General features: G+C 65.4%; 116 protein-coding genes, 1 tRNA gene and 3 pseudogenes (1 of these 120 cut by a window edge). 62 read left to right on the top strand and 58 right to left on the bottom strand.

Features of this window, described 5'->3' with window-relative positions:
• Positions 1-105: 105 nt before the first annotated feature.
• From AC5Y4T_RS08480 to AC5Y4T_RS08470, 3 genes and pseudogenes are all read right to left on the bottom strand, one after another.
• A pseudogene (locus AC5Y4T_RS08480) lies at positions 106-684 on the bottom strand (site-specific integrase); the annotation flags it as partial.
• 553 nt (positions 685-1,237) lie between these two features.
• Positions 1,238-2,143 (bottom strand): nucleotidyl transferase AbiEii/AbiGii toxin family protein, encoded by a 906-nt coding sequence (locus tag AC5Y4T_RS08475; RefSeq protein ID WP_069953698.1) that lies wholly within the window; start codon positions 2,141-2,143, stop codon positions 1,238-1,240.
• Positions 2,140-2,727, bottom strand: a complete 588-nt coding sequence (locus AC5Y4T_RS08470; protein ID WP_069953699.1) for a type IV toxin-antitoxin system AbiEi family antitoxin domain-containing protein — start codon at positions 2,725-2,727, stop codon at positions 2,140-2,142. The genes AC5Y4T_RS08475 and AC5Y4T_RS08470 overlap by 4 nt, the downstream gene beginning before the upstream one ends.
• A gap of 379 nt (positions 2,728-3,106) precedes the next feature.
• On the opposite strand from AC5Y4T_RS08470, the gene AC5Y4T_RS08465 reads away from it, so the two are divergent.
• A tRNA-Phe gene (locus tag AC5Y4T_RS08465) sits at positions 3,107-3,171 on the top strand.
• 122 nt (positions 3,172-3,293) lie between these two features.
• Positions 3,294-3,431: a hypothetical protein gene (locus tag AC5Y4T_RS08460; RefSeq protein ID WP_499952672.1), complete on the top strand. Its 138-nt coding sequence runs from the start codon at positions 3,294-3,296 to the stop codon at positions 3,429-3,431.
• A gap of 169 nt (positions 3,432-3,600) precedes the next feature.
• On the opposite strand, the gene AC5Y4T_RS08455 is transcribed toward AC5Y4T_RS08460, so the two are convergent.
• The 8 genes from AC5Y4T_RS08455 to AC5Y4T_RS08420 all read right to left on the bottom strand — a co-directional run bounded on the left by AC5Y4T_RS08455 (position 3,601) and on the right by AC5Y4T_RS08420 (position 10,648).
• Entirely contained in the window at positions 3,601-4,404 is an 804-nt protein-coding gene (locus tag AC5Y4T_RS08455; protein ID WP_499952671.1) for a transglutaminase-like domain-containing protein, read from the bottom strand.
• 618 nt (positions 4,405-5,022) lie between these two features.
• On the bottom strand, positions 5,023-5,220 hold the full coding sequence (locus tag AC5Y4T_RS08450; RefSeq protein WP_499952668.1) for a hypothetical protein: 198 nt from the start codon (positions 5,218-5,220) through the stop codon (positions 5,023-5,025).
• Entirely contained in the window at positions 5,217-5,735 is a 519-nt protein-coding gene (locus AC5Y4T_RS08445; protein WP_499952665.1) for a DUF5994 family protein, read from the bottom strand. Before AC5Y4T_RS08445 ends, AC5Y4T_RS08450 begins: the two co-directional genes overlap by 4 nt.
• Positions 5,736-6,031: 296 nt before the next feature.
• Positions 6,032-6,235 (bottom strand): cold-shock protein, encoded by a 204-nt coding sequence (locus AC5Y4T_RS08440; RefSeq protein ID WP_499952663.1) that lies wholly within the window; start codon positions 6,233-6,235, stop codon positions 6,032-6,034.
• Between the two features lie 329 nt (positions 6,236-6,564).
• Positions 6,565-8,046 (bottom strand): wax ester/triacylglycerol synthase domain-containing protein, encoded by a 1,482-nt coding sequence (locus tag AC5Y4T_RS08435; RefSeq protein WP_499952661.1) that lies wholly within the window; start codon positions 8,044-8,046, stop codon positions 6,565-6,567.
• A complete protein-coding gene (locus tag AC5Y4T_RS08430) occupies positions 8,046-8,546 on the bottom strand; it encodes a DUF5994 family protein (protein ID WP_499952660.1) in 501 nt (166 codons plus the stop codon). Before AC5Y4T_RS08430 ends, AC5Y4T_RS08435 begins: the two co-directional genes overlap by 1 nt.
• 403 nt (positions 8,547-8,949) lie before the next feature.
• The gene (locus tag AC5Y4T_RS08425) at positions 8,950-9,789 is read right to left on the bottom strand and encodes a mycofactocin-coupled SDR family oxidoreductase (RefSeq protein WP_499952657.1); all 840 of its coding nucleotides are present in this window, start codon (positions 9,787-9,789) and stop codon (positions 8,950-8,952) included.
• Positions 9,790-9,988: 199 nt separating this feature from the next.
• The gene (locus tag AC5Y4T_RS08420; protein ID WP_499952655.1) at positions 9,989-10,648 is read right to left on the bottom strand and encodes a TetR/AcrR family transcriptional regulator; all 660 of its coding nucleotides are present in this window, start codon (positions 10,646-10,648) and stop codon (positions 9,989-9,991) included.
• Between the two features lie 163 nt (positions 10,649-10,811).
• Here AC5Y4T_RS08420 and AC5Y4T_RS08415 point away from each other — a divergent pair, with 163 nt between their 5' ends.
• Positions 10,812-12,101, top strand: a complete 1,290-nt coding sequence (locus AC5Y4T_RS08415; RefSeq protein WP_499952654.1) for a cytochrome P450 — start codon at positions 10,812-10,814, stop codon at positions 12,099-12,101.
• Here AC5Y4T_RS08415 and AC5Y4T_RS08410 read toward each other — a convergent pair.
• Positions 12,098-12,577, bottom strand: coding sequence for a DUF5994 family protein (locus tag AC5Y4T_RS08410; RefSeq protein WP_499952689.1), 480 nt, complete (start codon positions 12,575-12,577; stop codon positions 12,098-12,100). The two genes, AC5Y4T_RS08415 and AC5Y4T_RS08410, sit on opposite strands and share 4 nt — an antisense overlap.
• 469 nt (positions 12,578-13,046) lie before the next feature.
• On the opposite strand from AC5Y4T_RS08410, the gene AC5Y4T_RS08405 reads away from it, so the two are divergent.
• On the top strand, positions 13,047-13,280 hold the full coding sequence (locus tag AC5Y4T_RS08405; RefSeq protein WP_499918829.1) for a hypothetical protein: 234 nt from the start codon (positions 13,047-13,049) through the stop codon (positions 13,278-13,280).
• Between the two features lie 22 nt (positions 13,281-13,302).
• On the opposite strand, the gene AC5Y4T_RS08400 is transcribed toward AC5Y4T_RS08405, so the two are convergent.
• Positions 13,303-13,440 carry a hypothetical protein gene (locus AC5Y4T_RS08400; protein WP_499949666.1) on the bottom strand — a complete coding sequence of 46 codons (138 nt, stop codon included), beginning with the start codon at positions 13,438-13,440 and terminating at the stop codon, positions 13,303-13,305.
• A 356-nt stretch (positions 13,441-13,796) separates the two neighbouring features.
• On the opposite strand from AC5Y4T_RS08400, the gene AC5Y4T_RS08395 reads away from it, so the two are divergent.
• The 7 genes from AC5Y4T_RS08395 (at position 13,797) to AC5Y4T_RS08365 (ending at position 19,822) form a co-directional block, all read left to right on the top strand.
• The gene (locus AC5Y4T_RS08395; RefSeq protein ID WP_065028413.1) at positions 13,797-14,000 is read left to right on the top strand and encodes a cold-shock protein; all 204 of its coding nucleotides are present in this window, start codon (positions 13,797-13,799) and stop codon (positions 13,998-14,000) included.
• Between the two features lie 135 nt (positions 14,001-14,135).
• Entirely contained in the window at positions 14,136-14,834 is a 699-nt protein-coding gene (locus tag AC5Y4T_RS08390) for a M15 family metallopeptidase (RefSeq protein ID WP_499952653.1), read from the top strand.
• A gap of 85 nt (positions 14,835-14,919) precedes the next feature.
• On the top strand, positions 14,920-15,732 hold the full coding sequence (locus AC5Y4T_RS08385) for a methyltransferase domain-containing protein (protein WP_499952651.1): 813 nt from the start codon (positions 14,920-14,922) through the stop codon (positions 15,730-15,732).
• An 87-nt stretch (positions 15,733-15,819) separates the two neighbouring features.
• Complete coding sequence (locus AC5Y4T_RS08380) at positions 15,820-17,397, top strand: methylmalonyl-CoA mutase family protein (protein ID WP_499952649.1); 1,578 nt, start codon at positions 15,820-15,822, stop codon at positions 17,395-17,397.
• The gene (locus tag AC5Y4T_RS08375; protein ID WP_067349370.1) at positions 17,398-17,838 is read left to right on the top strand and encodes a cobalamin B12-binding domain-containing protein; all 441 of its coding nucleotides are present in this window, start codon (positions 17,398-17,400) and stop codon (positions 17,836-17,838) included.
• Positions 17,823-18,779, top strand: coding sequence for an LLM class F420-dependent oxidoreductase (locus AC5Y4T_RS08370; RefSeq protein ID WP_499952647.1), 957 nt, complete (start codon positions 17,823-17,825; stop codon positions 18,777-18,779). The genes AC5Y4T_RS08375 and AC5Y4T_RS08370 overlap by 16 nt, the downstream gene beginning before the upstream one ends.
• A 53-nt stretch (positions 18,780-18,832) precedes the next feature.
• Positions 18,833-19,822 (top strand): CaiB/BaiF CoA transferase family protein, encoded by a 990-nt coding sequence (locus AC5Y4T_RS08365; RefSeq protein ID WP_499952687.1) that lies wholly within the window; start codon positions 18,833-18,835, stop codon positions 19,820-19,822.
• Between the two features lie 92 nt (positions 19,823-19,914).
• Here the strand turns inward: AC5Y4T_RS08365 and AC5Y4T_RS08360 are convergent, their stop codons facing one another.
• Entirely contained in the window at positions 19,915-20,820 is a 906-nt protein-coding gene (locus tag AC5Y4T_RS08360) for a LysR family transcriptional regulator (RefSeq protein WP_499949659.1), read from the bottom strand.
• Between the two features lie 164 nt (positions 20,821-20,984).
• On the opposite strand from AC5Y4T_RS08360, the gene AC5Y4T_RS08355 reads away from it, so the two are divergent.
• Together AC5Y4T_RS08355 and AC5Y4T_RS08350 are read left to right on the top strand one after the other, a co-directional pair.
• Positions 20,985-21,878: an SDR family oxidoreductase gene (locus AC5Y4T_RS08355; protein ID WP_499952645.1), complete on the top strand. Its 894-nt coding sequence runs from the start codon at positions 20,985-20,987 to the stop codon at positions 21,876-21,878.
• 20 nt (positions 21,879-21,898) lie between these two features.
• On the top strand, positions 21,899-22,777 hold the full coding sequence (locus AC5Y4T_RS08350) for a TIGR03620 family F420-dependent LLM class oxidoreductase (RefSeq protein WP_499952685.1): 879 nt from the start codon (positions 21,899-21,901) through the stop codon (positions 22,775-22,777).
• Positions 22,778-22,791: 14 nt separating this feature from the next.
• Here AC5Y4T_RS08350 and AC5Y4T_RS08345 read toward each other — a convergent pair whose 3' ends face one another.
• The 3 genes from AC5Y4T_RS08345 to AC5Y4T_RS08335 are packed head-to-tail and all read right to left on the bottom strand — an operon-like array spanning position 22,792 to position 24,770.
• Complete coding sequence (locus AC5Y4T_RS08345; protein ID WP_499952644.1) at positions 22,792-24,060, bottom strand: amidohydrolase family protein; 1,269 nt, start codon at positions 24,058-24,060, stop codon at positions 22,792-22,794.
• 33 nt (positions 24,061-24,093) lie between these two features.
• Complete coding sequence (locus AC5Y4T_RS08340; RefSeq protein ID WP_499918797.1) at positions 24,094-24,408, bottom strand: hypothetical protein; 315 nt, start codon at positions 24,406-24,408, stop codon at positions 24,094-24,096.
• Between the two features lie 23 nt (positions 24,409-24,431).
• Positions 24,432-24,770, bottom strand: a complete 339-nt coding sequence (locus tag AC5Y4T_RS08335) for a 2Fe-2S iron-sulfur cluster-binding protein (RefSeq protein WP_499918796.1) — start codon at positions 24,768-24,770, stop codon at positions 24,432-24,434.
• 126 nt (positions 24,771-24,896) lie between these two features.
• On the opposite strand from AC5Y4T_RS08335, the gene AC5Y4T_RS08330 reads away from it, so the two are divergent.
• The 5 genes from AC5Y4T_RS08330 to AC5Y4T_RS08310 are packed head-to-tail and all read left to right on the top strand — an operon-like array spanning position 24,897 to position 29,194.
• Positions 24,897-26,300, top strand: coding sequence for a class I adenylate-forming enzyme family protein (locus AC5Y4T_RS08330; RefSeq protein ID WP_499952643.1), 1,404 nt, complete (start codon positions 24,897-24,899; stop codon positions 26,298-26,300).
• Positions 26,278-27,183 (top strand): acyl-CoA dehydrogenase family protein, encoded by a 906-nt coding sequence (locus tag AC5Y4T_RS08325; protein WP_499952641.1) that lies wholly within the window; start codon positions 26,278-26,280, stop codon positions 27,181-27,183. Before AC5Y4T_RS08330 ends, AC5Y4T_RS08325 begins: the two co-directional genes overlap by 23 nt.
• Positions 27,170-28,252 carry an acyl-CoA dehydrogenase family protein gene (locus AC5Y4T_RS08320; RefSeq protein WP_499952640.1) on the top strand — a complete coding sequence of 361 codons (1,083 nt, stop codon included), beginning with the start codon at positions 27,170-27,172 and terminating at the stop codon, positions 28,250-28,252. Before AC5Y4T_RS08325 ends, AC5Y4T_RS08320 begins: the two co-directional genes overlap by 14 nt.
• 2 nt (positions 28,253-28,254) lie before the next feature.
• On the top strand, positions 28,255-28,422 hold the full coding sequence (locus AC5Y4T_RS08315) for a hypothetical protein (protein ID WP_499952638.1): 168 nt from the start codon (positions 28,255-28,257) through the stop codon (positions 28,420-28,422).
• A 1-nt stretch (position 28,423) separates the two neighbouring features.
• The gene (locus AC5Y4T_RS08310) at positions 28,424-29,194 is read left to right on the top strand and encodes an enoyl-CoA hydratase/isomerase family protein (RefSeq protein ID WP_499952637.1); all 771 of its coding nucleotides are present in this window, start codon (positions 28,424-28,426) and stop codon (positions 29,192-29,194) included.
• 21 nt (positions 29,195-29,215) lie between these two features.
• On the opposite strand, the gene AC5Y4T_RS08305 is transcribed toward AC5Y4T_RS08310, so the two are convergent.
• Positions 29,216-30,100 (bottom strand): proline iminopeptidase-family hydrolase, encoded by an 885-nt coding sequence (locus AC5Y4T_RS08305; protein ID WP_499952636.1) that lies wholly within the window; start codon positions 30,098-30,100, stop codon positions 29,216-29,218.
• 223 nt (positions 30,101-30,323) lie between these two features.
• Between AC5Y4T_RS08305 and meaB the strand changes: the two genes are divergently transcribed.
• Complete coding sequence (gene meaB / locus AC5Y4T_RS08300; RefSeq protein ID WP_499918780.1) at positions 30,324-31,211, top strand: methylmalonyl Co-A mutase-associated GTPase MeaB; 888 nt, start codon at positions 30,324-30,326, stop codon at positions 31,209-31,211.
• A gap of 200 nt (positions 31,212-31,411) precedes the next feature.
• Here the strand turns inward: meaB and AC5Y4T_RS08295 are convergent, their stop codons facing one another.
• The 4 genes from AC5Y4T_RS08295 to AC5Y4T_RS08280 form a co-directional block, all read right to left on the bottom strand.
• Positions 31,412-32,662: an HNH endonuclease signature motif containing protein gene (locus AC5Y4T_RS08295; protein ID WP_499952635.1), complete on the bottom strand. Its 1,251-nt coding sequence runs from the start codon at positions 32,660-32,662 to the stop codon at positions 31,412-31,414.
• 112 nt (positions 32,663-32,774) lie between these two features.
• Entirely contained in the window at positions 32,775-33,518 is a 744-nt protein-coding gene (locus AC5Y4T_RS08290; protein WP_499952634.1) for a class I SAM-dependent methyltransferase, read from the bottom strand.
• Positions 33,519-33,577: 59 nt separating this feature from the next.
• Positions 33,578-35,194, bottom strand: coding sequence for an FAD-dependent oxidoreductase (locus tag AC5Y4T_RS08285; RefSeq protein WP_499952632.1), 1,617 nt, complete (start codon positions 35,192-35,194; stop codon positions 33,578-33,580).
• Between the two features lie 14 nt (positions 35,195-35,208).
• Positions 35,209-35,886: an IclR family transcriptional regulator gene (locus AC5Y4T_RS08280; RefSeq protein WP_499918775.1), complete on the bottom strand. Its 678-nt coding sequence runs from the start codon at positions 35,884-35,886 to the stop codon at positions 35,209-35,211.
• 127 nt (positions 35,887-36,013) lie between these two features.
• Between AC5Y4T_RS08280 and AC5Y4T_RS08275 the strand changes: the two genes are divergently transcribed.
• From AC5Y4T_RS08275 to AC5Y4T_RS08240, 8 genes are read left to right on the top strand one after another with little or no spacing between them, the layout of a single operon-like run.
• Positions 36,014-36,877, top strand: a complete 864-nt coding sequence (locus AC5Y4T_RS08275; RefSeq protein WP_499952631.1) for an alpha/beta fold hydrolase — start codon at positions 36,014-36,016, stop codon at positions 36,875-36,877.
• Complete coding sequence (locus AC5Y4T_RS08270) at positions 36,877-38,598, top strand: bifunctional 3-(3-hydroxy-phenyl)propionate/3-hydroxycinnamic acid hydroxylase (protein WP_499952683.1); 1,722 nt, start codon at positions 36,877-36,879, stop codon at positions 38,596-38,598. Before AC5Y4T_RS08275 ends, AC5Y4T_RS08270 begins: the two co-directional genes overlap by 1 nt.
• The gene (locus tag AC5Y4T_RS08265; RefSeq protein ID WP_499952630.1) at positions 38,546-39,463 is read left to right on the top strand and encodes a 3-carboxyethylcatechol 2,3-dioxygenase; all 918 of its coding nucleotides are present in this window, start codon (positions 38,546-38,548) and stop codon (positions 39,461-39,463) included. Before AC5Y4T_RS08270 ends, AC5Y4T_RS08265 begins: the two co-directional genes overlap by 53 nt.
• A gap of 8 nt (positions 39,464-39,471) precedes the next feature.
• Entirely contained in the window at positions 39,472-41,199 is a 1,728-nt protein-coding gene (locus AC5Y4T_RS08260; protein ID WP_499952682.1) for an FAD-binding protein, read from the top strand.
• 2 nt (positions 41,200-41,201) lie between these two features.
• Complete coding sequence (locus AC5Y4T_RS08255) at positions 41,202-42,503, top strand: LLM class flavin-dependent oxidoreductase (RefSeq protein ID WP_499952629.1); 1,302 nt, start codon at positions 41,202-41,204, stop codon at positions 42,501-42,503.
• 41 nt (positions 42,504-42,544) lie between these two features.
• Positions 42,545-43,372, top strand: a complete 828-nt coding sequence (locus tag AC5Y4T_RS08250; RefSeq protein ID WP_499952627.1) for a coniferyl-alcohol dehydrogenase — start codon at positions 42,545-42,547, stop codon at positions 43,370-43,372.
• Positions 43,360-44,349, top strand: a complete 990-nt coding sequence (locus AC5Y4T_RS08245; protein WP_499952626.1) for a cyclase family protein — start codon at positions 43,360-43,362, stop codon at positions 44,347-44,349. The genes AC5Y4T_RS08250 and AC5Y4T_RS08245 overlap by 13 nt, the downstream gene beginning before the upstream one ends.
• Complete coding sequence (locus AC5Y4T_RS08240; protein ID WP_499952625.1) at positions 44,346-45,164, top strand: alpha/beta fold hydrolase; 819 nt, start codon at positions 44,346-44,348, stop codon at positions 45,162-45,164. The genes AC5Y4T_RS08245 and AC5Y4T_RS08240 overlap by 4 nt, the downstream gene beginning before the upstream one ends.
• Before the next feature lie 164 nt (positions 45,165-45,328).
• Here AC5Y4T_RS08240 and AC5Y4T_RS08235 read toward each other — a convergent pair whose 3' ends face one another.
• From AC5Y4T_RS08235 to AC5Y4T_RS08225, 3 genes are all read right to left on the bottom strand, one after another.
• Positions 45,329-46,051, bottom strand: coding sequence for an SDR family NAD(P)-dependent oxidoreductase (locus AC5Y4T_RS08235; protein WP_499952624.1), 723 nt, complete (start codon positions 46,049-46,051; stop codon positions 45,329-45,331).
• Positions 46,052-46,073: 22 nt separating this feature from the next.
• Positions 46,074-46,838 carry an SDR family oxidoreductase gene (locus AC5Y4T_RS08230; RefSeq protein WP_499952623.1) on the bottom strand — a complete coding sequence of 255 codons (765 nt, stop codon included), beginning with the start codon at positions 46,836-46,838 and terminating at the stop codon, positions 46,074-46,076.
• A gap of 96 nt (positions 46,839-46,934) precedes the next feature.
• Entirely contained in the window at positions 46,935-49,718 is a 2,784-nt protein-coding gene (locus AC5Y4T_RS08225; RefSeq protein WP_499952622.1) for an ATP-binding protein, read from the bottom strand.
• Positions 49,719-49,847: 129 nt separating this feature from the next.
• Between AC5Y4T_RS08225 and AC5Y4T_RS08220 the strand changes: the two genes are divergently transcribed.
• The 8 genes from AC5Y4T_RS08220 to AC5Y4T_RS08185 all read left to right on the top strand — a co-directional run bounded on the left by AC5Y4T_RS08220 (position 49,848) and on the right by AC5Y4T_RS08185 (position 58,953).
• On the top strand, positions 49,848-50,654 hold the full coding sequence (locus AC5Y4T_RS08220) for an SDR family NAD(P)-dependent oxidoreductase (protein ID WP_499918765.1): 807 nt from the start codon (positions 49,848-49,850) through the stop codon (positions 50,652-50,654).
• A 170-nt stretch (positions 50,655-50,824) separates the two neighbouring features.
• Positions 50,825-51,490, top strand: coding sequence for a TetR/AcrR family transcriptional regulator (locus AC5Y4T_RS08215; protein ID WP_499918764.1), 666 nt, complete (start codon positions 50,825-50,827; stop codon positions 51,488-51,490).
• A gap of 11 nt (positions 51,491-51,501) precedes the next feature.
• Positions 51,502-51,696, top strand: a complete 195-nt coding sequence (locus AC5Y4T_RS08210; protein ID WP_499952621.1) for a ferredoxin — start codon at positions 51,502-51,504, stop codon at positions 51,694-51,696.
• Position 51,697: 1 nt separating this feature from the next.
• A complete protein-coding gene (locus tag AC5Y4T_RS08205) occupies positions 51,698-52,942 on the top strand; it encodes a cytochrome P450 (protein ID WP_499952619.1) in 1,245 nt (414 codons plus the stop codon).
• A 152-nt stretch (positions 52,943-53,094) separates the two neighbouring features.
• Positions 53,095-54,156, top strand: a complete 1,062-nt coding sequence (locus tag AC5Y4T_RS08200) for an amidohydrolase family protein (protein ID WP_499952681.1) — start codon at positions 53,095-53,097, stop codon at positions 54,154-54,156.
• Positions 54,157-55,395 carry a M24 family metallopeptidase gene (locus AC5Y4T_RS08195; RefSeq protein ID WP_499952618.1) on the top strand — a complete coding sequence of 413 codons (1,239 nt, stop codon included), beginning with the start codon at positions 54,157-54,159 and terminating at the stop codon, positions 55,393-55,395.
• Complete coding sequence (locus tag AC5Y4T_RS08190; RefSeq protein ID WP_499952617.1) at positions 55,385-56,512, top strand: M24 family metallopeptidase; 1,128 nt, start codon at positions 55,385-55,387, stop codon at positions 56,510-56,512. Before AC5Y4T_RS08195 ends, AC5Y4T_RS08190 begins: the two co-directional genes overlap by 11 nt.
• Positions 56,513-56,514: 2 nt before the next feature.
• A complete protein-coding gene (locus tag AC5Y4T_RS08185; RefSeq protein WP_499952616.1) occupies positions 56,515-58,953 on the top strand; it encodes a CaiB/BaiF CoA transferase family protein in 2,439 nt (812 codons plus the stop codon).
• A 33-nt stretch (positions 58,954-58,986) separates the two neighbouring features.
• Here the strand turns inward: AC5Y4T_RS08185 and AC5Y4T_RS08180 are convergent, their stop codons facing one another.
• Positions 58,987-59,826 (bottom strand): SDR family NAD(P)-dependent oxidoreductase, encoded by an 840-nt coding sequence (locus tag AC5Y4T_RS08180; protein ID WP_499952614.1) that lies wholly within the window; start codon positions 59,824-59,826, stop codon positions 58,987-58,989.
• A gap of 85 nt (positions 59,827-59,911) precedes the next feature.
• Here AC5Y4T_RS08180 and AC5Y4T_RS08175 point away from each other — a divergent pair, with 85 nt between their 5' ends.
• Both AC5Y4T_RS08175 and AC5Y4T_RS08170 read left to right on the top strand, forming a co-directional pair.
• Positions 59,912-60,403, top strand: coding sequence for a MarR family winged helix-turn-helix transcriptional regulator (locus AC5Y4T_RS08175; protein WP_499918755.1), 492 nt, complete (start codon positions 59,912-59,914; stop codon positions 60,401-60,403).
• Positions 60,404-60,422: 19 nt separating this feature from the next.
• A complete protein-coding gene (locus AC5Y4T_RS08170) occupies positions 60,423-60,839 on the top strand; it encodes a DUF5313 domain-containing protein (RefSeq protein ID WP_499949636.1) in 417 nt (138 codons plus the stop codon).
• 3 nt (positions 60,840-60,842) lie between these two features.
• Here the strand turns inward: AC5Y4T_RS08170 and AC5Y4T_RS08165 are convergent, their stop codons facing one another.
• Complete coding sequence (locus tag AC5Y4T_RS08165) at positions 60,843-61,691, bottom strand: mycofactocin-coupled SDR family oxidoreductase (protein WP_499952613.1); 849 nt, start codon at positions 61,689-61,691, stop codon at positions 60,843-60,845.
• Positions 61,692-61,917: 226 nt separating this feature from the next.
• Positions 61,918-62,568 carry a TetR/AcrR family transcriptional regulator gene (locus tag AC5Y4T_RS08160; protein WP_499949635.1) on the bottom strand — a complete coding sequence of 217 codons (651 nt, stop codon included), beginning with the start codon at positions 62,566-62,568 and terminating at the stop codon, positions 61,918-61,920.
• Between the two features lie 242 nt (positions 62,569-62,810).
• Here AC5Y4T_RS08160 and AC5Y4T_RS08155 point away from each other — a divergent pair.
• Positions 62,811-63,431: pseudogene (locus tag AC5Y4T_RS08155) on the top strand (acyl-CoA dehydrogenase family protein); the annotation flags it as partial.
• A gap of 9 nt (positions 63,432-63,440) precedes the next feature.
• Positions 63,441-63,998 (top strand): acyl-CoA dehydrogenase family protein, encoded by a 558-nt coding sequence (locus AC5Y4T_RS08150; protein ID WP_499919034.1) that lies wholly within the window; start codon positions 63,441-63,443, stop codon positions 63,996-63,998.
• A gap of 8 nt (positions 63,999-64,006) precedes the next feature.
• On the opposite strand, the gene AC5Y4T_RS08145 is transcribed toward AC5Y4T_RS08150, so the two are convergent.
• The 8 genes from AC5Y4T_RS08145 to AC5Y4T_RS08110 form a co-directional block, all read right to left on the bottom strand.
• On the bottom strand, positions 64,007-64,276 hold the full coding sequence (locus AC5Y4T_RS08145; RefSeq protein ID WP_499952612.1) for a DUF4190 domain-containing protein: 270 nt from the start codon (positions 64,274-64,276) through the stop codon (positions 64,007-64,009).
• Positions 64,277-64,382: 106 nt separating this feature from the next.
• Positions 64,383-65,141 (bottom strand): acyl-CoA dehydrogenase family protein, encoded by a 759-nt coding sequence (locus tag AC5Y4T_RS08140; protein WP_499952680.1) that lies wholly within the window; start codon positions 65,139-65,141, stop codon positions 64,383-64,385.
• Positions 65,142-65,216: 75 nt separating this feature from the next.
• Positions 65,217-66,314 (bottom strand): acyl-CoA dehydrogenase family protein, encoded by a 1,098-nt coding sequence (locus AC5Y4T_RS08135; RefSeq protein ID WP_499952611.1) that lies wholly within the window; start codon positions 66,312-66,314, stop codon positions 65,217-65,219.
• An 18-nt stretch (positions 66,315-66,332) separates the two neighbouring features.
• A complete protein-coding gene (locus AC5Y4T_RS08130; protein WP_499949633.1) occupies positions 66,333-66,803 on the bottom strand; it encodes a nuclear transport factor 2 family protein in 471 nt (156 codons plus the stop codon).
• On the bottom strand, positions 66,781-68,001 hold the full coding sequence (locus AC5Y4T_RS08125; protein ID WP_499918746.1) for a metal-dependent hydrolase family protein: 1,221 nt from the start codon (positions 67,999-68,001) through the stop codon (positions 66,781-66,783). Before AC5Y4T_RS08125 ends, AC5Y4T_RS08130 begins: the two co-directional genes overlap by 23 nt.
• A gap of 3 nt (positions 68,002-68,004) precedes the next feature.
• Positions 68,005-68,328 (bottom strand): hypothetical protein, encoded by a 324-nt coding sequence (locus AC5Y4T_RS08120; RefSeq protein WP_499918744.1) that lies wholly within the window; start codon positions 68,326-68,328, stop codon positions 68,005-68,007.
• Positions 68,312-69,589, bottom strand: a complete 1,278-nt coding sequence (locus AC5Y4T_RS08115; protein ID WP_499918743.1) for an aromatic ring-hydroxylating oxygenase subunit alpha — start codon at positions 69,587-69,589, stop codon at positions 68,312-68,314. The genes AC5Y4T_RS08120 and AC5Y4T_RS08115 overlap by 17 nt, the downstream gene beginning before the upstream one ends.
• Positions 69,590-69,607: 18 nt before the next feature.
• Positions 69,608-70,141, bottom strand: coding sequence for a carboxymuconolactone decarboxylase family protein (locus AC5Y4T_RS08110; protein WP_499918742.1), 534 nt, complete (start codon positions 70,139-70,141; stop codon positions 69,608-69,610).
• A 388-nt stretch (positions 70,142-70,529) separates the two neighbouring features.
• On the opposite strand from AC5Y4T_RS08110, the gene AC5Y4T_RS08105 reads away from it, so the two are divergent.
• From AC5Y4T_RS08105 to AC5Y4T_RS08070, 8 genes are all read left to right on the top strand, one after another.
• Positions 70,530-71,828 (top strand): amidohydrolase family protein, encoded by a 1,299-nt coding sequence (locus tag AC5Y4T_RS08105; RefSeq protein ID WP_499918741.1) that lies wholly within the window; start codon positions 70,530-70,532, stop codon positions 71,826-71,828.
• A 127-nt stretch (positions 71,829-71,955) separates the two neighbouring features.
• A complete protein-coding gene (locus AC5Y4T_RS08100; protein ID WP_499919029.1) occupies positions 71,956-73,122 on the top strand; it encodes an acyl-CoA dehydrogenase family protein in 1,167 nt (388 codons plus the stop codon).
• 96 nt (positions 73,123-73,218) lie between these two features.
• Positions 73,219-74,373 carry a thiolase family protein gene (locus AC5Y4T_RS08095; RefSeq protein ID WP_499952610.1) on the top strand — a complete coding sequence of 385 codons (1,155 nt, stop codon included), beginning with the start codon at positions 73,219-73,221 and terminating at the stop codon, positions 74,371-74,373.
• 129 nt (positions 74,374-74,502) lie between these two features.
• A complete protein-coding gene (locus AC5Y4T_RS08090) occupies positions 74,503-75,117 on the top strand; it encodes a TetR/AcrR family transcriptional regulator (protein ID WP_499918739.1) in 615 nt (204 codons plus the stop codon).
• Positions 75,114-75,623, top strand: coding sequence for a hypothetical protein (locus AC5Y4T_RS08085; RefSeq protein ID WP_499952609.1), 510 nt, complete (start codon positions 75,114-75,116; stop codon positions 75,621-75,623). Before AC5Y4T_RS08090 ends, AC5Y4T_RS08085 begins: the two co-directional genes overlap by 4 nt.
• 126 nt (positions 75,624-75,749) lie before the next feature.
• Positions 75,750-77,021, top strand: a complete 1,272-nt coding sequence (locus AC5Y4T_RS08080; RefSeq protein ID WP_499952608.1) for a cytochrome P450 — start codon at positions 75,750-75,752, stop codon at positions 77,019-77,021.
• Positions 77,018-77,206 carry a ferredoxin gene (locus tag AC5Y4T_RS08075; RefSeq protein WP_499918735.1) on the top strand — a complete coding sequence of 63 codons (189 nt, stop codon included), beginning with the start codon at positions 77,018-77,020 and terminating at the stop codon, positions 77,204-77,206. Before AC5Y4T_RS08080 ends, AC5Y4T_RS08075 begins: the two co-directional genes overlap by 4 nt.
• A 30-nt stretch (positions 77,207-77,236) precedes the next feature.
• Positions 77,237-77,521, top strand: coding sequence for a DUF1330 domain-containing protein (locus AC5Y4T_RS08070; protein ID WP_499918734.1), 285 nt, complete (start codon positions 77,237-77,239; stop codon positions 77,519-77,521).
• Between the two features lie 3 nt (positions 77,522-77,524).
• Here the strand turns inward: AC5Y4T_RS08070 and AC5Y4T_RS08065 are convergent, their stop codons facing one another.
• From AC5Y4T_RS08065 to AC5Y4T_RS08040, 6 genes are all read right to left on the bottom strand, one after another.
• A complete protein-coding gene (locus AC5Y4T_RS08065; protein WP_065031025.1) occupies positions 77,525-77,725 on the bottom strand; it encodes a ferredoxin in 201 nt (66 codons plus the stop codon).
• Between the two features lie 11 nt (positions 77,726-77,736).
• Entirely contained in the window at positions 77,737-78,942 is a 1,206-nt protein-coding gene (locus tag AC5Y4T_RS08060; protein WP_499952607.1) for a cytochrome P450, read from the bottom strand.
• A 131-nt stretch (positions 78,943-79,073) separates the two neighbouring features.
• Positions 79,074-79,889, bottom strand: coding sequence for an NAD(P)-dependent oxidoreductase (locus AC5Y4T_RS08055; RefSeq protein ID WP_499952604.1), 816 nt, complete (start codon positions 79,887-79,889; stop codon positions 79,074-79,076).
• Positions 79,889-80,779: an alpha/beta hydrolase gene (locus tag AC5Y4T_RS08050; RefSeq protein ID WP_499952602.1), complete on the bottom strand. Its 891-nt coding sequence runs from the start codon at positions 80,777-80,779 to the stop codon at positions 79,889-79,891. The genes AC5Y4T_RS08055 and AC5Y4T_RS08050 overlap by 1 nt, the downstream gene beginning before the upstream one ends.
• Positions 80,776-82,428, bottom strand: a complete 1,653-nt coding sequence (locus AC5Y4T_RS08045) for a thiolase C-terminal domain-containing protein (RefSeq protein ID WP_499952601.1) — start codon at positions 82,426-82,428, stop codon at positions 80,776-80,778. Before AC5Y4T_RS08045 ends, AC5Y4T_RS08050 begins: the two co-directional genes overlap by 4 nt.
• Positions 82,429-82,565: 137 nt before the next feature.
• Complete coding sequence (locus tag AC5Y4T_RS08040; protein WP_499952600.1) at positions 82,566-82,889, bottom strand: hypothetical protein; 324 nt, start codon at positions 82,887-82,889, stop codon at positions 82,566-82,568.
• A gap of 176 nt (positions 82,890-83,065) precedes the next feature.
• Here AC5Y4T_RS08040 and AC5Y4T_RS08035 point away from each other — a divergent pair, with 176 nt between their 5' ends.
• The 3 genes from AC5Y4T_RS08035 to AC5Y4T_RS08025 are packed head-to-tail and all read left to right on the top strand — an operon-like array spanning position 83,066 to position 85,710.
• Entirely contained in the window at positions 83,066-83,989 is a 924-nt protein-coding gene (locus tag AC5Y4T_RS08035; RefSeq protein ID WP_499952598.1) for an NAD-dependent epimerase/dehydratase family protein, read from the top strand.
• An 8-nt stretch (positions 83,990-83,997) separates the two neighbouring features.
• On the top strand, positions 83,998-84,741 hold the full coding sequence (locus tag AC5Y4T_RS08030; protein WP_499952679.1) for a hypothetical protein: 744 nt from the start codon (positions 83,998-84,000) through the stop codon (positions 84,739-84,741).
• 12 nt (positions 84,742-84,753) lie between these two features.
• Positions 84,754-85,710, top strand: a complete 957-nt coding sequence (locus AC5Y4T_RS08025; protein ID WP_499952597.1) for an LLM class F420-dependent oxidoreductase — start codon at positions 84,754-84,756, stop codon at positions 85,708-85,710.
• A 15-nt stretch (positions 85,711-85,725) separates the two neighbouring features.
• On the opposite strand, the gene AC5Y4T_RS08020 is transcribed toward AC5Y4T_RS08025, so the two are convergent.
• Genes AC5Y4T_RS08020 through AC5Y4T_RS08010 form a run of 3 tightly spaced genes read right to left on the bottom strand, consistent with a single transcriptional unit; the run spans position 85,726 to position 88,514 of the window.
• Positions 85,726-86,901: an acyl-CoA dehydrogenase family protein gene (locus AC5Y4T_RS08020; protein WP_499952596.1), complete on the bottom strand. Its 1,176-nt coding sequence runs from the start codon at positions 86,899-86,901 to the stop codon at positions 85,726-85,728.
• 21 nt (positions 86,902-86,922) lie between these two features.
• Positions 86,923-87,219, bottom strand: coding sequence for a ferredoxin (locus AC5Y4T_RS08015; RefSeq protein ID WP_499952595.1), 297 nt, complete (start codon positions 87,217-87,219; stop codon positions 86,923-86,925).
• A complete protein-coding gene (locus AC5Y4T_RS08010) occupies positions 87,216-88,514 on the bottom strand; it encodes an NADH-ubiquinone oxidoreductase-F iron-sulfur binding region domain-containing protein (protein WP_499952592.1) in 1,299 nt (432 codons plus the stop codon). The genes AC5Y4T_RS08015 and AC5Y4T_RS08010 overlap by 4 nt, the downstream gene beginning before the upstream one ends.
• Before the next feature lie 36 nt (positions 88,515-88,550).
• Between AC5Y4T_RS08010 and AC5Y4T_RS08005 the strand changes: the two genes are divergently transcribed.
• Positions 88,551-89,024: a hypothetical protein gene (locus AC5Y4T_RS08005; RefSeq protein WP_499952590.1), complete on the top strand. Its 474-nt coding sequence runs from the start codon at positions 88,551-88,553 to the stop codon at positions 89,022-89,024.
• Between the two features lie 17 nt (positions 89,025-89,041).
• On the opposite strand, the gene AC5Y4T_RS08000 is transcribed toward AC5Y4T_RS08005, so the two are convergent.
• The 6 genes from AC5Y4T_RS08000 to pcaC all read right to left on the bottom strand — a co-directional run bounded on the left by AC5Y4T_RS08000 (position 89,042) and on the right by pcaC (position 94,110).
• A complete protein-coding gene (locus AC5Y4T_RS08000) occupies positions 89,042-89,908 on the bottom strand; it encodes an alpha/beta fold hydrolase (protein ID WP_499952589.1) in 867 nt (288 codons plus the stop codon).
• A 15-nt stretch (positions 89,909-89,923) separates the two neighbouring features.
• A complete protein-coding gene (locus tag AC5Y4T_RS07995) occupies positions 89,924-90,322 on the bottom strand; it encodes a Rieske (2Fe-2S) protein (protein ID WP_064882584.1) in 399 nt (132 codons plus the stop codon).
• 1 nt (position 90,323) lies between these two features.
• Positions 90,324-91,469 carry an amidohydrolase family protein gene (locus tag AC5Y4T_RS07990; RefSeq protein WP_499918718.1) on the bottom strand — a complete coding sequence of 382 codons (1,146 nt, stop codon included), beginning with the start codon at positions 91,467-91,469 and terminating at the stop codon, positions 90,324-90,326.
• Between the two features lie 29 nt (positions 91,470-91,498).
• Positions 91,499-92,590, bottom strand: a complete 1,092-nt coding sequence (locus AC5Y4T_RS07985) for an amidohydrolase family protein (RefSeq protein ID WP_499952587.1) — start codon at positions 92,588-92,590, stop codon at positions 91,499-91,501.
• Positions 92,591-92,839: 249 nt separating this feature from the next.
• Entirely contained in the window at positions 92,840-93,733 is an 894-nt protein-coding gene (locus AC5Y4T_RS07980) for an NAD(P)-dependent oxidoreductase (protein WP_499952586.1), read from the bottom strand.
• Positions 93,730-94,110, bottom strand: coding sequence for a 4-carboxymuconolactone decarboxylase (pcaC, locus tag AC5Y4T_RS07975; RefSeq protein WP_499952585.1), 381 nt, complete (start codon positions 94,108-94,110; stop codon positions 93,730-93,732). Before pcaC ends, AC5Y4T_RS07980 begins: the two co-directional genes overlap by 4 nt.
• A 295-nt stretch (positions 94,111-94,405) precedes the next feature.
• Between pcaC and AC5Y4T_RS07970 the strand changes: the two genes are divergently transcribed.
• From AC5Y4T_RS07970 to AC5Y4T_RS07960, 3 genes are all read left to right on the top strand, one after another.
• Complete coding sequence (locus AC5Y4T_RS07970) at positions 94,406-95,035, top strand: nitroreductase family protein (RefSeq protein ID WP_499952678.1); 630 nt, start codon at positions 94,406-94,408, stop codon at positions 95,033-95,035.
• A gap of 104 nt (positions 95,036-95,139) precedes the next feature.
• Complete coding sequence (locus tag AC5Y4T_RS07965; RefSeq protein WP_499918704.1) at positions 95,140-96,138, top strand: acyl-CoA dehydrogenase family protein; 999 nt, start codon at positions 95,140-95,142, stop codon at positions 96,136-96,138.
• Positions 96,122-97,297: an acyl-CoA dehydrogenase family protein gene (locus AC5Y4T_RS07960; protein WP_499918701.1), complete on the top strand. Its 1,176-nt coding sequence runs from the start codon at positions 96,122-96,124 to the stop codon at positions 97,295-97,297. Before AC5Y4T_RS07965 ends, AC5Y4T_RS07960 begins: the two co-directional genes overlap by 17 nt.
• A 5-nt stretch (positions 97,298-97,302) precedes the next feature.
• On the opposite strand, the pseudogene AC5Y4T_RS07955 reads toward AC5Y4T_RS07960, so the two are convergent.
• From AC5Y4T_RS07955 to AC5Y4T_RS07925, 7 genes and pseudogenes are all read right to left on the bottom strand, one after another.
• Positions 97,303-97,506, bottom strand: a pseudogene (locus tag AC5Y4T_RS07955) (esterase family protein); the annotation flags it as partial.
• 175 nt (positions 97,507-97,681) lie between these two features.
• Complete coding sequence (locus AC5Y4T_RS07950) at positions 97,682-98,254, bottom strand: hypothetical protein (protein WP_499952584.1); 573 nt, start codon at positions 98,252-98,254, stop codon at positions 97,682-97,684.
• The gene (locus tag AC5Y4T_RS07945; RefSeq protein ID WP_499952582.1) at positions 98,251-99,126 is read right to left on the bottom strand and encodes an Rv1363c family protein; all 876 of its coding nucleotides are present in this window, start codon (positions 99,124-99,126) and stop codon (positions 98,251-98,253) included. The genes AC5Y4T_RS07950 and AC5Y4T_RS07945 overlap by 4 nt, the downstream gene beginning before the upstream one ends.
• A gap of 52 nt (positions 99,127-99,178) precedes the next feature.
• Positions 99,179-99,622, bottom strand: a complete 444-nt coding sequence (locus AC5Y4T_RS07940; RefSeq protein WP_499918690.1) for a hypothetical protein — start codon at positions 99,620-99,622, stop codon at positions 99,179-99,181.
• A 75-nt stretch (positions 99,623-99,697) separates the two neighbouring features.
• Positions 99,698-101,062: a cytochrome P450 gene (locus tag AC5Y4T_RS07935; protein ID WP_499952580.1), complete on the bottom strand. Its 1,365-nt coding sequence runs from the start codon at positions 101,060-101,062 to the stop codon at positions 99,698-99,700.
• Positions 101,063-101,110: 48 nt separating this feature from the next.
• On the bottom strand, positions 101,111-101,308 hold the full coding sequence (locus AC5Y4T_RS07930; RefSeq protein WP_499918684.1) for a ferredoxin: 198 nt from the start codon (positions 101,306-101,308) through the stop codon (positions 101,111-101,113).
• Between the two features lie 50 nt (positions 101,309-101,358).
• A complete protein-coding gene (locus tag AC5Y4T_RS07925) occupies positions 101,359-102,060 on the bottom strand; it encodes an SDR family NAD(P)-dependent oxidoreductase (RefSeq protein ID WP_499918683.1) in 702 nt (233 codons plus the stop codon).
• Positions 102,061-102,427: 367 nt separating this feature from the next.
• Between AC5Y4T_RS07925 and AC5Y4T_RS07920 the strand changes: the two genes are divergently transcribed.
• The 8 genes from AC5Y4T_RS07920 to AC5Y4T_RS07885 all read left to right on the top strand — a co-directional run.
• Complete coding sequence (locus tag AC5Y4T_RS07920; protein ID WP_499952579.1) at positions 102,428-103,633, top strand: CaiB/BaiF CoA transferase family protein; 1,206 nt, start codon at positions 102,428-102,430, stop codon at positions 103,631-103,633.
• A 382-nt stretch (positions 103,634-104,015) separates the two neighbouring features.
• Positions 104,016-104,834, top strand: coding sequence for an MlaE family ABC transporter permease (locus AC5Y4T_RS07915; RefSeq protein ID WP_499918679.1), 819 nt, complete (start codon positions 104,016-104,018; stop codon positions 104,832-104,834).
• 7 nt (positions 104,835-104,841) lie between these two features.
• Positions 104,842-105,687, top strand: a complete 846-nt coding sequence (locus AC5Y4T_RS07910) for an MlaE family ABC transporter permease (RefSeq protein WP_499918677.1) — start codon at positions 104,842-104,844, stop codon at positions 105,685-105,687.
• A gap of 19 nt (positions 105,688-105,706) precedes the next feature.
• Positions 105,707-106,966, top strand: coding sequence for an MCE family protein (locus AC5Y4T_RS07905; protein ID WP_499918673.1), 1,260 nt, complete (start codon positions 105,707-105,709; stop codon positions 106,964-106,966).
• Positions 106,963-107,985 (top strand): MCE family protein, encoded by a 1,023-nt coding sequence (locus AC5Y4T_RS07900; protein ID WP_499918670.1) that lies wholly within the window; start codon positions 106,963-106,965, stop codon positions 107,983-107,985. The genes AC5Y4T_RS07905 and AC5Y4T_RS07900 overlap by 4 nt, the downstream gene beginning before the upstream one ends.
• A complete protein-coding gene (locus AC5Y4T_RS07895) occupies positions 107,985-109,103 on the top strand; it encodes an MCE family protein (protein WP_499952578.1) in 1,119 nt (372 codons plus the stop codon). The genes AC5Y4T_RS07900 and AC5Y4T_RS07895 overlap by 1 nt, the downstream gene beginning before the upstream one ends.
• Positions 109,104-109,120: 17 nt before the next feature.
• A complete protein-coding gene (locus tag AC5Y4T_RS07890; RefSeq protein ID WP_499952676.1) occupies positions 109,121-110,527 on the top strand; it encodes an MCE family protein in 1,407 nt (468 codons plus the stop codon).
• Positions 110,524-110,954 carry the start of an MCE family protein gene (locus tag AC5Y4T_RS07885; protein WP_499952577.1) on the top strand. 940 nt of this gene lie beyond the right edge of the window, so the window shows 431 of its 1,371 coding nt (coding positions 1-431); its start codon is at positions 110,524-110,526; its stop codon lies off the right edge, out of view. Before AC5Y4T_RS07890 ends, AC5Y4T_RS07885 begins: the two co-directional genes overlap by 4 nt.

Here is a 110,954-nt window from a genome sequence, read left to right as displayed (position 1 = left end):
TCGACTTGCACCACACCTGTTGCGGCAGATAGCATCCCAACATCGGCTTCTGAGCTGCACAAACTCAGGGGATCACGCTGCCGCACGGCGCTGAACCCCGGAGAACAGGCCATACGAGTAGGCGAGCTTAAACATCACCGCATCGCGGTAGGCCGGCAACCAGCCCTTGCGTGCAGAGGCGGCGATCAATACGACTTGGTCGTCGGCGTGGTCAAAGATATTCTGCAGCTCCTTCTTGGTGAACGCACGCTTGGCCGGCGATTGTTCGTTGTCTTGCACGTGTGCAGCGGTGTTCCACTCGAAGAAGACCTGCGCCGGGTAGCTACCGAATCTCTGCTCGCACACTCGGTCCCAGCCGTAGTCGGGATGACTGACATAGGAGCAGAACATCCGCAACGCGTCCTGATACCCGCGGATCGTCGACTGCCTGCGCCGCGAGATCGAGCGCAGGTCGCTAAAGAACTCCTCGACCATCGTTGGAGTCCACGTCCACGGAAATTCGTTGGTATACGCCAGGAACCGCTCCACGAGCCGAATCCGCTGGTCGATGGTGTCGTGTGCGAGGTTGCGACACAGTTGCTGATTGCGCCAACCGTCGAGCATCTCCTGAACCGTCTGTGCCTCGGGATGAAGTATCGGAACAGAGTCAACGACGTAGAAACGGCCGCTCTTGTCGACGGGCAAAACAGCCTCCCGCGTGTCTCGTTTGATGAGTTATTGAATCATTCAATGAATCATTACCACATCCCGGCAGGTCAGCGCTAGGCATCTGGGACAGGTCGTGCTGCCTATCGACGGAGGGCGAAGACCTAGATCGGTGGAGTCCTGCTACCGAGGACACCGACATCGCAGGTCAATACCCGTCTCGGAAGGCCGACAGCGCCCACTCGGCGACCCAACCGGAGACGAGGAAGCTGATTCATCTGCTGCAATATGCAGACTAATTTCATGGATAATGTAGATTATCCATGAACACGTGCCTGAGACCGCGAGGCGACTGTGCTTGTCGCTCAATGGGTTTAGTCACGTATTTGGACCCGGAGCATCCCGGAACTTCACAGCATGTGTTATTGAGATCTTCTTATCTACGCAATCGACTGGGATTCACGAGAAACTTGGCCGTGCAGTCGATCTGGGCGCCGACCTCTCGCCAGAGTCGACCGACGTGGCGGCCCCGCGGTAGGTGCCCAGAGCCCCCGACGCCTGACCTGGATCGTAGGCCAGCCAGCACCGGCGCTCAGTGGATCCACAAACGCGTCGAACCGTTCCACGTTGTCGTCGGCGTTGCTGCGTCGGTGAGTCGATCGGCGAAGGCGAGGACCGCGTGGACCACGGTGGCGAATTCCTGTGGGAGGGCAGCGCCATCGGGTCCGAGGCCGGCCCGGTAGGCGTCGTAGGCACGTCGCCTCGATTCGATAAGGTCTCCGATCACCGACGACAGCGCGACGACATCAGTTCCGCGGTGACTGGCGGTTGCGATCAGCGCGCCGCGAGCGGCCGAATGCGAGATGTCTCGGTCGCCGGTGAGGGTGTAGATGTCGGCGTAGTCGCGCACCCGGGTGTTCGCTGGTCCGAGACTTATTGCGGTGGTGATCTTCTCGGCCAGGACCGTTTCGAGCGGATAACCGAGGATTCGAATCGGTGGATGCTCCGGCCGCAGCGCAGGTAAGTCGATGTGTTGAGGTGCGGGAGTGACCGGGTCGCCGAAATTGACATCCAGACGCAGCTTGATGACCGCAGACGCGATGGCGCAGTCCATCGCGACGCGCACTCCCGAGTACAGGTCCTCGTCGCGGATCACGCGCGATGTCACAGTGTGAGTGCGGTATTCGACCCCGTCGTCGGGGATTGATTGTTCGGCGATGGCGACGATTCGCGCGACGACAGTCGCTTCGTCGTTGGCGAAGTTCCGCGCCAACGCATCAACGTCAGCGGTCGGCCGGCGCGCATCGAACGCCGCCAAGAGGATCCCGCCTTTGAGCACGAACTGCTCGGCGTAGGGCGAGAGTGCCAGTCGCGCAAGCCACCGCTCGACCCCGTAAAGGGTAAGCAACTCTTGGGTCGGACGGCCCTCGGCACGGGCACGGCGCTGCAGATCCAGGTAGGCGCGCCCGGCCGGGGTACTGCGCGTCGGACGGCTCATTCCGCAGTGGCCACGTCGAGCGCACGGCGGACCGGTCCCGCCACATCAAACATCGATGCCAGGCGCAGCAACTCCGCTGGTGCCGCGTCACGTCGGCGCAGGTACCGCTGCAGCGCGGCGAATGCTAGCGACTCGCCAAACCGATGCCGCAGTCGCATCAGGTCGATGACCGTCCGAACGGGAGTGTAGATGCGTACCCACGCTCCTGGCGCCGCCTCTAGCCGTGATAGTTCAACTTCGAAAGTATCGGCAGCAAAGCGAAATACCTCGGTCGGTGGATATGCGATCCGCGGTGGGCGGTGCCCCGAGGGCACGGCGATCTGCACCGCGGGGGGGAGCTCGTCGCTCAGTTCGTGAACCGCCGCGGCCGACCGACAACATACGATCGCCACCGGGGATCGGTACGCAACTGCCAGCAGATCCGGTTCACTGGCTAGCGGCGCGTCGGCACGTCGAAAAACCCCACGCGACAATTCGACGACGTCACCACTGTCACGCAAGGCATAGAGCACTCGCGGATGCACACCACGAGCCAGGGCGGTCGCGGTCGTGAATGTATCGGGCAGTTCCTCAAGCCCTGACATGGATAAAAGTGTTACATGCATCCACGTTAAGTGCAACACGTTTATCCACCTACCTACCCAGGGTCCCTGGCGCCGAAGACTGGCGGTATGGACGGTCCCGCGGCTGCCATGCTTCGGACTCTGGCGGAGACCCCCGGTGGCGCAATCCGTACCCCGCTGCGGCTTCCCCCGGAGATTGATGCACTCGTGGTCGACACCCGTGAGGAAGTCCTCCACTTCGCCCCAACATTGGGTGGGCGCGCCACGCCGCTGCGTCACTGGACCTCTAACACCCATGTAGTGCTTATCTCATGGGGCCAATATGGGGCCAGCGAGCCAGACCGACTGATCCAACACGTCCGAAGACCGGTCGCGCGTCCGGTCTGACCAGCTGAAACACAGTGATGTAGGCCGCACCACCGCCTGAAAAGCGGAAGGTCGGCGGTTCGATCCCGCCCCTGGCCACCGATCTTCAGCTGCGCGGACGCGGTGACAGCACTCCCGTGCGCCTGGTTGCGACGCAGCTGTTGGGGCGTAAGGTCAGGGCATCGGGACCATCCAAGGCCCCCATGATCAAGGGGCCAGCCATGTCTGACAAGTCTCCTCGGCAAACTATGACCAAGAAGTCCGGAAAATCTCTGAAAGAGAAGCGTGCCGCCAAACACGCCAAGACGGCGGCCCGTGTCTCATCCGCCGAAGCCTTGCTTAATGACAAGAAGCGCTGAGGCGCAACAGCTTTTCTAGGACCCTAGCTTCCCCTGCAAGGAGACAAGCGAAGATTGGCTATCGGCCGGCGTATTTCAGCAGTATCTACGTTCTGGCCGCGCACCGTCTGTGCCCATGGCTGTGGGTACGACTTGCTGCTCACGTCAAACTCGTTGGGGGCGGCCGGCTTCACCCGATCGATACCAGCTGGTCGATTGAGTCCCTAGGCAGGTCGCCATCAACGACGGCCGTCACCACCAGTTTGTCCAGTGTGATCGCGCCATTGTGGTTGTCGAGGAAAGCGGTGTCGGCGGCATCGCGTCCGGTGGCGATGCGCACCAGGGTTTGCCTCGGCGCCAAAAGCGTGCCGTCGACGACTCGCCAGTGCCCCGCTACGAACGCCTCGGCTACCGCATGAAAGTCCATCGGGTACAAACCGGGCGCATACACCGAAACAACACGGGCAGGCACCTTGACGGCACGTAACAGCGCCACCACAAGATGCGCGAAGTCTCGACAGACGCCGGCACCGGAGAGCAAGGTATCCACTGCTCCATCGATGGGATCACTGGAGCCCGGTACATAATTCAGCCGGCTGCCGACCCAAAGCGAAACCCTCTCCAGCAGAGCCGTCGAATCGAGGTAGCTCCCGAATTCGGTTGCGGCGAAGCCGAAGAACTTGTCGCACTCGGCGTAGCGGCTCGGACGAAGGTACATCGATAGGTCGTACTCGGTTACTGGCGCTGGATCGGTTCGCCCCACGATCGTCGCAGCGTAGTCGACCTTGAGGTTACCCACCGGAACGTCCACCTTGTGGATGCGGTTACCGTGCACGCCGCTGATCTCCAACGGCTGCAGTGGGTTTCCGTCCAACACAAATGACAACGACTCGGATATCTCGGCGTTGGGATGCGGTGCGACGGCGATCTGGAATTCCAAGGTCGTCGGCGCGGTGATCTCGACCTCGAGTTCAGCAGCGACCTGTCGTCTCATCTGCCCCTCCTGTCGCCTTACGGTCAGCTTCGGTCGCGGCCAGCGGCTGCTTCAGCGGTGCTGCCACGGACGCCGACTGCAACATCACCGATGCCGTACAACCACCAGCGTCCCACCGTGCGCCGTTGCACCGCAAAAATAGCCAAAATGGGACGACGCGGTCCGGTGATTCACATGACACGTCACCGGCATGTGGCCACCGCATGCTGTCGTTGTCGGCTCCAAACCGCAGTGAGCGATCGAGTCCGGCGGCACGAGTGCGGCGCCGCCTCCCCGCTCAAGCCCTCCACCGCGGTGGCCTCGTAATGGCCGGGCTGCTCTCGGGGCGGTCGGAGAAAGCAGGAAGTTGCGCCGGTTCTGAATCGCTTACGGCGGGGGACACGACCTCGGGCTGGTAGCGGTGTGAAAACAAGTCGGACGGGTTTCACGTATGCGAAATCCTCAAAATTGGTTCGGTGTTGCTCAAACGTTGGGTCCGTCTAGCGAAGAGATCGATTCGCGAGCTGGTCATCTGTGCACAAGACTGTCTCGAGCGACAGTGCCAACGCGAATGGCTTAACGGCCGATCTACGCGCGAACGTCAGCTAAGACATCGCCCTGGACGGCTGGTCGCGTTGATCATCCCCAGAAACCACGTCTCTTGGTCCGCTTCTGGTCGCCTTCTACGTCGGTCCACGCACCGCAGGCGTAGCGGTATGCCTGTTTGGCGCCGACCCGCAAGACTTCGAGTCTGCCGTCGTGGTGCTTGACGTACACGTCACCGAACCGCATGTACTTGTCGCAAGCGCCGCCGGGAAGTGTCACTTTGACTGTCATGCTCGAACTTTGCGGACGCGTGGGTGGAATGTCGGTCGGTAACACGCCCCCGGCGGTTGTTCGCCGCCGTCGCCGGTCCCGAGCATGTCGCCGACCGTGGAAGTATTGCCCGGCGCCGCCGCTGTCATCATCGCCGTGTGCGCGATGTCTGGATCGGTGCTCGGAGGCACCACCATCAGCAGGATCCTCTCGCGGCCGACCCCGAGCACTTCGAGGGTGTTCGCTGAATAGTGGTTGAAACCATCAAGTCGAACTGATCGTCCGCCGGTCGCCAGGCGTACCGGAGCTTTCGCCCATGCAGCGAGGTTGTACATCACCCGGTCAACGGAGCCCAGTCGCACCGACAGCACCGCCAGCAGATCAGGCAATTCAGTTGGCAGGTCATTGCTGCGGGGCCACCATGCCCCGTCAACGTGTCCGCTCGTTTTCGCCTTGGGTTTGATGCGCAGTCGCGGTGTGTGCGCTGGCCCTGTGCAGTGGTCGGCGGAAGCCGCGCGGCCGTTGTCTCGTGTCATAGCGGCAATCCTGTCTTGGCCGCGAACCGGCCAATTATCAAATGCATCGGCGATGACGCGATCTCAGTTGGTCGCGCGCGACGTACCGCCGATCCGATGTACATCGCATCCCGAACGGGAGCAACGTCCAGTCAAAGTCGTTGTGTATCAACGCTCCGGATGCAAACCGCATCGCACGGGCGTGATGGAACGATGTCTCTATGGTACGCCTGCCAGCGCTGGGGCGCGAAAACCCCTCAACGCGCTGTGGGCTGGCGGGAATCACCCACCAGCCCACACGGGGTAGAGCCCTCGCACTAGACCGCAGTTACTCCCACCGCCTGCGGACCCTTGGTGCCCTGCTCGATATTGAACTCAACTCGTTGGTTGTCCTCGAGCGATCTGTAGCCGCTCCCCTGTATTTCTGTGTAGTGGACGAACACATCTGCTGCGCCGCCGTCCGGAGCGATAAAACCGAAGCCTTTTTCGCCGTTAAACCATTTCACAGTTCCCTGTGCCATACCGTTAACTTCTCTCATTCTGAACAGATGCCGATGAGCATCTCCGCTTAGAATAGCACGTGCAGGAGTCGGGATTGTCTTAGCTTGTGGCAGAACACTTTTCAACCACGAGATGCCCAGCCGGCTTGTTGACTGGAGCCCGCAGAAGCTGGGGAGTCGCGTTAGGGCTATTCACCTCCACGACGATCAGCGGCAGCAGTCGAAAAGACGATGGGTCGCTTTGGTGTAGTTCGGCGGCACACCCGCATCGCACCATGATGGCTGCGGCGGCCGAGCGTCGACGACCGGGGGCATTAGTCGTTGGCCCGTCGCGCATGGCGTGACGACGCCTAATAGCGCCGGTACGTATGCCTGGTGCCATGCGACGCCAACTTTGTGACGACTGAACGGCCTTGGCCGCGAGGGGATTCCCGCGCGGCCGCCACCAAGATGTCGACCGACTCTCCGATACCGGTTGCGATGTCGTCGACGCTGGGCACGTTGTCGGGACACACGCAGACACTCAGGTCGAGCATGCCACCGCGCGATATCAGCGCAATGGTCAACCCGCAGCCAGCTTGTAGCGGCGCCACGGTGTGCATACCGACGACCCTAACCCCCGCGCAGTACGCGGGCACGGGCTTGCCGGTTACGTAGGAGACACTGCCGTGGCATATCGGTGCCAGGCCCAGTCTATTGTAGAGTCGCGATGCTGCGCGGGCTGCGCACGGCGGCATCACGGACACGATGCGCTTGAAATCGACTGTCAAATAATGCCTCTCGGAGTCACGCTCGCGGACGGCGTTCAAGTTTTCTGTGGCGGTATGGAGGTTGGTGAGGACCAGCACAGGGTCGTCGAGCTGTACCGGGAGGCGAATCAGCCCGGCCGTCAACGGATTGCCAATCGCGTTCGGATCGGCTTCTGGCGGCGCGAGCGGCATCTGCATCAGCAACGGCTCATTCGGTACGGCGTCGTGCCGCTGCAGCCAGGCGCGCAGAGACAGCGTGCAGGCGGCCAGGAAAACGTTGGTGATGCTGCCCCCGAACGCGTTATTGACGGTCTGTAAGTCGGCCAGCGGGATCGAGGCGAAGGCCACTGCCCGGCGTTGGGTAAGCGGCGCGTTAAACACAGTGTTGGGCACGGGCCCCCTCATCGACGCAACTGGCGAGATGGGTTCGGATTTGCCCGTGCCACGCAGCCGGCCACGCGCGGCGCGTAGGACACCAGTCACGGCCTCGGCGAGCAGCCAGGCACCGGCGACGTTGTTCTCGACGAGCTCGGTCACCGTGTCAGTGAGGAACTCGCCGAGCGAGGGTGCCCTCAGGTTCGGCTGTGACGGCAGATCATTGGCCAGGTCGCCGCGCGCACCGTTAGTCAATAACCGCGGCCATACGGACGCGGCTCCGGCGCCACCGTCGCTCAACGCAGGCGACATCTTCACGGCCAACGCCCACCGGCCTTCCGCCAGTCCATCGATGCTCCACGCTTCCCACAAATGGCGATCCAATGGTCCTTTGGTCAGCTGCCCTAGCAGGTTGGCGAATTCGCTTCGGCCGCCGGGAGCCTCAACCGTTGCGCCATGGATTTGGGGAGCTGGGTCATAGTCATCGATCTCGGCCCACAGAGGCTGACCCATACCGAGTGGCTTGCCTGCCAGCCGGCCGCGAAAGCGTGCCAATGCCGGGAGCGATGAGGCTACGAGCCGGTGCAGCCGCTCGTGGCTGAGCTGTTCGGACGCTTCCATGATGGCCAGCACGACGGTGTGCGCCGGCGTGGTCGAAGTCTGGGTATGCAGCAACGCCGCATCGGCCGCAGCCAAGCGGGTAGCCATCAGCGCGCCAGCGCTTCCCACGCCGAAACCCGTTGAGCCGGGTCAGCAGAATCGTTCCCGACAACCGCAAGTTTCAACATGTGATCCCCACGGCCCGGGTGCGGCCTTTGCTTCTGCGCGGTTTTTCCGGGTTCTCGCTGATCATGAGGGAAGTGTCGACACTTGACACCTCGTTTGGTGTGGCGGGCCGCCATCACGATCGCACTCGCGTAACTCGGGTCGGTGCACCAAGGAACGACCAGCTGGCGATCGACTGGACGTACTCCGGTCAGGAGTCGGCCTGGAGGGTCGATCCATTCACTGACATTATGCGTCAGGCGGCCAATCTCGCTGATCCAAAACGACAACATTGCGATCTGATCTGGCTGCTCCGGTGTGAGGTCACCGCCGCGCGGCAACCTTCCCCCATCCGGGTGCCCGCCGTGGGATGCCTTGGACTTTAAGCGCAATCGGGGCGTGTCGAATTCACTGAAACTGCTGTGGGTCTGTTCCAACGTCATTGCGACGATCCTTCTTCGCCGTCAATCGGCCAATCCTTCGAAATCCGCGACGACACGACCAAGACCGGTCGTGCACAAAATACCGCCGATGCCTCTCACCCTACGCGCGTCTGGCCAGCAGACTAGGTCTACAGCAGCGCAACGGGAAATGCGAGTTGGCGCTCAGCGCTGCGTAGCAAGGTCACGCTGCGGCGTCTAGGTTTACGTTCTTCTCTTGACGACCTTGGTCGTTCGGGCCCAGACTCCTAGATGTCGGTCGCTGCCATGGGGTCTTCGCTCGTCGTCATCGACCTGCCCTCGCATCATGTGGCCAGCTGGCGATCGCACGCATTGGCCGATCGTGATGGACCTCGCGATGGGTCGCTTCCTATCGGAAGCGAGCTGTCGCCGGGAGCGGCCAGGGCTACTTGAGCATGCTCCCGGCGTCAACGGTGACCGGAAGCCCTGTGATGTAACGCGATTCGTCGGACGCCAGGAACAACACCGCATTGCTGATGTCCACCGGCTCGACCCAGCCGACCGGCAGAACGTGCATGAACTGCGCGGCGACCTTGAGGTCGTCCGGGCCGGGGTTCTCCAGATCCGGCCGGAACAACTTCATCGTTCCCTCGTTCATGAACATCGGCGTGTTCACGTTGGTCGGGTGAACGGAGTTCACGCGGATGAAGTGCTGGCCGAGTTCCACGGCGAAGGCGCGCATCAAGCCGACGACCCCGTGTTTGGCGGCGATGTAGTGACCGGTGTGCGGGTAGGCCTTGAGGCCGCCGACCGAGCTGGTCAAGATGATGGACCCGCCCTGGCCCTGGGAAATCAAATGCGGCACACCGGCTTTGACAGTTTTCCAAACGCCGGACAGGTTAACGTCGATCATGTCTCGCCAGTCGTCTTCACGGGTTTTGTCGAGAGTCTGCCCGCCGTTACCGATTCCCGCGTTCGCGCAGATGATGTCCAGGTGGCCGAGCTGTTCGACCCCGCCGTCCACCACGGCTTTCAAGGCTTCGTAGTCGCGCACGTCGACTTCGGCGGTCACGATGCGCCGGTTGAGACCCTTGACTAGATCGGCCGTCTCGGCAAGGTCATCCGGTGTCGACGGCGGGATCTCGCTGCTGCTGCTGATCGGTGTACAGATGTCGACCGCGATGATGTCGGCACCCTCCTGCGCCAGGCGCACCGCATGGCTGCGGCCCTGACCCCTGGCCGCGCCGGTGATCAGCGCAACCCTGCCCTCGACTCTTCCACCCATGACTGCACCTCACTGTCCGAGAAGCCGAGTTGATGACTGCCCGGCGCGCGCGTTGACTTTCCGCCTTTGATTATTTGTCGATCGATCAGGAAGGGTGGCACCATTTGATCGCGGTGTCAACAGAGGCCGGCAGCGGAGCGCGATTGATCGGTGCACCGGAGAAGCGATGCGGGGCGTATGGCGGCAGGGCGGGCCAGTCCTACCTGCTCGACGCCGGCGTGGTCGCGGGTGCCTTCAGCAGGCTCAGTTGGCGTTCGACGAACGCGCGTAACTCGTCGTGGCCGTGGGTGACGCCGACGGCGCTCTCGTTGCACAGGCTGCGCGCGACCTGCGCGATCAGCATCGAGATGGCCACCGGCGGATATTCCTCGAGTTCGATGTGGTTTGCGCGCAGGACCATCGTCACCGCCGCCGTCTCGATGTCGCGGACCCGCTCGGCGTAAGCCTTGAGTTCGGCACCAATTGCCTTGCGGTGGTTGGCCAATGCCATGAATTCGGCATTGAGTGCCGTCGCCGCGGTGTCGCTGTTGATCAACCACAGCGTTTGCAACGGGTCGTCGTCGGTGAGCAGGGCGCGCATGCGTGCCAGCGCGGTCTCGGCACCGGCGCGCAGCACCTCGACGAACAGAACGTCCATCGTCGGGAAGTAGTAATAAACGAGGGCCTGCTTGACGCCGGCCTCCGCGGCCACCCGGCGCGACGTGGCCGCCGCATAGCCCTCCTCGCGCATGATGCGTGCGGTGGCCTCGATGAGCTTGGTGCGCGCGCCCGCGTCGGCGCCTCTCTTGTTGTGGCGCGTCGATGCGGGGCTGGACGCGCCCGCTTTGCTTGACCGGCGCGCGCGATCCGTGGTAGGCATACCGCATCCTATCAATTTGGTCGATCGATCAGTTCATGACCGTGAGTCGGCTCGACTGGGACGGAGGCGCCGTGGCCGCCTGTCCGCGCCAAGGCGTCAGCGTCGTCACCGAGGGCGCGCTGGCGTGATGCCGCTTCGTAGGCCAGGAAAAGGAATCGAACTCATGACCGAACTCGCCGACGTCGATTACTTCACCGACGCCGACATCGCGCAAGACCCTTACGCCTATTGGGATTACCTTCGCGGCCAGGGCCCGGTCTTCCGCGAGCCGCATTACGGGGTGGTGGCGGTCACCGGTTACCAGGAAGTGCAGGCCGCCTTCAAAGACGTCGATTCGTTCTCCGCGGTCAATGCGATCGGCGGCCCGTTCCCGCCGTTGCCGTTTACGCCGCAAGGCGACGACATCAGCGAACAGATCGAAGCGCACCGTCATGAGTTCCCCATCTTCGAGCACATGGTCGTCATGGACCCGCCCGAGCACGAAAAAGCGCGCTCACTGCTCGGACGGCTGCTCACGCCGCGTCGGCTGCAGGAAAACAAGGACTACATCTGGCAATTGGCCGATCGGCAGTTCGACGAGTTCATCGCCAACGGTCGGTGCGAGTTCCTCGGTGAGTACGCAAAGCCATTCGCGACCTTGGCGATAGCCGATCTGCTCGGGGTTCCCGAGGACGACCGCGCCGAGATTCGCCGCAACCTGGGAGCCGGCAACGCGCCGGGGGCCAGGGTGGGCGCGCTCGATCACGAACCGGTCGGCAGCAACCCGTTGCAATACCTCGATGACCTGTTCAGCGCATACATTGCCGACCGGCGGGAAAGCCCCCGCGAAGACGTACTCACCGGCCTGGCGACCGCCACGTATCCCGACGGCTCGACTCCACCGCTACTGGAGGTCGTGCGACCGGCCACCTTTCTGTTTGCGGCAGGCCAGGAGACGGTGACCAAACTACTGAGCGCCGCGGTGCAGGTCCTCGGTGACCAACCCGGGCTTCAGGCGCGGCTGCGCGCCGACCGAAGCCTGATCGGCCCGTTCATCGAAGAGGCGTTGCGCATGCAGAGCCCGACCAAGGTCGACTTCCGGCTGGCGCGCAAGACCACCACTCTGGGCGGAGTACACGTCCCGGCCGGCACGGTCATCATGCTGTGTCTGGGAGCGGCCAATCGTGATCCGCGGAAATTCGCAAATCCCAACGAGTTTCAGGTCGACCGAAAGAACGTCCGCGAGCACATCGCTTTCGGTCGCGGGATCCACACCTGCGCCGGCGCACCGCTGGCGCGTGTGGAAGGCCAAGTGACCATCAACCGCCTCCTGGACCGAACGCGCGACATCCGGATCAGCGAGGCCAAGCACGGCTCGCCGCCCGACCGCGAGTACCGCTACGAGTCCACGTTCTTGCTGCGCGGCCTCACCGAGCTGCATATCGAGTTCGCCCAGGGGCCTGGCGAGCGTTAGTCCTGTACCGCAAGGCCTTTCACCTGCCGATCACTGCAAGCACGTTCACGTTGTTGTTCGGCAGCCCGCAGGATCGAGTCCGCGGCCACGAACGCGGGTTTGATGCGGTCGGCACTCTCGATGGGTAGATTTGCGGCACGGCGGAGCACCATCAGCGCCAACCCGCTGTGGGTCGCGTACGAGACGATCAAAAGGTTGACGCGAGCGTGTATGCCGATGACCGTCATTACATGCTGGCGTTTGCCTTCCCATCCCGGCCAATTGAGATCGGGTGGCCGTTGCAGCGAAGACCAATTGACGTTGATGGAAGTGACTTCGCCAAGCAATGGAGTGAGTACCGCGACGAGCTCGGGCAATTCATTCGTGATGCGATCTGCACGCGGCCACCACGCACCGTCGATATCGCGTCCGAGTTTGCGAGCCACCGAGAGCCGGATGGGAGTGGATTGGCGTCGGGTTCTGACGGCCAAGCTCATCGCGAATACCGCGGCCGGCAGTTCGCGCACTTGACCACGACGGCGAAGCCGTCCGCATCAGGCGTCGAATTATTTTGTTGTCGTGTAACGATCGGGGTCGCGTAACCCATGGGCGGTTCCTTCGCGCTCGGCGTCGTCGGGTCCACGGACGAGGGACCGACGGAGGAATCACATTGCCCGGGGGTGTCATCTGCGCCGATTGCGCAGTCGACCACCGCTGACAACGAACGGCTCGCCTTCGACGCTACGCCACTACCGGCCCACTTGGACGCTCGGGTGGCCAGCGACAGCGCACGCGGGCGCGGCACTGGTCGGCTGACCGCATCTGGAAACTCGCCTGGCAGATGAACATTGCCATTCCGACGGAACGAAATCCCTTGCGGCGCAGGGGATAAGAGACGATTGCTGTTGTCTGTCACGAATCGAGGGATGACGGGTAGGGTAGTGGCAACAGCGAGGACGGGGCTACATGGCAATAGAGAACTGGTGCGACGCGGTCGAGATCCACCCATCGCAGGTCCGTGTCGGTGACGTCATCGGCACGCGGCGTCCCACCGAATTGCGTCTGACGGTCAAGATGATCAGTGCTCCGCAGAGCGGCCCGGGGCAATGGACATTTTTCAGTCGAGACGACAACGGTCAGCAGCGAACCAGTACCTTCGGCGATGGCGAATTGGTCCGCAGGTACGCCCAAGCGTCCTGACATCCACGCTCGTCAAGGCCGATCAGCGACGTTGATTTGTAGATCCGGCGGCGTCGGGCCGATCGGAAAATGCCGGGTGCTCGACCGGTTTTGCAGAGGTTTCGCCCGAAGCGACATACTTCGGCGCCTCGGGGTGGGAAAACAAGTTCGACTCGTCCATGAGCTGTCCTTCCGAATGAAAGATGTCGGCCGATGGGCGCCGCTGCTTGGCGTCGGACGACTATCGAATCGCAGGCGGTCTCAATGATTCGTTCGCGATTCGCGGTGACCGCTAGAGCGCGGTTCCTCCCCACTCTACAGGCGGCCGGCGCGGTGCATGTCGGGCTCGGGTGAAGACGGTTCGGTCAGGGTATAAGCGCCCTGCTTCCGCCGGCCGCCGGGCCGATCACCATCTAGACCCGGTACTAGGTGAATTGGTAAGCGTTGCAATTAGTTTCGAATATTAGCCCGCTCGTGCTACCCTGAGCCCGCATGGATGTGTTTGGTACATCCGCATTTGATGAGAGAAGTAAGTAAATGGCACAGGGAACTGTGAAATGGTTCAACGGTGAAAAGGGCTTCGGCTTCATCACCCCTGATGACGGCACGAAGGACCTCTTCGTCCACTACTCCGAGATCCAGGGAAACGGCTATCGCTCGCTCGATGAGAACCAACGTGTTCAGTTCGAGGTTGAGCAAGGAGCCAAAGGACCCCAGGCGGTAGGAGTCAGTACCGTCTGAGATTGACATACGTCGCGGTGGGCTGGTGCGGTTGCTTCGTACCAGCCCATCGATGCTTTTTGGACCCAGGTCGCCGGTTGCGACAACCCCGCACCTCTAGCGCGATCCGGACTGACGAACCGGGATAATGACCGCATGCGTCTCGCGTGGGTGCTACGACTGACCATTGCGTTGTCGCTCGTCTCGGTGGGCGGGATACCCACCGCGAACGCCGGACCCGACGTACCACCGGTCAGCGACGCCGCACGGGCGGCTGGGTTCGTCGACGTCCGCAGTGTCATCCCCGATGCGATACTCGATCTGCGCTACGCGACCACCAATAATTTCACCCATACACAGTTGTATCCCTCCGACGCCAGATGCCTTGTGCACCAATCGATGACGCCCGGCCTGGCCGCGGCCGCCGGCGCGCTGCGCCCGCAGGGGCACCTCCTGGTGTTCTGGGATTGCTATCGACCGCACGACGTTCAGGTCAAGATGTTCAATCTGGTCCCGAATCCCGCTTGGGTGGCACGCCCGGGCCCGTACGCACACAGCCACGAGTCGGGCCGTTCGGTCGACGTGACTTTCACGACGACGCAGCAGCCGTGCTCGTCCGGGCTGCACGCGAGCGGTCTCTGCCTGGCCGACATGGGTACCGACTTCGACGATTTCACGCCTCGGGCAACGGCTTTCAACACGCAGGGCATCAGTGCTGACGCTGCGGCGAACCGGGCGGCGCTGCGGTCGGCGATGAACTATGGCGGGCTGAAGGTGTATTCGGGCGAGTGGTGGCATTTCGACGGGCCAGGGGCCGGTGTCGACCGACCGATCGTCGACGTGCCCGTCGACTAAGCGTCTCAAAATACGGGACGCCGGTTTCAGAATGTGACTGTCGACGCGTAGGCTGCCAGACCAGACGCGGCAACCGAGGGGCACAGTGAACGACCAATATCGAGCGACCTACACGCACGGCCATCACGAGTCGGTGTTGCGCTCTCACCAGCGACGCACCGCCGAGGACTCCGCCGCCTATCTGTTACCGCACCTGAGACCGGGGCTGTCCGTGCTCGACGTCGGCTGCGGACCCGGCACCATCACCGCCGACCTGGCCGCGCGAGTCGCACCCGGACCGGTCACCGCGGTCGACCAGGTTGCCGACGTGCTCAGTGTTGCCCGCGACGAAGTCCAGCGACGAAACCTGTCCAACGTCTCGTTCGCCACCGCCGACGTGCACAACCTCGACTTTCCTGACGACGCCTTTGACGTCGTCCACGCGCATCAGGTGCTACAGCATGTGTCCGATCCCATTGCAGCACTTCGAGAAATGCGGCGGGTGTGCGCGCCAGGCGGCATCGTGGCCGCCCGCGACGCCGACTACTCCGGGTTCATCTGGTACCCGGAAGCGTCGGCGCTCGACCTGTGGCGCGACCTCTACCGCCGCGTCGCGCGCGCGAACCGGGGCGAACCGGATGCGGGCCGGCGACTGCTGTCGTGGGCGCAGCAGGCGGGATTCGTCGACATCACGCCCACCGGCAGCCTGTGGTGTTACGCCACGCCCGAGACGCGCGGCTGGTGGGGCGGAATGTGGGCCGACCGGATTCTGCGCTCAGCTGTGGCGCGTGACCTGGTGAGCCTCGACCTGGCGACCACCGCGCAGCTCGAGGAGATCTCTGCCGCGTGGCGAGAATGGGCCGCCGCACCGGACGGCTGGATCGCGATCCCGCATGGCGAGATAATCTGCCGCGCATAGACCGGGGCGGCGGCATAGCGGGGTCCTTTTACCTGCTCAGCGGTGTGGTATTGGCATTCTCTTTTTTTGCAAGTACGTTATTCACCGATGGATAATACGGCCCACACTCCGTCTGGTATCCCGCTGCAGCCCGTATACGGGCCGGCGGACGTAACCGCGGAGCCTCCTCAGCCGGGGGAGTTCCCCTTCACCCGGGGTAACTTCGCCTCCGGCTATCGCGGCAAGCTCTGGACGTTTCGCCAGTACTCGGGCTTCGGCACCGCCGAGGAATCCAACCGCCGGTATCGCTACCTGCTCGAGCAGGGCGGGACGGGGCTGTCGGTTGCGCTCGACCTGCCCACCCAGTGCGGCTACGACTCCGACGATCCCGAATTCGGCGAGGAGGTCGGCCGGGTCGGCGTCGCGGTGGACACCCTGGCCGATTTCGAGATCCTGTTCGACGGAATTCCGTTGGACAAGCTCAGCACGAGCATGACGATCAACGGGACGGCGGCGATCCTGCTGGCGTTCTACGTCGCGGCCGCCGAGAAAAAGGGGATTCCGCGCGAAAAGCTGACCGGGACCATCCAGAACGACATCCTGAAGGAGTACGCCTCGCGGGGGACCTGGATCTGGCCGCCGGAGCCGTCGCTGCGGCTGATCGCCGACACCATCGAATTCTGCGCCGCCGAGGTTCCCCGGTTCAATGCGATCTCGGTGGCCGGGGCGCACTTCCGCGACGCGGGGGCCAACGCGGTGCAGGAGATGGCGTTCACCCTGGCCGACGGGGTGACCTATTGCGACACGGTGGTCGAGCGGGGCCGCATGACGATCGACCAGTTCGCGCCGCAGATCTCGTTCTTCTTCTACACCCACGGGGACTTCTTCGAGGAGATCGCCAAATACCGTGCGGGACGGCGCCGTTGGGCGACGATCGTGCAGGAGCGCTACGGGGCGAAGACGGCGAAGGCGGCGATGTTCCGCTTCGGTTGCGTCTGTGGTGGCGCGTCGCTGTACGCGCCGCAGGCTCACAACAACATCGTCCGGGTGGCCTACGAGGCGATGGCAGCGGTGCTCGGCGGTGTGCAGTCGATGTTCACCGCGGCCTGGGACGAGCCATTCGCGCTGCCGACCGAGGAGACCACGACACTGGCGCTGCGCACCCAGCAGATCCTGGCGCACGAAACCGGCGTCGCCAGCGTCGCGGACCCGCTCGGCGGCTCCTACTTCGTCGAGGCGCTGACCGATGCGACCGAGGAGCGCATCATCGAGATCATGTCCGACCTCGAGCGGCACGGCGGCATGGTGCAGGCCATCGAGGACGGTTATTTGCAGGGTCTGATCGCCGACGAAGCCTTCATCCTGCATCAGGAGGTCGAAGCCGGCACGCGGCCCGTTGTCGGGGTCAACCGGTTCGTGACGGAGGAACTCGCCCACGATGTCGTCACCTACGAACTCGACGCCGAAGGACGTGACCTGCAGCTCAAGCGGCTGTCCAAGGTCAAGGCCGAACGGGATTCGGCCGCAGTGCAATCCGCGTTGGCCGCACTGTCGCGGTCGGCTGAGGGAGACGACAACCTGATGCACAAGCTGATCGACTGTGCCAACGCCTACTGCACGGTCGGGGAGATGGTCTCCGCGCTCAAGGCGGTGTGGGGCGAATTCCAACAACCGGTGGTGTTTTAGATGGCTGTCCGCGTTCTGGTTGCCAAACCCGGCCTGGACGGCCATGACCGCGGCGCGAAGATCGTCGCCCGCACCCTACGTGACGCCGGGTTCGAGGTCATTTACACCGGCATCCGCCAGCGCATCGAGGACATCGCGTCGATCGCCGTCCAGGAGGACGTGGCGGTGGTCGGGTTGAGCATCCTGTCGGGTGCGCACCTGGCCCTCACCGCGCGCACGGTGGAAGCTCTGCGCGCCGCCGATGCCGCCGACATCGCCGTCGTCGTCGGGGGCACCATCCCCCATGCGGACGTCCCCAAGCTGCTCTCCGCCGGCGCGGCCGCGGTATTCCCCACCGGGACGCCGCTGGACGACCTGGTGCGCGACATCCGCGCACTGACCGGCACGGCGGACATTGACTCGAACGAACCCGTCACGGAGGAACCATGCGCGTCGGAGTGATGATCGGCGCCGAGCGGGGCGACATGGCCCGCAAGGTGGACAAGCTGGCCTCCGACATCGAATGGGCCGAATCCGCCGGCCTGGACACCGCCTGGATGCCGCAGGTGCCCAACGACTTCGACTGCCTGACCATGGTGTCGCTGATGGCCGCCCACAGCTCGCGCATCGAACTGGGTACCGCGGTGGTGCCGCTGCAGGCCCAGCACCCCATCGCCCTTGCCCGCCAAGCCCTCTCGACGCATGCGGTGGCCCGTGGACGGCTGGCGCTGGGTGTCGGGCCGTCGCACCACTGGATCATTCGCGACATGCTCGGCCTGCCGTACGAGAAGCCGGCCGCCTACACCCGCGACTACCTCGAGGTGCTCAATGCAGCCGTTGCCGGGCCGGGATCGGTTGACGTCGAGAACGATTCGTTCACAGTGCACAATCCGCTGGCCATCGGGGCCGACACCCCGATGCCGGTGCTCGTCGCCGCGCTGGGGCCGGTGATGCTGCAGATTGCCGGTGAACTGGCCGACGGCACCGTGCTGTGGATGGCCGACGAACGCGCGATCGGTGATCACATCGCTCCGAAGATCACCAAGGCCGCCGCGGACGCCGGTCGCCCCGCACCGCGGATCGTCGCGGGAATCCCGGTATGCCTGTGTGCGGCTGGACGAATCGACGAGGCCAGGGAGCGGGCCAACCGCATCCTGGGCGAGGCCGAGGTGTCGCCCAACTATCAGCGCCTGCTGGACCGCGGTGACGCCCGCGACGTCGGCGACCTGTGCGCGGCCGGTGACGAGGAACAGATCTTGGCGCGGATGCGTGGCTTCGCCGACGCCGGCGTGACCGACTTGTCGGTGCGGCTGCTTCCCATCGGTGACAACCGCGACGAGCTGGTCGCGTCCAAACAGCGCACCCGGGAAATGATCGCCTCGCTCGCCGCGGAATTGCGTTGACCACAAACGACTCCGGGCCGCTGGCCGGGATACGCATCCTCGAGGTCGGCACCATGCTGGCGGGGCCGTACGCGACCATGCTGCTCGCCGATCTCGGTGCCGAGGTCACCAAGATCGAACCGGCCGGCGGCGAGATTTCCCGCAGCGTCGGCGCCACCTATTTCGCCAGCCTCAACCGCAACAAGTCCAGCGTCACGCTGGACCTCAATTCCGATGCCGGACAGCAGCGATTGGGTGAACTGGTCGCCGAATCCCATGCGCTGCTGGTGAACCTGAAGCCGTCGGCCATCCGGCGGCTGGGCCTGACCTACGACGAGTTGCGGCGGCACAACGAGCGGATCGTCTGCGTGGCGATCACCGGCTTCGGCGTGTACGGCGGCGATGATCCGGCCTTCGATTACGTGGTGCAGGCGGGTGTCGGCACCGCCGCCCTGACCGGCGATCCGGACGGCCCGCCGACGCTGCCCGGCTACTCCTCGGCCGACAATTCCACCGGAATGACCGCGGCACTGGGGTTGTTGGCGAAAATCATCTCGGGCACCGGCGGGCAGGTGGATGTGTCGCTGCGCGACGTCATGCTGTCCCAGCTGAACTACCACGCGTCGGCCTATCTCAACGGCGGCGTCGAGCCGCAGCGCCGCCCCCATGGGGCCCACTCCTATTACGTTCCGGCGCAGCTCTTTCCGACGGCCGAGGGATATCTGGCGCTGTTCATCACGCATGACGGCTTCTGGAAGTCGTTCGCCGCCGAAGCGGGCATCGGGGGTTTCGAAACGATGGCCGAGCGAGTCGCCCGCCGTGACGAAGTGCTGGCGGTCGTGACGGCGATGCTGGCCACCGACAGCGCCGTCGGGTGGGAACGACGGCTGCGCCCGCTGGGAGTTCCGGCGGCGGCCGTCCGAACGCTGCCCGAGGCGCTCGAGGCGACGCCGGAAGTGGTTGTGACGGCGGGCGAATTCCGTTTGGTGGGCAGCCCGATCCACGTCTCGGGGTATGAACCCGAGTACCGTCCGGCGCCGGAGCTTCCCCAGCAGGCCCAGTAGCCGCCGAGCGTCAAGTTACTTTCACACTCGCGGTCGAGCGTGAAAGTAACTTCACGCTCGAGTCCGGCGCCGGAGCCCGAGTAGCGCGCCGCTCAGGTTTGCGCAGGCCCGGTAAGCACAGCCTCGGCGATCTTGCGGAAGGCCGCCAGCAGACGGCTGCGATCCCCAGCGCGACAGGCCAATACGACATGGCTGGGTTCGACCCCTTCCAGCGGGACCGTGGTGATGTCCGGCCGCACACCGTTGCCGTAGACGCCCGCCGTGATCGCCACGGCTTGCCCCGAGGCGATGAGTTCGAACTTGTCCTCTAGCGCCTCGATGAACGGGCCATCGGGTGCTCGGCGGCCGTCGGGTCGCGGATCGATGCGCCAGAAGGCGCTCCAGGCCGGATCCGAATGCCGCACCCGCGGCATGGGTTCGTCGGCGATGTCGTCGAGGGTGACCGATTTCCGGCCGGCCAGGCGATGGTCGACTGGTATCGCCAGCACCCGCGGTTCGTCGTACAGGATCGTCACGTGCAGCCCTTCGGTCGGAAACGGCAGCCGGGTCACCACCGCGTCCACCCGATGGCCGAGCAACGCGTCGAGCGCCTGGTCCCAATCCAAATGCGTGACTTGGACATCGGCTTCGGGATGCTCGCGGCGCATCTCACGCACCGCGGGTGTGACGATCATGCCCATCGTGTAGCCGATGGTGATCCGGCTGGGCTGCGCGGCCGCTCGCGCCTGCGCGGTGGCTTGGGCTGCCGAACGCAGCAGCGCCTTGGCCCGGGGCAGAAACACCTCGCCCGCCTCCGTGAGCCGGGTGCCCTGCGGGGTGCGGTCCAACAGGCGGACGCCGAGTTGCTGCTCGAGCCGGCGGATCTGGCGGCTCAACGACGGCTGCGCGACACGTAGCGCTGAGGCGGCCCGGCCGAAGTGCCGATGCTCGGCGACGACGACGAAGTAACCCACCAGCCGCAGGTCGAGGTCCACTACCGGCGATGCCGAGTCGGTCATGCGCCCAGTGTAATGCGATCTCGCCCTGCTACACGCCGCAGAAGGCTTGGTGAGGTGCCGTGATGCCTGAATTGCATGGCGCGATATGAAACAGGACTTGGACACCGCCATCCGGTCGCCATTGACTTGATGGCATACCTCCAGGCGACCAGAAGGGAACCCTCATGCACGTCTTTGTCACGGGCGCGACCGGTCACATCGGCTCCGCCGTTGTCACCGAACTTCTCGATGCCGGGCACCAGGTCACCGGATTGGCGCGGTCGGACGCGGGCGCCGCCGCCCTGCACGCCGCGGGGGCGACACCCCGACGGGGAGATCTCGACGACCTCGACGGCCTGCGCGCCGCGGCGGCGGCCTCCGGCGGCGTCATCCACCTCGCCTTCAAGCATGACTTCGACGACTTCGCGGGCGCGGCCGAGACGGACCTGCGCGCCGTGCGCGCCCTCGGGGAAGCACTCGTCGGTTCCGATCGGCCGTTCGTCAGCACTTCGGGATCTCTGCTGCTTGCACTGTTGGGGCAGGGCGGTGTTGCCACCGAGCAGGACACGCTGCCATCCGGACCGCGGGTCGACTCCGAGAACGCGGTGATCGCGCTCGCCCAGCGAGGGGTTCGGTCGTCGGTGATCCGCCTTGCCCCGCTGGTGCATAGCGACCTCGATCACCATGGCTTCGCCCACCACCTGATCAACGTCGCCCGCAAGACCGGCGTGTCCGGCTACCTTGGCGATGGCGCCAACCGCTGGCCGGGTGTGCATACGCTCGACGCCGCACGCTTGTACCGGCTGGCGCTCGAAAACGCGCCCGCCGGAACGCGTTTGCACGGCGTCGACGATGAGGGTGTGCCGTTCCGCGACATCGCCGCGGTCATCGGTCGTCACCTGGACGTGCCGACGTCCAGCATCGCCGCCGAAAATGCCGGCCACTTCGGCTTTCTCGCGCTATTCGCCTCCCTGGACAATCCGACGTCGAATGCGTTGACGCAGAAGATCCTTGACTGGCACCCCGAGCAACCGGGGCTGCTCGAGGACCTCGATGCCGGCCACTACTTCGGCGAGTGAGCGCAACAGTGACTGACTCGGTGATCGCCTCGGCACGCCAGGCGCTGGGCCCGGTCGGGGTGTGTCTGCCCGTATCGTTCACCAGCACACCGCCGGCCGACCTGTTGCGGCAGGCCGCGCGCCGTCTGGAAGACGCCGGGTACGGCGCTGTCTGGACCAACGAGGTCATCGGCAAGGACGCCTTGGTGCAGCTCGGCGTGCTGTTATCCGCCACCGACCGAATGACCTTCGGCACGTGCATCGCCAACATCTGGGCGCGGCCGGCCCAGACCATGCACGCCGCGGCCGCCCAACTGGCGCAGGCGTATCCGGGCAGAATCGCGCTGGGGTTAGGCGTCGGCTACCCGGAGCAGGCGGCCGGCGTCGGCCGCGAATTCGGCAGTCCGCTGGCCACCATGCGCGACTACCTGGAGGCCATGGACAGCCCGACGTGGCCGCCGGCACCCGACGCGCCCTATCCCCGGATCGTCGCGGCCAACGGGCCGAAAATGCTTGCGCTGGCCGGCGATAAGGCGAATGGGGCATTCCCCGGCGGGATGCCGCCGGAGTTCACCGCCCGGGCCCGCGAGGCGCTCGGACCCGACAAGCTCCTGGTCGTTGGCCTGTCGGTGGCGCGCGACATCGAGGCCGCGCGCGAGGCGGTATCCGCCAGACTGGGCCTGCCGTCTTACGCGTCGAGGCTGGAGAAGCTGGGCTACCCGGCTGGTGACATCGACGATGTGAGCGATCGGCTGGTCAATGCGCTTGTCGCGCAGGGCGATCCGGCGGACATCGCGGCCAAGGTGGGGGATCACCTGGCGGCGGGTGCGGATCACATCGCGCTGCTTCCGTCCATTGACGGTGAATTTGCCGCCGGCATAGGACAATTCGAAGAGCTGGCTTCGGCGCTGATAGGCTAGTCGACGTTCGGGCCTCAAGAGTTGGACGGCGCGAGCTGCGTTTCCTGATACAGCCGCGCCCACTCTGCCCGCGAACGGATCGACACGTCCACGTCACTTCCCTTGGCGCGCAAGGCCTTGACGGTCGCCTGCTCGCGAGGGGTCCGGGCGAACGGGTCCCATCCGAAGAACTTGCACGAGTTCTGCCAGGTGATCTTGTCGATGTCGGAATCGTCGGCCCCGGCAGCGTTCAACTCGGCGAGCACCTGCTCGGGCGCGTCCGGCCAGAAGCAGTCCGAGTGCGGGTAGTCGCACTCCCAGGCGATGATGTCGATGCCGATCTCATGGCGCAGCTTCAGCGACGTCTTGTCGGTGACGTAGCACGCCAGCGAGTGTTCGCGGAAGACGTCGCTGGGCAGCTTGTCACCGAAGTCGCGGCGTAGCCATTTCTGGTTGGTGTAATGGCGGTCGCTGCGATCCAGGTAGAAGGGGATCCAGCCGATACCGCCTTCGGAGAAGGCGAATTTCAGGTCGGGGTAGTTGCGCATCGCCGGGCCCCACAGCAGATCCTGGGCGCACATCGCCGAGACCTGGGTGGCCAGGATGATCAAGTTGTCGATCGGGGCGTTGGGCGCCATGCTGATCGCCCCGAACCCGGTGCCGATGTGCAGACACATCACCACGTTCAGCTCGGACAGCGTCCGGAACACCGGTCCCCAGTAGTCCTCGTCGTGGTAGCTCGGAAGTCCTTCCAGGTGCGGCAGTTCCGGCATGGTGACCGCCCGGCAGCCCTTCGCGGCGACGCGGCGGATCTCGGCGCACATGCCCTCGGGTGTCCAGGTCGGCAGGATCGCGATCGGGATGAAGCGGTCCGGGTAGGACCCGGCCCATTCGTCGATGTGCCAGTCGTTGTAGGCCGACACCATCACCAGGGTGACGTCTTCGCGCGTCATGTTGAGGTGGCGGGCCGAAAAGCCGGTGAACGTTGGGAAACACATCGACGCGAGGATGCCGTTGCGGTTCATGTCCCGGACGCGTTCGTGGACGTCGTAAACGCCGGGACGCATCTCGGCGAAACCGGCGGGATCGCGGCCCCACTCCTCGGCCGGCCAGGACACCACGGCGTTGAGTCCGCTCACGCCCTGCGGCCTGCCCTGGTACATCCACTGGTCGACGCCCTTGTCGTCGGTGACGACGACGGGCGCCTCGTCCCGGTACTTGGCGGGCACGTGCCGCACGAACATGTCCGGTGGTTCCACCACGTGGTCGTCGATGCTCACCAAAATCAGGTCATCGACCTTCATCAAGCAGTCCTCTCCCGCGCAGCCCGAATTCGATCAGCCGCTGCGCTCGGTGGTGGTCTCGAGCAGTCGTGGAATGGGCGCCGGATCCAGCTGCAGGGCGTCCGACATGTGCAACTGCCCCGCGTTGGCGATCATGTTGTCCAGGATCGCCTGCAGGTCGTCGCCCTCGATCTCGTAGATGGCGACATAGGGTCCGTCGGCGTCAACGGGACGCAGCCGGCGCGCCGAGACGAATCCGTCCAGGGCGACGAGCTCACCCAGGTGCACCTCGTCGTACCAGGTGTTGTACTCCTGTTCGCGCTCGGGCGAACTGGGTCGGCTTTCCACGAGGATGATGCCCTTGGCCATCGTCGCCGCCACCTCTCTGGTTGCTACTCGTAGCGCACCGTGACCGAGTCCGTATCCGGAACGCCCTGGCACGTCAGAATGTAACCCTCGGCGACCTCGTCCTCCTCGAGAGCGTCGTTGACCCGCATGGTGGCATGGCCGTCTTCGAGCTTGGCCATGCACGTACCGCAGTTGCCGGCTTCGCAACTGAAGGGGGGCTCTAGCCCGGCCCGTCGCGCGGTCTCCAAGAGAGTCTCGCCCGGGACGATGGGCACCGATACCTTCTTGCGGTCGAGATGAATCGTCACCGTTCCGGCGCTGGAGCCGTTTGTTGCCGGATCTGTCACCCGCGAGGTCCCCTCGATGGTCCGGGTGATCGTCACTGCGACCGCCCCCTCTCACGTATTTGCATTCTTCAGTATAGAGAATATTATTCTCACAAAGCGACAGCATCTTCTCAAGACTGTATGGATGTCGGGTCAGCCCGGTCTGTCAGGGAAGGACAGGACGTGACCGAGCCGGCGGCGCTCGCGTTCGAGGAACGGCGATTCAGCGCGCCCGAACTCAACGCGCTGGCCGACGGGTGGGCCGCTAACCTGGCAAAATACGGTGTCACCCAGGGTCAACGCGTCGCCGTGATGGCGTCGAATCGGCCGGAGTTCCTCGCCGTGGTGCTGGCGATCTGGCGACTGGCGGCCACCGCCGTGCTCATCAGCCCCGCGTGGAAGCGCGACGAGGTCGCCCATGCGCTCGCGCTGACCAACCCCGAGCACGCCGTCGGGGACCAACCGGTGCTGGCCGGTCTGATGCCGGTGCTGCACCTGGACGATCCGGTCGCGCCCGCGGAGCCGATAGCCCTCGGCGCGCCGCCCACGAACGACGCGGCGCTGGTGTTCAGTTCCGGCACCACGGGGCTGCCGAAAGCCGTTCGGCACACCCACGCCTCGCTGGGCGAGGCGGTGCGGCATTGGCGCCAAGCGTTGCAACTGACGCACCAGGACCGGATCCAGGTTGCGACACCGCCGTCACACATCCTGGGACTGTTGAACCTGCTGACCGCCCTCAAGGTCGGCGCCTGTGTGCGGCTGCACCGCCGGTTCGACATCGACCGGATGCTGCAGCACATCCAAAGTGACCGCATCACAGTAGAAATGGCGGTCGCACCCATCGCGCTGGCGATGGCCTCGCATCCCGACCTCGAGTCCTATGATCTGTCCTCGCTGCGTTACATCATGTGGGGGGCCACGCCGGTCAGCACCCATGTCGCAGAGGCGGTGACCCGGCGCGCCGGAGTGCGTTGGCTTCCGGCTTACGGAACCACGGAATTGCCTGTCGTAGCGTGTAATCCGATCGATCGGCCGCGGCTCGACACCGTCGGACGGGCGGTGCCGGGCGTGGACCTACGAGTCGTTTCACTGGAGACCGGCGAGCCGGTCGGCCCGGGGGAGGTCGGTGAGATCCAGGCCCGGTCGGCGTCGCTCATGGCCGGATACTTGCCGGCCGAAGCGACCGGCGAGGCGGTCCGTGACGGGTGGTACCGCACCGGGGATGTCGGCTGGCTCGACAGCGGCGGATGGTTGCGAATCACCGATCGCCTCAAAGAGATGATCAAGGTGCGCGGCTTCCAGGTTGCGCCCGCCGAAATCGAGACGGTGCTGCACGGCCATCCGGCCGTCAAAGACTGCGCGGTGTTCGGCATCCCCGACGGGCTCAACGGCGAAGCCGTCGTCGCCGCGGTGGCGACGTCCGGTCCCGTCGATGCGGCCCAATTGACCGCCATGGTGGACGACAAACTGGCGACCTATAAACATCTGAGCCGGGTGGTGTTCGTCCCCGAAATTCCCCGCCTGCCTTCCGGCAAGGTGCTGCGCCGAGTGCTGAAGGAGCGCCATGGATGTACGTCTGACAGCTGAACAACGGCAACTACGCGATGCCGCCGGCAAGCTGGCCGACGATCTCGGGCCGGCCACGGTGCAGGATCTCGACGACCAGGCTCGAATTGCCCGCCTGGACAAGCAGATCGAGAACACCGGGTGGCGGTCGTTGCGTTCCGACGGCGCATCCGGCGTCGAGGTGGCCATCGTGGCCGAGGAATTCGGGCGCCGTTTGGTTGACACGCCGTTTCTCGGTCCGGTGCTCGCCGACGATCTGGGCCGCCACGTCGGTGCGGACGTGTCCGCGGCCACCGTCGCCTTCGACGATCGGGTGATCGACGCCCGCGGCGCGCGGCGCGCCCTGTCGCTTTCGGGCGGCTCGGTCCTCGCCGTCGATGTGCAGGTGTCGCCGCAGAGCGTCGACCTCACGCGGGCCGACGGAACGATCGCCGGCGCGCCGGAGCCGTTGGGCGATGTGTCGCCCGAGGTCGCCGCACAATGGCGGGCCCTCGCGTTGGTCACCACGACGGCCGACTTGGTCGGCATCGCCCGGGGCGCACACGCCGTCGCCTGTGACTACGCGAAAATCCGTGAACAGTACGGCAAGCAGATCGGCTCATATCAGGCCATCGCACACCTGTTGGCCGAAAGCCTTGCGCTGATTGAGGGTTCGGTGAGCGTGTTGCGTCATGCCGCGTGGGCGGTGGACGAGCTTGCCGCCGCCGAAGCCAACCGGGCCGCCCAAATCGCAAAGGTCTACTGCGAGCGCGCCACCCGCACCGTCTGCGAGACGGCCATCCAGGTGCACGGCGGTATCGGCAACACCTGGGAATGCGTGGTGCACGTCTACCTGCGCCGGGCCCTCACATCGACCGAGCTGTGGCCGGTCGCGTTGAAGGAGATCGATCTTGGACTTTCGTGACTCACCCGATGAAGCCGCCTTCCGGGAGCGGCTGCGCACCTGGCTTGCCGCGCACGCCAAGGAGTACTCCGGCTCGGGTGACGAGTACTGGGTGCGCATGGCCGACTGGCACCGCGCGTTGTACGACAACGGATTCTTCGGCCTGTCCTGGCCGCGCGACTGGGGCGGCCAAGACCTGGCACCGGTCTACGACGTCATCGTCGACGAGGAGTTGGTGCGTGCCGGTGCGCCCCCGCGCCCCAGCGTCGGATATCTGGTGTACGGCATCGGCGCTCATGCCAGCGATGAGCTCCGGAAGCGCTTCCTGCCCGGCATCATCAACGGCACCGAGCGCTGGTGTCAGGGCTTCAGCGAACCGGGCGCCGGCTCGGACCTCGCGTCGTTGACCACCACCGCTCGCCTCGAAGGTGACAACTATGTGGTGAACGGGCACAAGATCTGGACCAGTTATTCCGATGTGGCGGACCGGTGCCTGTTGCTGGCCCGCACCGACCCCGAGGCCAAGCGCCACCGCGGCCTGTCCGCTTTCGTTCTCGACATGAAACAGACTGGCGTGCAACAGCGCCCGCTGCAGATGATCAACGGGGTCACCAACGAATTCGGTCAGGTGTTCTTCGATGATGCGACGGTGCCGGCGGACCGGATGGTCGGCGCTCCCGGCGATGGCTGGGCGGTGGCCATGACCGTCGTCGGACATGAGCGTGAGCCGTCCACGCTCGGCTACGCGGCCCGCTACGGCAAGCTCGTTCGAGAGTTGTTGTCGCGCAACGACGGAGAAGTGCCCGAAGAGTTGGCGTGGGCCGCGGTTCAGTCGGACATGCTGACCCATCACGTGCGGCGGCGGCTGTCCGAGCAGCTCGACGGGGTATCGCACGGCTCGGAAGGTTCGCTGGACAAGCTGCTGATGACGTGGGTCGAGCAATCCGTCGGGCACGCGGCCCTTGCCGTTACGGGGACTCGCGATCCCGACCTGCTGAGCGCCTACCTGTACAGCCGGGCGCAGAGCGTCATGGGCGGAACATCACAAATACAGAAGAACATCATCGCTTCACGAATCTTGGGATTGTAGGAGTGATCGCGAGCGCGGGCGAAGCCCGGGTGAAGCGGGTCACGACCATTGAAGGAGTGATCGCGAACGCGGGCGAAGCCCGGGTGAAGCGGGTCACGACCATTGAAGGAGTGATCGCGAGCGCGGGCGAAGCCCGGGTGAAGCGGGTCACGACCATTGAAGGAGTCTGACGTGTACGACATGCCCACCGAAATCGACGTTCAGGCCGACGCTGCCTTGCGCATCATCACGCTCAACAGGCCGGATTCGCTCAACTCCGTCAACGACAACCTGCACGTCGGACTGGCACGGTTGTGGCAGCGACTGACCGATGACCCCACGGCCCGTGCCGCGGTGATCACCGGCGCAGGCAGAGCGTTCTCGGCGGGTGGCGATTTCACGTATCTGGAAGAGCTGGCGAACGATGCCGAGCTGCGCGCCAAGACGATCCGGGACGGGCGCGAGATCGTGTTGGGCATGGCCCGCTGTCGAATTCCCGTGGTGGCGGCGGTCAACGGTCCCGCCGTCGGCCTGGGCTGCAGTCTGGTGGCACTCAGCGACATCGTCTACATCGCCGAGGACGCTTACCTGGCCGATCCGCACGTGCAAGTCGGGCTGGTGGCCGCCGACGGTGGACCGTTGACCTGGCCACTGCACATCAGCCTGCTGCTGGCCAAGGAATTCGCCCTCACCGGCACCCGCATCAAGGCGCAGCGCGCCGTCGAGCTCGGCCTGGCCAACCATGTGGTCGACGACCCGGTTGCCGAGGCGATCGCCGCCGCCAGAAAGATTCTGGAACTTCCGCAGCAGGCGGTGGAGAGCACCAAGCGGGTGCTCAACATTCATCTGGAGCGGGCCGTGCTCGCGAGCCTGGACTACGCACTCTCTGCCGAAAGTCAGTCGTTCGTCACCAAGGACTTCCGGGCCAACGTCGCGAAATTCAACGCGGCAAAGAAGAACTGAGGTCGTTGCCGCCGGCCGTCCTCAGGCGTCGTGCCGGCGCAGGAAATCGCGCATCACGGAGTCGAACTTGTCCGGCTCCTCGATGAAGGGCATGTGGGCACTGGCTTCGAACAGCTCGAAGCGCGAGCCAGGAATGCGTTGGTGCATATCCCACATGTGTTCGGGCACGCATTCGTCATACCTGCCCGCGATCACCAGTGTGGAGACGGCGATTTCATGGAGCCTCTCGAACACATCCCAGTTGCGGATCGTCCCGACGATGCGAAAGTCGCTGGGGCCGAACATGGTCTCGAAGATTTCGGCGCCCATGTTCCGGAACGCATCCTCGAGCTCTCGCGGCCACGGCCGTACCCGGCACAGGTAGGTTTCGTTCCAGGTGCGGATGGCGGCCTGATATTCGGGCGCGTGCGTGCTGCCGGCGGCTTCATGCTGGTCGATGGCGGCCTGGGTGGCCGGGTCTAGCTCGGACTTCAAGCGCGCCACTATGTTCGCGAACGCTGGGATGGAGGCGATGCTGTTCGAGATGGTCAGGCTCGCGGCGCCGGGCGGTGCCACGTCGAGCACATACTGCTGGGCCAGCATCCCGCCCCACGAATTGCCGAAAAGATGGAAGCGGTCCAAATCCAGGGCTCGCACCACGGCGTCCATCTCGGCCACCGAGCGCTCCATCGTCCAAAGCCCGCGGTTGGGTGGGCATTTCGAGTTTCCGCAGCCGAGCTGATCCCAGAAGATGACCTCGCGCTCCGTGGCCAACCGCCCCAGCGACCGCAGGTAATCGTGCGGCAGTCCCGGGCCGCCGTGAATGACGAGCAGCGGAAAACCCGGACCCCCACCGGTCCGTTTGAACCACACGTTGCCGCCCGGGACTGCGATCGTCCCCTCCGGCGCAGTCGTCGCGTCCGTCATCAGCAGCAGTGTAGGCAATCGTGGCCCACCCGCGGTGGGCTGCGGCGAGGGCCGCTCCTTGCGACCCGTACTCTCGCAATGAGAGAATATGGTTCTCATGAACGCGTGGATCGCTCTTGAAGTTCGGCACCTGCTGGTTGAACTGGAGAAGGCCCGTGTCTGAAGCCGACCGGTGGAGTGGGCTCGGCGACGGTGATCGAGGTCGCGGCACCATAATGCGTACATGATCATCGCTGATCTGATTGCCCGCGCGCGCAATGGATCTCCCCGCGCCGCCGGTCGCCTCCTCAGCCTCGTGGAGAGCGAGCAGCGCGACGAGGTCTTGGCGACGATCGGTCCCGCACCGGACGGCATGGGACCGGTCGTCGGCATCACGGGGCCGCCGGGCGCGGGAAAATCGACGACGGTGGGCGCGCTGGTCAGCGCCTACCGCGGACGCGGCCTCCGGGTGGCGGTATTGGCGGTGGACCCGTCGTCCCCGTTCAGTGGCGGCGCGCTCCTGGGCGATCGAATTCGAATGGCCGCGCATATCAACGATTCCGATGTACTCATCCGGTCGGTGGCAACCCGTGGGCATCTGGGCGGCCTTGCGGCCGCGGTTCCGGCGGCCATCCGGCTGCTCGGCGCGATCGGTTACGACGTGGTCCTGCTGGAGACGGTGGGGGTGGGGCAGTCCGAGATCGAGATCGCCGCGGTCGCCGACCCGACCATCGTCATTCTCAATCCCGGTGCGGGCGACGCGGTTCAGGCCGCCAAGGCGGGCGTGCTGGAAGTCGCGGACATCGTGGCGGTCAACAAGGCGGACCGGGACGGTGCCGAACAGACGGTTCGGGATCTCCGGGCCGAAACCAGCGCCCCCATCGTTTCGTTGATCGCCGCCCGGGGCGAGGGCATCGAAGACCTGATGGCCGCGATCGAGGACCACCGCCGCACCGACAGCCGCGCCCGCAGGCTGGCCCGAGCCCGGGCCCAGATTCTGTCGCTGGCGCAAACCCGGCTGCGTACCCAGCCCGATCTCGACCGGCTGGCCGAGGCGGTCGTCGACGGCGAACAGGACCCGTACACGGCTGCCGATCAGCTGATCTCACCTGCCGCGACTCAAACGGACTGACCGTCCCCTGCCCCGATCGGGGGACGTGCGTCCCCTGCGGTCGCCCTGAGTTGAGGGTCAGGCAGATCAGTTGGACCCAATTTGGTTCGGGTTAGCGTACACGTCGGCATTGCTGTGCGAGTCGTGAACGAATCTTTTGATGCCTCGACACTTTTGGGCCTTTGATCCTGTGCTAGTCATTACCGGCGGCGGCAAGTTCCCTAGTTGTTGGTGGGTGGTGGTTGGGGTTGGAAGGGTGTGTACCACCACCAGTCGGCGCGTTCGCCGGTAGGTCCCGCACACGGCGCCACCGCAGGCGGGGGTGTGGTTGGTGGGCGCGCCAGCGATCCCGGGCTTAGTGCTCGGCCCGCGTCGTCGATGACGGTGAGCGCGCCGGCGGGTCCGGTGATGGTGATCATGCCGCGATGGTGCAAGCGGTGGTGATAAGGGCAGAGCAGTACCAGGTTGGCCAACTCGGTGGGGCCGCCGTCTTCCCAGTGCCGCAGGTGATGGGCGTGAAGACCGCGGGTGGCCCCACAGCCGGGCACCACGCAGGTGCGGTCGCGGTGCTCGAGCGCGCGGCGCAGCCGCCGGTTGATCACGCGGGTCGACCGACCTGAGCCGATGACCTCGCCGTGACGTTCCAACCACACCTCGCAGGTGGCATCACACATCAAGTAGCGGCGCTCGGCGTCGGACAGCAGCGGACCCAGATGCAATGCCGCCGCACGCTTTTCAACGTCGAGGTGCACCACCACGGTGGTGTGCTGCCCGTGTGGACGGCGGGCCGCCTCGGCGTCCCAACCCGCCTCGATGAGGCGCATAAACGCCTCACCAGTGTTCGGCAACGGGGGCCGCTGACCTGAAGCACTCGCGCCCTCGCCGTGATCGCGTTTCCACTGGGCGATCAGCGCATCCCGATGAGACGCCAACGCCGCGTCGAACTTCGCTGCATCCAGGTGGCCAAGTGTGATCCGATAGCAGCTGCCGTGCTCGCTGGTGGTCGCGGTGATCGACCGCTCGGGCTCGGGCCGCGGTTCGGGGTCAGGTCGGGGTTCCAGCTTCACCGCGGTGCGCAGCTGATTGACCGTGGCCACCGACGCCAGCTGCGCGTAATGCTCATCCGAGCCCTGCCCGGCGCGCGCCGCGATGACGCCGACCTGATCTAGCGACAGCCGACCTTCCCGCATGCCCGCCGCGCAGCGCGGGAACTCCTGCAGCCGGCCCGCGATGGTGGCGATTGTGTGGGCGTTGGCCGGCGAGCAGCCGGTCTTCCAAGCCACCAACGCCGGCACCGACCGCGCGCCGGTCATGCCGCACAGCTCGTCGCGCTCGATCTCGGCCACGATCTCCACCATGCGCCCATCAATCGCGTTGCGCTGACCGGTCAACTCCGCCAACTCCTCGAACAACACCTCAAGACGCTCTTTAGGACTGGCCACCACGACGCCGGCGGATGCGTTCGAAGACATGACCCCATCATCGCAGCCACCACCGACAAAACCGGCGCGCAGCCGCCCGAGGTCCCACCACGGCCCACCCGAAAGCTGGTGAGATTTACGAGGATTGATCGGAAGCTTTGCATTAACCGCAATCGCTGACGAGCAGGCGGTAGCCGGCGTCGAGTTGTTGTTGCTCAAGCAGATCGACGTGCCGCTGCTGCCATCTTCCCGAGTGCAGGTCGGCCGCGAGCCGGGCCAGGCCGTCGTCCAGCGAGCTTTGATCCGCATACGCCAACATGGAAATACCCGCGCGGACGGTGGCGTCAAGATAGGCCTCGGGTCTACGCCAATAGGCGGCACCGAATCCGTCGGTGCAGTCATGTGGTACGGGCACCGTGTGCACCTCCGCCCCTCCCAGTAACTCAACAAGTCGCGCGATTGGAACATGAAGCTCTTCGTTGATCCGAGCGGCGGCGGGCAGGTATTCGCTAAGCAACCAGAACTTCTCAATCACGGATTGATCCCACGTCAGCACGACTATCCGGTGGCGCACGACGCGGCGCAATTCGTCGATTCCGGCCATCAGGTCATGCCAGTGGTGCACTGTCAGCATCGCCATCGCGGCGTCAACGCACCTGTCGCGCAGTGGCAAGGCCTCCGCCATACCCTGGACACACGGCGCTGCTCCCACGGGACGCTGCGCGATCATCACCATGCTGGGCTCGACCGCGGCGACCGTCTGGGCCGGTTCATAGGAGCCCGTTCCTGCCCCAACGTTGACGACCGTGCCCATCGTGGCGAGCGCGGCATGCACTTGCGCGGCGATCCGCGGATCGGCACGACGAGTGCTGCGATAGGTAGCACCGATCCGGTCGTAGGCGACCATCAACTCAGGATGACGCAAGGGGGTTCGAATACGCCAGCATCGGCGGCCGCCGGTTTCGACTAAATCAGGTCGATCGACTTCCCGGTGGCCGCCGCGTGGCCCGCCCGGTAGCCGAAAACCATTGCAGGACCCAGTGTTCCGCCGGCGCCGCCGTAGGCCCGCCCGGTCACGCCACCCATCGCATTTCCCGCGGCGAAAAGGCCCGGTATCGGCTCGCCGCTGACATGCAAAACCCGGGCGTCGTGATCGGTGCGCGGTCCACCCTTGGTGCCCATCGCGCCGATGCTCACCGGAACCGCGTAAAACGGGGCGGTGTCGATCGGGCCCAGCGTCTTACCGGCCGGGGTGGTCGCGCTGTCGTCGCCCCAGTAGCCGTCGTAAGCGCTGGAGCCGCGGCCGAAGTCGGGGTCTGCGCCGGCAGCCACATGGCGGTTCCAGTTTTCGACGGTGCGGGTGAGACCGTCGGCGTCGATGCCGGTCTTGGCGGCCAACTCGGTGAGGTCCGCCGACTCACAGAACCAGTCCGGGACCGGTTGGCCCGGCTCAATACCGAGAAAACCGTAGCGCTGCAGGTGAATCGAATCGAACACCATCCATCCGCGGTCGTTGACGTAGCCGCCGCGAGGATCCAGGTAATGGAAGGCGCCGGCCATCGAGTTGTAATCGCAGGCCTCGTTGACGAAGCGCCGGCCGGCCGAGTTGACGATGATGCTGCGGGGCCGCGTTCTTTCCAGCCGCACGCTGCGGCTGCGCGGCTTGCCCTCGATGGTGTCGCCCGGGATTTGGACGATCGGCACCCACCACGCTTCGCCCATGTTGGTCAGGTCGGCCCCGTGCTCCATCGCCATGCGCAAACCGTCGCCGGTGTTGTTGGGCGGCGAGACGGCGCCGTGCATGGGGCCGCGCAGAAAGGCTTGTGTCAGTGCGGGATCCCACTCGAAGCCGCCGGTGCCCAAGATGACGCCATGCCGAGCGCGAACACTGATCATCCGATCCGGCAGGGCCACGCGCACCCCGGTGATTTCCCCGTTTTCGGCGATGAGTCCTTCGGCCCGCGCATTGGTGTGTGGGGTCACCCCGGCGTCCAGCAGGCCCTTGAGGAGCCCGGCTATCAGTGCTGTGCCGGCGACGCACAGATGGCTGGTTCGTTCGTCGATCGCCGCGTGCAGGCGCGCCCGAGTCTCGGCATCGAAACCGACGTTGGACCAGTCCGCCGGGAAAGACGTTATCCGCGTTGCCCATTCGCCGAGCTGGGCCAGATCGAAGGGGGATGCGCTCAGCGACCTGCCCCCCGTCGGCTGCCCGCCCGGTAGTTCGGGACGGTAGTCGGGGAAGCCGGTCGCAATCTCGAACTGAAGACCGCTGTGTGCCTCGATGAAATCGAGCATCGCCGGCCCGGTGCGCACGAACGTTTCGACCAGCTCGTCGTCCATCGATCCCAGCGACTGGGCGCGCAGGTAGCGCAACGCATCGGCGGGCGTCAATTCGCCGTCGGCAGAACGGTTATGGGCGGGGATCCACACGATGCCGCCAGAGACGGCGGTGGTGCCGCCGACGGTCGGAGCCTTTTCGTAGACCGCCACCGAGGCTCCCGCGACGGCGGCGGTCAGCGCTGCGGTGAGGCCGGCGCCGCCACTGCCGAGCACGACGACGTCGACTTCGTGGTCCCATGACATGGGCTGCTATCCCTTCAGCTCAATAGCTCCGACAACTGCGTGGCGGCCTTGACGACCGCGTCTTTTCCGCGCATCACCACGTCTTCTCGGTGGGAAATGAGGTTGATACACGTCGGCGGTGACGGCGCCGGGCGGCGTACCCCCACGGCCAGGCCGTAGGTGTTCGGTTCGATCTCGCCGTAGGTCATCACCCAACCGCGTTGCCGCGCGCGGGAAACCAGCTCGCGTTCGCCCGGCCGCGGAGGCATGCAGGCGAGCAGGGCGATGCCGGCGGCGCCGCGGTCGAGCGGGTACCGGCTGCCTTCGTGGAAGGAGAGTTGGTAGGCGACATGGCTGGGCACGATCACCGCGATCGCCACCTGCTGATCGCCTTCGGCAACGAGTAAGGACACGGTCGTGCCGAGCTCATCGGCCAGGGCGCGCAGCGTCGGCAGGCTCACTTGGCGCACATTGCGATCGAAGGAAGCGCCGAGCGCGGCCAGGCCCGCTGCCGGCCGGTAGCGGCCGTCTTCCCCCTTGGCCACCAGCCGGAACTCGGCCAACGTCGTCAGCAATCGATAGGCGATGGTCCGGTGCACCCCCACCTGGTCGGCGAGTTGTTGCACCGTCAGCCCGCCGGGGGAATCCGCCACCATCTGCAGCGCGGTCAAGCCCCTGGCCAGGGTCTGAGAACCGGTACCGGACCCAGTCACAGCCTTGACAGACCTTCCCACGAGAGCGAAGCTCTATATATAACGCACATTAGTGTGCGATATTAGCACACGGCGTAGGCAGAAAACGAGAACGAGATTTCCCCCGAACTGGAGGCCGGACAGCACCGTGGCGGAGTTCGAGAGCATCTGGAGCGATCTCCAGGGCGTCGCGTTTGAGCAGGGCTACCTCGATGCGGGAGGAATACGGACCCGCTACCTGCGCGCCGGCGATCCCGGCAAGCCCGTGTTGATGATGCTGCACGGATCCGGCGGCCACGCCGAAGCCTACGTACGCAACCTCGGTGCGCACGCCGAGCATTTCTGGACGTGGTCGATCGACATGCTTGGTCACGGGTACACCGACAAGCCGGGGCATCCGCTGGAAGTCGTCCACTACGTCGAGCATCTGATGGCGGTGCTGCGCACCATCGGTGTCAGTCGTGCCTACCTCAGCGGCGAATCGCTCGGGGGCTGGGTGGCCGCGCGCGCCGCGGTCGACCATCCGGATGTCGTCGAGCGACTGGTGCTCAACACCGCCGGCGGATCTCAGGCCGATCCCGTGGTGATGCAGCGGATCATCACGCTGTCCATGGCGGCCGCCGAGGACCCGACCTGGGAAACGGTGCAAGCGCGCATCAAATGGCTGATGGCCGACAAGTCCAAGTCTTACGACGATCTGGTCGCCAGCCGCCAACGCGTATACCGGCAACCGGGATTCGTCTCCGCGATGAGCGACATCATGGCGCTGCAGGATCCGGAGATTCGCGCACGCAACATCCTCGGGCCGGACGAATACGGGTCGATCATCGCCCCGACGCTGGTGCTGTGGACCAGTGACGACCCCACCGCGGACGTGACGGAAGGACGCCGGATGGCGTCGATGATTCCGGGTGCGCGCTTCGAGGTGATGCCCGGTTGCGGCCATTGGCCGCAGTACGAGGACGCCAAGACCTTCAATCAGTTGCATCTCGACTTTCTGCTGGGCCGGTGATGGTCGCACCGGGGCAGGAGTTTGCTGACATCGAGACGGACGTCTTGGTGGTGGGCGCGGGCCCGGTTGGTTTGACCCTCGCCAATATCCTTGGCCTGCAGGGCATTCGCACGGTGGTGGTGGACGAGCGGGACACCCTGATCGACTACCCTCGCGGGGTCGGCCTGGACGACGAGGCGCTGCGGACCTTCCAGTCGATCGGACTCGCCGACCGGGTGCTGCCGCATACCGTGCCAAATCAGATTCTGCGGTTCGTCGACGCCAAGCGGCGTGTGCTCGCCGAAATGGCCCCTCCTGACGCATGTTTCGGCTGGCCGAAACGAAACGGCTTCGTCCAACCGCTCGTCGACGCCGAATTGCTCACCGGCCTGGACCGATTCGAACACGTCCAGGTGTGGTGGGGGCGTCCGATGACGGCATGCCGGGAGGGCGGCGACGGGGTGACCGTCGAGCTCGGTGGCGGCGCCCAAAACGACGGTGACTCACGCGTGCGGGCGCGCTATGTGGTCGGGTGCGACGGCGGCCGCAGCATGACACGCCGGGTGATGGGCGTGTCGTTCGACGGAACGACGTCGCCGACCCGGTGGCTGGTGGTCGACATCGCCAACGACCCGCTGGGGCACCCGAACAGCGAGGTCGGTGCCGACCCCGAACGCCCGTATGCCTCGATCTCGATCGCTCACGGAATTCGCCGCTTCGAGTTCATGATTCACGCCCATGAGACGGACGAGCAGGCCGAAGATCCCGCGTTCCTGACGCAGATGTTGGCCAGGATGGTGCCCCACCCCGACCGGGTCGACGTGATCCGGCGCCGGGTGTACACCCACCACTCGCGGATCGCCGGTGCGTTCCGCCAGGGCCGGCTGCTGCTCGCCGGCGATGCCGCCCACCTGATGCCGGTCTGGCAGGGGCAGGGGTACAACAGCGGGATCCGCGACGCAGCGAACCTGGGCTGGAAGCTCGCCGCGGTGGTGAGCGGCCGCGCCGACGACAAGCTCCTGGACACCTATGACGTGGAACGCCGCAAGCATGCCCGCGCGATGATCGACCTGTCCACCATGGTGGGCCGGGTGATCTCGCCGACCAACCGCCGCGTGGCGGCGGCGCGCGATCTCCTGGTGCGGTCGGCGTCAATTGTCCCGTCGCTCAAGCGTTATGTGCTGGAAATGCGGTTCAAGCCGATGCCGCGCTACGAGCAGGGGGCCGTCGTGCACGCCGCGCCAGGGTGCACCGATTCGCCGGTGGGCACGCTGTTCGTCCAGCCGCGCGTCGACACCCGCGACCAGCAGGACGTGTTGCTCGACGACGTGCTCGGTTCGTGGTTCGCCGTGCTGTGCTGGAACAACAACCCCCGCAAGATTCTCGGCGATGTGGCGTTCGCGAGCTGGAAAGCCCTGGGCGCCCGGTTCTTTGCGCTGCGCCCGGCGACCCAGCTGCACTGGGCCGGACACGACGACCCCGACGTGGTGGTGGTCGGTGATCGGCACGGCGGCCTCAAGTCCTGGTTCGACACGCACTCGGACTCGGTGCTGTTTTTGCGCCCCGACCGATGCATCGCGGGTGCCTGCATCGCTCAGCGCGCGCCCGACCTGAGTGCCGCGCTCCTGGACGCACTCACACTTACGCCGCGAGGGGGTGATCTACAAAGTGGCACTGGCTCTGTGCTGTATGTCGCACAGCCCTCTCCTGAATCTTCCGGGGCCGTCGCGGGACCTGCTTGACGACATCGAGGGCGCAATCGCGGAAGCCCGAAGCTTCGTCGAAGAGTATGACCCCGAACTCGTGGTCAGCTTCTCACCGGATCACTACAACGGCTTCTTCTATAAGGTGATGCCGCCCTTCTGCATTGGCACCAGCGCCCAGGGGGTGGGCGACTACGGCACCCACGCCGGTCCGCTGAACGTGCCGGAGACGCTTGCGACCGAGTGCGCGAAGGCGATCCTCGACGCGGGCGTCGACATCGCGGTGTCGGCCAGCATGGATGTAGATCACGGCACGATCCAGCCGCTGGAGAAGCTCTTCGGCGACGCCACATCGCGTCCCGTGATACCGATCTTCGTCAACGCCATCGGCGTGCCGCTGGGCCCGATGCATCGCTGCCGCGCGCTCGGCGCCGCCGTCGGCAATTACCTTGCCAGCCTGGACAAGCGAGTGCTCATCCTGGGATCCGGCGGGCTCTCGCACAGCCCGCCGGTGCCGAACCTGGCGACCGCGCCCGCACCCATGCTGGAGCGGATCGTGCACGGCCGCCCGATGACGCCCGAACAGCGGCACGCCCGCCAAGCCGCCGTCATCGACGCGGCCAGAAGCTTCGCCGCCGGCGAGAGCGACCTGCAGGCACTCAACCCCGCATGGGATCACCGATTCCTGGACATCATCGACGGCGGGCGACTCGCCGAATTGGATGGGTGGTCGAATTCGTTCGTCGCCCATGAGGGCGGCAGCTCCGCGCACGAGATCCGCACCTGGGTGGCGGCATTCGAGGCGCTGGAATCGGCGGGACCGTACGAAATCAGCGGGCGGTTCTACCAACCCGCGCCCGAACTGATCGCCGGTTTCGCCATCAGAACGGCACTTCCGAAGTGACGTCCGCACTGGACGGTTTCGATCACGTCGTCGACGTTCTCATCGTCGGGTCCGGCGGTGGCGGCATGACGGCCGCGCTGACGGCCCACGCCGCCGGCCTCGACACGCTGGTGATCGAAAAGTCGTCGTACTTCGGGGGTTCCACGGCCCTGTCCGGCGGCGGCATCTGGGTGCCCGGGGCCCCCGCACAGCGGCGCGAGGGCTATGTGCCCTCACCCGAGGACGTTGTGGGTTATCTCAAATTGATCACCGACGGATTGGTCAGTGAGGCGCGGCTGCGGCAGTACGTCGAGTCCGCACCACAGATGCTGCAGTTCTTGGAGCAACTGTCCGGGTGGTGCGAATTCGTGTGGAAGCCCGGCTATGCCGACTACTACCCGGAGCTTCCCGGCGGCTCGGAACTGGGCAGCACCATCAACGTGCCGCCCATCGACCTGCGGAAGCTGGGCCCCGACGAGCAGAAGCTGTTGCAGCCCCTGGCCCTGGCGCCGAAGGGAATCTGGTTGGGGCCCAAGGAGCTCCGTCAGTTCTACCGGATCAGGCAGTCCTGGACGGGTAAAGGAGTGCTGCTGAAGCTGATTGGGCGAATGGTCCGGGCGAGGGTGTTCGGTGAGCGGATGGCCGCGATCGGGCAGTCGCTGGCGGCCCGGCTCCGGCTGGCGCTGCGCGAACGCGGCATTCCGCTCTGGCTGGAGTCGCCGATGGTCCAGCTGCTGACCGAGTCCGACGGGTCGGTCACCGGTGCGGTGGTGGAACGGGAGGGCACGCCACAGCGGATCGGCGCACGACGGGGCGTCATCCTGGCGTCCGGCGGATTCGACCACGACCTCGCCTGGCGCAAGGAGCTCCTGCCCGAGGTGGATCAGGACTGGAGCTTCGGCAATCCCGCGGCCATGGGCGATGGCATCCGCGCCGGCCAGAAAATCGGTGCCGCAACGGATCTGCTGGACGAAGCCTGGTGGTTCCCTGCGATTCAGTGGCCGGATGGCCGCATGCAGTTCATGCTCAACGAACGGATGATGCCGGCGCAGTTCATCGTCAACGGTGCGGGCAAGCGCTTCATCAACGAGGCGGCTCCTTACATGGACTTCGGTCACGCCATGATCGAGGGCCAGCGATCCGGCGTCACCCACATCCCGTGCTGGCTGATCACCGACCACAGATCGTTCAACCGCTACGTCGTCGGAGGACACCTGCCGATACCCAAGATTCCGGGAGCGCCGGTTCCCACCGGCCGGAAGATCCCGCCGGCCTGGCTGGAATCGGGCGTCGTCAAAGCGGCCAGGACGTGGGACGAAATGGCGGCCAAGATCGGCGTGCCCTCCGACCAGCTTGCCGAAACCGCCAGCCGCTTCAACGAACTCGCCCGCAGGGGCCACGACGACGATTTCAACCGCGGCGACAGCGTGTACGACAACTACTACGGCGACCACACCTTGCCCAACCCGAACCTGTATCCGCTTGGTGATCCTCCGTACTACGCCTTCCGGATCGTGCTCGGGGACCTCGGGACCTCGGGCGGCCTGCTGACCGACGAACACGCCCGCGTGCTGAGGGCCGACGGCAGCGTGGTGCCCGGCCTGTACGCGGTGGGTAACACCTCCGCCCCGGTGATGGGCCGCAGCTATGCCGGTGCCGGGGCGACCATCGGCCCGGCCATGACTTTCGGCTATGTCGCCGCGAAACACGTTGCGGACCAAGCAGCCAACCGAGCCCTTAATACTCATAGGAGGTAACGATGAAAATCTCACTGTTCTACGAATTCGCCCTGCCGCGACCCTGGGCGCCCGACGACGAACACGTCCTGCTGCAGGACTGTCTCAACGAGGTCGAGGCCGCGGACAAAGCGGGTTTCTCCACCGTGTGGTTGACCGAGCACCACTTCCTCGAGGAGTACTGCCACTCGACGGCACCGGAGATCTTCTTGGCGGCGGCCAGCCAGCGGACCAAGAACATTCGGCTGGGGTTCGGCATCATGCACCTGCCGCCGATCGTCAATCACCCCGCCCGGGTGGCCGAGCGCATCGCCACCCTCGACCTGCTCTCCAACGGCCGCGTCGAATTCGGCACCGGGGAATCGTCGTCGGTCGGCGAACTCGGCGGATTCAACATCGACCCCGCCGACAAGCGGGCGCAGTGGGAAGAGGCCCTCGAGGTCTCGATCCGGTGCATGATCGAGGAGCCGTTCACCGGCTTCAACGGCGAACACGTCCAGATGCCGGCGCGCAACGTCGTCCCCAAGCCGCTGCAGAAGCCGCACCCGCCGGTCTGGGTCGCCTGCACGCGGCCGGCCAGCGTCCAGATGGCGGCCCAAAAGGCGATCGGCGCACTCAGTTTCGCCTACACCGGTCCCGGACCGCTCACCGAGCGCGTCAACGGCTACTACAAGGAGTTCGAGGAGAACGGCGTCCCGGTCACTCCCCAGATCAACCCCAACATCCTGGCGATCGGCGGTGACCTGTCGATGATGGTGGCCAAGACCGATGAGCAGGCCCTGCAGCGCCTCGGGCAGGGCGGCGGATTCTTCTCGTTCGGGATCATGCACTACTACATGACCGGAGTACACACGCCGGGACGGACCGGCGTGTGGCAGCGCTACCTCGAAGAGGTGGAGAAGGATCCGACGCTGGCGTACGGGCCCGGCCGCGGTGCGATCGGTTCGCCGGCCACGGTGCGCGAGTTCCTGCGCGGCTACGAGGAGAGCGGCGTCGACGAGATCATCTTGCTGCTCAACCCCCGTAGCCACGAGGGCACCATGGAATCCATCGAGCTGATGGGCAAAGAGGTGCTCCCCGAATTCATCGAGCGGGACGCAAAGGCCGTGGCGGAAAAGGTGAAACGGCTGGAGCCCGTCATCGAAAAGGTGGAGGCGCGCCGGCCGAAGTCGACCGCACCGCAATTCGACGAGGATTACTCGTTCGGTGGACTCCCGACCGGTCGCGGCGGTAAGTTCACCGCCAGCGAGATCCCCGAAGCCATGGCGGAGATAAACGAAGGCCGCGTGCAGGCCGCGCAGCGCGCAAAGGAACAGCAGAGGTAGGGCCGGACGGCATCTGAGCCGGGAGAATTTCGAGGCGAGCCTTGGGAGAGATCGACGAGCTGTGGCGCTACGGCGGCCGCCGTGCCGTGGTGACGGGATGCGCTTCCGGCATCGGCGAACACGTGGTGCGGCAGCTCACCGAGCTTGGGGCCGAAGTCGTCGGACTCGACAAACGGCGACCCGACTTCGCGATCGACGAATTCCATGAGGTCGACCTGGCAGATCGGACATCGATCGACGCGGCGGTAGCCGGGGTAACGGGTCGGGTCGATGCGCTGTTCAATGTTGCCGGCGTGTCGTCCGGGATCGGCGATCCGCCACTCGTGGTGACCATCAACTTCCTGGGGATGCGTCACCTCACCGAGGCACTGATCCCGAAGATGGTCGCGGGGTCCTCCATTGTCGGCGTGTCCTCTCTCGCCGCTGCCGCGTATCGGGAGCACCTGAGAGACGTGGCGCCGCTGCTGAATACGGCGACGATGCAGGAGGGTATCGACTGGTGCCGTGAGCATCCCGACGCGCTGGGCACCGGCTATCAGCTGTCCAAGGAAGCGATCATCCTGTACACCATGCGCAGCGCCATGCCGCTGGGCGCGCGGGGAATCCGCATCAACTGCACCGGCCCCGGGGTCACCGAGACACCGATCCTGGACCAGCTGCGTACGGCGTACGGACAGGGCTTCCTCGACGACATTCCCAAGCCGCTGGGCCGCGTCTCGGGACCCGCCGAGCAGGCCGCGGTGTTGCTCTTCCTGAATAGCAATGCCGCCAGCTATATTTCGGGCCAAGTGGTGTGGGTCGACGGCGGAAACGTGGGCGCCGCAATCGCGCGTGAACTCGAGGAAGGGCGTGTCCAGTGGCCAGTGTGACCGACTTTCGCCGGACCGCCCGCGACGTCAGCAACTGGGGCCGCTGGGGTGATGACGACGAACTCGGCACACTGAACTTCATCACCGAGGCCAAGATCGCCCAGGCCGCAAGCCTGGTCCGGCACGGCAAAGTGTTTCCCCTCGGCGTGGACTTCGGCTCGTCGGGGCCGCAGGGCGCCTTCGGTTTTCGGCACAACCCGGTCCACGTCATGACGGTGGACGGCGGTGACGCCAGCACGCTGGCCCAGTACGGGCCGGATTGGGAACGGAACCCGACGGCGGCGCAGATGGGCCCGTACTTCGTCGACAACCTGTTCCGGTTCAACGACGACATGATCATCATGCCGTTGCAGGCGGCCACCCAATGGGACGCGTTGTCGCACGTCTACTACGACGACCAGCTCTACAACGGTATCCCGGCCGGTTCGGTGACCAGCCTCGGCGCACGGCATCTCGGCATCGAGAAGGTCGACGGTAAGGGCATCACCTCCCGCGGTGTGCTGCTGGACCTGGTGCGCCACCGGGGCGCGGAGGTGTTCCTGGAGCACGGAAATCCCATCACCCCCGAGGAATTGGACGATGTCGTCCGCGCACAGGATGTGACGATCGGTCGGGGTGACATCCTGCTCATCAAAACCGGTTGGTGGACAAGGTATCTGCAGACCGGAAACAAAACCGAACGGTATTCGGGCCTGGACTGGCGATGCGCGCAGTGGATGCACGATCACGAGATCGCCGCGGTCGCTGCCGATAACCTCCAAGTTGAAGACCCGGTGTCCGGGGTCGACGGTGTGTTTTTGCCCTTCCACCTGCTGACGCTGCGGGACATGGGCATGATGCTCGGTGAATACTGGGATTTGACCGCTCTGGCAGCCGACTGCGCAGCCGACGGCGTCTACGAGTTCCAGCTCATCGCACCGCCGCTGAGATTCGTTGGGGCAGTGGGCTCACCGGTGAACCCGATCGCGATCAAATGATGCAACGAAGAACCATCTCGGTTGACGGGCTGACCACCAGCTATCTGGAAGCCGGCGAAGGCGATCCGGTGGTGCTGCTGCACGGCGGTGAGTTCGGGGCCGGCGCCGAGCTCGGGTGGGAGCGCAACATCGAAGCGCTTGCCGCCCGTTACCGGGTGCTGGCGCCGGACCAGCTGGGGTTTGGGCAGTCCGCCAAGGTCATCGACTTCGTCGACGGTCGTGGCATGCGGATTCGGCATGTGGCGCGCTTTTGCGAACTGCTCGGCGTCGACTCTGCGCACTTCGTCGGCAATTCGATGGGCGCCATCAATCTGCTCACCGACGCCACGTCGGGCACACGATTACTGCCGGTGCACAGCTTGGTGCTTATCTGCGGCGGCGGGGAGATACAGCAGAACGAGCATTTCGAGGCGCTGCAGAACTATGACGCAACGGTGCCTGGCATGCGCCGCATCGTCGAGGCGCTGTTCTTCGACTCCGGCTATCCAGCCGACGACGGCTACGTGCGCCGCCGCCACGAATCGAGCACAGCGCCGGGGGCATGGGAGGCCGTGGCGGCGGCCAGGTTTCGCCGCCCCGGCGCCACGCCGTCCGCGGCGCCGTCGACCACACGAGCCTACAAACGCATCGGCGTGCCAACGCTTGTCCTCGAGGGTGCAGAGGACAAGCTCCTTCCGGCCGGCTGGGCCGCCGAGATCGCCAAACAGATCGACGGGGCCCGTTCGGTCGTGGTCGACAAGGCCGGCCACTGCCCCCAGATCGAGCAGCCTTCGGTGGTCAACCAGCTGCTGATGGATTTCTTGGGCGCCGTCTGAAGGTCATTGGTGCTCCTCGTCATTGGCTCACGTGCTGTTATTGCGAGGCGGAGCTCAACCGCCCGCGCTAGCCCATCCGAGTATCGCGAGTCGCCCGGCATTCGGGCATTGCCCCTCGATCGTGCCAATGCGGGTGAGCCTGAGGCTATCTCGGGTAGGCGGAATCAAACGGCCGCACCGCCGCCGTCGACGTGGAGGGTAGAGCCGGTGATGAAGCTGGCCCGTGGGGAGCTGAGAAAGAGGATGGCCTCCGCGATCTCGGACGCGAACGCGGTGCGGCCGAGCGGCAACGCCCTTCCGAGTTCCTCGTTCACGTCGCCCCATGCGGCGGCCACCCCGATTGTGCGGGTGGGGCCGGGCGCCACGCTGTTGACCCGCACCCCGGCCGCCCCGAATTCGGCGGCCCAGGTGCGGGTGAGCGACTCCAGCGCGGCCTTGGAGGCGCTGTAGCCCGATGCGCCGGGGATCCCCTTGAACGCCGCCATGCTGGTGACGTTGACGATGCTCCCACGGCGTCGTGCCAACATTCCCGGGATCAGGCCGGCGACCAGAAAGTAGGCGCCGCGGACATTGGTGTCGAACACCGTCTCGAACATCGCCATGTCCTGTTCGACCGTGTGTGCGGACGGGAAGCTGCCGGCGTTGTTGACGATGATGTCGACCTCGCCGCACCGCCGTACAAGCGAATTCACCGATTCGGCGTCGGCCATGTCGGTTTGGACGAACCGTGCGTTCGTACCGATGGCTTCCGCGGCTTGGTCACCTTTGGTCCGGTCGCGGCCGGCGATGATGACGGTGGCGCCTTCGCTTGCGAGCAGTCGCGCGGATTCCAGTCCGATTCCCGCTGTTCCGCCGGTGATCACGGCGGTCTGATCCATCAGCTCCATTCGAAGTCGACCCCGCGGACGCCTACTTGGCGTTGCTGGGCACCTGGGCTGTCAGCCAGTCACCGAATCGAGTGGAGTAGATCGTCACTTCTTCGCCCTCGATGGGAACGATCATGCGCTCGTCGAGCACGGCGCCGTAATACTGGGCATTCGGGTCGGTTACCACCCGGCGTGTGTCGCCGGTTGCGGCAAAGCGGGTCCGGATGAAGTCGTCCATGCCTTGCTTCTCTGGACCGGCGATATTGATCAGTCCGGCCGGATCTCCGACCGAGGCGCGAGTGACAGCCGTGGCGACATCTGCGGCGGCGATCGGCTGGAATGCGCCATGCGGGGCGCGCACCGTGTCGCCCTCGGCCAGCGAATCGGCAATGCCCTCAACGAATTCGAAGAACTGAGTAGCCCGCACGATCGTGTAGGGAGCGCCGGATTCGGTGATCAGCTTCTCTTGGGCGACCTTGGCGCGCATATAGCCACTTGCCGCCGCTCGGTCGGCTCCCACGATCGACAATGCAACGTGGTGGTGCACACCGGCCGCGCGCTCGGCCTCGAGGAGGTTCCGGGTTGAGGTCGTGAAGAAGTTCAAGACGTCCTCGTCGGCCCAGGACGGGGAGTTGGACACGTCGACCACGGTGTGGACATCGGCGACGGCCTCGGCGAGACCTTCGCCGGTAATGGTGTTGACCCCGGAGCTCGGCGAGGCCGCAACCGCCTCGTGTCCCAGTTCGTCGAGCTGGGTGACTACCTGCGACCCGATGAGTCCGCTACCGCCGATTACCAGAACCTTCATGATCACGCCTTTCCGAATTTCCCGATGAACTGGTGTATTCAGCATGGCGCTGAACGACGCCGCCCGGAACCCTGGAAAGTCCGTAGTCTTATCGGCTCAGGGGGCCAAGTCGCAACCCCGGAGCTGTCTGCGCGAGGTGATGCCGAGCTTGGCAAACACCTTCCGCAGATGCCATTCGACGGTGTGCGCGCTGATGAACAACTGAGCGGCGATCTCGGGATTGGTCAGGCCCTCCCCGGCCAGGCGCGCGATCTGCGCCTCCTGGGGCGTCAACTCGTCGCCCGGGGCGGCGGGTCGCTTACTCACCTTCTGGCCCGTGACCAACAGTTCGCGGCGCGCCCGCGCGGCGAACGCCTCGGCGCCCATCCGTCCGAACATCTCGTGGGCAGTCTGCAGCTGTGTGCGGGCATCGATGCGTCGATTGCAGCGGCGCAGCCACTCTCCATAGATCAGATGGGCACGGGCCAGTTGCACCGTGATGCGGGTGCGTTCGAGCTTTTCGATCGCCTCTCGGTAGAAGTTCTCGGCCTTGCGGTCGTGGACCAGCAGCGCTCGCGATCGGGCTAAAATGCCTGCAGCCCAGTCTGTTCCGCTTGCTGTCGCGCGCTCTTCCAGTTGGCGCAGGGCATCGTTCGCCGCTTCGCGCTCGCCGCTTCGAGCGCCGGCTTCGATGAGTTCGATGAGACACCAGCCGAACAGACCGAGATCTTCGTGTTCGCATGCCTGCCGCGCGGAATCGAACGCGTCGTCGTAGCGGCCGAGGCCGTTGTACAGCAAGGCTTTCGTGTAGCCCGCCAAACCGACGATTCGTCCTTCACCCCTTGCCATTCCGTCGGCGGCAGCGGTGTCGATCAGCTTGTGCGCCTCCGCGTCGACGCCGCGCCAGGCGGCCAGCAGCACCGATTGGTACTTCACTGGGGCATAGCCGGTCGCGGCGCTGATGGCGCTGGCTTCGTCGATCAGCGCCGAAGCCGACGCGAACTCTCCAGCCTGTAGGTGTACGCCGGCGCGGTAGGCCAGCGCGTGCGGTAACACCGCGAGCGCGCCCGCATCACGTGCGAGACGGACGGCGTGCGTGGCAAGCCGGTGCCACACTTCGTCGTCCCATGTTTCGTGGACGCTGGATTCCTGAACGATCGGGAAGGCTCGCCAGAACCAGTGCATGACGTCGTCGCCACGCTCGGCTTCGGCATCGATGAGTGTCAGTGCACGCCGCAGCGGCGCCAGGCTCGGAACGAGACCGGCTGTGGCTCGCAGTGCGATGCCGTCGAGGAGGAGATCGACCGCCCGTTCGGGCTTCGGCGCGGGTGGGGCCGCGCGGGCGGCTTCAGCGACCAGGTGAATACCGCCGTGCGGGCACAGCCGGCCGCCGAACATCGCCGCCCCCAGCGCGTCCAAATACGTCTCCCGAGATTGTGCGTCGTCGAGTGTTTCCAGCCGGCGGGCGGCATCGAGGAGACCGACGGCGGCATCGGAAACCGTAGGTGCATCGGCATCTCCGTTCCGGCGTCGAGCGAAAATCATTTGCGCGCGCAGCCTGGCGCTTCGGGCCCGCCCGAGTTCGTTCAGCGACGCGTTCTCGGCGATGGTCAGCAGTTCGTCCGCGGCGTCGAAAGCCGCCACGTCGCGCATGGCCTGAGCGGCGGCCAAGGCCCGTGTTCCCCGGCGGGCCGGGTCGGCGGTCAGCTGGGTCGCCCGTTCCAAGAAGGCGGCCGCAGCGGCGGCACCGCCCCGGGCGTGTGCGCGATCGGCGGAGCGCTCGAGCGCGGCAGCGACGGACTCGTCGGGTCCTGGCGCTGAGATCGCCAAATGCCATGCGCGTCGGTCGGGATCGGCGTCGGAATCCGTTGCCTCGGCGAGGGCTTGATGCACCCGGCGGCGCTCCATCAGGTCCGCCGTGCGGTATGCCGCCGAACGCACCAGCGGGTGCCGGAATCGCACTCGCGTCCCGATGTCGATCAGTCCCGCGGACTCGGCGGCTTCCGCCGCACCCAGTGGAAGACCCAAATGTTCTGCGGCGCGCAACAATAGCGCCGCATCGCCAACCGGTTCCGCTGCCGCGGTGACCAAAAGCCGCTGGGACTCTTCGGGCAATGACCGGATGCGTTGGATGAAAACGTGCTCGATCTGTCCCGCCAACGGCTGGACGTCTGGGCGCTGGAAGCCTCCCGCCAGGTCCGCCGCTGTCAGGCCACGGGGCAACTCCAGCAGCGCCAGCGGATTTCCCCGCGTTTCCGCCACGAAGCGATCGAGCACCTGGTCGTCCAGCCGGCCGAGGATGACCGAGTTCAACAATGCGCGAGCGTCGCGCGGATTGAGGCCACGCACAGTCAATTCGGAAAGGCCGGCCAACTCATCGTCGCAGCCGTCACGCACTGCGAACACCATCGCCACGGGCTCTGCGATCAGGCGGCGAGCAACAAAGGCCAACGTCTGGGCCGAGATTCGGTCAATCCACTGGGCGTCGTCGACGAGGAAGATCAGGGGCCTGACCTCGCTCGCTGCGTCGATCAGGCTCAGCATCGCCAACCCGACCAGGAAGCGGTCCGGCGCCGGCCCAGTGCTTCGTCCAAAGGCGACATCCAGAGCACCCCGCTGCGGCGGCGGTAGCCGATCGAGACACTCCAGCAGCGGCAGACAGACTTGCTGCAGGGCAGCGAAGGGGAGTTCCATCTCTGATTCGACCCCCGCCACCCGCGCGGTGAGGCAGCCCGCGGCGTTCTCGGCCGCAAAGTCCAGCAGGGCCGTCTTGCCGATGCCGGCCTCGCCGCGCAGCACCAAGACCTGGCCCCGGCCCGAGCGGGCGCCCGATACCAGCCGATCGAGGGCCGCGCATTCCGCACGTCGACCGCGCAGAGGTGATGCCTGTTGAACTTTCACCCGTACCACCGCTGGAAGAAGATTTGCTGTTCGACCTTACCGGGGCGCGGGTGTCATCACCGCGGTGAGCGGCGCCCCCGTTAAATCAATTGCTTGACTTAACGCGGCATGCGCCGATTAACTCGTCGTGTGGCTAACGAATTGGACGGCAGGGTCGCCATCGTCACCGGCGCGGCCTCCGGCATCGGCCGCGGTCTCGCAGAGCGGTTTGTGGCCGAGGGCGCACAGGTCGTCATCGCCGACGTCGAGACCGATCGCGGCGAGGCGCTGGCGACCTCGCTCGGTGACAACGCCGTCTTTTGCCGGACCGACGTCTCCGACCCCGAACAGGTGCGAGCGCTGGTATCCGGTGCCGTCGAGAAGTTCGGCGGCCTGCACGTCATGGTGAACAATGCCGGGATTTCCAGCCCGCTGCGCAAGTTGCTGGACGACGACCTCAGCGATTTCCACCGCGTGATGGGGGTCAACGTGCTGGGCGTGATGGCAGGAACCCGAGATGCCGCGCGGCACATGGCAGAACACGGGGGCGGGTCGATCATCAACATCACCTCGATAGGCGGCATCCAGGCCGGCGGCGGCGTCATGATCTATCGCGCGTCCAAAGCGGCCGTCATTCAATTCACCAAGGCCGCCGCGATTGAGTTGGCCCACCACGAGATTCGCGTCAACGCCATCGCACCCGGCAACATACCGACGCCGATCTTGGGGAAGTCGGGGACCGGCATGGACCCCGAGCAGCTGAAGCAGTTCGAGGCGCGAATCCGCGAGACGATGCGGGAGGACCGGCCGCTGAAGCGCGAGGGCACTCCCGATGACGTCGCCGAAGCGGCGCTGTACTTCGCCACCGACCGCTCGCGCTATGTCACCGGGACGGTGCTTCCGGTCGACGGTGGGACCGTGGCGGGCAAGCCGATCCGTTCCAAGAAGCACGGGTGACATCGCCGACGGCGCGAGCGTGACGGTGCGGTCACGGTCGGGCTCCAGCGTGACACTGCGGTCACGGTCGCCCAGGCGCGGCGGCGGGCCGGCGGCACGTCAACCCCTGTACGCGCAGCCATTTAAATCAATCGCTTGACTTAAACCCTAGCAGGAGGTTGACTGATCCAATGACCACCGCCGGCCGGACCGTTCGCACCGATCGGGCCAGTTCCACCCAGGAGGCGATCCTGGTGGCGGCCGAGCGCCTGTACGCGGAGCATGGCATGTTCGCGGTGTCCAACCGGCAGGTCAGCGAGGCCGCCGGCCAGGGCAACAATGCCGCCGTCGGTTACCACTTCGGCACCAAAGCCGACCTGGTGCGGGCGATCGAGCAAAAGCACCGCGGACCCGTCGAGGAGCTCCGCGAGCGGATGGTGTCCGACCTGCTGGCCTCGGGTGGGTCCGGCGAATTGCGCTCCTGGGTGGCGTGTTTGGTGCGCCCACTCACCGATCACCTCGAGCAGCTGGGAAACCCGACGTGGTACGCGCGCTTCGCCGCCCAGGCCATGACCGATCCGGCCTACTACAACATCGTCGTCAAAGGCGCGCTCAGCTCGCCGTCGCTGGTGCAGGTCGTCGACGGCTTCAACCGCTGCCTGCCCAACTTGCCCGCGGATGTGCACTTCGAACGCAACATCATGGCCCGAAACCTGTTGATGCACACCTGCGCCGATCGTGAACGCGCCTTCGCCACTGGCGCGATGACGTCCCATCGTCCATGGCGGGCTGCGGCATCCGGGCTCATCGACGCGATCGTCGGCCTGTGGCTGGCGCCGGTGACGGCGTACGAGTGAAGGACTCGCCGATGAAAGTGACTGTCGACCAAGACGTTTGCGCCTCTTCGGGGAACTGCGTGATGAATGCGCCCGGCGTGTTCGATCAGCGCGATGACGACGGGGTCGTCGTCCTCCTCAACCCCAATCCAACGTCCGAACAGTCCGAAGGCGCGCGGCGGGCGGCGGCTGCCTGCCCCGCGCTCGCCATCCACATCGAGGAATGACATGTCAGACACACTGGCGAGCACGGCAACAGCGCAGACCTCCGACATCCCGGACTACCCGATGGCCAGGGAGCCGCGCTGCCCGTTCGCGCCGCCACCGGACGTCATGGCACTGGCCGAGGCCAGGCCGCTGTCCAGGGTCCGGATCTGGGACGGCAGCACACCGTGGCTCATCACCGGCTACGAGCAAGTGCGCGAATTGTTTTCGGATTCCCGGGTCAGCGTCGACGACCGGCAGCCCGGATTCCCGCACTGGAACGAAGGCATGCTGTCGACGGTGCACAAGCGCCCGCGGTCGGTGTTCACCGCCGACGGTGAGGAGCACACCCGGTTCCGGCGCATGCTGTCAAAACCCTTCACGTTCAAGCGCGTCGAAAACCTGCGCCCGACCATCCAGCAGATCACCGACGACCATATCGACGCGATCCTCGCCGGGCCGCAGCCCGCTGACATCGTCACCGCGCTGGCGCTGCCGGTGCCCTCGCTGGTGATCAGCCAGCTGTTGGGTGTTCCGTACGAAGACGCCGACATGTTTCAGCACCACGCCAACGTCGGTCTCGCGCGTTACGCCACCGGCGCGGACACCGTCAAAGGCGCGATGAATCTCAACAAATACCTCGCTCAGCTGGTCGACGCCAAGATGGAGAAGCCGGCCGAGGACGCGGTTTCCGACCTCGCCGAGCGGGTCAAGGCCGGAGAGCTCAGCGTGAAAGAGGCCGCGCAACTCGGCACCGGCCTGCTGATCGCCGGGCACGAGACCACCTCCAACATGATCGGCCTCGGTGTGCTCGCCCTGCTCGAGAATCCCGACCAGCTGGCCATCATTCGCGATGCGGAAGATCCGAAGGTCATCGCCAGTGCGGTGGAAGAACTGCTGCGTTATCTCAGCATCATTCAAAACGGCCAGCGCCGCGTCGCGCTCGACGACATTCACATCGCCGGCGAGACGATCCGTGCCGGCGAGGGCATCATCATCGATCTGGCCCCGGCCAACTGGGATTCGGACGCCTTCGCCGAGCCGGACCGGCTGTACCTGCATCGCTCGGGCGCCGACCGCAACGTCGCGTTCGGCTATGGCCGGCACCAGTGCGTGGGGCAGCAGCTTGCCCGCGCCGAACTGCAGATCGTGTTCCACACCCTCGCCCGGCGCATACCCACTCTGCAACTTGCCATCCCGCTCGAGGAGGTGCCGTTCAAGGACGACCGACTCGCCTACGGCGTCTACGAACTGCCGGTGACCTGGTAGCCCAGCTCGCTACTTATCAAACTGCGGATCCGAACGGAGGGTCAATGATGACGACTCAAGCAAGCACGCTCTACCCGCCCGGAGGTTATGGCGCTCCGAAGGATCGGCGTGGCCACGCCGCGGGCGCCGATGTCGGTCTGCCGCACGGGACGGTGGTCTTCTCGGCGGACAACCACATCTCGCTGGCGGATGACATCTTCTATCAACGCTTTCCGGAAGACCTGAAGGACAAGGCGCCGCGGATCTGGTACGAGGAGGGCGCCTACCAGGTCGGTCGCAAGGGACAGTCCTTCCTGCCGGGCGATTTCAGCGCCGTGCTCATGCAGTACGACGATCTGCCCGGTGCCGCGAGCACCAACATCGAGGCCCGGATTCAAGAGCTGCACGACGACGGCGTCGAGAAGGAACTGGCGTTCCCCAACGCGGTGCTGGCGCTGTTTCACTATCCGGACAAGCAGCTTCGCGAGCTGGCCTTCCGCATCTACAACGAGTACATGGCCGAGCTTCAGGAGCGCTCGAACGGCCACTTCTACGGCGCCGGGCTGATCAACTGGTGGGACCCGCAGGGCACCCGCAAGACGCTGGACGAGCTGAAGTCGTTGGGGCTCAAGACTTTCCTGTTGCCGCTCAATCCTGGCAAGGATGACGACGGCAACATCATCGACTATGGCAGCACCGCCATGAAGCCGGTCTGGGACGAGATCGAGGCCGCCGGTCTGCCGGTGACCCACCACATCGGGGAGACGCCGCCGAAAACCCCGTGCCAGTTCAACAGCGTGGTGGTCGGCATGATGATCAACGTCGACGGCTTCCGTGAGCAGTTCGCCAAGTACCTCTTCACCGGAATCCTCGATGATCATCCCGGGCTGCGAATCGGCTGGTTCGAGGGCGGGATTGCCTGGGTGCCTTGGGCGTTGCAGGATGCCGACCACCTGATGGGGTCGTACCAACACATGTTCAACCGGACCCTCGAGCACGACCCGCGCTATTACTGGGACACGCATATGAGCGCGTCGTTCATGGTCGACCCGCTGGGCCTGCAGCTGATCGACCAAATCGGGGTGGACAAGGTGATGTGGTCCAGCGACTACCCGCACAACGAAAGCACGTACGGCTATTCCGAGAAATCGCTGAAAGCCGTCGTTGAGGCGGTGGGTCCGGACGACGCGGTGAAGATCGTCAGCGGCAACGTGACGAAGTTCCTGGGTCTGTAAGTGACGACGTTCGCGCAACTGGACACCAACACCACGCTGGTGATTCCGGAAACGGCCGACCTGACTCGCCTGCGCCGCGAGACGGGGGCCCGGTTGCGTTCGGCGATGACCGAGCGCGGTGTCGACGCGATGATCCTGCTGGGCAACAACGCGGTGGTTTATGCCACCGGCGCCAGCTGGCCACTCGGCGACGCCGGATTGTCCTACGTCGAACGGCCGGTGGCCGTGGTGCTCGCCGACGACGAATGGCCGCACCTGTTCCTGCCCTTCCGGGAGGGAGCCTCACAGGAAGCGGATTTGCCGGCCGATCACCTGCATGGGCCCGTCTACCTCGAATTCGATGAGGGCGTACAGCATTTCGCGCGCCAGCTGGCCGATCTCATGCCGGCCCAAGCGGTCGTAGCGGTCGACGAGTTCACCGGCGCCATGTCGCGCGCCACAAAGCTCCTGTTCCCCGGCGGTGCACCCGTTGACGCCGCGGCCATCGTCAGCGCCGCCAAGTCGGTGAAGACGCCGGACGAATTGTCGTGCATGCGCACCGCAATACGGATCACCGACGAGGCGATGGTCGAGGTGCAGAAACGCCTGGCGCCCGGCATTCGCCAAATCGACTTGTCGGCAAGCTTTTTGCGCCGTGCCTTCGAACTGGGTGCCACGGCCAGCATGCTCGAGCCGATCTGGCAGGTGATGCCGCCGAGCAAGGCCGAGGGCGTGTGGACCACGCACGGCGATTTGGCGCTGCCGCTCCTGACCACCGAGCGTGAGCTGGTCGAAGGCGATGTGCTGTGGACCGACGTCAGCATCACGTATCAGGGCTACTGCTCCGACTTCGGGCGCACCTGGATAGTCGGGCGGGATCCGTCCCGGCGCCAACAAGCGCAGTTCGACAAATGGTTCGAGATCATGAGTGCGGTTCTGGGCGTCGCCAAGGCCGGTGCCACCGCGGCGGATCTGGGCCGGGCCGCCATCACGGCCAACGGCGGCACCAAGCCGTGGCTGCCGCACTTCTACCTCGGCCACGGAATCGGCGTCAACGCCGCCGAAATGCCTATGATCGGAACCGATCTCGGGCAGGAGTTCGACGAGAATTTCGTCCTGCAATCCGGAATGGTGCTGGTTCTCGAGCCCGTCGTATGGGAGGACGGCACCGGCGGCTACCGCAGCGAAGAGGTCCTGGTGATCACCGAGGAAGGCTGGATCCGTTTGACCGACTACCCCTACGACCCTTATGGCAACTGAAGTCCTGCCCGACGAGCGCACGCTGCGCTCCGGGCGCCGCCAGCGGGCGCTGGCCCAGATGGCGGCACACGATCTCGACGTACTGGTCCTCGGCCGGCAAGCCAATGTCCGCTACGTCACCGGGGCTCCGCAACTTTGGGTGGCCGGCACCCGGCCATTCGGCCCGACCTGCGTGCTGGTGCGCGAGACCGGCGCCGTGCACCTGCTGAGCACGTGGGATGAGGGCGTCCCCGAAGACATTCCCCACGAGAACCTCTACGGCATCTCGTGGAACCCGATGAACACGATGGCGGCCTTGCAGCGCATCGACGGCGCGGCGACCGCACGACGCGTCGGAACCGATGCGCTGTCACCGGTTTTCGCCCAACTCCTGCCGACCGCGTTCCCCAACGCGCAGCTGGTCGACGGCGAGCTGGCCATGCGGGCCGCGCGGCGCATCAAGACGGACGAGGAGATCGCCGCGCTGCGGGACTCGGTCGCGGTGGCCGAGTCGGCGCTCGCGGCGGCGGTTTCCGAACTGCGGCCGGGGGTCACCGAGCAGGCGCTGGCCGGCGTCTTGCTGGAGGCCGCCGCGGCCGGCGGTGTCAGCACGCCGTCGAACCAGGACGTCGCATGGGTGACATCGCGCAAGCACCCCTGGCGGCGCGCTCACGGCGGCGGTCGTATCCAGGACGGCGATCTGGTGGCGTTCTCCGCCGGAGTGCTGGCGGGAGGCTACGTCGGCGAAGTGGGCCGGACCTGGCCCGCCGACAACCGGCGTGCGCCCAGCGGTGCGGCAGCACTGCACACGCGGTGGGATCGACTGTGGGGCAAGCTGATCGCAGCCTGTCATCCCGGCACGAGCGCGGACGAGTTGCTCACCGCTTACCGGAGCGCGGGGGAGCCCGAGCCGCCGATGCCGGTGGCCCGCGGCCTGGGCATGGGGTTCGACCCACCCGTCGTTTCCAAGCACCTGCCCACCACCGCGGCCGCAGAACGCCTGGAGCGGGGAATGGTGCTGGCCGTGACGGGCTACGTGTGGGAAGAAGGAGTCGGCGCGGTATTCGGGCGTGAAGCGGTCCTGATCACCGCCGACGGCCCCGAAGTGCTTACCGCGAGCCCGTTCTGGCGGCCCTAACCGTGCCCGAGTCCTCGGTGCCGACGGCCGAAGCGCCGCTGAGCGGCTACAGCGTCGTCGACCTGTCCACCGGGATAGCCGGCGCCTACTGCACCAAGCTGCTCGCCGACGGCGGCGCCGACGTCGTGAAAGTCGAACCGCCAGAGGGTGACCCGTTGCGCAGGTGGTCGGCTTCGGGCGCCACCATCCCGCTCGGCGGTGACGGCGCCTTGTTCAGCTTCCTGGCCGGGGCAAAACACAGTGTCGTGGCCGACCCCACCAGCGGCGACGATACCGAGCTGGTGGACCGGCTGCTGGCTTCCGCTGACGCGGTGGTGTGGTCGGCCGGCTCGAAAGTGGCCGAGCAGCCGCACTTCACGCCGCATGCCATCCAGGGACGCCACCCGCACCTCACCGTCACCGCGATCACACCGTTCGGGCTGGGAGGCCCCTGGCGAGACCGCCCGGCGACCGAGTTCACCCTGCAGGCGTGGTCGGGAGGCATCGTCGGGCTCGGCCGCGGCGAGCAGGAGCGCGCGCCCGTCTTCATCGGCGGTCAGGCCGGCGAATACCTGGCCGGTGTCTACGCAAGTGCGGCCACCTTGGCGTCCCGCTGGCGCCGGATCGACGGCGGCGCAGGGGAATTGGTCGACCTCTCGATGCTGGAGACACAGATCCTCGGCCTCACCTATTACCCGGTCACCTACTTCGAGGTGCTCGGCCGGCCGTGGCGAGACACGCGACGGCCGACGATTCCGGGAGTGGCTCAGGCCAAGGACGGCCTGGTGAACCTCGGCTGCGGGACCGCGCAACAATGGTTCGACCTGTGTGCGATGGTGGGCCATCCGGAATGGATCGACGAGGAATCGCCGCTGTCCATCACCGAGCAGGCCAACATCCACGCCGATGAGATCTTCTCCTGGCTGGCCGCCACCCCGGTCGACGAAATCCGCGAACTAGCCTCGGCATTCCGTATCCCCAACGCGCCGGTCGCCAACGGCGCCAACGTCACGTCCTTCGATCAGTTCGTGGAGCGCGGCTCGTTCGTGCGAAATCCAAGCGACGGGTTCCAGCAGCCCAGCCACCCGTATCGGATGCGGCCCGCGCAGCTGCGCCCGCCGCAGCCCGCACCGCGGCTGGGGGAGCACACCGAGTACTACCGCGCCGCGGCCCTTCCGGCGCGACCCGCGCCTGCCGGTGTGGCGAAAGCGCTTCCCCTGAGCGGACTTCGGGTCCTGGACATGACGACCTTCTGGGCGGGACCCTGCTGTACCCACGCTCTGGCCTTGCTGGGTGCCGAGGTCATCCACGTCGAATCCACCCGCCGTCCCGATGGCACACGGATGATCGCCGGCATCCCGATCACCGACGATCAGTGGTGGGAGAAGTCGCCGATCTTCGAGGCCCTCAACACGAACAAGAAAGGGCTGACGCTCGACCTGCAGAGTCCGCGCGGTTGCGAATTGCTGCGTGAGCTCATCGCGACCTGCGATGTGATCGTGGAGAATTTCACGCCGCGGGTGCTGGACCAGATCAGGTTGGATTTCGCCACCGTGCAATCGATTCGGCCGGACACGGCGCTGGTGCGGATGCCCGGATTCGGACTCGGCGGCCCGTGGCGCGACAACCCGGCGTTCGCCTACGCCATCGAATCAGCGTCCGGCGTGAGTTGGCTTACCGGCTACCCGGACCGCACACCGTATGACCCCTATTCGATCGGTGACGCATGCGCCGGCGTGCACGCGCTCAACGCGATACTGCTCGCGCTGGAGCACCGGCGCCGCACCGGCGAAGGCGTGTTCGTCGAGGCGGCGATGGTCGACGCCGCCCTCAGCATCTCCGCCGAGCAGGTTGTCGAGTACTCGGCATACGGGGCGGTGTTGGAGCGTGCCGGCAACCGGGGCCCGACCGCCGCGCCGCAGAACCTTTACCTCAGCGCCGACATCGACGAATTCGGCCGGCTCGATTGCTGGGTCGCGATCGCGGTGGCCACCGACAGCCAGTGGGACGGTTTGTGCCGGGCCCTCGGATCACCCTCCTGGGCAACAGATCCCGGGCTCTCGACCGATGCCGGCCGGCGCACGCACCACGACTTCATCGATGAGCGACTCGCCGCCTGGTGCGCGCACCGCAGCCGCGACGAGATCGTCGAGACCCTCTGGGACGCCGGCGTCCCGGTGGCCAAAGTCATGCAACCGCACCGTCAAACTGAGCTGGAGCAGTTGGCGTTCCGGGGTTTCTTCGAAGAGGTCGACCATCCGGTCAACGGGCCGGCCAGGCTCAGCACCGTGCCGGCGAGGTTCTCCGCCGGGCCCCACAGGTTTCACACCGAGCATGCGCCGCTGCTGGGGGAGCACAACCACGAAGTGCTGTCCGGGCTGGGCTTGTCCGACTGCGACATCGCCCGCCTGGAATCCGACGGTGTGATCGGCCGCGCACCGGCCACGCGCGCAAGTAGCTGAGCGGCCATGGTGATCGACTAATCGAACATCCGGTTATTGTTTCCACCCTTCGGCGGCCTGGTCGTCGAAGGTGCGATCGATGCGCTCAAACCTGCGTCTGACCGACGCCCGGGCCGCCTCGTGCGGCAGGATGTACAAGCGGTTGGCCAGAATCGCGTCGGCCGTGAGCCGCGCGACGCCATCGACCGACACCGTGCCATCCTGCGTCGGCGGGAGCTGTCCGAACCCACTCGTCAGGTCGGGCGCTGACGCGAGCCCGTCATCGGCGCTGCGAATTCGTTCCGAGTTCGCGACCAACCCGGTTTCGATGACCATCGGGCAGAGCACGGATACACCGATGCCGTTGTCCTTGACTTCGCGGGCCAGGGTCTCGGCCAGACCGACGACCCCATACTTGGCAACGCCGTACGCCCCGAGACCGGTGTTGGGCACCAATCCGGCGAAGGAAGCGGTGAAGGCGATGTGCCCGCCCCTGCCCTGCTCGATCAGCTTCGGCACGAACGCCTCGACGGCATGGATGGAACCCCACAGATCGATGTCGATCACCCAGCGCCAGTCCTCGTGCGTCATCGCCGCGAGTGGACCCGCGACGACGATGCCGGCGTTGCTGAACACGACATCGACCTGACCCAGCAGGCGGAAGGACTCCTCGGCCAGATGAACCATCTGATCGAGGTGGCGCACGTCGCACGTCACTCCGTGCGCATCGAAGCCTTCGCCGCTCAGGTGCGCCACGGCCCGTTCCAGCGCGGCCTGGTCGACGTCGGCCAGCACCAGGCGGGCGCCGCGCCGGGCGAATTCGGTGGCGGTGGCCAAACCGATGCCGCTCGCACCGCCGGTGATGACTGCCCCGCGTCCCTCGAAATCGTCCATGGATTCCGAGGGTATTACCCGCGCGCGGGGCGGTGTGAGAGGCGTCATGTAGATAGCACCCTAACTATTAGCGCACTATGTACGTATGGCCGCACCGACTGCCCGCGAAATCGACCCCCTAGCCCTCGAACACCAAGTGTGTTTCGCCTTGGCGACGACCAACCGGGCGGTCTTGGCGGTGTACCGGCCGCTGTTGGAGCCGCTCGGCCTGACCCATCCGCAGTATCTGGTGATGCTGGCGTTGTGGGATCACCGCAAAACCCCCGGGGCCGAGCAGTTCCCGTTGTCGGTCAAGCAGATCGCCACCGCGCTGCAGTTGGATTCCGCCACGCTGTCGCCGATGCTCAAACGGCTGGAGGGGCTGGGGCTGATCACCCGCTCGAAGAATGCGGGCGACGAGCGGACCACCGACGTGAGGCTCACCGAACGCGGAATCGCCCTGCGGGAGAAGGCACTTGAGATTCCGCCCGCCGTCGTTGCCCGGCTCGGTGTGGACATGGCCGAACTCGAGAACCTGCATCGGGTCCTCACCCGCATCAACGCCGCGGCCGTGGCGGCCGGCGCATTGCAAGCCTGATATCACCCCGAGGAGCATGATGACCGACGCGAAACCCACTCTCTGGCAGCGGATCGGCTATTCCTACGGCCGGCGACTGCCCGACTCGATGCGCACCTGGGTGGCACGAGACTTGGCCGGCGAGGGAGCCATCCGCCGGCACATGATCAGGTGGGCCATCCCGCCCCTGCTGGTCCTTGCTCCATTCTGGCTGCTGCCCGCCTCGCTCTACGTGCACACGGAGATGACCGCGCCGCTCTACATCTGGGCGCTGCTGATAACCCTTGCCCTCAACAAGGTCTGGCGGCGGCACCGGCTGGCCGTCCACGGTTTGGACCCGAATCTGGTCGACGTGATCGCCCGCCGCAAACAGGCACGGATGCACGAGGACTACATCCGCCGCTACGGGCCGCGACCCGAGTCGGCCGAATGGCAGTCGAATAGCAGCCCGTTCTAGCGGCTACTTCAGGCAGCTCCCCGCATCGATGGGCAGGGTCACGCCGGTGACGTAGCGAGACTCGTCGGAGGCGAAGAACAGGACCGCGTTGCTGATGTCGATCGGGTCGACCCAGGGAACCGGCAGCGTGTGGAACATCTGGCAGATCGGCGCCATGTCGTCGGGGCCGGGGCTCTCCAGGTCGGGGCGGAACATCTTCCAGGTGCCCTCGTTCATGATCATCGGGGTGCTCACGTGCGTGGGGTGCACGGAGTTGACGCGAATCATGTGCTGCCCCAGCTCGACTCCGAAGGCGCGCATCAGACCGACGACGCCGTGCTTGGCCGCGACGTAGTGACCGGTGTGCGGGTAGGCCTTGAGCCCGCCGACCGAGCTGGTCAGGATGATGGAGCCACCTCGCCCGCCGGACAAGATGTGCGGCACACCGGCTTTCACACTCTTCCACACCCCGGACAGGTTGACGTCGATCATCTCTGTCCAGTCTTCTTCGCTGGTCTTGTCCAAAGTCTCGCCGCCGTTACCGATTCCGGCGTTGGCGACGATGATGTCGAGGCGGCCGAGCTGTTCGACACCGTTGTCCACCGCCGCCTTGAGTGCGTCGAAGTCGCGCACATCGACCTCGGCCGTGAAGATTCTGCGGTTGTGCCCCTTGACCAGGTCCGCGGTTTCGGCGAGGTCTTCGGGTGTCGACGCCGGGATCGCGGTGTCCGTCACGCCCTCGCGGATCGGCTTGCAAATGTCAACGGCGATGATGTCGGCACCCTCCTCGGCCAACCGCACCGCATGGCTGCGGCCCTGACCGCGCGCCGCTCCGGTGACGAAAGCGACTTTGCCCTCAACACGTCCGGTCATGGCTACCTCAACTCCTGACTTTCGATCGGCACGCCTCGGCGGAGAACGAACGCGTTCTGCAGGACCGCGGGTCTTGCCGCCTTGAACTCTGTCATTGAGCCGTCGCGGGTGTCAATGACGAATCCGTTTCGGCTATTTGCGATTCTAGATATTAGAGAATCTCATTCTCACCGGCAAACGGCGTGCGCTATTCGCTCGTCACGTGAGGGAACGGGGCGCGGTTGTGCTACGCGACGAATCCGCGTGAGCAGAAATCCCACACCTCATCGGCGGTGATGGGGTGCATCGTCGCGTCATCGGGGCCGCCGCTGGATTGCGCGATGAACATGACGGTCTGCATTGTCATGGCGGCCACCCGCTTCGGATTGCTGGTGGTGCGCAACTTGCCGGCGTCGTGGGCCGCCTCCATCAGTTCCGTCAGCAACGCGAGCAACGGTGCATGAGCCACCTTGACCTCGGCCGGATGCGTCACCAACAACCGCGGGGCAAAGTCGGTGAACAACGGGCGCTTGGCCGTCGGGTCCGGGCGCGATGCCTCGTAAAGGAGCTGAACGGCGACCTGCAACCGCTCCAACGGATCGGATTGGCTCTCGGTGGCCGCGCGGATCTGGTCGGCCGATCGGCTCAGGGCATCCTCGAAGAGCGCCAGCAGCAACTCGTGTTTGCCGTCGAATTGCAGGTAAAAGCTGCGCAACGACTGGCGGGAGCGGTCCACAACCTCCTGCACGGTAAAGTCCGTGCTGCCCTTTTCGATGATGATGGCCTGGGCCGCGTCGAGGAAGCGCTGAACACGCTGCGCGGCGCGCAGTTTCGCCGTCTTGATGGACCGCTCGACGGCACGCTGCTTCCAGGCCGGCTCTTCGCTTGGATTGGTCACGGCCGGCTCAGGTGATTGCCGCGAGGGGAGAACATGGTTGGACTCTACCGGAGAACGCCGTGACATCGCTGCGCTCGACCCCCTCACGGATCACGTGTCGGAGATTGTAACTTTCTTACCGCGAGAATACTATTCTCTTAGACGTGTGTATGGAAGCTTAATCGCAAGAGCGAACCGCGTCGTCGGCGGAAACCATGATCTACTGACGGCGCGGTGCCCTCACGACCATCCCGGGAAGAGCTGTGCAGCTGACTTTTGACGCCGAGGTGGAGGCGTTCCGCGCCGAATTCGTGGCCTTCCTCGACGCGCACCTGCCTTCCGAGGCCGAGGCGTTCCTGCGGCCCCAATCGAGTTCGGACATTCCGGAGTGGGCCCGCCGGTGGCAGCGCTTGCTGTTCGACAGCGGGTGGCTACAGCCCGGCAATCCCCCGGAGTTCGGCGGGCGCAACGCCACGCTGCTGCAGCAGTACGTGTACCACGAAGAGCTGTCGCGGCGGCGCATCTATCAGAGCTTCAATCCGCAGGGTGTGGGCATCATCGCGGCGTCATTGCTGTCATTCGGTACACCCGAACAGAAGCGGCGCTGGGCGGTACCGATCCTGCGGGCGGAGATCACCGCGTCACTGGGGATGAGCGAACCCGGCGCGGGCTCGGATCTCGCCTCGCTGAAGACGCGCGCGGTGCGCTCGTCTGATTCAGACGGCGACCACTTCGTCGTCAACGGGCAGAAGGTGTGGACATCCGGCGCCCATCACGCCGATGTGTTGCTGACCTTCGTGCGCACCGATCCGGACGCGCCAAAACACAAGGGCATCAGCGCTTTACTGATTCCCACCGACAGCCCAGGCGTGGTCCGCCGCCCGTTCGCCTCGATGGGTGACATCGACGACGTCGACTTCAACGAGGTCTTCTTCACCGACGTACGAGTGCCGGCCGAGAACTTGGTGGGCGAGCTGAACGCGGGCTGGCGCGTCGCGACCGGTTCGCTCGGCCACGAGCGCGCGATGCTGTGGCTGGATTACGCGGACATGTTGCACGCGTTGACGGTCGAGTCCCATCCCTCGGGTCCGGTGCAGCGGGATCACTACGCGACGCTGGTGATGGACTTCTATGCGATGCGGCTGCTGGGGTCGGCAACGCTGGCCAAAGCCGCTCGCGGCGAAGAGGACGTCCCCGCTCAGTCGGTGCTCAAGCTGCTGGGCTCGGAGGCCATGCAACGCGCCAGCGAGGACGCGCTGGCCGCCAAGGACGGCGACGGACTGGCGTTGCGCGCGGTCACGGCCCCGTTCGCGCCGCTCAACCTCGATAGCCACTACGGCAGCTGGTTCGACCGGTACACCCGCACCTTCGCCGCGACCATCGCCGGCGGTACATCGGAAATTCAGCGCAACATCATCGCAGAACGCGTACTCGGGCTGCCGCGCAATTGATCTGAGCGTCAGTGGTTCTTCGCGTCCAATTGGGCGTAGTAGCCGATGGCGACGAGACCCGCCACCACCGCGATCGCCCCTAAAACCATGCCGGCCACTGCGGTTCGGGGATTGCTCGCCTCCCCGCGGGCAACCCTTCGCCGGGCGATGTCGCCCGTCACCACCGCCGCGATGCCAAAGGGCACTCCCAGTAGCAACCAGCAGGTGACGAGTCCGACCAGGCCCAGCAGGAGCGAGGCGACGCCGAACTGGTTTTGTGGTGCTTGCGCGTGATTCATGCTTCCCACCTCCCCGGGTTGCGGCCGTGGTCGACCCACGCGCCATCGTTGCAGCGAAGCATCCCATGCCCGGCGTACGCTGCTTGGTTCCGGGGCGCGCGACCCGTTACAGCTGCGCGAGCCGCGGCGCAGAACCGGCCGCCACCAACGCTTTTCCGGCCGCACGCGTCAGTTCTCGAGAGCTGCCCAGCAGCCCATCGAGAATCAGGGACCGCTTGATGTGGTGGTGCAGCGGATGCTCGGCGGTAAAGCCGATCCCGCCGAGCACCTGCTGGCAGTGGCGTGCGGAGGTGAGCGCGGCCTGACCAGCCGCGGCCTTGGCCAGCAGGGAAGCCAGTCCCTGCGGATCGTCGCATTCCGTCGCGGCTTGCAGTGTTGCCTCGGCGCCCTCGATCGCGACGAGCGTCTCGGCCAGCCGGTGCCGGATCGCCTGGAACGAGCTGATGTGGCGGCCGAATTGCACGCGGTCCACGGCGTGCTGACGAGCCAGTGACAGCATGGCCCGGCTGGTGCCGACCAGCCACCAACCCACGGCTAGCCAACCCGCGTGCAGGGCGGCCGACGGCAGAGGATCTCCCTGCGGTACGGGGTGGATCGGCAGCAACTCGTCGATCGCCGACTCGGGGTGGTCGCGGCGTTCCCACAGCACCCAGGAGCCGCCGGCGAACGGCAGCGACAGCGTGCCTCCGGGCGCGTCGCCGGCCGCGCACAGCACGACGTCGTTGAGGACGGGCGCGTGCGCGCCGGTCTCACCGAGCAGTTTGAACACCAGAGGTATTGCGGTATCGGGCATTTCGTCGAGCATGTCGCGCCAGCCGAGGTCGGTCAGCGCCGCATCGAGCTTGGCGCCCGAGGCGGCGCTCATCGTCGTCCGCAGCGACTCTGCCAGCAGGCGCAGCGATTCGGGGTCTGACTCGGTATCTGCCGAAGAAGCCACGGTTCACTCCTTCCCGAGGTCGAGCAGCCGGCGGGCGATGATATTGCGCTGGATCTCGGCGGTGCCGCCATAGATCGTCGCCGCGCGCGAGTACAGGTATTCCGAACGCCACGGCGTGTCTTCGAGCTCGAGTGTGCCCGGCAACACATCGCGGACGGTGTCGTAGAGCCGCTGCTCGGCAGAGGCGAGCAGCACCTTGTCGATGGAGGTGTCGGGTCCAAGCCGGGCCCCATCGCGCATCCGGTGCTGAGTCGCGCGCGACCGGCAGCGCAATGTGTGCAGCGCCAGATAGGCGCCGCCGAGCGCGGATTCGTCGGGCTCGCCGACTTCGGCTGCCGTGGTGATCAGATCGTCGAAACGCGAATAGAGGTACGCAATCCGCTGCCAGAAACACGCCGAACGCTCATAGGGCAGCAGGTCCATCGCGAGCCGCCAGCCGTCTCCCGGCTTGCCCAGCATCCGGGTGGCCGGTATCACCACGTCGTCGTAGTACACCTCGCAGAACTCGTCGACGCCGTGCATCGTCCGCAGCGGACGGATGGTGATGCCCGGAGTGTCGAGATCGACAAAGAACGCGGTGATCCCGTCGTGCCCGGGCGCGGTGCGGGTAAGCAGGACGCACCGGGTGGAGAACTGCGCGAAGCTGGTCCATACCTTTTGGCCGTTGACGATCCAGTTGTCGCCGTCCTGGACCGCCCGTGTTGTCAGCGATGCCAGATCACTGCCCGAGCCCGGCTCGGAAAAGCCTTGGCACCATTGCTCTTCACCGCTCAGCAGGCGCGGAACCATCTCCTTGGCGAGCTCGGCCGGCGCGTAGTCGATCATGGTCGGCGCGAGCACCTCGAGCATCGAATAGGGTCCGGGTTCGGCCAAGCGGCGGCCCACCACCTCTTCACCGACGATCGCTCGCAGCACCGCGGGACCGCCCAATCCACCCACCTCGACCGGCCAGCCGAATCGCATCCAATCGGCGTCGTAGAGTGCACGGCTGACCCGGGCGAACTGCCGCATGTGCCCCCGCAGCGAGTGGTCGGGCCCGGGGGTCAGATCGTTGTCGTCGAGCCACGCGCGCAGGTCGGCCCGGAACTGCTCGACATTCACTTCGATTGATCGGCTCCTTTAGGTCGCTGCCTGGGCCGCGGAGTCACCGGCGGGACGCCCGATCGCGTGCGGGCGTCCGGAGTCGTGCACACCGCTGCGGCGGATGAACGTCATGGCGCGGGTCTTCAGCCGCCACCCGTCGGCGGTTCGCACATAGGTGTCACGGTAGTAGCCGATCCGCATGTCGTGGGTTGCGTGATCGATGAAGCACAGTGGCTGGGTGCCGCTGGCCGCGTCACCGTCGAGGTCGACCACCGCGGTCCCGGTGAGGAACAAGCCTTTTGGGGCTGCGGCCACCAATTCCGGGAATCGGCTGAGGCTGTAGGTCTCACCGAAGGCGCTGTAGGTGCCGTCGGGCGTGAAGACGGCGACGAGGCCCTCGATGTCCTCTTGGGTGATGGTGACCGCATAGCGGCCGAGCAGCTGCTGAATCTCGACGAGGTCGTCAGTTCGGCTTGGGCCGCTCTTAGACTGATCGGGCGTCGACATAGACCTTGCCGCCTTTCATCACGAAGCCGACGTTTCGGGTGACGGTGATGTCTTCCAACGGGTTTCCGGGTACCGCGATGATATCGGCGAGCTGGCCCGCCGCGAGGCGGCCCCGGTCGCTCGCGTTGATGAGCTCGGCCGCGGTGACGGTCGCCGCCCGCAGCACCGCCAGCGGTGGCATGCCCCACTCGACCAGTGTGACGAGCTCATCGGCGTTGCGGCCGTGTGGGATGGCCGGGGCGTCGGTGCCGACCGCGATCTTCACCCCGGCCTCGTAGGCGGCCTTGATCGACGTTTCCGCCTTCGGAAACATCTCGGCCGCCTTGTCCTGCAATTCCTTCGGGGCGCGCGACACGTCCATCGCCTGGGCGAGCCTGCGGGTGGTCACCAGGAAGCGGTCGTTGTCGACCAGCATCTGGATGGCCTCGTCGTCCATCAGGAAGCCGTGTTCGATGCAGTCGATGCCGCACGCGACCGCGTGCTTGACCGCTTCCGCTCCGTGGGTGTGCGCGGCGACGCGCAGCCCACGCCGGTGCGCCTCGTCGACGATCGCGCGCAGTTCCTCGTCTGAATAGTGTTGCGCCCCAGCCTCACCGGTCAACGACATGACGCCGCCGGAAACGCACACCTTGATCAGTTCGGCGCCGTGCTTGATCTGGTAGCGCACCGCCTTGCGGATCTCGTCGACCCCGTTGGCGATGCCCTCTTCGACCGTGAGCTCGAGCGCGCCCGGCATGAAGGCGGCGAACATCGTCGGGTCCAGGTGACCGCCGGTGGGCGTGATGGCGTGGCCGGCCGGGACGATTCGCGGCCCGTCGATCCAGCCCGCGTCGATGGCCTTCGCCAGCGCGACGTCGAGCAGGTAGCCGCCGGTTTTCACGAACAGGCCCAAGTTGCGCACGGTGGTGAAACCGGCGCGCAGCGTGCGTCGGGCGTTGCCGACCGCGCGCAGCACCCGCGTCGGCGGGTCGTCCTGCACCTGGGACAGCCCGGGTGTCTCGCCGCGCCCGCCCATCAGGAGGTTGACCTCCATGTCCATCAGGCCCGGCAACAGAATCTGGTCGCCGAGGTCGATGATTTCGCCCTCGGGATCGCCGCCCACGCCGACGATTCGATCGTCCTCGATCTGCAGAATGCCCGGGCGAACGATCTCGCCGGCATCGATATCGAGGAGCCCTGCGGCCTTGATCGTCAGCACCGCCTAGATCACCGGCTCCCTGATCACTTCAACCCACGCCGCGCCGCTGTCGGGAACGCGCGGCTGTTTCCACGCCTCGATGGGAAACGAGACCATGACCAGTGACTGCATCATGTGCATCAATGTCTTTGCGTCGTCGGGCAAGTCGTCCAGTGGGAACTTGTCGACATATTCGATGACGGCGTTGAGCTTCGGGAAGGCCACGTCATAGAAGGCCTGCATCTCGGGCATCGTCGAGGCCAGCCGTTTGGCGTAGCGCTCGGGCTCGGTGGCCAGGTCCCAATCCAAATAGGGCTCCAGGGCCGCGAATTCAGACGGTAACGCCATTGCGCTGGTGCTCCTTCACGTAGTCGGCGGTCGTCTTGTGCAGATGACGGATCAACACTTCCTGGTCGCAGAGCAGGAACTCCTTGACGGCCCGGGTGCCGATCATGGTCTGGGTCGCTTCCAGCGTGTTGGCGTCCTGCAGCGCGTACTCCTTGAACGTCACCGCGGCCAGCTCCTGGGCCAGCCGTTCCCGCGCATTGCGCGGCGGAACGAAATACAGCGTCGACTCGAAGATGTGCTTGTCCACCGCGGTGGGCCAGTAGTGATAGGTCAGGAACCAGCCCGGCTCCCAGATCAGCAGCATGAAGTTGGGGTAGAACAGCCACGAGTCGATTCCCCACTGCGGCACCCTCTTCACGTTGACACCCGGTGGCAGCTCTAGCTTTTCGATGATCTCCGGTTTGTCCCACGGACCGAACAGACCGCTGCGCAACACCTGGTCCATGGGCTTGACCATGGACATGTCCTCCGGCGGCGCCTGGCCACCCCACGTCGACTGCAGGTTGTGCGGTCCGGCCAGCTCGTAATGCAGCGCCTCGTAGCCGAACTTCTGGATCTTGGCGGCCTCTTCCTTGGTGTACTGCCCCTGGTGCAGGATCGGCGCGTGGTAGAACTCGACGAACGCGTCGATGAACAGCTTCCAGTTGCTGCCGACCTCGGCCCGGTAGGAGTAGGTCTCCGTCATCTCGCCGAAGGGGTAGCCCTCGATGCTCTTGGCCAGCGGCCCGAGGTAGTCGATGAGCGGCGCCGCGTCGTCGTCGAAGTTGATGAAGATGAAGCCCTCCCACACCTCGCACCGCACGGGTGCCAGGCCGAAGTTGCTCTTGTCGAGGTTGAAGAACTCCTCTTCCTGTTGGACGAAGGTCAGGTCGCCGTCGAGGCTGTAGCGCCAGGCGTGGTACTTACAGGTGAACTGGCGGCAGGTGCCGGAGGTCTCCTCGTTGGGAAAGTCGTTCCACACCAACTTGTTTCCCCGGTGGCGGCAGACGTTGTGGTACGCCTTGACCGTCCCGTCCTTGGTCTTGGTGATGATCACCGACGTGCCCTTGCCGGCCGACGGCAGTTCCCTGGTGAAGTAGCTGCCGGTGCGGGGGAGGCGCTCGACCCGGCCGACGTTCAGCCACGTCTTCCGGAACACCGCGTCGCGTTCGGCCTCGAAGAACGCCGGGTCGATCGAGTCGGTGTAGTCAACCGGCGCGGTCCCGAGGTCGGGGTAGTTTTCTGTCCAGCTGCCGGCGGCTGGTTTCGGGAAGTGCGGCAACGTTCTTACTCCTCTTGATCAGTGCTGGTCGGCGTGTTCGGGTTGGATGCCGAAAGTGTTGAAGGCCATGGCCAGCAGGGCGTAGCAGCCGACCGTGAAGACGAAATCCATGCGCTGCTGGTCGCTGAGGCGCTCGCCCAGCGCCGCCCAAGTCTGGTCGGACAACTCCGACTTCTCATCCAGCTCATCGACCCCGGTGATCACCGCGCGATCGAACGCGTCGAGGTCCTCCGCGCCGCCATCGCCGAATCGCCGCACCGCCGCGATTTGTTCGTCGGTGATCCCTTCATCCTTGGCCATCCGCACGTGGTGCGACCACTCGTATGCGCACTGGCGACGATGGGCCACCCGCAGGATGGCCAGTTCGCGGATGCGGGCCGGCAGTGTGGACGACGTCAACAGGTGGACATTGAATCGAAGAAACGCCTTGGCGAGCGCTGGGTGGTGAGCCAGCGTGGAAAGCGCGTTGTTGGTGTCCGCGTCCCGCATGGCCGAGAGTGCCTGCTGGGTAGCCTCGTCCCACTGGTCGGCGGGGAGCGGCTGCAGGCGCATCGGCAGTGTCCTCTCGGTGAAAGAGAATCGTATTCTCATTTGCAACTAACAGACTGGCACGAAACGCGCGCTCGGTCAATGCCGGCGTGGCGGGCGGGCGCGCGTGGGAGCCGCCTGGCGCACCCGGGCGCCCAGACGGTCGGGGCTTGACCGGGCCTGGCCGCACCGACGTGTCACGCCGGCGTCTACCTCATGGCCTTGCCGCATCGCGGTGGGAAATTTGCCGGACTGCTGGGCCGCAGGTCAGGCCGCTGCATGCGGCCGCAGCAACCTATGAATGTTGATTCTCGTCTGGCGAGAAGATAGTTTTCATTTCAGTGATCTTGGCACGGGACAGCGGTTCGCCGAGGCGGTGATCGATCCGATGGATCCGATGAAAGGGAAGCTCATGAACAAAGAAGACATGATGCTGATCAGCGTCGACGACCACACCGTCGAGCCGCCCGACATGTTCAAGAACCACTTGTCGAAGAAGTACCGGGACGACGCACCCCGGCTGGTGCACAACGATGACGGCTCGGACATGTGGAAGTTCCGCGACACGGTCATCCCGAACGTGGCATTGAACGCGGTCGCCGGTCGTCCCAAGGAGGAGTACGGCATCGAGCCGACCGGGCTCGACGAGATCCGGCCGGGTTGTTACAACGTCGACGAACGCGTCAAGGACATGAACGCGGGCGGCATCCTGGCTTCGATCTGCTTCCCCTCCTTCCCGGGCTTTGCCGGGCGGCTGTTCGTCACCGACGATCACGACTTCTCCATCGCGCTGGTGCAGGCCTACAACGACTGGCACATCGACGAGTGGTGTGGCGCCTACCCGGCGCGGTTCATTCCGATGGCCATCCCGGTGATCTGGGATGCCGAGGCGTGTGCCGCCGAGGTCCGCCGGGTCGCAAAGAAGGGCGTGCACGCGCTGACCTTCACCGAAAACCCGGCCGCGATGGGCTACCCGAGCTTCCACAACGAATACTGGAACCCGTTGTGGGAAGCGTTGTGCGACACCAACACCGTGATGAACGTCCACATCGGGTCCTCGGGCCGGCTGGCGATCACCGCGCCGGACGCGCCGATGGACGTGATGATCACGCTGCAGCCGATGAACATCGTGCAGGCCGCGGCGGATCTGCTGTGGTCGGCACCGATCAAGAAGTACCCCGACCTCAAGATCGCCCTGTCCGAGGGCGGCACCGGGTGGATCCCCTACTTCCTGGAGCGCGCCGACCGCACCTACGAAATGCACTCCACCTGGACGCATCAGAACTTCGGCGACAAGCTGCCGTCCGATGTGTTCCGCGACCACTTCCTGACTTGCTTCATCAGCGACAAGGTGGGTGTGGCGCTGCGCAACATGATCGGCATCGACAACATCTGCTGGGAAGCCGACTACCCGCACAGCGACTCGATGTGGCCGGGTGCGCCGGAAGAGTTGTGGGATGTGTTGTCCATCAATAACGTTCCCGACGACGAGATCAACAAGATGACTTACGAGAACGCGATGCGCTGGTACTCGTTCGACCCCTTCACGCACATTTCGCGTGAACAGGCCACCGTCGGTGCGCTGCGTAAGGCCGCCGAGGGGCATGACGTTTCCATCAAGGCGGCGGGCCACGCCAAGGACGGCCGAGGCGGCGCGTCCTTTGCCGATTTCGCGGCCAACGCGAAAGCCCTTACCGGCAATAAGGACTGAGCGCGAGACTGTCGCCGAGCAGACGCAAAAGCACCTACTTTGTCGGCGTGTTGGGTGCTTTTGTGTTCCCCCGCACGCGGGGGGACCCCCAGCTCGCGCTGAGAAGAGGAGGCCACCGGTGGCTGGAATGAACTTTGAGCTGACGGATGACCAGGAGCTGATCCGTCGGTCGGTGGCGGAGCTGGCGGGGAAATTCGACGACCAGTACTGGATGGAAAAAGACCAGGCGCACGAATTCCCGACCGAGTTCTACCGCGCCATCGCCGACGGCGGCTGGTTGGGAATGACCATCCCCACCCAGTACGGCGGTCACGGCCTCGGCATCACCGAGGCGACGATCCTGCTCGAGGAGGTCGCCAAATCGGGTGGTGCCATGAACGCGGCGAGCTCGATCCACCTGTCCATCTTCGGCATGCAGCCGGTCGTGGTGCACGGCTCCGACGAGCTCAAGGCCCGAACGTTGCCCGCCGTCGCGACCGGCGAGGTCCACGTGTGCTTCGGCGTCACCGAACCCGGTGCCGGGCTTGATACTTCGCGTATCACCACCTTCGCCAAGCGTGACGGCGATCGCTACATCGTCAACGGACGCAAGGTGTGGATCTCCAAGGCGATGGAATCCGACAAGATCCTGTTGCTCACCCGGACGCAAAGCTACGACGAGGTCACCAAGAAGACCGACGGGATGACGCTGTTCATCACCGATCTCGACCGTAGCCGGGTCGACGTCCGCCCGATCCGCAAGATGGGCCGCAACGCGGTCAGCTCCAACGAGTTGTTCATCGACAATCTCGAGGTGCCTGTCGAGGACCGAATCGGCGAGGAGGGCAAGGGCTTTCAGTACATCCTCGACGGCCTCAACCCGGAGCGAATGCTCATCGCGGCCGAGGCGCTCGGTATCGGCCGGGTGGCGCTGGAGAAGGCGGTGAAATACGGCAACGAGCGCGAGGTCTTCGGCCGGCCCATCGGGATGAACCAGGGTTTGCAGTTTCCGCTCGCCGATTCACTGGCCCGACTCGATGCCGCCGAACTGATGCTACGCAAGGCCACCTGGCTCTATGACAACGGCAAACCCTGTGGGCGCGAGGCCAATACGGCTAAGTACCTGTGCGCCGACGCCGGCTTCACCGCCGCGGACCGGGCGCTGCAAACGCACGGCGGCATGGGCTACGCCGAGGAGTACCACATCACACGGTACTTCCGCGAGGCCCGGCTGATGAAGATCGCGCCGGTCAGCCAGGAGATGATCCTGAACTTCTTGGGAGCCAACGTCCTGAAGCTGCCGAGAAGCTACTAGGTAGTTTGTTTGTCATCGAACGTGAACTGACGGCGGGATTGTTGCGGTTTTTTCGCCCTCAGTGCACGCTCGGCGACTGAGAGGTTGGGCAAAGATATGCGTGAAACAGTCATCGTCGAGGCCGTGCGTACGCCCGTGGGAAAGCGCAACGGCGCGCTGTCCAGCATGCATGCCGCCGACCTCTCCGCGGTCGTACTGACAGAACTCATCGAACGCACCGGCATCGGTCCGGACATCATCGACGACGTCGTCTGGGGCTGCGTGTCCCAGGTTGGCGACCAGTCCAGCAACATCGGGCGCTACGCGGTCCTGGCCGCCGGCTGGCCCGAGACCATTCCCGGGACCACTGTCAACCGCGCCTGCGGGTCCAGCCAGCAGGCGCTGGACTTCGCCGTGCATGCGGTGATGTCGGGCCAGCAGGATGTCGTCGTGGCCGGTGGAGTCGAGGTCATGAGTCGCGTTCCGCTCGGTTCGGCCCGGGCGACGGGTATGCCGTATGGCCCGAAAGTCCTTGCCCGCTATGACGATTTCTCCTTCAACCAGGGTCTGTCGGCGGAGATGATCGCCAAGAAGTGGGGATTCTCGCGCACCCGGCTCGACGAATTCTCCGTCGAATCCCACGAGCGGGCCGCCGCGGCTCAGGATGGCGGCGCCTTCACCGAGCAGATCGTGCCGGTGTTCGTCGACGGAGCCGACAACAACGTCGTCACCGCCGACGAGGGCGTGCGGCGCGGCAGCAGCGTCGAGAAGCTCGCGACGCTCAAGCCGGTCTTCGCCGAGGACGGCGTGATCCACGCGGGCAACTCCTCACAGATCTCCGACGGCGCCGCCGCGTTGCTGGTGACCACCGCCGAGATGGCGGTCGAGCTGGGCCTGACGCCGATCGTGCGTTACCTGGCGGGCGCGGTGACCGGAGCGGATCCGGTGCTGATGCTCACCGGCCCCATTCCGGCGACCGAAAAGGTGCTGAGCAAGGCCGGCATTGGCCTGCCCGACGTGGGCGTCTTCGAGGTCAATGAAGCTTTCGCCCCCGTGCCGCTGGCGTGGCTGGCGGAGACCGGGGCCGACCCGGCACGAATGAATCCGCTGGGCGGCGCCATCGCGCTGGGACATCCGCTTGGTGCGTCCGGAGCGGTGCTGATGACACGCATGGCGCATCACATGCGCGACAACGGGATTCGTTACGGGCTGCAGACCATGTGCGAGGGCGGCGGCACCGCCAACGCCACGCTGGTGGAGCTGGTGAGCTAAGAGCCGCGGCCAGCCGCATCCACAAAATCTCGCTCTGCGTGACCCTTGTCACAGCGGCCAAACTAACCTACTGTGTGTTCACTAGGTTGGTTTCCCGACGTCGATACAACGTGGCTTGAGGGGGTCCCGGTGCCCGTCGCACGGCGATACGACACGCTGCTCGCCAAGGGCGAGGACCGCAAACAGCGGATTCTCGACGTCGCGCAACGCCTGCTCACCCGCAACGGCTGGCGCAGCACGACACTCGCCCAGATCGCCGGCGAGGCCGGGGTCACCCCCGCCGGGTTGCTGCATCACTTCGAATCGAAGGAGCAGCTGCTGCACGCGGTGCTCGATGCCCGCGACCTCGATGACGACACTCACGCCGACCGGACCGGTGACCTGTTCGACCAGATCGCCGCGGTCGCGGACCGTTTTCACCGCGCACCCGAACTGGTGGGCACGTTCACGGTGCTGCTGGTCGAGAACATCCTTCCCGACGCCCCGTTGCACGACCGCATGCTCGCCAGGCACCGGGCCGCGACCGACATCGTCGCCGACCTCATCCGTCGCGGTCAGGCCGACGGCCGGTACCGCAAAGACATAGACCCCGCCGTCAAGGCAGTAGAAATCCTCGCCTTCGTCCACGGAATGGAAACCACATGGTTACTCGATCCTTCGATCCCGCTAGCCGAGGCGTTCAAGCAGTACGCCGAGACACTGGCGCGGGATTTCGCACCTCCGAAGAAGCCCGAGGCGATATGAGATACCGGCTCGACGTCGTCGCCGCCACCGTCATAGATGTGGTGAGGTTCGCCGGCGGCTGGATCTTCGACAGGTCGATGGCGGGTTGGGACGTCACCGTGCTGGTCGCCGACCACCCCGACGACCGGCCGTTGCAGATCATCGGGGCCCAGGTGCTCGACCTGGAAGACGCGCTGGCGACGGTGCGATCGCGTCCCCGCCCGCAGGCCCTGGCGGCGGCGGCGGACCTGTTCGGCTGCGACGCACGGGTGCGCCAAGGCGTGCTGCAGGCCCTGGATCACGGCGTCACCGAGGTCACGCTGTGGGGAGAAAACTGGCCATCCGAACTAGACGACAGCGTCGGGCTGGTGCAACACCAGCTGAGCATGGCCGCGCAGACGTTCAAGGCCCAAGCCCTGGCGGCGGCGGCGTCGGCGCCGCACGCCTCAGTCGGTCACGTGGAGACCTTCCGGAGCGGGTTGCTCGCTTGGCCGTCGGTTGCCGCAGACCTGGTCCCCGCCAGCTAACCGGGGTTACGTCGCGGCCTGACGTTCGTGCCGGGGTCCGTCGTTGACGACCACCAGCCTGTGTGAAAATGTAATACTCATCTGCGAGAGGCACGTTCTCACTAGCCGAGATTCGAGGAGCGGGAGATGGCGAACGAATTCTCCGAGTTGGACTTCTTCCGCGGCAGCGAGCTGATCCAGGACCCGTACCCCTATTACGAGGCGCTGCGGGAGCGGTGCCCCGTGACACGCGAGAGTCATCACGACGTCACCATGATCACCGGTTGGGACGAGGCGTGCGCGGTGCTCAACGACGCCGAGACCTGGTCCTCGTGCATCTCGGTGACCGGCCCGTTCCCCGGCTTTCCGGTGCCGATCGAGGGTGACGACATCACCGAGCTGATCGAGGAGCATCGCGACGAGCTGCCGTTCAGCGACCAACTGCCCACCCTCGACCCGCCTACGCACACCAACCACCGCTCCCTGATGATGCGGCTGATCACTCCCAAGCGCCTCAAGGAGAACGAGGACGCCATGTGGGCGCTCGCCGACCAGGCGCTCGACGACTTCCTGGCGCCGGGGCGCGGCGAGTGGATCAAGGGCTTCGCGGGCCCGTTCACGCTGCTGGTCATCGCCGACCTGCTCGGAGTGCCGATCGAGGATCGCGACAAGTTCGTCAAAGGCATCGCCGAGCACGCAGGCGGGGGCGTCGGTGGCACCAAGGGATCCCTGGCCCACAGTCCGCTGGAGTTCCTCTACGGCCTGTTCTCCGACTATGTGCGTGATCGCCGCAATGCGCCGCGCGACGACGTGCTCACCGGCCTGGCGACCGCCACCTATCCCGACGGCTCCACCCCGGAGGTCGAGGACGTGGCCCGCGTTGCCAGCAATGTCTTCTCGGCGGGACAGGAGACCACGGTCCGGCTGCTCGGCGCCGCGCTGCAGACCATCGGGGAACGGCCCGACATAGCGGCGCGGCTGCGCAAGGACCGCAGCCTGATTCCGAACTTCATCGAAGAGTCGCTTCGTTACGAGAGTCCCGTCAAGGGCGACTTCCGGATGAACCGCCGGCCGGTCAACGTCGGCGGGGTCGACCTGCCCGCGGGCAGCACCGTGATGATCCTGCAGGCGGCGGCCAACCGGGATCCGCGCCGGTTCGAAGAACCCGCCATCTTCGATCCGGCCCGCAAGAATGCGCGCCAACACATCTCGTTCGGGCGAGGCATCCACAGCTGCCCCGGCGCGCCCCTGGCCCGGGCCGAGACCCGGGTGGCGATCGAGCGGTTGCTCGACCGCACGACGGACATCAGGATCGACGAGAGCGTTCACGGGCCGGCGAACGACCGCAGCTACCAATATGTTCCGACCTATATCCTGCGCGGCCTGACCGAACTACACCTGGAGTTCACGCTGGCATGAAGGTATGGGTAGACGACCAGAAGTGTCGCGGCCATGGAATGTGTCTCACACTGTGCCCCGACGTGTTCAGCCTGACCGACGACGGTTACGCCGAGGCCATAGATTCCGATGTCCCAACGGAATTGGAGTCCGCCGCTGTCGAGGCGATCCAATGCTGTCCCGAGCAGGCGATCAGCGAGAAATGACCAAAGTTACGGACGAGTAAGGAGATTCGAGTGGCCAAAGGGTATGTCATCCTCACCGAGGCCATCAAGGACCCGGAAGGCATGAAGGCCTACGCCCAAGCCGCCGGTTCGGCGATGAGCGGTGCCACCATCCTTGCGGTGGACACCGCACCCAAGGTCATCGAAGGCGACTGGCACGGCGACCAGACCGTCGTGCTGGAATTCGAGTCGGTCGATGCGGCTCGGGCTTGGTACGAGTCCGAGGGCTACCAGGAAGCCGCGAAACTGCGGCAGGCCGCCGCCGACTGCAATGCGGTCATCCTCTCCGGATTCTGATCGCTACTCCCCGACGATGGAGATCGCCTGCCGGGGGCATTGACGGACGGCCTCGCGCACGTCCGCCTCGTTCTCCGGGGTGACCTCTTCCTGGTGGACGGTCAGCATGTCGTCGTCGCCGAGTTCGAAGATCTCCGGGTTGATGCCCATGCACACACCGTTGCTCTCGCAGAGTCCCCAATCGACTTCGATCTTCTTCGTCATTGTGGCCTCCTTTAACGAAGTACCATGACGGGCACGTTCTTCCAGCCCGCCACGTTTTGCATATTCACCCGTTTGCACCCCGCCCAGTCCACTTCGTAGCGGGGCATGAAGTCGAGCAGGTGTTCCAGCGCGATCCTGCTCTCCATGCGGGCCAGCGCCGCGCCGAGGCAACTGTGAATCCCGTATCCGAGCCCGAGATGCTGCGCCTCGGTCTGGTCACGCTCGATATCGAATGTGTCTGCCTCGGTGAAGGCCTCCGGGTCGCGGTTCGCCGCGGCGCCGCAAAGGAACACCGGTTTGCCCGCCGGAATCACGCCACCGCTGACGTGGGCCTCTTTCAGCGTGTAGCGGACGTTGTACTGCACCGGACCCGCGTAGCGCAGCAGCTCCTCCACCGCGCCCGGGACCTTGTCGCGATCGTCCTGCAGCTTCTGCCATTGCTCGGGATGACGGGCGAAGAGCACCGCCGCGTTGCCGAGCAGCTTCGTCACCGTCTCGGCGCCGGCACCGCCCAATAGCGTTGCGAAGCCGGTGATCTCGATGTCGTCCAGTTTGCGGGGCTGTCCGTCCTCACCGGGGATCTCGGCCGCGATCAGCCTGCTGATCATGTCGTCCTGCGGCTCGGCGCGCCTCTCCTGGATCAGACCGAAGTAGTACATCGCCGTGTCGATGTTCGCCTGAATGCCGGCCTCGCTGACCTCGATCTGCCCGGGCTCGTGATGCAGGCTGGTGTCGATCCACAGGCGCACCTGCTGGCGGTATTCCTCCGGCACCCCCGCCATCCGGGTAATGACCTCCACCGGGAACGGCCCGGAGAAGTCCTGCACGACGTCGAAGTTGTCGGGATTGGCGGCGCCCAGATACTTCTCGATGACTTCGACGACCGTCTCGCGCTGCGACTGGATGGCCCGCGGGGTGAACGCCTTGTTGAGCAAGCTGCGCATGTGGCGGTGCTCCGGGGGATCCATGAAGATGATCGACTTCTGCTCGGGCGAGATGCCCTTGCGCACCATCGCAAGGTCGCAGCCGCGCGCCGAGGAATACGTCTCGAAGTCCTTGAACGCGGCCGACACGTCTTCGTGGCGGGTCAGCGCGTAGAAGTCCTCTTTTTCGTCGTAGTACAGGGGCGCATCCTCACGCATCCGTCGGTAGATTTCGAACGGATCGTTGAAGTACTCCTCCGAGAACGGATCGAAGACGACCTTCGGTTTTGTCACTGAATCCTCCTCAGCGGCGAGGGCGGGCTGAAACCTTTACAGCGGAGTCCGGGACTGTAACGCTAACGGTAATACCTTCGTGACGAACCGGAAAGACCAAAACGCTGGCATTTCGCAACCCTGCTGAGCTCTCATCGTGGGTGGTCCATCAGGGTCAGCGCCGCATCGGCCGCATCGAGCACGGCGCCGCCGTTTGCTCCGGCCCGGTCGGCGAGGTCGACCACCAACCGAACGTCTTTCTGCAGCAGCCCACCTGCGACACCGGCCAGCCGATCCAGTCCACCGATGCCGCCCAGCGCGTTCAGCGCGAAGCTGCTGCCACTGCTGCGCGACACCACCTCGGCGAGACGGTCCGGTTCGACGCCCAGCTCCTTGGCCAATGACAGGGCGGTGGCGGCGGTGGCCAGGTGGGCGGTGAACAGCAAGTTGTTGAGCAGTTTCGTGGTCTGTCCGGAACCCAGCTCACCGAGGTGCACGACCGGATCGGCATAGGTTTCGAAGACCGGACGGCAGTGCTCGACGACGTCGGTGTCGCCGCCGACCATCACCAGCAGGCGGCCCTCGGCCGCCGCCCCTCCTCCGCCGCTCACCGGCGCGTCGATGACGGATACGCCCAGCGGGGCGGCCTTGGTCGCAAGTTCTCGGCAGGTGTTCGGGTGCACCGTGCTGTGCACGGCGATGACGCCGCCCGGTTTCATCGCCGACAGCAATCCGTTCTCGCCGCAGGCGAGTTCGTCGATGTCGGCGTCGCCGACAACGCAGAGGCAGACCAGATCGCTGGCTGCGGCGAGTTCGGCCGGAGAGCCGGCGATCTTGGCTGTGGTGTCGGCGAATGCCTCGAGGGCTTCCCGCCTGCGCGCCCACAACGTGGTGGGGTAGCCGGCCTCTGCGATCCGCCGCGCCATTGGGCCGCCCTGACTGCCCAACCCGATGAACCCGACGCGCATCAGCCGGCCTCCAGATCGGATTGCGTGTCCGTTGAACCCTCGGCCACGCAGTCCTGCACGAATGCAAGAACTTTCGAATGGTAGGCGGGGGCGGCGTGGCTGAGGCTGATGTTGTGCCCCGCGTCCGGTTGCCGATGCACGACGAACCTCGGGACCCCGGCGAACAGGGTGCCGATCTCGGCGACCGCCGCATCGTCGGTCTGCCAGACCTTTTCGTGTTCGGCGATGCTGAAATGCACCGGGACGCGCACTGCGGGCGCGAGCTCCGGAAACGTCTTTCGCGCCCAGTCCGACACCATCTGGTCCTCGTAAGCGGGGGCCGACGGCGAAACCGTGGCGCCGCCGAGGACTTCGGGCGGATAGAGTTCCTCTGGGCTCCACAGCAATTCGCGCATGCCCGACGGGCGGTGTTCGCGGGTAGCCGTTTTCAGTATCTCCTTGGCCGCGGGGTGGTAGTGCCGGCCCGTGCCCGCGAGCTCGATGCCGAGCAGGTCGGTACCTCGCCCGTCGGCGGCCATCCGTACGGTCAGCTCGCAGCCGCCCGAATGCCCCCACACGAATAGGCCTGCGCCACGCGGTCGTTCGCCGAGGACGCGATTGACAGCACCGTAAGAAAGGTGGACGCGCTGCTCGCCGGATACCATCGCTTCGGGATACGGTGCCGAGCTGCCATAGCCGGGCCGGTCGAGGGCCACCACGGTGAATCCTGCTGCGGCGCCGGTGCGTAACAGCGAGTACGACGGATGGCCGGGGCAGTCGAAATACATCGCGGTGGTGCCGCCGCCGTGGATCGCCACGATCACGGCCTTGGGGTCGTCGGCCTCAGCGACCAACGCCGACATCGGCACGCCGTCGACGATGACGAGCCGGGGGCGGGGGGCGGCGCTCATGTGTCGGCCCGTAGCAGGATCACGCCGCTGGGGGTCAGTCCGCCGCTGCTGACCACTCCGACGCGGGCATCGGTGACTTGGCGGTCGCCGGCCTCGCCGCGCAGCTGGGTCACGGCCTCGTGCAACAGGCCCATGCCGTGGGTGCGGCCATGCGAAAGTTGACCGCCGTGCGTGTTGAGCGGCAGCTGTCCGTCGCGCGCGATGTTCTTGCCGCCGTCCAAGAATTCCTTGGCCTCACCGATCCCGCAGAAGCCCAGCGCCTCGATCCAGGAAAGGCAGTTCATGGTGAACCCGTCGTACAGTTCGGCGATGTCGACGTCTGCCGGCCGCAGCGAGGTGCGCGTCCACACATGCGCCGCCTGGCCCAGCACCTGTGGCTCGTGCGTCAAAGTGCTTTGATCCCAGTCGATTCGCTCGATGATCTGCGTTCCCACGGCCTCCACCAGCACCGCTGGCTTGGCCAGGTCGCGGGCGGCGTCGACGGCCGAGACGATGACGGCGATGGCGCCATCGCAGGGCACGTCACAGTCGTAGAGACCGAACGGCGTGGTGATGGGCCGCGCGTTGAGATAGTCGTCCATCGTCATCGGCGACCGGTAGATGGCCGTCGGGTTGAGTTCGGCGTTGGCGCGCTGGTTCAGCGCGATCCAGCCCAGCGTTTCTTTGGTGGTGCCGTACCGGTGAAAGTGCCGCTGCGCGTTCATCGCCAGGGTGTGCGCCGCGGACGTGGCGCCAAACGGCATCTGCCAGCCCGACATTCGGCCCATCGACGGGGTGATCTTGCCCTGCTTCATCAGCTCGCCATGGGTGGCTTCCCACACCGTCCGGAAGCACAGCACGTGCCGCGCGAGCCCCCCCGCGACCGCGAGCATCGCGGCGATCAAAGAGCCACCCGGGCCGAACGTTTCCATCGCGCCGTTATGCCATGTCGGCCGGATGCCCAAGGCGGCCTCAAGAGCGGTGGTGCCCCCCTCGCCCATTCCCGCCACGTTGATTGCGCCGGGGTAGGTGGACAGGCCGTCGATGTCGGCATAGGTCAGGCCGGCGTCGGCGATCGCGGCCTCGCATGCCTGCACGGTCAGCGCCAGTGGCGGCTGCATGAGCCGGCGCCCGATCGGCGACATGCCGATACCCGTCAGCGCGACCTTGTCTTCGAATTTGGCGGTGGTGAGCATCGGCCGGACGTACTCGCCGAAGCGTTCCGGTGCGATCTCGTCGTCCGGCAGGGGAGCGGGCTTGGCGCCGGGGATGGGCCGAAACAGTGGGAACCAGACGTCCTCGACCGGTTCGAAGACGACCTCGACCTGCTGTCCGAGTTCGAGGTCGTCGAATTCGCAGTCGACGATGTTGGTGGTCAGCCGCACCCGGGGGTCCTCGGCGATCGCGACTTGAGCGATCACGTAGGGCGCGGGGAGCCCGGGCAGGCTGAATCGCTCGTTGATGGTGAAGCCGGCGAGGGTCGCCCTGCCGGAGACCTCCCGAATTCCGATGTCCAGTGACCGGCAATACCGGCACACCGGCGCCGGCGGATGGATCAGCGATTGGCACGCTCGGCATTCCTGCAGCCGCAGCTTCCCATCGGCGCCCGAGGTCCAGAAGAACTCGTTGTCCTGCGTGATCAGGGGCAGAGGACGTCCGGGTTCTGGCACGTCACCTCCGGGAGTCGGACGGCGGGCGGTAGCCCCATTATACGAATCGGAGAATCACGTTATCACTGCCGAGGAGGCATGATCTAGATGGCGTTGGCGGCGATCGTGCCGCCTATCAGGCGAGGAGCGGCTTGCCGTCAGTACGGCACCCAGGTGCCGGTGAAATAGGTACCCCATTGGTGAAAGCCGGCATTCCACATCGGTTCGTTCGGTGACCACCATAGCCGTGCCGGTGGGGGCGGCGGCACGTCCTGCGCGGCAAAGGGCGGTGCATATGCAGGTGGGGCCGCATACCACGCCGGTGGGCCCGCCATCGGCTTGCATTCCCACGTCGCCACGTTGAACGACATGTTGGGATCGCACTCCGCCGAGCTGATTGCCGGCGTCGCGATCACCGCGGCCGCCATCGGCACGAAGGCAACAGCGACGACAACTGTCAGACGACCCAAAAACCACCTCATGGTGGGCCTCCCTTGGCGCCATCCCCACGCTGGCTGGTGTCAGCTTATTCCGTCGACACCGCCACGGCCAGATTCAAAGCGAAGCAGCAGCGAGCCGCTCTGGCCTGTGGCATTTACTTGCGGCCGGAGGCTATGCTCCAAACGCGATATCAAGTACTTAACATTCGGAGGGCTGATTGCTCGACGCAGAGAAGATCCTGATCACCGGCGCGACCGGCAAGATCGCGTTCCCCATCGCGCGTGCCCTGGCGGCGGCGGGAAACGAGGTATGGGGCGCCGCTCGCCTGAAAGACCCCGCGGCCCGGCAGAAACTCGCGGACGCCGGAATCCAACCCGTGGCGCTGGACGTCGGCGACGGGGACTTCTCCTCTCTCCCAGACGATTTCACCTACGTATTCCACGCGGCCGTAGACCCCGGCGTGGACGACTGGAACCGGTGCGTGGAAACGAACGCACAGGCGTCCGGCGACTTGCTGTACCACTGCCGCGCCGCACAGGGTTTCGTCTTCTGCTCTACCGGCTCGATCTACGCTTACCAGGGCCACCGACCGCTGACCGAGACCGATCCACCGGGGGCGCCGTTGCGGGCGAACTACAGCTTCTCCAAGATTGCCGCCGAGGCGGTGTGCACCTGGATCGCCAAGCACTACCGGATTCCGCTGACGATCATCCGCATTTGTTCGACGTATGGCCCCCAAGGCGGTGCACCCGCCGATCGTCTCGATGCGATGTTGGCGGGCAAGCCCATTCGGTTGCATCCGGACAAGCCGAACAACTACAACCCAATTTACGAAGACGATTATGTCGAACTCGGCATCCGTGCGATGGAGGTCGCCGCGGTGCCGCCCGTGGTGGTGAACTGGGCCGGTAGCGAGACGGTCAGCGTCGAGGAGTATTGCGCCTTCATGGGTGAGTTGGTCGGTGTCGATCCGATCTTCGAGTACACAGATCAGGCGCACACGCCGCTGTGGCCCGACGTCACCCGCATGCACGACGTCCTCGGGCGCACGAAGGTGCCGTGGCGAGAGGGGTTCCGGCGGATGGTCGCGGCACGACATCCCGAAATTCCTCGGCCCCAGCACGATCCGGCGAGAGCGTGACGACGGCTATGCACCTTCCCGGCACGCCGTCCGATGAGGTCACCGAGATTGTTGCCACCGGCAGTGGCGAGATCACCACCCTGTTCGTCTCCATGGCGACCCGGTACCCCGACGGCAAGGACGCGGAGTACCTACGCTGGCACACCCTGGACCACCGCCCCGAGCAGCACCGGTTGGCCGCTGTGCGCGCCTCACTGCGCCTGGTGTCCACGCCGGCCTGCCGCTCCGCCCGGGCGATCATCGACGGGCCCTTGGACGCCGTCGACCACATGATGACCTACTTCTTCACCGACCCGGCCGGGCTACAGGATTTCAACGAGCTGTCAACGGCATTGGGCAATGCCGGCCGTAAGCTCCCGCTGCTGCCACCGGTGGAGCGCGGCGTCTATGGCGTGCAACGGAAAGCGGCCGCGCCGCGCGTCAAGGTCGGGTCGGACGTGCTGCCCTGGCTGCCCGTCCGGGGCGCCTTCGTGTTGGTCGAGCGAGGATCGGCATCGCCGAACCCGCTGTTGGAGGTCGACGGAGTCGCGGGTGTCTGGTCCGCCGTATCGTTTCGGGTCGACGCCAGCTTGGCCAGGGCGCAAGAGAATCAGACCATCACATACTGCTTCCTCGATGACGATCCGATCGCCACCGCGAAACGGCTGCACCCGGCGCTCAAGACCCGGTGGGCCGAGTCGGACATCGAACCTTTTTTCGCCGCACCCTTTTTCGCGGTCGTTCCGTACGAGTGGGACCGGTATGTGCCCTAGAAAAGGGGTCGTGTGCGCATCGGCCTGATGGTTGGTTCTGACAAGGAGCGCTCGCGCGCCGATCGGCTAGCGGGACTGGTCGATGATGGTGTCGCCGCCGAAACCGACGGTTTCACCGCGTTTTGGATGCCCCAGGTCCCCGGCTACCTCGACGCGATGACCGCCGTGGCCCTGATCGGACAGGCCACCGATCGTATCGAGATCGGAACGGCCGTCGTGCCGATCCAGACTCGCCATCCGATGATCATGGCGCAACAAGCGTTGACCACCCAGGCCGTGTGTGACGGGCGGTTCACGCTTGGCATCGGACCCTCGCATCATTGGATCGTCAACTCTCAATTGGGATTGCCCTATGATCGCCCGGCCAGCTTCATGGGTGACTACCTCGAGGTGCTCAGCTCGGCCTTCGCCGGGCCCGGGAGCGTCGATGTCGACAACGAAAGCTTCTGCGTCCATTCACCGGTCGATGTCACCGACGGGTTCGAGATGCCGGTCTTATTGTCAGCGCTCGGCCCGACCATGCTGCAGCTCGCCGGGGAGCGTTCCGGCGGAACCATTCTGTGGATGGCGGACGAGCGGGCAATCGCAGACCACGTCGTTCCGCGTATTACCGCGGCGGCTGACCGGGCCGGGCGGCCCGCGCCACGGATCGTCGCCGGGGTGCCCGTCGCACTCTGCTCGAACGCCGAGACCGACGCTGCTCGCGGCTACGCCAGCGAGGTGCTCGGGCACGCCGACTTCTCGCCGAACTACGTGCGGCTGCTGCAGCACGGCGATGCCCAAGACGTCGGCGACACGATGGCGGCCGGCGACGAGGCGGCCGTCTTGGATCGGCTGAACCGGTATCGCGACGCCGGCGTCACCGACCTCGCGGTGCGAATCGTGCCGCTGGGCAAGGACATCAGCGAGCGGACCAAATCGCGGCGTCGTACTCAGGAGTTCCTGTCATCCCTGTGTCCAGGTATCTGAGCGGCCCGCTGAAGATCAGCGCGACGGCAATCCGAGGACGCGCTGGGCGATGATGTTGCGCTGAATCTCCGAGGTGCCGCCAGCGATGGTGCCCGCGTAGCTGCTGATGTAGCGCGCGAACCAGCCGGCGGTGAAAAGATCGGGGGCGTAAGGGTTGTACGGAGCCGTGAGCACTTTGTCGCGTAAACCCTCGACCCCCGCCGCGTCCAGTGCGTGCCGCAGCGCGCTCTGCTCGGCCTCCGAACCGAAGACCTTCAGCACGGACAACGCCGCCACGTCTACCTCACCCCGGGCCGCGCGCCCCAGCGCGGCCGAACCGAGCAGCCGCAGCGCGTAATAGTCCATCACAATGGTCGCGTAGTGGTCCGCGTTCACCGCGTCCGCCGGCCGGTAGTCCTCGAGCAGCTGCTCGAGCCGGTTCGCGAAGGCCATCCACATCAGGGTGCGCTCGTGGCCGAGGGAGCCGTTGGCCACCTGCCACCCACCGTTGAGCGGGCCGACCAGGTTGTCCGTGGGGACCCGGACGTCGTTGAAGAAGACCTCGTTGAAGTCCAGCTCGTCGGAGTCATAGACCGACGGAAAGGGGCGGCGCACCACCCCGGGGGTGTCGGTCGGGATGATCAGCGCGCTGATTCCCTTGTGCCTGGGAGCGTTTAGGTCCGTACGAACGAAGGTCAGGATGACGTCGGCGTCATGAGCGCCAGACGTCCACACCTTCTGCCCGTTGACCACGAAGTCATCGCCGATCAACTCCGCCTTGGTTCGCAGCCCGGCCAGGTCGGAGCCGGCTCCGGGTTCGCTCATTCCCAGCGACGCGGTCATTTCGGCTCGCAGGATGGGAACGGCCCAGCGCCGCTTCTGTTCCTCGGTGCCGAAGGACAACAGCGACGCCGCGATGATGCCTACGCCTTGCGGATTGAAGCAGTGATAGATCCGGCGGCGCGACAACTCCTCGCGATGTACGAACTGCTGCAGGATGTTTGCGTTGCGGCCGCCGAATTCCGGCGGGTTGCCCGGCAGTAGCCACCCGTGGTCGAACTGGAGCCGCTGCCAGCGACGCGACCACTCTGGCACGTGCGAGGTCGACGAGGGCCGCTCCCCGGCCTGGGCTTGGCTCGGCAGATGTTCCGTCAGGAAGCTCACGAACTCCGCGCGAAACGCTTCCACGTCGGCGTCAAAGGTGAGTCGCACCGAACTACCTTCCCGGACGGCTCAGCGCGTGAATCCCCACTCCGCCTCGTTCTCTTCGGTTTTGAGATGCTCGGCCGGATCGTCGGTGTCGGCGAGCGGGGGCTGAGGAGCGCGGTTGGTTCGCTGCCCGATTTCGGTGATGGCGTGTACGGGGCAGTCGAGCAGCGCCCGCATGACCGCGTCGCGGTCCGGCTCTGCCACCGTGCCGTCCCCGATGAGCGATGCGTATCCCCAATCGTCCAGCGAGAAGTATCCCGGCGCGTGCTTGGCGCAGATGCCGAAGCCGTCGCAAATGGTGCGGTCCAGACGGATTTTCATGCTTGCCTCACTGGTTCCGCCTCGTAGGGGCGGTCCGCGCGGAACGCGCCGTCTGCGCAGTCAGGGCACCTGCCGTCGAGATGCACACCGACTTCGTCCGGGAACTGGTCGAGCAGGCTGGCGGCGACGTTGGTAGCGGCATCCAGCGTCGCGCACGCGCCGCGTCCGCGCAGCAGCACCGACCAACGGCGCAACCGTTGGACGTCTTCTGTCGTCGCGGCGCCGTCGCGCAGCGCCCCGGCCGCCGCGGCCATCGCCGCCGTCCCGTTGAAACAGGAGCCGCACTGCCCCGCGTTCTCGCGGTCGAAGTACGCGAGCACCGACGCCGCCACCGCGACGGGACAGTCGTCGGTGATCACCGAGATCGCGCCACAGCCAAGGCCGCTACCGACACGCCGCATCGTCTCGTGGTCCAGGGTCGTCTCCAACACAGAACGGTTGAGCAGACCGGCGAAGTAGCCGCCCATCAACGCCCCGCGTACGTCGCCGGGCGAAACGCCGTGCAAGCCAAGTAAATCGGTGAACGCCAGTCCATGGGGAAGCTCGTAGAGGACCGGCGGCTTACCGCCTCCGGTGATGGTGGCCAGGAAGGTCCCCGGCGACAGCGTCGTGCCTTGCGACCGAAAATCAGCCGAGCCGTGGCTTTGCAGATAGGGCAGGTTCGCCAAAGTCTCGACGTTGCTCACCAACGTGGGCCGGTCGTCGACTCCCGCCTCGAAGGGCCGCGGTGGTTTGTCCGTTGGCTTGGCGGGGCCGCCGTTGATGGCCCGGACCGCGGCGGTCTCCTCGCCGGCCACGTATCCCGGTTGCACGGTGAGCATGTCGATCGTGACGCCGAGCGTCTCGGCGCCCAACTCGTTCAACGCGGCTTCGACGCTGTGTGCCGATTCCGGGTCGGAGACGTAGATGCAGGCGCGGTCAGCGGTCACCATCGTCGCGGCGAGCCGCAGCCCGTCCAGGACCAGGTGCGGGCGATTCCGTAGCAGCCAGCGGTCCTTGATTGAAGCCGGTTCTCCCTCTTCGCCGTTCGCGACGACGACGGGGACACCCATCAAGCGTCCGTTGTCGCGTACCGCCCGCAGCTTCACCGCCAGCGGGAACGCCGCACCCCCGCGCCCGACGAGACCGCTGGCTTCGACCTCGCTCAGGAATTCATCGGCATCGGCGAGGGGCTGGTAGCCGCCGAGCTTTCGATAGGCCGCCAGGTCTTCCCGACCGGTCTGCTCGATCAGCAGCCGCGGCGTGCACCCGGGTGCGCTGGCGGTGGTGATGTTGGTGGTTTCAGCGGTGTTCACAGCTGGCCTGCCATCGTCTTGGTTAGGCTTGCGCACATGCGAACTGCCGTGGTGCGTGTCAACGTCGACCCGGACACCGTTCTCGCGCCTGCGCAACTACGTGACGGCATGGCGGCTCTCCTCGAGGCTGCGGCCGAGGCCGGCGTCGGAGTGGTCGACAATGACCTCGCGTCCCTGCCGGCGAGTCGTCGCGAGGTTGAACTGCTCATCGAGGCCGAAGATGGCGAGACGGCCAAGAGCACCGCTATCGAGTTGTGCACCAAGGTGTTCAGCGCCGGGCCGGTCCCGGGTGTGATCACCTTTGTCAGCCGGGGCACTGACGACGACGCGCACGGGGTGCTGTCCGCTTTCGGGTTGACCGGTGACATCGAGCGCACGCCCGGCGATGACGGGTTCGACATCGTCCACGTCACGCTGCGAGAGTCCGACCTCGAACGGATTCCGGAAAGCCGTGTGCACACGGCGCTGGAGGCGTCGCTCAATTGTGAGGTCCACATCCGCACCAGGTAATGCACCGTTTCGCCCCATTACGAGCCCAGGAATTCGAGAATCGCGGGTGCCGCCTGCACCCAGGTGTCGAACATGTTGAAACGCTGCACCCGGCCGGCCGCGCGGTCTTCGGACGCGCGTTCCCAGGCGTCCTCGGGCCAGGGCGGATCGATCAGCTTCGATCCCTTGATCAGGCAACTGACTTCCAGGGAAGTCCGCTTCGGGTGGTCCATGTCGTTCTCGCCCCCGCGGATGATCAACGTGGGGACCTTGATTCGGTCGAACATCTCGTCCTCGACGCCCGGAATCGTCTGTCCCGGCTTAGAAACGAAGGCGTTGAGCCAGCGCAGCATGAGCTTGAGAAACTCATCCTTGTCGAAGTCGAGGAACCGCTGCTTGTTATTAGGGTTCTCCTCGATGCGCTCGCGCCATTCGGCCACCTTCACCACGCCGTCCATGCCGGTGCCACGCACCGCGAGGATGCTGGGGATGATGTAGAAGGAACCGAGCACGAAGGTGCCGTAGGTGCCGCCGACAATGTTCCACACCACGAGCTTGGTGACCATCTCGGGGTAAAGCATCGTGGTCAGCATGGAATCCCTTGCGCCGCCGGACCCTCCGGCCAGAATGCAGCGCTCGAAGCCCAGGCCGGTCACCAGCTTGTGCAGCGTCTCGGCGCGCATGTGCGACTCGCTTTGCCCGTAGAACTGCACATCGGACGCGCCGCAGTTCGGCCGGTCCCACAGCAGCACTCGATATCCGCCGGCAGCCAGGGCGTCGGCCAGCGGACGCAGGCCGGGGATCTCCTTGCTGAACCTTCCGCCCGGCGTCAGGGCAATGAGATCGCCAGAGTCACCGAGGATTTCGTAGACGACATTTCCCCCGTTGATCTCGATAGCAGGCACCCGATTCTCCTGTAGCTAGGCCTGAACCAAAACATCGTTGCCGACGACGCGCACCGGATAGGTACGGATACTCCATTCGGGCTTGACCGCGGTGGTGCCGGTCGCCAGCTCGAAACCCCATTGGTGCCAGGGACAGTAGATGTACTCCAGGTCGCGCACCATGACGGAATCGCCCGGCGCGGTCTCGTCGACGATCGTGCGCCCGCGGGCTCGTCCCGAACACAGCGGGCCGCCTTGATGGGGGCAGTAGTTCGCGATGGCGTAGAACGTGCCGTTGACGTTATAGACGCCGACGCCGTGTCGCCCGATCGGAACCAGTTTGTGTGTGCCCGGAGGGATTTCGTCTACGGTTGCGACGACATGCTCGCGGCCCTGGGCGAGTCTTGGCTCGGGCCGCTTGGTTTCTTCCGTCAACTCAGAGCACCCGGGTCTGACCCTCGAGCACCGGAACGGTCTCGGGTAGGTGATAGGTGGCGATGCCGTTCTTGTACATGACCGCGTCGCGGGCGTATTTGGGCAGGTGTTTGACCAACCAGCGCGGGTCGTCGAACGTCCAGTGCGGGTAGTCCGAGGAGAAGAGCAGAATCTTCTCGCACTCCATCCATTCCAGTGCGCGGGTCAGTTGGGTCTTGTCTTCCGGGTAGTCCAGCGGCTGGGTGGTGAACTTGATGTGGTCCTTGACGTACTCGGACGGCTTGCGCTTGATGTCGAGCCACGACTTGCGCGCGTCATAGATCGCGTCCATCCGCCACATCAGCGGCAGTATCCAGCTGAACGCATGCTCGACGAACACGATTCGCAGCGTCGGGAATCGGTCGAAGACTCCGTCGAAAATCAGGCTCATCACCTGGTTGGCCGCCAGCAGGGAGTAGGTCACCATGAAGTCGTGGTTGTAGCTGGGGAAGCCCACCGGCGGGATCGGCAGCTCGTCGAACTGGCTGCGTGACAGGTGGCAGCTCACGGTGATGTCGTGCTTGGTGGCGGCCGCCCAGATCGGGTCGTACTTCGGGTGGCCCCAGGATGGGCGCGGCTCGGCCTTGATCAGAATCTGCGCCATGAAGGGGTGTCCGGCCCAGCGCTCGATCTCGCGCACCGACTCTTCCGGCTCCTCGATGGCGATGCAGATCGAGCCGCGCCACCGCTCGTGCCAGTTGTTGTGGCTGTCCAGCCAGTGGTTGGCCTGCCAGTCGTTCAACGCGGCCGACATTGCATGCTGCGCTTCGGTAAGGCGCGCCGGATATGCCGCCGGTTCCAGGATCGCGATATCGGAGCCGGCCTCCATGATCAGCTGCCGGAACGCCAAATCCGGGTCGCTGCAGGGAAACTCACCGTTGGCCGGGAACGAGTCAACGCGCATCGCGTAGGAGTGCGCATAGTCCGGCGCGTCGTAGTAGATCTGCTCGCCAACGGAGCGAGTGAGGAAGTACTTGCTGCGCCACGGCTCGGGGATGTACGGGAGCAGCTCTCCGCGCTTGGGGGCGGGATGAACATCCGAGTCGACGCAGCGGACGGCGATGCGCTCGGTAGCGGGAACCCGCTCCTGCGAATGGGTCAGCGTCATCTGGTTCTCCTCAGTCTTTCGCGATATTTCTACTGTGCGCCCACCCCGGCGGGAATGTCTATGCCGTAGAGCTGCGCCGCGTTGCGCCAGCACAGCTTCTCGCGCTGCTCGGCGGACAACGCGCTGGGCAGCTTGCTCACGTCGCCGCATTGCCAGTGTGGATAGCTCGAGCCGAACATCACCATGTCGTCCTTGCCGGTGAAGCCGAACCATTCACCGGCGAATTCGACGTCGCCGGGCCCATCGAGGCTGCCTTGAACGAAATACACGTGACCGGGCAGGTAGTCGCTGGGAATCCGCGGGGCCCATGGAGTTTGCTCCAGGTGCGGCCGGCCGAAGGTGTCCATGCGCCAGATGAACGGCGTGATGAAATCGGCGGCGCCATCGCCCCACACGAACTTGAGGCCGTCGAACCGCTCGAATACACCCTCGGCGATCATGTTCATCTGGTGATACAGGTAGTTCAACGCCATGAAACTGACGTACTGCTCGTAGGTCCGGGTGTTGCCGTTCGGCGTCGGCGGAAACGCGATGCCTGACCCGACCTCGATGTGCGCAGCGACGGGAAGCCCGGCATCGACGGCGGCCTCCCAAATAGGCCAGAACTGCGGTTTTCCGTAGAGCTCGCGGGATTGCAGCGGCACGCCGATCTGAACCACCCGCGGATGGGCGCGCCATCTCTCGATCTCGCGTAGCGCGCCGGGGATGTCATCGGGGTTGACCCGGATGGTGCCGCGGAACCGTTCGCCGAACTGGCCGGACTCCAGCCAGTTCGACACCATCATCTCGTTATGCGCGGCGTGCAGCGCGCTGCCCAGGTGCCGGTCCGGCATGATGCCGCGAGCCATCGGATGCAGCACCGCCACATCGACCCCGCGCTTCGAAAACAGTTCATTGGCAACGAAATCCGGATCCGATCCGGGGTACTGTCCGTCGGGACCCTCGGTGTTGGGTGCGTACTCGCCGCCGGGTGCGCCGTACCAGTCCATCTCGTAGTCGGGAAAGCCGCGGCTCTTGAACGGCTCGCGCAGCGTCTTCCGGAGCGCTTTGTTGGACGGGAAGAAGATGTGCACGCTCGCATCGATCAACGGTGTGCTGGTTCCGTCAGCGTGTGTGATCACCAGGGCCACCCTTCGGCTCCGGCGGCCAAAGCCGGCCGTGCGAGGTCATATGATAGCCAATCTAACATTTTCTGCGGCTGTCCATCAATGGGTTTCCGGTAAGCATTTCGTTTAATCATCGCCCCAGGTAGAGGACGTTTTGCAATCTATTGGGCAAGTCGGGTTCTTGTTTCCGGATAATACCATTCTCCGGGCTGGGGACACCCGCGATGCGGATTGCTCGCCACGACGGGAGATCACCTCGGCGGGCTACTCCGACGTGCCGCCCACCGTGACGCCGGCCGCCCGCTCGAACGGCTTGATCACCGTCGTGAAATCCGAGTCGGGCCCTTCGTCGTCGGCGAGTGCCTCCCACAGCCGGCCGATCGTCTCGGCGACTTCGGCGGGGACGCCCAGTGCTCTCGCTTCGTCGAGGTAAAGCCGCACGTCTTTGAGCATCAGCCCGGTCGCGAAGCCGTAGTCGAAAGTGCGCGGCAGGATCGCCCGGGGGAACTTGTCGCGGCTTGCACTCGTCGCACCCGATCCGGCGTTGAGCACCTCGATCATCACGCCGGGGTCGAGTCCGGCCTTGACGCCCATCACGACGACTTCAGCGGTCGCGGTCAAAACGTTCGCCGCAAGAATGTTGTTCGCCAGCTTCATCGTCTGCGCCGACCCGGGCTTCTCGCCGACATACACCGGCCGGCCCAGGATTTCGAGTGTGGTTCGCACGGCGTCGAATTCGCCGCGTGGGCCGGACACCATGAGCGCCAGGGCCCCTTTCTCGGCGCCGCTGACGCCGCCGCTGACCGGACTGTCCATCGCTACGATGTTGCGCCGGGCGAGCAGGCCATGGATCTGCACCGCCATTTGGCTTCCGACAGTGGACAAATCGACGTAGCGCTGCACCCGCGCGCCCTCGATCACGCCGGCCGGACCGGTTGCCACCTCGAGCGACGCTCCCGGGGTGGGAAGGCTGGCCAGCACCGTTTCCGCGTGGTCGGCGACCTCCTGGGGTGACGACGCCGGGCGGGCGCCCAGCGCGACGACGCGCTCGAGGGCCTCACCACGCGCGTCGAAGGCGACGACGTCGTGCTTGTCCCGAATCAGGCGACCAGCCATGGGAAAGCCCATGTTTCCAAGCCCGATGAACCCGAGTGTCATGACTCGTTCAGCTCGGCGAACGCCTCGCGCGCGATGCGAAAGCTGTCGACGGCCGCGGGTACGCCGGCGTAGATGGCCACCTGCAAAAAGATCTCGCGAATTTCCTCGCGGGTTACACCGTTGGTCAGCGCCGCCTTGACGTGCATCCGCAATTCGTTGGGCCGGTTGAGGACCGCGATCATCGCCAGGTTGAGCATGCTGCGGGTTTTACGTGGCAGTTCCTCACGGCCCCACACCGCGCCCCAGCAGTACTCGGTGACGAGATCCTGCAGGGGCCCGGTGAAGTCATCCGCGTCGGTCAGTGCGCGGTTGACGTGTTCTTCGCCCAACACCTCGGAACGGATGTGGAGCCCGCGCTGATAGGTTTCGCGATCCAATGTTTTCCTCCTTCAATTCGGGCCGGCGGTCCTCGTGGGAGTCGTCTGGGAGCTGCCGAGGTTCCGACTTCCTGAGCGCAGTCTTGCACCGTGGCCACTGCGCGAGGTCTACAGTCGAGATTCACATGGTCTCGCCCCCTCGTGTCCTCGCTCCTGCTGGGAGACTCTGGGCATCTGGCTGCAGACCAATCCTTCTGCAGCGGTTAGGGATCCGGGTACACGCAGGGTGGGTGCTGGGCGAAACCCGGACGAAGGAGAAGCAGTGACCGGAGCAAGCGCGGACATCTGGGAAGTGATGTCGACGGCCCGGACGATCCGGCGCTTCACCGACGAGCCGGTCGACGACGCGACCCTGGCGCAATGTCTCGAGGCGGCCAGGTGGGCTCCCTCGGGCGCCAACGCGCAGGGCTGGCGTTTCGTGGTGCTGCGGTCGCCCGAGCAGCGAGCGGTCGTGGCCAAGGCCGCGGCCCACGCGCTTGAGGTGATCGAGCCGGTCTACGGGATGAGCCGGCCCGCCGCCGGCGACAACGGCCGCCGCGCCCGCACCTACCGCGCGACGTACGAATTGCACGACCGCGCCGGTGAATTCACCTCGGTCCTCTTCGCCCAGGAGCACTACCCGACGGCATCGGAACTGCTGTTGGGCGGTTCGATCTTTCCCGCCATGCAGAACTTTCTGCTGGCCGCGCGCGCCCAGGGGCTCGGCGCCTGCTTGACCAGCTGGGCCTCGTACGGCGGTGAACAGTTGCTGCGGGATGCCGTCGGTATACCCGACGGCTGGATGATCGCCGGTCACATCGTGGTCGGGTGGCCCAAGGGCAACCATGGGCCGCTGCGCCGCCGCCCGCTCGCCGAGTTCGTCAACCTGGACCGCTGGGACAATGCCGCCGGCGGCCTCGTCGACGGTGCGCGAGCCCCCGCGTAGCAGCCATGGCCTGCATCGATACGCCATACGCCGATTCAGAGATTATTACTTCCGCAACCGAGAATGTTATTCTCACGTGACAGTCACGACGAGAGGCGGCGCGGATGCTGTTGGAGTTCGATGCTGATCAACGACTGTGGCAGGACACCGTGCGCGACGCCGTCGCCAAGCAGTGCCCGCCGTCGCTGGTGCGCAGCGTTGCCGAAGAGGGCGTCGACCCGAGCCCGCTGTGGAAATCGTATGTAGACCAGGGCTGGACCGAGCTCAGCGATGCGGACAGCGCCGTCGAGCTGGCCATCGTGCTCGAAGAGCTCGGCCGCGCCACCGACCCCACCCCGTTCCTGGCGACGATGAGCCAGTTCGCACCGCTTGCCGCGGACCGGTTCGACCCACACCAGTCGGGCACCGCGGTCTACGGCGGCATCGCGGCGCACCGCGACGCCGAGGGCTGGGTGCTGGACGGCACCGCGCGCCATGTGCTCGACGGTGACCGCGCGGAACGGCTGGCGGTGGTGACCGATGCCGGGGTGTTCCTGGTCGAGTCCGGTCAGGTGGCGGCCCGGCGTTCGGCGGTGTTCGACCCGGTGCTGCACGTCGCCGATCTGTCGTTCGCGGAGGTTCGGGTGCCCGACACCGAGCGCCTGACGGTCGACGCCGAGCGCGCGCACCATTTCGCGTTGACCGGCATGGCGATCACCATGGTCGGTGCCTGCCAACGCATACTCGACCTGGTGCTCGAGCACGTCACCAGCCGACAGCAATTCGGCGTGGCTATCGGTTCCTTCCAGGCGGTCCAGCACAAGGCCGCCGACATGCACGTCGCCATCCAACGGGCGCGGGCCCTGGCGTATTTCGCCGCGTTGACGATCGCGGCCGACGATCCCCGCCGCCGGCTGGCGGCCGCAATGGCCAAGGCATCGGCGGGGGAGTGCCAGTCGCTGGTGTTCCGGCACGGCCTACAACTGCACGGCGCAATGGGATTCACGTGGGAGAACGACCTGCAGTTCGCGCTGAAACGGGCCAAAGCGGGCGAGCTGATGCTCGGCGGCGCGGCGGAGCACCGGGCGCGGATAGCGGAGGAATACCGTGCAGCTGACTTTTGATTCCGCCGTCGAGGAGTTCCGGGCGGAGTTCTCGGCGTTCCTCGACGAAAATCTGCCTCCCGCAAGCGAAACGCTCGAGCGTCCCCGGTCGGTCTCGCACATGCCGCAGTGGGCGCGCGACTGGCAGCGGCTGTTGTTCGACAACGGCTGGTTGCTGCCCAGCCAGCCGCCGGAATTCGGCGGTCGTAACGCGTCGGTCATCCAGCAGTTCGTCTACCTGGAGGAGCTCAGCCGCCGCCGGATCTACCACAGCTTCAACCCGCAGGGCGTGAACATCGTTGGCGCGTCGCTGTTGTCCTTCGGCAGCGACGAGCAGAAGCGGCGCTGGGCGGTGCCGATTCTGCGGGCCGAGATCACCGCATCGCTCGGAATGAGCGAACCCAGCGCCGGCTCCGATCTGGCCTCGTTGCGCACGCGGGCGGTGCTGGACGGCGATCACTTCGTGGTCAACGGCCAGAAGGTGTGGACCTCGGGGGCCCACGATGCCGACGTTCTGTTGACGTTCGTCCGTACCAACCCAGATGTGCCGAAACACAAGGGAATCAGCGCGCTCATCATCCCCACCGACACGCCAGGGCTGGTGCGCCGTCCGTTCCCGTCGATCTGCGGCGCCGACGATCTGGATTTCAACGAGGTGTTCTTCACCGACGTGCGGGTGCCGGCCGAAAACCTGGTCGGCGAACTCGACCAGGGTTGGCGGGTGGCCAACGGATCGCTGGGGCACGAACGCACCATGATGTGGCTGGGTTTCGCCGATCGCCTGGAGAACATGATCGACGACTTTCACCCCAGCACCGAGGTTGAGCGCGACCCGTACGCCACCACGATCATGGACAGGCAGGCGCTGCGGTTGTTGGGCTCGGCGGCCCTGGCCCGCGCCGCGCGCGGCGAAGATGACGTGGCCGCGATCTCGGTGCTCAAGCTGCTCGGTTCCGAAGCGGAGTTGCGGGGCATGGAGCTCGCATTGACATCCGCGGGATCCGACGGGCTTGTGCACCCCGGACTGACCGGGCCGTACGCGCACATGAACCTCGACCACTACTTCGCCAGCTGGTTCGAGCGCTACGCCCGCAGCTTCTCCGGGACCATCGCCGGCGGCACCTCCGAAATCCAGCGCAACATCATCGCCCAGCGGGTGCTCGGCCTGCCGCGCGGCTAGCATCATCACAGCGCCTGCTGAGAGGCATTGCCGGGCAACGTAATCCGGCTCACGCCTGGGGTGTGCAGCTGGCCGGTGGCCGCGAATTCAAACACCGTGCAGGCAGCCGGCCAATCGTGCTTTCCGGGCTGAGCGATCACCGCGCAATCGATGCCGTTGACCCTGCCGAGCTGGCACAAGGAAGCGGCAGCGGCAGGCTGGTTGGTTGGCGTCGGCGTCGGCGTCGGCGGCGCGGAGTGTGAACCCACGGCTTTGAGTGTGCAGCCAGGGCGGCTGCCGCCCGGCGTGTCGTCGCCCTCAGCGCACGGTCAAAGCCATGGATTCACACTCGACGGTCGAGTGGACCAACGGCCCACAGTGGGCGGGGCCGGGGCCCTGGGGAACCTACACCGGGTCGAATTTGGTGATCAGCCAGGCGCCGTTGACCCGGGTCAAGCTCACCAAAACACTGCTGGAGGCCATCGCGGGGTCGGGATTGTCCTTGCTCGTGGTGCTCTGGTCGACCAGCACCAGCACGACGGCCGAATCCGGATGCAGTTCCTGAACCGCGGCCCCCAACACTCGAGCGTTGGTTTTCAGTGACTTCTGCTTGGCCGCCGGAGCCACGATCTGCTCGGTGAACTGGTTGTAGTACGACAAGAAGTCCCCGGACAGGTGAGACTTGGCGGCGGCGAAGTCCTTGTCGAGAGATTCGGGCGAGTAGGACAGCAATGCGACCGTGCCATCGGACGCCGCGTTGGCGACGGCGCTCGCGACGCCGGCGTCGGTCTGTTTGTCCGGCCGGTACTGCTTGAAGTACAGCCACGCCGCCACACCGCCGGAAAGCAGCAGCAGCACAATGAGAATCACGGGAATGACTCTCACCTTGCGCCGCGGGCGTGGCTCGGTAGGTCCGCCGTGTTCGGTTTCTTCGGCGGAGTCGTCAGCGGTTTCGATGCTGCGGTCGTCCTCGCTCATGGAATGAACTCCACGTTGGACATCTTGTATTGCCCGCCGTCGTCTTTGACGGTCACCTTGAGCCGCCAATTGCGTGGTGCGTCTTTGGCGCCCGCGGCATTGGTGATGTGCGACGTCGCCGCGACGAGAACCAATGCGTAGTCGCCGTTGATGGATTGCACGGCCGCGGCATTCACGGTTCCCTGGGTGACCACCTTGGACTGCTCGACCACGGTCGTGAAATCTTTTGCACGCGCTTGGAAGTCGTCGTGAAACTGCCCGGTCGAGCTGTCGATCACCCGCTGGACGTCCTCCTTGGCCTTATTGAAGTCCATGGAAATCAGGTTGACGACCCCTTGTCGGGCACCCGCGATGAAATTCGCGGCGCGCTGCTTGCGTTCGACGGTTTCGTGGCGCTGCCACATCATGTATCCGCTGGCCGCGATGAAGGCACAGATGAGGACGACGACGGCAGCTTTCCATGCCACCGACCATGATGGCAATCGCAGGCGTCGCCGAGAGCGGGCCGGTTTGGATTCCGATTCTGCGTCTTCGGCCGTCTCGTCGGACTCCGCTTCGGCCTGGGTCTTTGCTTCGTCGGTGCCGTCCGCGTCCTCGTCGGAGACGCCCTCGGTCTTCGCCTCGGTGTCCGCTTCGGCGGTGTCGGTCGCGTCCTCGTCGTCTCCCGACCCTCCTTCGGCGGTCTCAGCCTTGGCCTCTGCCTCAGCTAAGGCCTGCGCTTCACGCCGGAGCCGGGCGGCGCGGGCGCGGGCGCGCGCCGCGGCGGCCAGCGCCTCGGCTTCCGCGGCCTCGGCCTCGGCTTCCTCGAGCAACGCCTGTGCGTCGGCTTTCGAGGTGGCCGAGTCTTGTGGCGGCTTCTTCGCCTCAGGCATCCTGACTCCCCATCGCCCTCATGAGCGACCGACTCCTATGCGACTCACGCGGCTAGAATCGCACGAGCGAAAACGGGTAACTGGTGCTGCCCCCGGGTCCGCCTCCGCAACCGGTGTCGAACGTCGAGTCGACCTGACCCGCCAGTGTCACCGCGTCCCACGAGTAGACGTCGTGCGAGGGAAAGAACTGGACCACGCAGCGAACACCGTCGGGCACATCGACGGCCAGGGTGTAGCGGCCGTTGGCAAGCTGAGCTATGCCTCTGTAGACGGTCGCTTGCCCGTTGGGCTGCGGAGTCGCGTACACCTGCGCGCATCCTGGCGTTGGCTGGACGCACGGGCTGATCGACCAAATCCAGAAGTGGCCGGGATCCCGGTTCGTGTCCAGATGGTAGTTGCCAGGCACCATGTCCGCGTGGGCGGTCGGCGTGAGAGTCAGCGCGGCCATCGCAAGTGCAAGGCTCATTGCGAAAGTCTTCACGGATGCGTCTCCCATCTCTGCACACGCGCTTGGCCTCAATATAAGACGCGGTCACGCTGAACAGGCCCACTCGCAAAAATTATGAGCGGCTCAGTCAATGACGGCCGCTTCCTTGCGTTCCGTGATCGGCCTGGCGAGCTCTTGCTCGTCGCAGATGCGCTGCAGCTTCTCCAGCGTCTCGTCCAGGCCCGGCCCGACCTTACGCCCGGGCGTGAAGGTGGCCGGCAGCTTACGCATGCCCTGGATGACACCGATGGTCTCGTAATGGACGGTGCCCTCCGGATCGCACGTGTAGTCGGGCATCCGGTCGAGCACCGCGGTCAGCATGGACTTGAACACAGTGCGCGCCACATTCGAGCCGATGCACCGGTGGACGCCCAGCCCGAAGCTGAAGTGCCGGTTGCCTTTACGGTCGAGGATGATCTGGTCCGGGTCGTGGAACACCAAGGGGTCGCGGTTGGCCATCGCCCACGAAATCCACAGCCGTTCACCCTCTTTGAACCGGGTGCCGTCGAGCTCGGTGTCGTCGGCAAAGGTCCGGCCGTCGCCGGGCGCCGGGGTGAAGTAGCGCAGGAACTCCTCGGTCGCGGGGTCGAGCAGGGTCTTGCGCTCGTTGCTGAGCAGCTGCCGTTGGTCCGGGTGTTCCGAAAGCCATTCCAGCGAATGGGCGGTCAGGGCGGTCGTGGTGTCGAAGCCGCCGCCGATGACCAGGCCAAGGTTGCCGAGGATTTCCAGATCCGGGGCGGGGTCGCCGTCGATGCGCATCTGCAGCAAGCCATTGATGATCCCCGGCCGCGGGTTCTTGCGGACCTCCAGCATGTTGTTGACCATGTCGAGCCCCATCTCGCGGTGCATCGCGGTGACGCGCTCGATGTCGGGGGAGTGCTCGGGCGTGTACACCGCGGCGTGCACCGGCTCGCTGTACATGTTCCACTTCTTCAGCGGGATGCCGAGCATGGCCAGGGTGAAGACGGCCGGCACGATGTTGGCCAGATCGTCGACGAAATCGATGCGGCCACTCTCGATCTTCTCGTCGAGGCAGGCGCGCGTCACGTCGTCGATGAACGGTTCCCAGCGCTTGATCGCCGCCGGTGAAAGGTACGGGTTGAGCACCGTTCGATAGGTGCGGTGTTCGGGGTCGTCCATCTCCAATATGCCGCCGCGCACCGCGCTGACGCGGCTGGCGGTGGGAATCGAAATGCCTTTGTAGCCCCGGCGTTCGCCGTGGATGTCGTGGTCGTTGGAGACTGCAGGGCAGCGAGCCAGCTCGAAGACCTCGTGGCTTCCGGCAGCGACCCAGTGCCCGCCGTACGTGTCGGTCCACGCCATGGGGCACTTTGCGTGCATCTCTTCGGTGATCCTCTTGAACTGCGACCGATACTCGGACGAATGCCGGTCGAAGTGGTACCGGTTCTTCTTGCGGTCGCTGTCATTGACGACGTCATCGACACTCAACGGCTTTGTCTCCCTACAGGTTTCGCGTGCTAAGGACCCGGCGCCGGCTCAGTCGTCGGTGACCGTGATGGCCTGCTCCGGGCAGGACTGGGCGGCCTCACGCACCTGGTCCTCGCGATCGGCGGGCACCACCTCGTCGACTGCCGACGAACTGCCGTCGATGTCGCTGAGCTGAAACGACTCCGGAGCGATCATCGCGCACAGGGTGTGGCCCTGGCACCGCTGCGAATCCACCGAGACCTTCACGGGCTTTCTCCTCTCACACTGTTGGGCGGGCATTGCTGGCCAGCCGCCGCTCAGGTGTTGCGGCCGCCGTTGACGCCCAAGATCTGACCGGTGATGTAGCCAGCTTCCTCGGACACCAGAAACGCGCATGCCGCAGCGATGTCCTGGGGCGTACCCATCCGGCGTACCGGGGTCCGCGCGATCGTCTCGTCGATGTCGCCGAGGAAGCCGTTCTTCTCGGCGGCGCGCAGCATCGGGGTGTCGATGAAGCCGGGCGGCACGGCGTTGACCGTGATGCCCTTGGGTCCGTACTCGAGTGCCAGTGACTTCGTCAGGCCGTTGACCGCCGACTTGGCCGCCACGTAGTGACTCATATAGGGCGCGCCGGAATGCGTGCTCGACGAAGAGATGTTGACGATGCGTCCCCATCCGGCCTCGACCATGTCGGGCAGCACCGCTTGGACGGTGTGAAAGACGCCGTTGAGGTTGACGTCGATCACCCGCCGCCAGTCCTCGAAGGAGATGTTGTGAAACTTTTTGAACCCGTCGAGTCCGGCGGCGTTGACCAGAACCGTCACCGGCCCAAGTTGGCCGCGGATGGCCGAGAGCGCCGCATCCACTTGCGACCGGTCGGTGACGTCGGCGGTGAAAGCGCAGTCGGCTTCCGATGGACGCAGGTCGATGGACGCGACACTTAAACCGTCGGCCCGCAGGCGTTGCGCGACGGCGAGACCGATGCCCGATCCGCCACCGGTCACTACCGCAGTCTTCATGTCGAGGCCTCTACTCCGACGGGGGCCATTTCAGCCACAAAGAATCTCCCTTACAATTATGAGAACCCTACTCTCCACGCGGAGTGGCGTGCAACACGCGCGCAACAGCGCCTCCTGCCTGCGTCGAGACGCCCAGGCCGGCGACCCGCGGTCATTTTTCGCCCTGGTCAGCACCTCGATATTGTTCCTGAGAGTTTCTTGAATTATCGAAACTCGAATGTAAGATTCGCCGGGGAAGAGAATGAAATTACCGTGATCGCCACCACACTAGGGGGTACGTAATGCCTGCCCAGGACACGGCAGAGCCCGCCACTGGGTCCGCAGCGGCCATCGCGTCACCAGCCGTCTCAGCCGACGGAGCCGGCACGTGAGGCCGCTCGAAGGCATCCGCGTCCTCGAGGTAGCCATGTACGGGTTCGTCCCGTCGGCGGGTGCGGTGCTCGCCGAATGGGGCGCCGACGTGGTCAAGGTCGAGCACGCCGTGACCGGTGATCCGCAACGAGGGTTGCGTCAGACCGGGATGCTGCGCGTCGAAGGCGATCCCAACCCCAACATCGAGCACGCCAACCGCGGTAAGCGCAGCATCGGACTGGACATGTCGGTGCCGGAAGGCAAGGAAGTCCTCTACGAGCTGGCCCGTCGGGCCGATGTCTTCCTGACCAGTTTCCTGCCCGATCACCGGCAGAAGTTCGGCATCGATGTCGACGACATCCGTGCGGTCAACCCGAAGATCGTCTACGCGCGGGGCAGTGCGCTCGGCCCGCGCGGAGAAGAGTCGACCAAAGGCGGCTACGACATGACCGCCTTCTGGTGCCGGGCCGGCACTGCCGCGACAATTACTCCCGCCGGCATGCCGGGCATGATCGCGCCGCCGGGACCGGCCTACGGCGACACGATCTCGGGCACCAACCTTGCCGGTGGCATCGCGGCAGCGCTGCTCGGACGCGAGCGGACCGGCGAACCGTCCGTCGTCGACGTGTCCCTGCTCGGCAGCGGTCTGTGGTCGATGGGTCACACCGTCGCGCTGACAAAGCATCTGAACCAGCGACTGGAAGCGCCGCCGCCGGGGGTGCACGGCGCGCCGAATAATCCGTTGGTGGGCCTTTACACGACCTCGGACGGTCGCTACATCTCCTTCGTGATGATGCAGCCCACCAAGTTTTGGGCCGACGTGTGCCGGCATGTGGACCTGCCCGAGCTGGCCGACGACCCGCGTTTCGACACGGTAGACAACATCGCGGCCAACACGGCCGACGCGGTGGAACTCCTGACCAAGGCCATCGGTGCTCGCACGCTGGCCGAGTGGAGCGAGCGCTTCGCCACCCTCGCCGGACCCTGGGCTCCCGTGCAGGACACCCTGCAAGCGGCTGACGACGCGCAGATCCGCTCGAACGAGTACCTGGTGCAGGCTGGTGAACTCGAGCTGGTGGCCAACCCGGTACAGTTCGACGTCGCAGCGCCACAGACCGGGCCAGCACCCGGATTCGCTGAGCAGACCGACGAGATCCTGATGGAGCTCGGCCTCGACTGGGACCGCATCATCGAACTCAAGACGGCCGGCGCCGTCACCTAAGACCGGAGCAGCTCGGACATGGTTGAGCAGACTGTCGCTTGCGTTGGGACGCAGTCGCCTTGCGTCACTGCACCGACCGCGAAGTGCGCGGTAACGGTTATGCATTTTTCGCTCCACCCGGACGCCGCATGAGTCATAATCGCCGGACGCTTCAAGACGCGGAGCTCCTCGTTTTACAGCGAACTCACGCGATAGGACGGAGGTTTGGCGTGAGCGAGGTCGCGGCTGTCACATCGCAGGCCCATGCCGAAACGTGGTTGCCCGCTGACCATTTCGCCCTCGTCAGCGCGCGTTTACAGCCGTCAATTCTGTCGAACTTACCGCAGCCGTTGCGCCAGAACAAGACTGCCGGTCTCGTAACGCGGGGAAGGGTCTGACGCCGATGGCGACCAAGGGCGCCGACCACTGGTCAGCGGGACTGCCGCAGCTGAAACTGAAATGGGACCTCTCGGGGCCCATGCAGGCCGTCGGTGCCTTGTTCGCGATGTCGGCCGATGCGGTCAAGTTCGTGTTCCGCCGGCCGTTCCAGTGGCGGGAGTTCCTGGAGCAGTCCTGGTTTGTCGCGCGCGTGTCGCTGGCTCCCACGCTGTTGGTGGCGATCCCGTTTACCGTCCTCGTCAGCTTCACACTCAACATCCTTCTGCGTGAATTGGGCGCAGCGGACCTATCGGGTGCGGGGGCCGCGTTCGGCGCAGTCACCCAGCTCGGACCTCTGGTCACGGTGTTGATCGTCGCCGGGGCCGGTGCCACGGCAATGTGTGCGGACCTTGGGTCGCGCACGATTCGCGAAGAGATCGACGCGATGGAAGTGCTGGGTATCAACCCGATACAGCGCTTGGTCACGCCGCGCATGCTGGCTTCCGGATTGGTCGCGTTTTTGCTCAACAGCCTGGTGGTGATCATCGGGGTCCTTGGCGGCTACGTCTTTTCGGTGTTTGTGCAAGACGTCAATCCCGGCGCGTTCGCCGCCGGCATCACGTTGCTCACCGGCGTGCCCGAGGTCGTCATTTCCTGCGTCAAGGCGGCGCTTTTCGGCCTCATCGCCGGTTTGGTCGCCTGCTATCGGGGGTTGTCGATCACCGGCGGTGGCGCCAAAGCTGTCGGCAACGCGGTGAACGAAACCGTGGTCTATGCCTTCATGTCCCTGTTCGTCGTCAACGTGGTTGTCACCGCGATCGGCATCAAGATGACGGCGAAGTAGGGCGATCATGGCGCTGAGGGCTGCATATCCGCGATTGACTCGCCAACTCGAGCGTCCGGTCGCCTTGATGGGGCGGATCGGCGACCACACCCTGTTTTACGGCAAGGCGCTCGCCGGGGTCCCCTTCGCGGCCAGGCATTACACCCGCGAAGTCGTTCGACTGATCGCCGAGATCAGCATGGGCGCGGGCACATTGGCGATGATCGGCGGAACCGTCGTGATCGTCGGGTTCCTGACCCTCGCGGCGGGCGGCACCCTGGCCATTCAGGGTTACACCTCGCTGGGCAATATCGGCATCGAGGCGCTAACCGGCTTTCTGTCCGCGTTCATCAATGTGCGCATCGCGGCACCGGTCGTCGCCGGTATCGGCCTGGCGGCCACCTTCGGCGCCGGGGTGACGGCCCAGCTGGGTGCCATGCGGATCAACGAAGAAGTCGATGCGTTGGAAAGCATGGCCATTCGCCCGATCGCCTACTTGGTCAGCACCAGGATCCTGGCCGGAATGATGGCTATCACGCCGCTGTACAGCATCGCCGTGATCCTGTCGTTTGTGGCCAGCCAGTTCACCACGACGTTCTTGCTCGGACAGTCGCAGGGTTTGTACCAGCACTACTTCAACACGTTCCTGAACCCGATCGACTTGTTGTGGTCATTTCTGCAGGCCATTTTGATGGCGCTCACCATCCTGTTGATCCATACCTACTACGGCTATTTCGCTTCGGGTGGGCCCGCCGGTGTCGGTAACGCGACCGGCAATGCGGTACGCACCTCGCTCATCGTCGTGGTGTCGGTAACGCTGCTGGTCTCGCTGTCTATCTACGGTACGAACGGCAACTTCAACCTGTCCGGTTAGCAAAGGAGGTGGAACGGTAGTGACGCAGAGTGTGCCAGCGGGTCGCGGCGCGGTCGCCGGCCGGCCCCCGCGCACCGGCCATGCGCGGCCACCGGCCGGACGGAATTACCTGCCGCCCTTGCTCGGATTGGCGACCGTCCTCATCATCGGCTTGATTTTCGCCGTGGCGGTGGGTCTGTTTCAGGGTTCGTTCACCGAAACCGTGCCGGTGACCGTGATCTCGCAACGAGCCGGTCTGGTGATGAACCCGGACGCCAAGGTCAAGCTGCGTGGCGTGCAGGTGGGCAAGGTCGACTCGATCCAATCGCTGCCCAACGGCCAAGCGGCCATTCACTTGGCGATGGACCCGTCGCAGATGCGTTTCATCCCCAGCAACGTGCTCGTGAACATCGCATCCTCGACGGTCTTCGGCGCGAAGTCCGTCGAGCTGGTGCCACCCGAACAGCCCTCGGCCCAGCGGCTACGCGCCGGCCAGACGCTACGAGGCCAGCACGTCATGGTCGAAATCAACACGGTTTTCCAGGAACTCGTGTCGGTCCTGTCGCACATCGACCCGCCGAAGCTCAACGAGTCACTGGGTGCGCTGGCGCAAGCGTTCAGCGGGCGGGGCCCACAGCTCGGCCAGTCCCTGAGCGACCTGGATTCTTTTCTTGCGAAGTGGGAGCCGAGCCTTCCCGCATTGAGGCATGACCTCACGGTCTTACCCGCGGTGTCCAACGCCTATGCCGACGCGGCACCGGACCTGGTGAAGACCGCGGCCAACGCCACCCGGATCAGCAAGACGATTGTCGAGGAACAGCACAACCTGGACGCGTTGCTGATCAGCGCGATCGGTTTGGCCGACATCGGCAACGAGGTGTTGTCGACGAACCGCCAACCGCTGACGAATGTGTTGCATCTGCTGGTGCCGACCACCGACCTGCTAAATGAGTACAACCCCGCGCTCACCTGCGCTTTCACCGGACTCGTACGCATATCGCACGGGGCGCCGTTGTCGGAACCGAGCATCAACATCTCGGCGAGCCTCACGTGGGGCGCCGAACGTTATCGGTATCCGACGAACCTGCCCAAGGTCGCGGCGACGGGCGGCCCGCAGTGCGTGGGTCTGCCGCTGCCGTTCAATACGAGCCCACCCCAATTGATTGCCGATATCGGCGCGGACCCGGTGAACTACGGAAACCCGCAGCTGTTGCTCAACTCTGATCTCCTCAAACAGCTGTTGTACGGGCCAATTGCCGGTCCGCCACGAAATTCCGCTCAGATCGGACAACCCGGATGAGGACGCGCGCCACGCTGATCAAGTTCGCGATCTTTGCGGTCGTGATGGCGATGCTTACCGCCTTCCTTTTCTTCATCTTCGGCCAGTATCGGACGGGTTCGACGAACAAATATTCGGCCGTGTTCACCGACGTGTCGCGTCTGAAGACGGGGCAGTCGGTAAGGGTCGCCGGCATCCGGGTGGGCACGGTCAACGGCGTTTCGCTGCAGCCGGACAAGAAGGTTGTGGTGAACTTCGACGTCGACCGCAACGTCGTCCTCACCGAGGGCTCCCGGGCAGCGGTCCGCTACCTCAACCTGGTGGGCGATCGCTACCTCGAACTCGTCGATGGTCCGGGCTCGACCAAGCATCTGCCGGCAGGCGGTCAGATTCCGGTTAGCCGCACCGCGCCGGCGCTCGACCTCGATCTGCTGCTCGGCGGACTCAAACCCGTCACCCAGGGCCTGAATCCGCGCGATGTCAACGCGCTGACCTCAGGACTGTTGCAAGTCTTCCAGGGCCAGGGGGGGACCCTCGACTCGCTGTTCGCCAAGACGACTTCGTTTTCGAACGCCTTGGCCGACAACGATCAAACCGTCCAGCAACTGATCGACAATCTCAACATCGTGATCGGCACGGTTTCGAAGGACGGCAAGCAGTTCTCCGGCGCGATCGATCGCCTCGAGCAGCTTGTCAGCGGCTTGTCGAATGATCGCGACACGATCGGGTCTGCCATCGACGCCCTGGACAAGGGAACCGCCTCGCTGGCGGACCTGCTGGCCGAGGCACGACCGCCGCTGTCCGGCACCATAGCGCAGTTGAATCGGCTGGCGCCGATACTCGATGGCGACAGGGACCGCCTCGACGCCGTACTCGGCAAGGCGCCACAGAACTACCGCAAGCTGGTCCGGCTCGGCGTGAACGGCGCCACCATTCCGTACTACCTCTGCCAGTTCGGGCTCCGCGGTACGGATCTTTCGGGTAAGACCGTGCGCGCCAATATCTTTAGGTCAGAAGCAGGAAGGTGCTCGGAACCCTAATGCTGAAGTATCGCGGAGCTGGGCTCGTCAAGGCAGGACTGATCGGCGTCGTCCTGGCGGTGATGGTCATCCTGGTGGGCCTGTCGCCCGACCGCTTCACCCAATGGGCGACGATGGTCAGGTACCAGGCGCTGTTCACCGAAGCCGGCGGTCTCGCGACCGGCAACCCGGTGATCGTGTCGGGGATGAAGGTCGGCACGGTCTCGGATGTGAAGCTGCGCCACGGCGATGCGCTGGTGACGTTCGCGATGAAGGGCAACATCCTGCTCGGCTCGGAGACTTCCGCGCACATCCGCACCGGCACCCTGCTGGGCGAGCGAATGCTGACGGTGGAGTCCGCCGGCAGCGGCACCATGCATCCGATGGCTCTGATCCCCGTCTCGCGCACGTCCTCGCCGTATTCGTTGACCGAGGCGGTCAGTGACCTGACGTCGGACACGGCCGGCACCAACACCACGGCGCTGAATCAGTCGTTGGACACTCTGGCTGCGACGCTTGATCAGATCGCGCCCCAGATGGGGCCGGCCTTCGACGCGCTCACTCGGTTATCGCGAACCCTCAACAGCCGCAACAAGAACCTGGGCGAGTTGTTCAAGAGCGCCGGCGATGTCACCGGGATACTCTCCGAACGCAGCATGCAGGTCAACAAGCTCATCCTGAATTCCGATTCGCTGTTGCAAGTGCTGGTCGCGCGCCGGCAAGAGATCGTGGACCTGCTGGCCAACACGTCGGTGGTGGCCAAGCAGCTGACGGCGTTGGTGCACGACAACGAAAGCACATTGGCACCGACGCTGGAGCGGCTGAACCGGGTTCTCGGGGTGTTGGAGAAGAACCGCGACAACATCGGCAAAGCGCTGCCGGGTCTCGCCAAATTCCAGATCACCGTCGGTGAGGCCATTTCCGGCATGTACGCCTACCAGGCGTTCGCCCCGAACTTCCTTGTCCCGCAACTCTTCCAAGAGCTGGTCGACTACCTGTGGGGATTCCGGACCTTCGATACTTCAAAGGGACCCGGATACCCATCGCCGGTACCTCGGGCACTGACCCCTTGGCCATACAACTTGATTCCACAGTGCCCTGGTTGCACCTTGGGCGGACGGATCGGAGGATCACAGTGACCTCCCGGATCTCCCGGATGCCGCGCAAGCGGGTGGCGGCCGTGACGGCTGTCGTGCTCGTCGGACTCATCGTTGCCGGCGCCGCCGTGGTCATCCGTAACACGTTCTTCGGCCCACGGACCATCACCGCTTACTTCACCACCGCCACCGCGATCTATCCCCATGACGAGGTGCGGGTTTCGGGCGTCAAAGTCGGCAGCATCAAATCCATTCAGCCGCAAGGCACTCAGGCCAAGATGGTCCTCAAGGTCGACCGCGACGTGCCCATTCCGGCGGACGCAAAGGCGGTTATCGTCGCCCCGAATCTGGTGGCCGCGCGCTACGTCCAGCTCTCACCGGCCTACCGCGACAGTGGCCCGGTCATGCACGATGGGGCAGTCATACCGGTCGAACGCACCGCGGTCCCAGTCGAGTGGGACGAGGTCAAAACGCAGTTGATGCGGCTGGCAACGGATCTGGGACCCAAGAGCGGGGTATCGGGCACATCCGTGGGGCGGTTCATCGACAGTGCCGCCAATGCGCTGGACGGCAACGGCGACAAGCTGCGCCAAACGCTCGGTCAATTGTCAGGCGTGGGCCGGATCTTGGCCAACGGCAGCGGCAACATCGTCGATATCATCAAAAACCTGCAGACGTTCGTCGCCGCGCTGCGCGACAGCAACGTGCAACTCGTGCAGTTCAATGACCGGCTGGCCACGCTCACCAGCGTGGTCAATGACAGCAAATCCGACCTGGATGCGGCACTGACCGACCTGTCGACGGCGGTCGGTGAGGTGCGGCGATTCATCGCCGGAACCCGCAACCAGACCAGCGAGCAGATCGCCCGGTTGGCCGATGTCACGCAGAACCTGGTCGATCACCACATGGCCCTGGAAAACATTCTGCACGCGGCGCCGAACGCTTTCGGCAACTTCTTCAACGACTACAACGCCGACACCGGAACGATCGTGGGTGGGTTCGGGCTGATGAACATGGCGAATCCCACCTGGGGCGGGCAGGTTCTGCTGTCCGTACCGGGCTGCACGCAAATCGGCGCTGTCGAGAACATCACCGCGGTCGAATCGGGCAAGCTGTGCTCCCTGTTCCTCGGTCCCGGCTTGCGGCAGACCAACTTCAATAACTCGCCGATTCCCATCAACCCGATCATCGCCAAATCGATTGACCCGGGCCGGGTTCTCTACACCGAGCCGCGCCTGGCGCCCGGCGGCGAGGGCCCGAAGCCCGGACCACCCGAGATCCCGCCCGAAGTGTCGGCCTACACCGGTCTGCCGGGTGATCCGGTGGGACCGCCAGGGGCGGTGCCGCCGGAGCGGATACCGGGTGCGGCGATGCCGCTGCCGCCGCCACCGTCGACACCGATGTCACCGCCACCCGGGCCGACCGTGTCGGGCATGCTGCTGCCAGACGGAGGCCCCCAACAATGATCGCCCGGGTGATCGCTAGGCGGGTGTTCACCGTCGGCTGTTGCGTGATGTTGATGACGACGGGATGCGCATTCCACGGCCTGAATTCACTACCGCTGCCCGGCGCGGTCGGACGTGGGCCAGGGGCCACCATCTACCACGTCGAACTTCCGAATGTCGGGACGATGGAGTCGAATTCGCCGGTGCTGATCGATGACGTCGTCGTCGGCAGTGTCGGCACGATGCGGGTGCAAGGCTGGCACGCGGACGTCGAGATCTCGGTCAAACGCGACGTGGTGGTCCCGGCCAACGTGGTAGCGACCGTCGGTCAGACCAGCCTGCTGGGCTCGATGCATGTGGAGCTCAATACGCCGCCCGGGCAATCGGGAGCCGGACGGCTGCAGCCGGGCGCCACCATCCCGCTGAGCCGATCATCGGCCTACCCGTC

It is taken from the genome of Mycobacterium sp. NGS11 (genome assembly GCF_059813315.1).
The sequence above is the reverse complement of the archived record's forward strand: the minus strand, read 5'-3'. Positions and strand labels throughout refer to the sequence as shown.

What these genes read in the sequence shown, in the direction of transcription:
- AC5Y4T_RS08380 (WP_499952649.1), top strand. Translation starts at nt 15,820, where the DNA reads ATGGATAATACGGCCCACACTCCGTCTGGTATCCCGCTGCAGCCCGTA.
- AC5Y4T_RS07945 (WP_499952582.1), bottom strand. Translation starts at nt 99,126, where the DNA reads ATGCCTGAGGCGAAGAAGCCGCCACAAGACTCGGCCACCTCGAAAGCC.
- AC5Y4T_RS08055 (WP_499952604.1), bottom strand. Translation starts at nt 79,889, where the DNA reads ATGCGCGTCGGGTTCATCGGGTTGGGCAGTCAGGGCGGCCCAATGGCG.
- AC5Y4T_RS07965 (WP_499918704.1), top strand. Translation starts at nt 95,140, where the DNA reads ATGCTGTTGGAGTTCGATGCTGATCAACGACTGTGGCAGGACACCGTG.
- AC5Y4T_RS08295 (WP_499952635.1), bottom strand. Translation starts at nt 32,662, where the DNA reads ATGTCTTCGAACGCATCCGCCGGCGTCGTGGTGGCCAGTCCTAAAGAG.
- AC5Y4T_RS07940 (WP_499918690.1), bottom strand. Translation starts at nt 99,622, where the DNA reads ATGGGAGACGCATCCGTGAAGACTTTCGCAATGAGCCTTGCACTTGCG.
- AC5Y4T_RS08365 (WP_499952687.1), top strand. Translation starts at nt 18,833, where the DNA reads ATGCTGGCGGGGCCGTACGCGACCATGCTGCTCGCCGATCTCGGTGCC.
- AC5Y4T_RS07950 (WP_499952584.1), bottom strand. Translation starts at nt 98,254, where the DNA reads ATGAGCGAGGACGACCGCAGCATCGAAACCGCTGACGACTCCGCCGAA.
- AC5Y4T_RS07910 (WP_499918677.1), top strand. Translation starts at nt 104,842, where the DNA reads ATGGCGCTGAGGGCTGCATATCCGCGATTGACTCGCCAACTCGAGCGT.
- AC5Y4T_RS08305 (WP_499952636.1), bottom strand. Translation starts at nt 30,100, where the DNA reads ATGACGGACGCGACGACTGCGCCGGAGGGGACGATCGCAGTCCCGGGC.
- AC5Y4T_RS08435 (WP_499952661.1), bottom strand. Translation starts at nt 8,046, where the DNA reads ATGGCTACCCGCTTGGCTGCGGCCGATGCGGCGTTGCTGCATACCCAG.
- AC5Y4T_RS08145 (WP_499952612.1), bottom strand. Translation starts at nt 64,276, where the DNA reads ATGAATCACGCGCAAGCACCACAAAACCAGTTCGGCGTCGCCTCGCTC.
- AC5Y4T_RS08105 (WP_499918741.1), top strand. Translation starts at nt 70,530, where the DNA reads ATGAACAAAGAAGACATGATGCTGATCAGCGTCGACGACCACACCGTC.
- AC5Y4T_RS08415 (WP_499952654.1), top strand. Translation starts at nt 10,812, where the DNA reads ATGACCGAACTCGCCGACGTCGATTACTTCACCGACGCCGACATCGCG.
- AC5Y4T_RS08015 (WP_499952595.1), bottom strand. Translation starts at nt 87,219, where the DNA reads ATGAAAATCCGTCTGGACCGCACCATTTGCGACGGCTTCGGCATCTGC.
- AC5Y4T_RS08440 (WP_499952663.1), bottom strand. Translation starts at nt 6,235, where the DNA reads ATGGCACAGGGAACTGTGAAATGGTTTAACGGCGAAAAAGGCTTCGGT.
- AC5Y4T_RS08445 (WP_499952665.1), bottom strand. Translation starts at nt 5,735, where the DNA reads ATGACACGAGACAACGGCCGCGCGGCTTCCGCCGACCACTGCACAGGG.
- AC5Y4T_RS08190 (WP_499952617.1), top strand. Translation starts at nt 55,385, where the DNA reads ATGGCAACTGAAGTCCTGCCCGACGAGCGCACGCTGCGCTCCGGGCGC.
- AC5Y4T_RS08475 (WP_069953698.1), bottom strand. Translation starts at nt 2,143, where the DNA reads ATGAGCCGTCCGACGCGCAGTACCCCGGCCGGGCGCGCCTACCTGGAT.
- AC5Y4T_RS08175 (WP_499918755.1), top strand. Translation starts at nt 59,912, where the DNA reads ATGGCCGCACCGACTGCCCGCGAAATCGACCCCCTAGCCCTCGAACAC.
- AC5Y4T_RS08140 (WP_499952680.1), bottom strand. Translation starts at nt 65,141, where the DNA reads ATGAGCGCCGCCTCGGGCGCCAAGCTCGATGCGGCGCTGACCGACCTC.
- AC5Y4T_RS08270 (WP_499952683.1), top strand. Translation starts at nt 36,877, where the DNA reads ATGGTCGCACCGGGGCAGGAGTTTGCTGACATCGAGACGGACGTCTTG.
- AC5Y4T_RS08095 (WP_499952610.1), top strand. Translation starts at nt 73,219, where the DNA reads ATGCGTGAAACAGTCATCGTCGAGGCCGTGCGTACGCCCGTGGGAAAG.
- AC5Y4T_RS07900 (WP_499918670.1), top strand. Translation starts at nt 106,963, where the DNA reads ATGAGGACGCGCGCCACGCTGATCAAGTTCGCGATCTTTGCGGTCGTG.
- AC5Y4T_RS08425 (WP_499952657.1), bottom strand. Translation starts at nt 9,789, where the DNA reads ATGGGTGGAAGAGTCGAGGGCAGGGTTGCGCTGATCACCGGCGCGGCC.
- AC5Y4T_RS08420 (WP_499952655.1), bottom strand. Translation starts at nt 10,648, where the DNA reads ATGCCTACCACGGATCGCGCGCGCCGGTCAAGCAAAGCGGGCGCGTCC.
- AC5Y4T_RS08210 (WP_499952621.1), top strand. Translation starts at nt 51,502, where the DNA reads ATGAAAGTGACTGTCGACCAAGACGTTTGCGCCTCTTCGGGGAACTGC.
- AC5Y4T_RS08150 (WP_499919034.1), top strand. Translation starts at nt 63,441, where the DNA reads ATGGGTGACATCGACGACGTCGACTTCAACGAGGTCTTCTTCACCGAC.
- AC5Y4T_RS08170 (WP_499949636.1), top strand. Translation starts at nt 60,423, where the DNA reads ATGACCGACGCGAAACCCACTCTCTGGCAGCGGATCGGCTATTCCTAC.
- AC5Y4T_RS07980 (WP_499952586.1), bottom strand. Translation starts at nt 93,733, where the DNA reads ATGACACTCGGGTTCATCGGGCTTGGAAACATGGGCTTTCCCATGGCT.
- AC5Y4T_RS08100 (WP_499919029.1), top strand. Translation starts at nt 71,956, where the DNA reads ATGAACTTTGAGCTGACGGATGACCAGGAGCTGATCCGTCGGTCGGTG.
- AC5Y4T_RS08255 (WP_499952629.1), top strand. Translation starts at nt 41,202, where the DNA reads ATGAAAATCTCACTGTTCTACGAATTCGCCCTGCCGCGACCCTGGGCG.
- AC5Y4T_RS08400 (WP_499949666.1), bottom strand. Translation starts at nt 13,440, where the DNA reads ATGGACGAGTCGAACTTGTTTTCCCACCCCGAGGCGCCGAAGTATGTC.
- AC5Y4T_RS08450 (WP_499952668.1), bottom strand. Translation starts at nt 5,220, where the DNA reads ATGACAGTCAAAGTGACACTTCCCGGCGGCGCTTGCGACAAGTACATG.
- AC5Y4T_RS08265 (WP_499952630.1), top strand. Translation starts at nt 38,546, where the DNA reads ATGTCGCACAGCCCTCTCCTGAATCTTCCGGGGCCGTCGCGGGACCTG.
- AC5Y4T_RS07915 (WP_499918679.1), top strand. Translation starts at nt 104,016, where the DNA reads ATGGCGACCAAGGGCGCCGACCACTGGTCAGCGGGACTGCCGCAGCTG.
- AC5Y4T_RS08075 (WP_499918735.1), top strand. Translation starts at nt 77,018, where the DNA reads ATGAAGGTATGGGTAGACGACCAGAAGTGTCGCGGCCATGGAATGTGT.
- AC5Y4T_RS08290 (WP_499952634.1), bottom strand. Translation starts at nt 33,518, where the DNA reads ATGGTCGCCTACGACCGGATCGGTGCTACCTATCGCAGCACTCGTCGT.
- AC5Y4T_RS08165 (WP_499952613.1), bottom strand. Translation starts at nt 61,691, where the DNA reads ATGACCGGACGTGTTGAGGGCAAAGTCGCTTTCGTCACCGGAGCGGCG.
- AC5Y4T_RS08360 (WP_499949659.1), bottom strand. Translation starts at nt 20,820, where the DNA reads ATGACCGACTCGGCATCGCCGGTAGTGGACCTCGACCTGCGGCTGGTG.
- AC5Y4T_RS08370 (WP_499952647.1), top strand. Translation starts at nt 17,823, where the DNA reads ATGCGCGTCGGAGTGATGATCGGCGCCGAGCGGGGCGACATGGCCCGC.
- AC5Y4T_RS08030 (WP_499952679.1), top strand. Translation starts at nt 83,998, where the DNA reads ATGCACCTTCCCGGCACGCCGTCCGATGAGGTCACCGAGATTGTTGCC.
- AC5Y4T_RS07890 (WP_499952676.1), top strand. Translation starts at nt 109,121, where the DNA reads ATGCCGCGCAAGCGGGTGGCGGCCGTGACGGCTGTCGTGCTCGTCGGA.
- AC5Y4T_RS08390 (WP_499952653.1), top strand. Translation starts at nt 14,136, where the DNA reads ATGCGTCTCGCGTGGGTGCTACGACTGACCATTGCGTTGTCGCTCGTC.
- AC5Y4T_RS08355 (WP_499952645.1), top strand. Translation starts at nt 20,985, where the DNA reads ATGCACGTCTTTGTCACGGGCGCGACCGGTCACATCGGCTCCGCCGTT.
- AC5Y4T_RS08455 (WP_499952671.1), bottom strand. Translation starts at nt 4,404, where the DNA reads ATGAGACGACAGGTCGCTGCTGAACTCGAGGTCGAGATCACCGCGCCG.
- AC5Y4T_RS07990 (WP_499918718.1), bottom strand. Translation starts at nt 91,469, where the DNA reads ATGACGCTGACCCATTCGCAGGAGCGGGTTCCCGCTACCGAGCGCATC.
- AC5Y4T_RS08240 (WP_499952625.1), top strand. Translation starts at nt 44,346, where the DNA reads ATGATGCAACGAAGAACCATCTCGGTTGACGGGCTGACCACCAGCTAT.
- AC5Y4T_RS08375 (WP_067349370.1), top strand. Translation starts at nt 17,398, where the DNA reads ATGGCTGTCCGCGTTCTGGTTGCCAAACCCGGCCTGGACGGCCATGAC.
- AC5Y4T_RS08215 (WP_499918764.1), top strand. Translation starts at nt 50,825, where the DNA reads ATGACCACCGCCGGCCGGACCGTTCGCACCGATCGGGCCAGTTCCACC.
- AC5Y4T_RS08065 (WP_065031025.1), bottom strand. Translation starts at nt 77,725, where the DNA reads ATGACGAAGAAGATCGAAGTCGATTGGGGACTCTGCGAGAGCAACGGT.
- AC5Y4T_RS08130 (WP_499949633.1), bottom strand. Translation starts at nt 66,803, where the DNA reads ATGTCGACGCCCGATCAGTCTAAGAGCGGCCCAAGCCGAACTGACGAC.
- AC5Y4T_RS07895 (WP_499952578.1), top strand. Translation starts at nt 107,985, where the DNA reads ATGCTGAAGTATCGCGGAGCTGGGCTCGTCAAGGCAGGACTGATCGGC.
- AC5Y4T_RS08110 (WP_499918742.1), bottom strand. Translation starts at nt 70,141, where the DNA reads ATGCGCCTGCAGCCGCTCCCCGCCGACCAGTGGGACGAGGCTACCCAG.
- AC5Y4T_RS08040 (WP_499952600.1), bottom strand. Translation starts at nt 82,889, where the DNA reads ATGAGGTGGTTTTTGGGTCGTCTGACAGTTGTCGTCGCTGTTGCCTTC.
- meaB (WP_499918780.1), top strand. Translation starts at nt 30,324, where the DNA reads ATGATCATCGCTGATCTGATTGCCCGCGCGCGCAATGGATCTCCCCGC.
- AC5Y4T_RS08410 (WP_499952689.1), bottom strand. Translation starts at nt 12,577, where the DNA reads ATGAGCTTGGCCGTCAGAACCCGACGCCAATCCACTCCCATCCGGCTC.
- AC5Y4T_RS08080 (WP_499952608.1), top strand. Translation starts at nt 75,750, where the DNA reads ATGGCGAACGAATTCTCCGAGTTGGACTTCTTCCGCGGCAGCGAGCTG.
- AC5Y4T_RS08180 (WP_499952614.1), bottom strand. Translation starts at nt 59,826, where the DNA reads ATGGACGATTTCGAGGGACGCGGGGCAGTCATCACCGGCGGTGCGAGC.
- AC5Y4T_RS08285 (WP_499952632.1), bottom strand. Translation starts at nt 35,194, where the DNA reads ATGTCATGGGACCACGAAGTCGACGTCGTCGTGCTCGGCAGTGGCGGC.
- AC5Y4T_RS08235 (WP_499952624.1), bottom strand. Translation starts at nt 46,051, where the DNA reads ATGGAGCTGATGGATCAGACCGCCGTGATCACCGGCGGAACAGCGGGA.
- AC5Y4T_RS08205 (WP_499952619.1), top strand. Translation starts at nt 51,698, where the DNA reads ATGTCAGACACACTGGCGAGCACGGCAACAGCGCAGACCTCCGACATC.
- AC5Y4T_RS08325 (WP_499952641.1), top strand. Translation starts at nt 26,278, where the DNA reads ATGGATGTACGTCTGACAGCTGAACAACGGCAACTACGCGATGCCGCC.
- AC5Y4T_RS08405 (WP_499918829.1), top strand. Translation starts at nt 13,047, where the DNA reads ATGGCAATAGAGAACTGGTGCGACGCGGTCGAGATCCACCCATCGCAG.
- AC5Y4T_RS08345 (WP_499952644.1), bottom strand. Translation starts at nt 24,060, where the DNA reads ATGAAGGTCGATGACCTGATTTTGGTGAGCATCGACGACCACGTGGTG.
- AC5Y4T_RS07925 (WP_499918683.1), bottom strand. Translation starts at nt 102,060, where the DNA reads ATGAAGACTGCGGTAGTGACCGGTGGCGGATCGGGCATCGGTCTCGCC.
- AC5Y4T_RS08395 (WP_065028413.1), top strand. Translation starts at nt 13,797, where the DNA reads ATGGCACAGGGAACTGTGAAATGGTTCAACGGTGAAAAGGGCTTCGGC.
- AC5Y4T_RS08005 (WP_499952590.1), top strand. Translation starts at nt 88,551, where the DNA reads ATGCGAACTGCCGTGGTGCGTGTCAACGTCGACCCGGACACCGTTCTC.
- AC5Y4T_RS08430 (WP_499952660.1), bottom strand. Translation starts at nt 8,546, where the DNA reads ATGACGTTGGAACAGACCCACAGCAGTTTCAGTGAATTCGACACGCCC.
- AC5Y4T_RS08050 (WP_499952602.1), bottom strand. Translation starts at nt 80,779, where the DNA reads ATGAGCGCCGCCCCCCGCCCCCGGCTCGTCATCGTCGACGGCGTGCCG.
- AC5Y4T_RS08120 (WP_499918744.1), bottom strand. Translation starts at nt 68,328, where the DNA reads ATGGCGTTACCGTCTGAATTCGCGGCCCTGGAGCCCTATTTGGATTGG.
- AC5Y4T_RS08230 (WP_499952623.1), bottom strand. Translation starts at nt 46,838, where the DNA reads ATGAAGGTTCTGGTAATCGGCGGTAGCGGACTCATCGGGTCGCAGGTA.
- AC5Y4T_RS07970 (WP_499952678.1), top strand. Translation starts at nt 94,406, where the DNA reads ATGTCGACGGCCCGGACGATCCGGCGCTTCACCGACGAGCCGGTCGAC.
- AC5Y4T_RS08340 (WP_499918797.1), bottom strand. Translation starts at nt 24,408, where the DNA reads ATGGCCAAGGGCATCATCCTCGTGGAAAGCCGACCCAGTTCGCCCGAG.
- AC5Y4T_RS08460 (WP_499952672.1), top strand. Translation starts at nt 3,294, where the DNA reads ATGTCTGACAAGTCTCCTCGGCAAACTATGACCAAGAAGTCCGGAAAA.
- AC5Y4T_RS08085 (WP_499952609.1), top strand. Translation starts at nt 75,114, where the DNA reads ATGAGATACCGGCTCGACGTCGTCGCCGCCACCGTCATAGATGTGGTG.
- AC5Y4T_RS08470 (WP_069953699.1), bottom strand. Translation starts at nt 2,727, where the DNA reads ATGTCAGGGCTTGAGGAACTGCCCGATACATTCACGACCGCGACCGCC.